Below are 115,343 nucleotides of genomic sequence, written 5' to 3'. Positions count from 1 at the left end.
AGCAATGCCAGTTATACCGGTATGCCTACAGCGGTAACCAACATTATCAATAGTCTAAAAGCAGCTTCAAATAACGAAAACACCGCTGCCGAAGAGCAAACCATGCGAGATTTGGCCGATGACTTACGAGCGCAAAGTTATTTTGAAAATGCTCAGATTACCTCGTACACCTTCGATCCACTAGTGGGAGTTACCTCGATGACCGATCCAAGAGGGTATACGACATTCTATACCTACGATGAATTTAATCGATTAGCCTATGCTTTAGATGATGATGCGCATGTTGTACAACAAAATAGATACAACTATGAGGGGCAACAAGCAGGAAGCGGTGGTATTACCGATGTTACTATAACTAACCCAGGTGATACTGCAGTGGTTCCTGGGCAAGCAGTGACCTTTACTGCCAACGCGACAGGAGGTAATGCAGGTCAGATATTATATTCATGGAAGGTAAATGGTGCCACAGAACAGTGTGCTACAAGTACAACGTTTACCAAAACCTTTAATAGTGAAGATTCATATACTATCTCTTTATTAGCTCATGATACGCAAGCCAAACTTAGCGCAAGTAGTTCAAAAACGATTACGGCGACATATCCGGCATTGCAAACTCCATCAATTAGCGGTGCTGCCAATACCTATATTGTAAAAGGAGCATCGGTAAGCTATACCGCTTCAGGAATAGGAGGCGGGTCTGGAAACCTAAGCTATGAATGGTATGTAAATAATGTAAAACAGAGTACAACCAGCAGTACGTTTAGCGCAAATACTAGTGCTACAGGAACGTATACGATCTATTTTAAAATTGTTGATACTACTACGGGAGCTACAAGAAGTACTGCAAACAGGGTGTTACGTATCTATAACCCTTTAAGTACACCTGCTATAAGTGCTTCCAAAAGTCATATTGTAAAAGGAACTAGCGTAAGTTTTAGTGCCTCTGGTATTGGTGGAGGATCTGGAAACAGAAGATATGAATGGTATGTCAATAACGTAAAGCAAAGTGCTACAGGAACTACCTTCTCATACAATTTCCCTTCGGCGACCACATATTCTGTAAGGTTTAAAGTAGTCGATACTACCATTCCATCACATGCCGTATGGAGTAATACCCGAACAGTACGCTCTTATAATACGTTGAATACACCAAATGTATCCCCAAGTTTAGGTAGCGATTTCCTAAAAGGATCACAGATTACTTTTAATACTTCTGGAATATCTGGAGGATCGGGTAGCCGTAGATATGAGTGGTATATCAACAATACAAAACAATCATATACCGGGACCAGGTTTGTAAAAACCTTCTCTAGTGCGGGTACCTATACTATCAAATTTAGAGTGATCGATAATAACATTTCAGGATTGGTTCGTGAGCGTAGTGTAACGGTATATTCTCGTAACCCATTGAGCACTCCATCGATTAGTGCTTCCAAAAGTTATATTGTAAAAGGTACTAGTGTGAGTTTTAGTGCCTCGGGTATTGGTGGAGGATCAGGTAGCCGTCGATACGAATGGTATATTAACAATGTAAAGCAGAGCGGTACGGGGACCAGTTTCTCCTACAATTTCCCTTCTGCGGGTACCTATACTGTCAAATTTAGAGTAATCGACAATAATATACAGCCTACACATACAAAATGGAGTTCAAATACACGTACTGTATATTCTTATAACCCATTATCGATAAGTACCACTCCGGCCAATGCAGTGATTACCGACACCGAACCAAGTGTAACCTTTAGTTTAAATAGAAGTGGAGGATCGGGAAGTTTTACGCAAAGATGGACCATACGCAGAATCTCCAGCCCTGCCACACAATATAGTGGTGGTTCGGGAACCAGTTTGACCTTTGCCGAAAATGTAAGTGGAGAGTATGAAATAGATGTCGAGGTGACCGATACCAGAACCGGGCAAAAGAAAACTAAAACTTCTGCAATAATTGTCATCAAAGGATTTGGTGGTGGATTTTAATCTTACAATACAAAAACAATCATGAATAAAAACATCATATATATCATTATTGTAATGTGTTTGGGAATGCAGTTGCAGGCCCAAACCACATTATCAGACAAGAATTATGTGTATTCTAATATTCCCCAGCAACCTATAACGGTAGGTGAGTTAGAAAGTCCTAACTGTACCACACTCGATGGGGAGTATATAGAATCAGTCACCTATTTTGATGGACTGGGAAGACCCATACAACAAAGAGCCATAAAAGCATCGCCTAATGAAAAGGATATTGTTACCCATATTACCTATGATGATCTGGGTAGACAAACCAAAGAATATTTACCCTTTGAGTCGAATGCAGCAGTGGGAGGATATACTACAGTAAATATCACCAATGATATTAATACCTATTATAAAAACACCTATGCCGATGATTTTACAGGCGTAGCTACTGCTAATATCAATGCGTATTCTGAAAGTATCTATGAAGACTCTCCACTGGGTAGGGTACTAAAACAAGGTGCACCAGGAACAGCCTGGAAAGCTAATCCTACTAGCGATAGCGATCACACCATTAAATTTGGTTGGGAGGCCAATACAGCCAATGAGGTAGTACGTTTTGAGGTAGCTTTTGCCAATCCTGCCGATACCGAAGCCCCAAGTCTGGCAAAAAACAATCATTATGGAGCAGGAGAGCTTATGGTCACCACTACCAAAGATGAAAACTGGACTGTGGCAGATGGGAATAACCATACCACCAAAGAATACACCAACAAACAAGGGCAGGTTATTCTTAAACGCACATACAATGAGAGTATAGCACATGACACCTATTATGTCTATGATGACTTTGGGAATCTCACCTATGTCATTCCTCCCAAGGTAACTGTTAATGATGGGGTTTCTGCTACCGAGCTAGCCGAACTCTGTTACCAATATATCTATGATGGACGTAACCGCCTTGTTGAAAAGAAAATACCAGGAAAAGGATGGGAATATATTGTTTATAACAAATTAGATCAGCCCATTATGACTCAGGATACAAATCAAAAAAACAAAAGTGAATGGTTATTTACACTTTATGATGCTTTTGGTCGTGTAACCTATACGGGTAAAGATACAGGTAATAGCAAAACAAGAATAGAAATACAAGCCGAAGCTGATGCAGCTTATCGTCAATTTGTGAGTAAAACCAGTTCGGCAAATATGTATGTAGGTACTCCTGTGTATTACAGTAAAAATGCATATCCTACAAGGTTTGATGCAGTATACACTATCAACTATTATGATGATTATGAATTTGACAAAGGTTCGTTAGCTACTCCAACCACAGTATTCGGGCAAGCCGTAACGACCAACGCCAAATCACTCCCTACAGGAACCAAAGTACGGGTATTGGGTACTGATGATTGGATTACTACCGTCACCTATTACGATGCCAAAGGAAGGCCGATCTATATAGCCAGTGAAAATGAATACCTACACACCACTGATATTATAGAAACCGAACTTGATTTTACAGGTAGAGTATTACAAACCAAAACGAGCCATACCAAAGGCAGTAATGCCGCTATCGTTACGATAGATACATTTAAGTATGATCATATGGGTAGAGTGACTCAGCAAACCCAAAAGATTAATAGCCAAGATGAGGAGCTTATTGCTAGCAATAGTTATGACGCTTTAGGGCAATTAAAATCTAAGAATGTTGGTGGTGGATTGCAGGAGGTAGACTACACCTACAATGTTCATGGTTGGCTTAAAGGGATTAATGATGTTGATAATCTGGGGGATGATTTATTCTCATTTATAATTGCATATAATAATCCAACTCATAACGCTACGCCACAGTATAAGTACAATTTAGGAGAAGTAGAATGGAAAACAGCAAATGACAACGTTAAGAGATGGTATGCTTATGAGTATGATGGGTTTGAGCGTATTTTAAGTGCTACAAGTCATGATGGTAACTATGATGTAAGCAATATTGTTTATGACAAGATGGGGAATCTGGAGAGTTTAACTCGAAATGGTTGGCAAAACTCATCCAACTATACCAATCTTGATGTATTAGCATACCAATATGATAGTGGAAATAAACTATTAAGTGTTACTGACTCTGGAAATACCTCTTATGGTTTTAAAGACAGAAATACAACGGGTAATGATTATTCTTATGATGCAAATGGAAATCTTTTAATCGATAAGAATAAAGGAATTACTAATGTAAGTTATAACCACCATAACTTCCCTACCCGGGTTGATGTTACCAATCCAGAACATAGTGGAAACATACAATATGTCTATGATGCTAACGGTATCAAGTTAAAAAAGACGGCTACTGATAACGGAAATGTGACTAATGTCGAATATAATGGTAATTTTGTATACGAGAATGGTTCTTTGAAATCTATTACACATCCTGAAGGCTATATTGAAAAGGAGAGTGATGGCTCATTTACTTATGTATATCAGCATAAAGATATCTGGAAAAACACCAGAATTACCTATGCAGATGATAACAACAATGGTAGTATAGAAGCTTCTGAAATACGTAGGGAGCAAAACCATTATCCTTTTGGGATGCAATGGGAAGGTATTAATGCTACTATTAGGCATGCTAAGAATAACTTAAAAACATATCAAGGTCAAGAGCTAACAGAAGAGTTAGGGTTAAACATTCATGAATGGCGATACAGAATGAGTGATCGTAGTATTGGTAGGTTTTGGCAGATAGATCCTTTGGCAGAAGATTATATATATAATTCTACTTATGCTTTTCAGGAGAATAAGATGGGAATGGGTGTTGAACTGGAAGGGCTTGAAAAAGTTGATTTTGGAGATGTTGTTTCTGATGAACAAGCGGTATATGCTGAGATGAGTAGAGAAGCGTTGGCTGGATTGGCTAAAATTGGAGCGTTTTTTGACCAATTATTTATAAGCGCTTCGGGAATAGCTTCCCAAGAAGTTCAAAAAACTGGTGATGATACTCAATCACAATCTTCCGCAGTGAAAACTAAAATTACTGCAGAAGGGGGATTAAATTTGGAGAAAGTTTTTACCAACTATAGTGTAAACAATGAAGGGTATGTTAGCTTTAATGATCCCGTGTTTAAGGGGAAAGTAAAAAAAGAAGTTTATACTGAAAATTCACTTAAAGTATCTGTGCCAATTTCACCTGTTGGGGGAGTAACTTTATCTGGAGCTCAAAAAACAGACGTATTTACAAAGGAAAAATCAGTTAATGCCTCTGGGACCTTAGGAGTAAAAGGTAATGGAGTATATGTTTCTGGTTCGACCTCTGAAAACGGGTCAGACAATGCAGAAGTTGGAGTAAAAGCCAATGCTTCTACTCCAAATGTTAATGGTAATTCAATATCTGGGGAATTAAAACTAGGATTAAGAATTATTTTTAATCAGGAACAATAATATAGATGTTTTAGAAAAAAATAACATATTAATATTTAGAGATATATTATTTTTGAACAAAATTTTGTTGAATGGCTAATTATATTAAATATTCAAATACAGAGCTATTACAGGTTCTTTACAATTACAATTCATTGACCTTTATAGCAAAAATTGAATTAAAAAAAGAGCTTCTTAAAAGAAATCTTGGTTTGAATACTCCATATTTTATAGGTTTGAATGATCAGATTATAAAGGAAATGGAAGAAGTTAAGGAACTTAAATTCTTAACCGATATTGGCTTTAATGTTAGTTGGTTTAACGAGAATAAATCTTTCGAAATAACAAGGTCAATAAAAGCTACTATCGGGGATTTTATAGCGATTTTTGTTGGGTTGATTTTTTTTATTATCGGTGTTTATGGTCTATCAGGTACGTTTAATTATTTTTATTCCGATATCCAAAAAAACCTTTTAATACTGATCTTGAATGGTTTGCTTTTAGTTATCGGTTTTTTTGGATTTAAAGTTTTGTTTAATGGTCTTAATAGGTTTATTGAATATAAAGACTTTAAATTTGTACTTAATAAAAATCAGGTTATAATAAGAAAAAGATTAGATTTTAAATTACAGCAATTTGAAAGAGATGCTAATTCTTTAAATATTAATATTAACGAGGATCAAATATCTTTGATGAGCGGAGATATAGGTATAATCAGAACTTTTTCTCCAAGCTATAGAGCAAAATTATCACTTGAGGAAATAGCTAGTTATGCTCAATAGCCCCGCACCCGCTATTCTGTGATTATAAGAGGCAGAACCTGATCGCTCGGATATGATATAGCGGATTTGTAATCCATGCGAAAACAAATTCTCCCCCGCTCCCGCTAGTCTGTGACTAGTGGCGGTTTGAGTAAGCAATATAAGAACAAGCCGGTTTCAAAAAACGAAACTGGCTTGTTGTATTTTTAGATTGTTGGTTTAGTTTTGTGTGGCACACTAGTTGCAAACTAGCGGCAGCAGGGGATATTGCAAATGTCTATGAATTTTCTAATATCAACCCTATCGCCTTAGGATGATAAATTAGATTTTCAATAACAAATTTAATAAACCCGATCACTAGGACATAATAGCGTGTAAATGTTTTCCGTGCTATCAAAAAACATCATAAAAAAACAAAAGCTATATTGGGGTGATATAGCTTTTTGTTTATGACGATATGCAAGTTTTGGGGTACTTTATTTTTTTATCGATGTTCTTTTATGTTTCTTTTTAGAGGCAGCCTTTGCTACTTACTTTATGTTTCATAAATCGATTACTTTATTAACAACTACAGTGTAAAAGTAGCACGCAGAAAATAGAATAAGGGAGTACTGCTGCCGAGATACCATTCGTCTTCGACCAAACCTATGTTTTCTTTCGGTGAATGGGAATGTTAGTGTTTTCAGGGTTTTAAAATCAAAACATAACTTTTATGTAAGTGCTCGTTTTAAGGTTCATTTTAAATAAAGATCGACAAGAATTATTTCTTCTTACGTCTTTTGGTTACTAAATAAATTGCGATACCTATAATACCAAATATTGTAAACTTAGCTAACCATGCTCCCATCGCTTCACCTAATTTGTATGCTGTTGAGTTTTCTTCTGCAATGTCAGAGAATTGGTTTTTAAGGGTATGTGAATCACTAAATGATAAAGAGTTAAACAAATACTCTTTTGCTTCTAACACTTCTTCTTCTGGGTCTTCGGGATATTGAAAAGAAATGAGGTAGGTTTTATCATTAAGAAATAGGAGGTGAAGGTCAAGGTAATTTATAAATCCATCATCATAGATAACCTTTAATCTACTTTTCTGAAAAGTTAATTTTTTGTTTTGAAAATTTTCTGAATCTAATATCTCATAATTCATTTTTGAAGCATACCCCTTAATAAAACCTTTATAATGTTTTAAAAGATCACTTTTACTTTCCAGTTCTATATCAGAGTGAATCCCATCTTCCGAAATATTGACAGATACGATTTTTGAATCATCGACATAAGAATATATCTTTAGTCCAAACGTGTCTACAACTTTATATCCTTTAGGTATTTTAAACTTAAGATCGTAATCTATTATGTTTTGCCAATCTTTTTGTTGAGATTGAGCTAAGAGACTTATAAGCAATAATAGTAGAGGTAATTTATTTTTCATTGAGAAAAGTTTTTTTCAGCTTAAAAAATGGATTTATTTCAAATACATACACTTTTTATCATAGTCGATAATAGCCTTTCCTTTTTTTAAGATATCGGCGCCAATAATACCATCTACCGGTTCGGCGTCGTGAGCGATCAAAGCCGTATTCACATGCTGCAAATCAAAAAGAATTAAAGAGATACTTTTTTTTGACCAACTACCTATTTGTATTTCGTTGCGTTTAGAGAGTTGCGTAGTCATGTCGGAGGCACCGGCACCTGCGGCTTTTACATCGCTATCTTGTGTAAGAAGTCTAAATTTTTCTACCGCTTCAAAACCCACGCAAGAATTAGATGCTCCGGTATCGACAATAAAATTACCCTCAATACCATTTAAAACGGCTTGTATCTCAAAGTGCTGGGTCTTGGTAAAGGTTAAGGGGATTCTATGAAAATCTTTTTGTTTTAAAAACTGTCTTAAGGTACTCATGTTTGTGATCGCATATACTGGCGTAAAAGTAGCACAATTATAATGAAAACAAGCACCAAAAGTGCATACCAACTATAATTGGTGGTCGTGCTATGGTTTACACCACCATAATAGACAAACGCGGCCCAGTAATAGGGTGATTTTTGAGTGTTCGATATGTTCTCCTGAGCCAGATACTCTAGCTTTGCGATATGCAAGGCTTCACTTTTTGAGCGGCCAAGATGCTTATAAAAATCTTGCATGAGGGTCGCAGTGGTTTTGTCATTCACTTTCCATAGGGAAAAGAGCACATTTTCTACTCCGGCATATTGAAATCCACGACCAATACTCAAAGGGCCTTCTCCTTTGGCTAGTTTACCTACTCCGGTTTCACAGGCGCTCAACACCACCAAATCGGCATCGAGTTGCATGCCATATAGTTCATTCACTAACATGTCTCTATCATAAAACCGTATGGCAGGCGGGCGTGAAAAGCTACCCGAAACAGCATGCGTAGATAAATGTAGTATATCATGGTTGACAGCATCCTGCATAAATCGATCATAAGTTGCAGTTTTCTTTTCAAGAAACGCTCCGTCAAAATAGCGTTGTATCGATGTACTTTCTTCTAATGAAAAAGGTAGTGCCAAATCTGTGTTTTCAAAAACAGGAAACATACCCAAAACGGATGTTGGCGATTTGGGTGAAGCGTTTCTAAGGTATTTACTGGCAGAAAGATCATAAGTGATCTGAGTAGATGCAAGCAAAAAAGGCATGTTTTGGAAACGTAGCATATTGGTTTTTTGAGTTAACAGGGTTTCGAAAGGAACAAAATTTAATAAACCATCGGGCACAATAAGCAAATGCGATTGTTCTGGAATTTCTAAAAGTTGGTATAGCTCATAAGCATCTTTCGTAAATTGAGCCACATTATTTAAAATAGCAGAAGAAGAGTTGTAATATGCAATATAATTGATCACTTTTTGATGCATAGCAGCTGTAGTGCCTAGCTTTTTAACAGTGATGTCATTTGCTTGTACGTTAAAGACATATATGTGTTTATTTCCGTAAAAATATTCTAACAAGGTTAGGTTATCTTTTTTTAATTTTTGCTGAAGTTCCTCTAGGGCATGTTCTTTTTGTGTTTGGTTCAGTTCGGGATAGGTGTCTTGAAGAGTAGTAGTAAGTTCTTTGAATAGGATTGATTTGCTGTCATACTCTTTTGTCCATTCTTGAATAGTATTGATATTTGCCTGATCTCCTTTCAGTTTTTCTTTTAGAATCAGCGTTTCATAATGGGCAAGTTCCTGATTTAGTTTGTTTTTTTGTTGTACAAGAGTATCATTTTCGTATTTCGTGAGTACTTGTTTAGACCATAACGCCTGTAAAATAAAAGGTGACTTAGAGCGTTCTGCTGCCCAAAAGGCTTTTTCGAGATAAGATTTTTGTTGGGTGTCTTTGTATAGTGAAACAAGTACAGCGATATACCTTTCAGTGCGATTGCGATTTGCCCCGTGTTGTATGATTCTGGTATCCTGCATGGGGTATAGCGTGTTTAACTTCGAGTTTACGGTAAAAGCTAAATCAAATACCTTTATAGCCTGCAAAGGCATATCTAGTTGTCGCAAAATATAGGCATGAGTATCTAGTGTTTGCAATAGCACTCTGTCTGCAATAAGCTGTTCTTTTTTTGGTAATTCCTGGTCGATAGAATACGAGGGGAGTAGGTGTGTGTATATTTCTGTAATGTGTTTGCGGGCTTCTGCAAAAGCAGATTTTTTGAGCAGTACATCGATATATGCTAACTGCACTTTGGCCAAAGATCGTGTAGTCGATTTTGGGCGATCTAGAAGCTGTTGTTTTGCCTGATCAATGTACTTTTTTGCAGCAGCAAAATCTTTCTTTTCTAAATATACTGCTGCCAAAATTTGGTATGCATTGGTTTGGTTTTTATCGATAGCTATGACTTTTCTGGCCGTAGTTTCAGTACTTTCAATATCGCCTAACCCTAGATAGTTGGTAGCGATGTTAATCAATAGGTTAGGGTTGTTGGGTGCTATGGCAATACCCTGCTCCAGAAGCTGTACTGCTTTTTTGAAATTCCCGAGATTGTTGTAGGCAATAGAGAGATTAGTAATAGCCGACACTGTTTTTTTGGTGTCTTGAGACTGCTCAGCCAGGTATAAATACTGTTTTATGGTGTTTTCGGCTTTGGGAAGATCTCCTATTTTGATGTATAGATTACCGAGAGGTTGCAAACAGTTTTCAATAATATCATAATCTGATAATCGATGTTGATAATAGCTTTTCCAGGCAGTTTCATAATTTGAAATAGCTGTGGCTGTGGCTTCAAACTGATTGTTGTAGTACCCCAGGTTACAATGTACAATAACCCATGCCAATTGATCATCACGGGAGTGGAGTAAATTCTTTTTTGAATAGGCAAGTTTATGTAATCGCAATGCTCCCGATGAGGTGGGGTTTTGTAAAAAATAATCTAATTGTTTGTATAAAAATGATGAGGTTGTTGTAGGCTGCTGTGTCCCAAAACCTAATGTGCAGATCATAAAAAGAGATACTGCACATAGAAATGTTCTAAAACTTCCAGATGCCATACAATTGAATTTGAGAGTTGGGTGCATCAAAATTATAAACATATCGTACCCCTAAACTGGGTCCTATTCGTACTGTACCTAGATTAAAGCCTACAAATATTCCTGCTTGGGCATTTACAAAGCTATCTTTTATATCTTCTGTAGTAAAAGAATTAAGATCTGGGTTAGGGGTTAAAATACCGTTATTATCTCTAATAAAAGCCTCACCCGTGGTTTCCTGATCATTGGCATTGCTCATATCTAACTTTAGTTGTGCTCCAGCTCCCATGGCAAAAAAGTTATTAAAGTTATATCGCACCGAACCAGGAACAGCGTATACGGTAATATTGTTAAACTGATTCAATTCTGAAAACTGAATTACCGTTTGTGATCCGTCTGGATTGGTCGTGACTCCCTCAAAATTACGTATTTCGTCATGAGATGATGATGAAAACATAAGCTCTGCTTGGTAGTAGGCACGATACGATTTAAACGGCGATAATGTCGCGCCTACAAAGTATTCACGTTGGTTGTCGAGTTCGGGAACGATAATATATCCCGCTTTGGCACCAATAGAAATGCCGGGAATAAATCGGGTAGCAGCATAATTGGTAATAATGGGTTCGTTTTTATCGAAATAGATTGCGGTTTTGCTTCTGGTTTTTTTCTTATGAAAATCCTTTCCGAATTTCATAGAATACTTTACAAACCCCTTGGTAGAATCAATTTCAGCCACATTTTTTTGCTGGCTGCCAGGAAGGTAGATTCTATTAAACTGAAAAATGATTTTATCTTTCTTCAAAATGGTATCTAGACAACTATAATTTACTTCCCGTTCTTTTGGGCAAATAGGGCATTCTGGGTACATGCCTTCGATGCGTAATGTAGATTTATCAAACATTTCAGGGGTATCAGACTCTAACCTAATGGTATTTGCCGGGCCTTCGCCGTTATTCTGAAATCGTACTTTAAATTTAAGACGTTTAAAACGTACCAATCGATAATTCATTAACCAACCATTAGACGACATTTTATTGGGATCATGAGAGGTAACGATCTCCATTTCGGTGTCTTTTACGGTATGGTTGTCAAAGTTGTCATCAGGAACATAAACACTTCGTAATGTGACGATAGCGCTTGTGTCTTTTATCATCTCGGGAGTGGTTCGAAGTGTTCTAAAAATATTACGTTCTTCACCCGGTTGCATATCATTAAATTCGATAACCTGATAATCTCGGTACAACGCTTTAGATTCTTCTAAAGTGAGCGGAAGGTTTCGTCTTTTGGTGGTGTCCTGTACAAAAAGAGTGTTTCGATGCAATGTAGAGGAAGAAGATGCCAATAAGGTATGATCATCATTTTCTGGAAGTACTTCTGAAATCGCATTAAGTGGCACTATACGTTCCCCATGATGAAGTCTGGTATCGGACAGTACAAAATTGTTATTTTTAAATTGGTAGTCATTGTAAAACAAGTAAAGTTTACCGCTCGACACATAATTGTTGTTGTTTTTATAGCTGGTTACCAATACCATTTCCTGATCGGGGATCGGTTCTCGATTTCGACGAATTAATAAATCTTCGTCTTCGGTAAATAAAGAGGTAGATGATGTTGAAGCTTCATCTAGGCTATTGTCAATGGTTACTGATCTGGGACGGCTTTCAGGAGGTTTGCCGTTGTCATAGTTGTTTGTGGACCAGAGTTTGGCGTTGTAGGTTCCTGATTTGGTATAGGTGTGTTTTGGGTTTTGCTGAAAGCTATAATTACCATCTCCAAACTCCCAATAGTAGGTGTAAAAGGCTTTAGGAGCACCCGCTATTTGGTTGAGCGGAGGCATTTCGGCACCAAAAGTAACCTGGTTTCCATCAATGTCATACGATATAGGTGCGATTCTGGGAATGGTATCGTTGGTTCGAATCTGTGAAAAACTTAGGAATGGAAAAATTAGAATTCCTATGTAAAGCATTAAAAGACCCCTCATGATTTTTGTTTGTAGTTACTAAAGATAAGTAAAAAGTTAAACTGTTAGAATCCAGGAGAAAGCGCTCCTGGATTTTAATTGGTGTTAATCTGTTAATTATTGCCACGCATCATTATAAGCATCATAAATCATTTGGCGTAAGCTTGTTGTATTTTGTAAGGTTACTCCTTGGGAGTTCATGACGATCACACAATCTACTCCATTTACCGGGAACATTACCATTTGTGTGCGCACGCCTTGTGAGATTGAAGGATCACTACTGGAACCAATAGATCCAGCTTTTCCGTAGTAATTTCCATGAATTTCATCTCCAGCATCAGCGCGGTCCATTCCTAAACGGTGCAGTTTCATAATATCTCGCTGTTCTTTGTTAACCAATATTTCTGTATGTTCAAAAAACGCATTTACCTTAGCCATTTCAAGAATACTCATAAAATAACCGCCACCACCAGCTTTGTTGTTCCAACTTCCGTAATATTGCCCTGCGGTATTATTGTCTGGGTCGTTTACATTATAGTATAGCGTAGATGTTTCTCGGTCCTCTGGGAAACAACCTACCAGAGGTAAAGAAAGACGGTCAAAAATATGTTCTTGCATATATAACAAGTACATAAATTGAGTGTTATTGTCATTTTCAATATCTATGGCATTATTACTTATCGCACTCCATAGAGAAGGAATCAATACTCGGAAAAGTGCAAAATTCACATTTAAATAGTTACGAGTTTTAGAATTTACTACCCCGGTTTCGATACAATCTTTAAGCCCTTCGTATCCAAGAGTAGTGTCAAAATTATTATTGGTACTTTGTAATCCCGATTCATGTTTTAGTAAATCTTTAAAAGTAAGTTGGTCTACACCTGGTCCTTGAGTCCAGGAATCTGGTAGCCAATTTGCAATATTGTCTTCTATGGTTAAATCATTGGCTTCTAATAATTGCATTACTCCAATAGCGGTATAGAATTTGGAAACACTGGCGATATTAATCTCCTTGTTTAACGAAAAATTCATAGCGCCATCTGTTGAGGTTCTTGCTTGCCCATAGGTATTAGATTTTGCCAGGTTTCCATTAACGCTTATAGTGTATGCCCATCCTACGGGGCTATTACCTCCTGCTTCAACATAATTAATGATGTTTTGTTCAAATTGATCCAGATCAAATACTGGAGTATTGGTTTGAATATCGGTAATGCCGTCGTCTGTCTCGCAACTGGTTAGTGCAAGAATTGAAATCGTTAAAAAAAATAAGTGAATCAGTAATCGTTGTTTTACATTCCTACTGTTGTTTGGTAATGTAATGGTTGTATTCTTTGTTCTCATGATTTTTGTTTTTCTATACTCAAATCAATTCGCTTAGTATTTTGTTACCCTTTTTTTGAAATTTTCTCAAAAAAAATTCCGGAAGACGATGCTTCCGGAATGTACACTCGAATATGTCGTAACCCCCGTTAACCTATAAACATATTCCAGTATTTTTTAAGGTAGATTATTGATAAGTGCAACCAGTTCCGCTTCGGTAGCTACAGAAGTGGTTCCAATAACTTCGATATGATCTTCTTCTACTGTAGCGGGTTGAATGGCATAGAGATAATCTCCATTTTGTACCGTTACAAAAATGATATGTATTTCTAACCCGATAGGGATTAATCCATAATGTTCAGAAAACAAACCAGTATCAGGATCATAGATGTCTAATAATGCCAATGCAGTTGGCTCTCCATCATAAGAGATATACACATTGGAGTTGGTGTTGTCGTATCCTTCTGGCGGATCTACAGAAAGTACAGTTTTAGGTCTCGGGTCACTATACCAACGATCGATATTGGTCCATCCAAAATTACTGGCTAGCCCCATATAGAAGGTAACTCCCATGCCGTTAGGACCTTCTCTTTGAATAGCTTCCAGGTCGCCATCTTCTTCTTCTTCTTCCCAAACCACATCGCAGTCAAGATCAGTCTCATCACAGTCGTTATCTGCTCCTGTAAAAAGCGCCATTTGATCATTAAACTCATCGGTAGGAGCAAATAGTTGAAAAGGATTGTTAAGCTCAAGTTGTTCCCCATCTTGTTGAGCGTTTACAAAAAATTCACCACCAGAAACCAAGGTTTCTACATCACCATTGGGGCGTTTACCATTGGTCGGCATTTTGGTAAGTGCCATTTTAGCCTTGTCATAGATTTCAATAAGTTCTATGGTCACAGCACCGGTAACTAGATTTCCATCTTGATCTGTAAAACTATTAGGAGGGAAATACAGTATAGTACCCTCAGTACCGTATACTTCTCCACCAGAGGCTGCACTTATGGTTGTGGTTTGTTTTGCGTTTTCCCGTTGGTCTTTTATCGATTGGGCTAATTCTTCACCATTAATAATTTCTTGAAACGGAATTTCATTATCGTCATTTTTACAACTTATTAGTAGTAAGGTAGTAAGTGTTAAAAAAAGGAAATTGGTCAAAAATTTTATTGCATCCTTACTGTTTTTTAGCGATGCAAGGCTAATGTTCATTGCTTTCATAATTTTTTGAATTTTTGTTCTTTATGATATCATATCAATAGCTTTATTTTTTTGTTACCCTAGTTCTTGAAACTTTTTTTAAATTAGATGCGCTAACCAAGTATTTATGGGGAATACCAAACCACATGCCGATCAAAAGTATATTGATGCATTACTGCAAAATGATACGGCTATACTCACCGAGATTTATCAGAAGTTTGCGCCCAAGGTAATTGGGTATATCAAAAAGAATAGTGGAAATGAGACCCAAGCCAAAGATATTATTCAGGAGACGCTAATAGTGTTGTACAAGCAAGCCAAAGAAAAAGGATTAAAGCTTACTTGTCCTTTTGATGCATATTTCTTTTTGTTGTGTAAACGTAAGTGGATCAATGAGTTGAAAAAAAAATCGAATAATGAGGTAACAATTAACGAGGGCGTTGTATCTATAGATGACGAGAGCGCACGTTTTGCTGAAGAAACAGCGTTGTTTGAAGCGAAACATGAATTATTTACCGAAATGTTTGATCAATTAGGAAAGGCTTGTAAAGAATTGCTGAAAGCTACTTTTACGATAAAATCAATGGAGGAAGTAGCACAAAAATTAGGACAATCCTATGGGTATGTTCGTAAAAAGAAGTCTTTATGTATTGGTCAGTTAACACAGTTGGTACAAGAAGCTCCTAAGTTTAATCAACTAAAGCATTTGTTATGACCCCAGAAGAAAAATATGAATTATTTGAAAAATATTGCAGTGAAGAACTTTCTGCAGAAGAAAAGACTGAATTCGATAAAATGTTGAATGAAGATGCAACGCTTCAGGAAGAGCTTAGGCTGTATCAAGAATTGCATTCACATTTAGATACGACCCTTAATGCCGAGCAGGAACTATCAAATTTAAAAAAGAACCTTAAACAAATTGGAGATACGTATACTGAAAACACTACACCTGTAAAAAAATCAAAAGTGATTAAGCTACCTGTTTGGTCCTATGCCGCAGCAGCTAGTGTAGCTATTCTTTTTGGAATATATTTTCTAAATCCTGGTAATCCTTCATATACCGATTTTGCAAATATCCCAGAATTGTCAATTGTTGAGAGAGCAACAGCCGAAGAAGATATTAAAGGAGCCGAAAATGCTTTCAATGCTAAAGATTTTGCTACAGCGGAGACATATTTGGACCGTTTATTGAAGAAAGATGCTAATAATACAGAGTTTCAGTATTATTATGGGATAGCACTTTTGGAGCAAGATAAATTCGATATGGCAACCCAGGTCTTTGGAGCATTGCTTAATGGAAACTCTGCATACAAATACAAAGCGCAATGGTTTGAAGCTTTAAACCAGTTGAAACAAGAAAAATATGAAGAGTGTATGTTATTGCTAAAAGGTATTCCAGAACAGTCTGAAGACTACGATACTGCTCAAAAACTCTTGAAAAAATTAGAATGATATGCCATCGTTTTTTGAACCGTTAATTGTTATTTAACAATATTTTAGCGCAACAGTATTTTAAAATACTGTATTTTAAGTAGTTACATCACAATAGTGTTTTAACAACCAACTTAAAATAAATATATGGAAGCGATTAACCCTGTAGAACGTATCGAAAAAGAGGAAATCAAATTTCTGCACTTTCCACAAAAAGAGGTGCTAAGAAGTGAAAAAGCAAAGCGAGATCGGTATAGAAAATTGTCGAGGGGATTGCAATTGGGTAATCTGGAACAGCAGAAAGTGAAAATTGTTTTTGCTGATGATGAAGGGGTTAAAGAGGTAGAAAGCACAATTTGGGGAATAACCGACAAATCAGTCATATTAAAACAGTCTACCATAATTCCTTTAGGTCGTATTATTAGTATCGTATAAGTAATACTTCAAATTTGACATTGTCACTGTTTGGTAAAGGTGAAATTTAGTTACTTTTGCCGCATGAAAATAACCGATACTCACACCCATATTTATAGTGAATCTTTTGATGAAGATCAAGATGAAATGATGCAACGTGCCATTGAAAATGGGGTAACCCGTTTTTTTGTACCTGCAATAGACTCTTCATATACTCAGGCGATGTATGCTATTGAATCAAAATACCCCGAAAATGTGTTTTTGATGATGGGGTTGCATCCTACACATGTAAAAGAGAATTATAAGGAAGAATTAGATCATGTTGAGGAAGAATTAGAAAAACGATTGCAGCAGGAATCAGGTAAAACATTCTATGCTGTAGGTGAGATAGGAATCGATTTGTATTGGGATAAAACCTTTTTGGAGCAACAAAAAGAAGCCTTTAGATATCAGATTAGACTTGCCAAAAAATATCAGTTACCTATTGTTATACATTGTAGAGAATCTTTTGAAGAAATTTTTGAGGTTTTAGAATCTGAAAAAGGAGAGGGCCTTTTTGGGATTTTTCATTGTTTTACCGGTACTATCGAAGATGCGCATCGCGCCATTGGATATAATATGAAACTAGGTATTGGCGGAGTGGTTACTTTCAAAAATGGTAAAATAGATAAGTTTTTAGACCAAATTCCGCTAGAGCATATTGTTGTAGAGACCGATGCACCTTATTTGGCTCCAACCCCATTTAGAGGAAAAAGAAATGAGAGCTCATATATTATCAATGTATTAGAAAAGTTAGCCACTATCTATCAAAAACCATTAGACGAAATTGCGGCGGTTACTACCCAAAATTCAAAAGATATATTTGGGATTTAAAATAAATCGAATTTGACTTAAATTTTGTTCATTTGTCGTATGAGCAGTAATCCAAACATATTACTTATTTATACCGGAGGAACTATTGGTATGATTAAGAATTTCGAAACAGGAGCATTAGTGGCTTTTGATTTTGATCAATTGTTATTGAAAATTCCTGAGTTAAAGCTTCTAGACTGTACCATAAGTACTGTGAGCTTTGACGAGCCAATCGATTCTTCAGATATGAACGTAGAACGATGGAAGGAGTTGGGAGATATCATCAACGAAAATTACAATATCTATGATGGCTTTGTGGTATTACATGGCAGTGATACTATGTCTTATACTGCTTCGGCTATAAGTTTTATGTTTGAAAACCTAAGTAAACCTATCATTTTTACTGGTTCGCAATTGCCTATTGGTGATCTTAGAACCGATGCCAAAGAAAATCTTATTACCGCAGTACAAATTGCTGCTCTTCAGAAAAAGGGAAAACCCGAGATTACCGAAGTAGGTTTGTATTTTGAATATAAGCTCTTACGGGCCAATAGAACAACCAAGATCAATGCTGAGCATTTTGAAGCATTTCAATCACTTAATTACCCTCCTTTAGTAGAGTCTGGGGTGCATCTAAAGATTAATACTGCTTTTTTAAGGAAGGTAAACCGAAGAAAGAAAATGGTTTATCATACTCATTTTGATAATAATATAGTAGTAGTTAAAATGTTTCCTGGAATTAATGAGAGTATTTTAAAAGGTATATTTTCTATGGAGCAGGTTAAAGGAGTAATCTTAGAAACTTATGGCGCCGGGAATACTACTACAAAAAAATGGTTTGTCGATATGCTGTCTGGAGTGATAAAAAAAGGAATTCCTATTGTAAACGTTACTCAGTGTTCTGGTGGGAGTGTAGAAATGGGGAAATATGATACTAGTGTTGCCCTAAAAAAGATAGGGGTAATATCTGGAAAAGACATTACTACAGAGGCTGCGGTGGCAAAACTAATGTATTTGCTGGGAGAAAACTTACCGCTTAAAGTGCTTAAAACCATATATGAAACCTCTTTGCGGGGTGAAATGTTAGAAAATTAACGCCTCAAATTTTATTGGTTAACATTTTTTTTGTTATTTGCCCATCCCATTTTTGGGAAAATCCTAGAGAGGTGGCCGAGTGGTCGAAGGCGCACGCCTGGAAAGTGTGTATACGTCAAAAGCGTATCGAGGGTTCGAATCCCTTCCTCTCTGCAATATATTGAAATATTTGATGGATTTTATAATATTTTTATATCTTTAACCCTTTAACTAATTAAAATTAAGAATCAGCGCAATGAAAAGATTATTTTCTATTCTGGCAATCACAGCGGTAATGGCTTTTGGAAACTTACAAGCAGCCACTGCACCTGCCCAGTTATTAACGACTAATGTGCAATTATTAATTGCTCCTATAACAACGACAACAGTTCAAGATGATGTAGCTTCTGATAGCACAGACGACCTTACATTTCATCAAAATCTTAAAAAACGTTTTATTGAAGGTGGACCTGAATTTATGGGGATCGTACTTTTATGTTTGATCTTAGGTCTTGCGATTGCAATCGAAAGAATTATCTTTTTAAATCTTTCTACTACCAACACTAAAAAATTACAACAAAATGTTGAAGATGCTTTAAACAGTGGTGGAGTAGAAGCTGCTAAAGAAGTTTGTAGAAACACAAAAGGGCCTGTTGCTTCTATTTACTATCAAGGACTTGATAGAGCTGAAGAAGGAATAGATGCTGCTGAAAAAGCTGTTGTAGCTTATGGTGGTGTTCAAATGGGTCAATTAGAGAAAAACGTATCTTGGGTATCATTATTTATCGCTCTTGCACCGATGCTTGGGTTCATGGGTACGGTAATTGGTATGATCCAGGCATTCGATAAAATTGAAGCAGCTGGAGATATGCAGCCTTCTCTTGTAGCGGGTGGTATTAAAGTAGCACTTTTAACTACGGTATTTGGACTTATTGTTGCGATTATCCTTCAGATATTCTACAACTACATTGTAGCTAAGATCGATAGAATCGTAAATGATATGGAAGACGCATCGATTACTTTAATCGATATGTTAGTTGCTTACAAGAAGAAGTAATTACGGCGAAAGGTTTTCCTTTCAAGCAGTAAGAACTTATTCTTAAATGAGTATAACTCTTGTTAAATCAGAGTGCATGTGAGCATTCCAAATAAAATATAGACAAATGAAAATTTCTAAAATATTATCATACGTTGTGCTAGGTGTAGGTATCCTTGGAGCAATCCTTTGGTATGTTATGAGTAGTTCAATAAGTGATTTGATGGTTCAGAATGGTGTTTCTGAAGCTAGAGAACTTGCGCTAGGCGAAGCTGAGCCTGCGGTGACTCCATTATATGCGCTTACGTTGGTCATCTTTGTAGTAACGTTAATTGCAACGTTAATTACAGTGTTTTCAACATTAGCAAAAAACCCATCAGGTCTTAAAAATACTGCAATCGGTATTGTAGCGTTTTTAGTAATTGTAGGAATTGGTTTTGCCATGGCAAATGGAGTAGAAACTCCAATGAAAGATGGTGAAGTACTTTCTGCAAGCGGATCTAAATGGGTAGGAGCTGGATTATATACATTTTACTTCTTAGCGGCAGTAGCTGTTGGTTTAATGTTCTTATCTGGTATTAAAAAATTAATAGGTAAATAATATGGCAAGAAGAGCAGCACCAGAAGTAAATGCTGGATCTATGGCAGATATAGCATTCTTACTTCTTATATTCTTCCTGGTGACTACTACGATTGAAACCGATAACGGTATTAGTCGAAAGCTTCCTCCACCACAAGAGGATAATGTAGAGCCACCAATTCTGAAGGAGAAAAATATTTTTGTTGTTGAATTGAACAAAAATAATGACTTGTTGGTAGAAGAAAGTCCAATGGAGTTGAAAGACCTACGTGAAGCTGCTATCAAGTTTTTGGATAACGGAGGTGGATCTGGAGCAGATGCATGTAACTATTGTCAAGGTGCAAGAAGTCCTTCTTCCTCAGATAATCCAACAAAAGCAGTTATCTCTTTACGTAATAATAGAGAAACAAATTATGCATCTTACATCGCGGTTCAAAATGAACTTGTGGCAGCATATACTACACTACGTAACAGAGAAGCAGAACGTCTTTTTGGAAAATCCTTCGTGCAAATGGAGAAAGATTTAAAAGATGTGAATTATTCTGGTAATAAGGAAAAGCTTAAAGAGGATATCAAGAAGATACAATTTTTCTTCCCTGAGAAGCTTTCTGAAGCAGAACCAAAGAAATAAGTAATAACATAAAACAGAATTCTTATGTCTAAGTTTAAAAAGAAAAAAAGTGGTGATTTGCCTGCTATTTCTACAGCTTCGTTACCGGATATCGTGTTTATGTTATTGTTCTTCTTTATGGTTGCTACGGTAATGCGTCAAAATACGCTAATGATAGAAAACAGACTTCCTGTAGCAGACCAAGTGGAGAAACTTGACAAGAAAGGACTTATCATGTATATATATGCAGGTAAACCAAGTTCTAGATATAGATCAAGCGCTGGTAATCAAGCTAGAATTCAGTTGAATGATAAGTTCGCAGATTTAAGCGATGTTAAGCCTTTCGTTTTAGCGGAAAGAGCTGAAGCTAGAGAAGAACTTGTAAACTCTTTAATCACTGCCCTGAAAGTAGATGGTGAAACCAATATGGGATTGGTAGGTGATATCAAAAAGGAGCTAAGAGAAGTTCAAGCTTTAAAAATAAATTACACAACTAGAGTAGGTAATGCTTTAGATAATTAGAAGTAATTTCCTGCTATTTTTATAGCAAGATTATAGATATAAATCCCGCTTTTGAGCGGGATTTTTCTTTTTATAGGTAATAGATCGGGTGTCTTCTGATAGCACATATTAAAATTACATTATACAGATCTCTTAGATTGGCATAACAATTGTGCGCTTTAATGGTATAACTGTGATGTTCCAATCTTAAAAATATCAATATCTAACCCGCCAAACTTGATATTGAATACTACATAAGATCGTCATGCTCATGATGGAACTCTTATACATAATTCATATCGCCTAATCACACACAGTTAGTCGATTTTGTAACTAATTATTAATTAAATATATGAATTATGGCAAGACGATCAGCACCAACGGTGAATGCAGGCTCAATGGCAGATATTGCATTCTTATTACTCATCTTTTTTTTAGTTTCAACAACTATAGAAACCGATTATGGTATTAGTAGGAAATTACCACCTCCAAATCAAGAACCAACAGATGCAGTGGTCAGGGATAGGAATCTTTTTCAGGTAGAGTTAAACCAGTTTGATGAATTACTGGTTGAGGGTGAAATTATGAAGGTAGATGGGCTTAAAAAAGCGGCAATAGCATTTTTGGATAATGGAGGGGGTACAGGTAAACTTTTGTGTGAGTATTGTAAAGGGAGTCATGATGCAACTTCTTCAGATAATCCTAATGCGGCAATTATCTCTCTTAACAATAGTCGAGAAACAAGTTATGAGGCTTATATAGCAGTTCAAAATGAATTGATAGGTGCATACACCACATTAAGAAATCGTGAGGCCAGGCGGTTGTATGGGGTTTCATTTGTAGAAATGGAAGAACTCTTAAAAGAAACCAAAGGGGAAAAAGAAAGAGAAGTACTGAAAAAAAGAATTGTAAACATCAGAGAAATGTTTCCTCAAAAACTTTCCGAAGCTAATCCTGTAAACTAATTAATACTTAAAAACTAAAATTTATGTCTAAGTTCAAAAAGAAAAAAAGTGGAGAATTACCTGCAATATCAACAGCATCTCTTCCTGATATTGTATTTATGTTATTATTCTTTTTTATGGTTGCAACGGTTATGCGGCAAAATACGTTGATGATAGAAAACAGGCTTCCGGTAGCAGATCAAGTTGAGAAATTGGATAAAAAGGGTTTAATTATGTATATCTATGCTGGTAAACCTAGCTCTCGATACAGGGCAAGTGCCGGAAATCAAGCCAGAATTCAGTTAAATGATAAGTTTGCAGAGTTAAGCGATATCAAACCTTTTATTTTGGCTGAAAGAGCAGATACTAGAGAAGAATTGGTGAATTCTCTAATCACAGCTTTAAAAGTAGACGGGAAGACCAATATGGGGCTCGTAGGGGATATAAAGAAAGAACTAAGAGAAGTACAGGCGCTTAAAATTAACTATTCTACTAGAGTAGGGAACGCCTTAGAAAACATAAGTAATTAACTGATGGTGTATATCTGAAGAGGTGTACACGAAAAACCCCGTTATTAAACGGGGTTTTTTATGATTTATGGTTTTGTTTGCATAAAGTATATATGTTATCTGGAGAAATAAATCTATTTTAGTATTTCATATGAAAAACATCGTCCTATCCATTTTTTGTTTTTTTAATCTGTATTTGGTTTTTGGGCAGGAAACTGCGACCGAGACTAAAGAAGATATAGTTGTAGATTCTTTGTATAGAGAAGACCAGTTTTATGTTGGACTCACCTACAACATTATCTTAAATAGGCCCAACGATGTTAGTCAGTCGGGATTTGCGGGAGGATTGCATTTTGGTTTTACACGTGATATGCCTATTAATAAAAGGCGTAATGTTGCTGTTGCTTTGGGAATCGGATATTCACTTAATGTGTATAACCATAATTTGCGTGTAGGGGAGGAGGATCAAAGTACAGGTATAAGTGAGTTTTCTAGCCTAAAAGGAGTAGATTTTAACACCAATAGGTTTACAACACATTTGGTGGAAGCTCCTTTGGAGTTTAGATGGCGTACATCTGTGCCAGAATCTCATAAGTTTTATAGAATATATACGGGGCTTCGCATGGGGTATATGCATTACTTTAGGTCTAGTTTTAGAGGTGTAGATTCTGTCAAAAGAACCAATATTGGAGAGCTGGAAAGATGGCGGTTTGGCGCAACATTTACCTTTGGATGGAATACGTTTAATTTTCACTTTTACTATAGTCTGAATTCTCTTTTCACCAATGATGCTGTTATCGATGGTGAACAAGTGGGTATAAACCCTGCAAAAGTGGGGCTAATCTTTTATATTTTATAACCAGAAATTTACCAGGGTGAGTTGGGGGATAACGCCAATTAAAAAACCTAGAACCAGTTCAAGATTACTATGGGCATTGCAATGTAATCGGGAAGTAGCTACCAGTCCATTGGCTACCATTAAGGCGGCAATAAGTAATGTGAGATTCATTCCAAAATGTATGCTTAGCGCAATAGTAAACATAGTAATACCGCTAATACCTATCATATGAAGGCTGGCTTTAATGTTGAAAAAAATCATAAAAACAGCACTAAGCATAGAGAACAATATCCCCAGAAAGAAAAAATACAACTCCGGATATCGATAAACATCGATAACCATTTTTATGACCACAATTAAAATGAGCGTCTGTAATAATAGCGGTATTTTACGTTGTTTAGCATTTTCTAGATGAATAGAATTTATGATTCCCAGACTTTTTAAAAAGAAAAATAAAACTATAGGTATACATACGGTTAGTATTAATACTCCAAATAGTTTTGATTTTATAATTTCTTCAGGGATAAACCTTGGTGCAGCTACAAAATAGATGATTGCTCCTGCCAAGGGCATGAGCAAAGGGTGTAAAATGTAAGAAATGCTTTTTAAAAAAAAGTTCATCAAATTTTCTTTCGCAACCTTGCGACAGGAATATCTAATTGCTCTCTGTACTTAGCGACAGTTCTTCTAGCAATTGGGTATCCTTTTTCCTTTAGGATTTTGGCAAGTTTTTCGTCGGTTAACGGTTTTTTCTTGTCCTCTTCGCCTATGGTTATTTCCAATATCTTTTTAATCTCACGAGTAGAAACCTCTTCACCTTGATCGTTGGTCATAGATTCAGAGAAAAACTCTTTTATGAGTTTGGTCCCATAAGGTGTGTCAACATACTTGCTGTTGGCTACCCGTGATACTGTACTAACGTCCATTTCAATCTCATCGGCAATATCTTTTAAGATCATTGGTTTAAGATTTCGTTCGTCACCACTAAGGAAATAACTTTTTTGATAGTGCATTATTGCACTCATGGTAATAAAAAGTGTCTGTTGTCTTTGTTTTACGGCTTCGATAAACCATTTTGCAGCATCTAATTTCTGTTTGATAAACATCACTGCATCTTTTTGGGACTTCGATTTTTCTTTGCTGGCCTTATATCCCTGTAGCATATTATTGTATTCTCGGGATACATGTAGCTCAGGGGCATTTCTACCATTCAATGTAAGTTCTAGTTCACCATCTACAATTCGAATGGTAAAATCGGGCACTACATGCTCAATAATTCTATTGTTGCCCGCATAAGCACCCCCTGGTTTAGGGTTTAAGTGCTCTATCTCTTCTATTGCTTCTTTAAGTTGGTCTTCGGTAATATCAAATTTTACCAAAAGCTTGTCATAATGTTTCTTGCTGAAATGATCAAAAGTCTTTTTTAGTATTTCTGAAGCTAATTTTATAGGGATAGTGGTTTCTTTTCTGTCTAATTGAAGCCACAAGCACTCTTGTAAATTTCGAGCACCTACCCCCGCAGGGTCTAGTTGGTGTACAATTTTAAGTACACTTTCTATTTTTTCTTCGGTAGTATATACATTTTGTGTAAAAGCCAGGTCGTCGAGTATGTCAGACAAAGATCTTCTTATGTATCCGCTTTCATCAACGCTTCCTACCAGAAATTCAGCGATTTGTCGCTCTTCTTCGTTAAGTCTGTAGGTGTTTAGCTGATTTACCAAATGTTGGTGAAATGAAGTTCCAGAAGCGTAGGGTACGCTTTTTTCCTCATCGTCTGAGCTATAGTTATTTGAGCTTAGTCTGTAGCTAGGAATTTCATCATCACTTAGGTATTCATCTACATTGATTTCGGTTTCAATTTTTTCAGTCCCGTAGTCGTCATCTGCTGTGTTTTCATTGCCAAACGCATCATCAAAGTCATCAGCTTTTTCTTTGCCACTATCCAAAGCAGGATTTTCCTCCATTTCCTGTTTTAGTCGTTGTTCAAAAGCCTGCGTAGGTAATTGAATCAACTTCATTAATTGAATCTGTTGGGGAGAAAGTTTTTGTGAAAGCTTAAAGTTTAATTGTTGTTTTAGCATAAAAAAAATCAATGTTCTTCTACTCACAAAAATAAACAAAAACACTGTTTTTATGGAAGTATAAGATGGTTAGTTTATTGAAAAATGCTGTAAAATTACACCTAAAAACTAGTTTAGCTATAATTTTCTTTCATGGCTTTGATCAATAAACGGGCCAAAAACAGTTTTAATGTGTAGAAATTGATTTTTTTTTGAATCGTTAAATTGTTGAACTAAGGCACAAATATTTTGTTTTTGATAGCATAAATTACCAATCCTGTTCTGTTTTTAAGACTCAATTTTTCGAAAATAGAATCTCTGTATCCTTCTATTGTTTTTGGACTTAGACACATGTCATTGGCAATCTCCTTATACGTTTTTTCTGTGCAGGCATGCTTAATGAATTCTAGCTCTCTATCTTTTAACATAACACTTTTCTCCTGTTTAGGATTGAGCGAACCCAGCAAAAGATTGGTTACATCTTTGGTGTGGTAGAAACCAGTTTCCTGAACTTGTACAAGAGCATTTTCTAAAATGCTTTTTTCGGTATCTTTAAGCAGATATCCTTTGGCACCGGCTCTCAACATTTTGAGGATGGTATTTTCGTCTTCCTCAACAGAAAGTGCGAGCACCTTTACATGTGGGTATTGTTCTTTGAGTGCAGCGGTAGTTTCTATGCCATTCATGATAGGCATATTGATATCCATAAGCACTACATCGGGAATATTTTTTGGATCCTTAAAACGGGTTAGTAGTTCTTTTCCATTTTTACAGATATATAATATCTTAAATTTATCAAATCCATTTACAAGACCAGATAATGCTTGTGATAATAAGATATGATCTTCTACAATGACTACTGAATATTTCATCTGTATGTATTTTTTAAAAAGGGATACACTGTTTTAGTTGGGATGTGTATTAGGATTTGCATATATACTCATTTTTATGCGTCCCTTTGCTATTATTTGTGTGATTTTTACACCTGCATCCTTAATCGATGATATCATCTAATGCAGTTAAATTTTTCTTGTCATAGTAATAGGTAAGCATAATAGCTGTTCCTTTTCCTTCCTCAGAGTTTAAAGTGACCTCGGCATCGATCAACTTGCCTCTACTTTGTATGTTTCCAAGCCCAATACCTTGTTTAGAATTGTTGATATTCATATTAAAGCCTACACCATCGTCTTTTGCATTAATGACTAATTTGTTTTCGTCGTAGTGTACATTAACTTCAAGGTTTGAGGCTTTAGAATGTTTTATGGTGTTGGTGAAAAACTCCTGTAATATTCTAAATATAATGATTTCCACTTTATCATCCATATCTCGTACCTCCTGGTTGTTGGTTAAGGTAGCTTTAATGAATTGAAGACGATTAAATCGTTCTATTTCCAGAGTAATTGCCTCGGTAAGACTTAGACTTTTTATCGCATCGGGGTTAATGAGTTTTGATAGTGATCTAAGCTCGGTAAGACTTTTGGTAATAGTATCTGTTACTTCTTGCAGCTTCTCGGGGTCATCTTGTGCTACATTCACTTGAATTTTGGCCAGCGTGAGTAGCTGGCCAATATTATCATGTAACTCCCAACTTATATTGCGTAGGGTTTCTTCCCGTATCTCAATTTGTGTTTCGGCAATAGCCTTTTCAAACTTTTTCTCGGCTTCTTTTTGATGCAATAACAAGCTGTTTTTCCTTTTCTGGAAAATGGTGAAAAGAAAAATCATTATTATGATAATTACTATTAATACAATACTTGCTATTAATATAGCTGTTTCCTGTCGCTCCATATAAAGCCTATAATAAAACAGATGTTCATAATTACCGCTAGAATAATGTTTAAAAGAACCAGAATTGTAGCATCTGTAAGATATTCATAATAATTTCTTAGAATTCTAAAAGGGATATTACCAATATAGTATAATAAAAGACCTACACTAATCCAGAATAAAAGATTTTTTTTAACGTATAAAACTTTTTCAGTATTCAAAATCTCTACAAAATAAATACTTATGCTAATTACAATAAATGTTGCAGCAGCTATATAGGGTAGACTTTGAAATTCTATCATATAGTTTTCAAAGAAACCATTTATAATCAAAATTATATAATAAAAGAACATAAATAAAAGAAGAAGTTTCTTGTGTTTAATGTTCTTAATATAATGCCTATATAATAAAAATAAATACGTAAAAATAATACAGTAATATATATTATAAATTATTGCATTGTGTCTTGAAACATATTCTCTTATTAAAACACCAGAGATATCGTTAATTACTGTATACCAAAGCAGAAAGCAAAAGAATTTTAAAAAAGTTTTTTTGTATTTATAAAAATAAATAGAAGCAATAACTGCTGCGACTAACTCTATGAAAATTCCAAAGTTTCCTATTCCTATTAACAATTCTCTTTTCACTATCTAAGATATATTAATATGATTAATATGGTGGAGATCCTCCAATTTCGTTAGCAAGTGTACTGTTTTCACCACCTTGTAAAGCGGAGGAGAATGAAAAGAAACTTGCAGTATTAATTTTTGATTGTTGTACTTGATTAAGATTTCCAAGACCATCTGGGCGTAATTCATCGATGATGTCTTCAAGGAATATTAGCTCTGGCTTTCCGTCGTTATTTCGATCTAGAAATGTATATCCTTTGTGAATACCATCTCTTTCAGAACGAGTGGTGGGTGCAATAAAGAAGGTATTTCTCCTAGGGTCTGGAATTGGTTTACCATCAACAAATTTATCAGCATCTGGGTAATTTCCTAAATACAATCGATATCCCGTGATTTTTACCGAATCCGGTGTTATTGACTTTACATATGCAATGTATTCTTCCAAAAAAGTATCCTTTAAAAGAAAAGATCTGGATGGCATGAATTCTGGATTTGCTTTTCTATCTGTTGGACATAGCTTAGTGATCAAGCTATCCCTTCCCTCAAAAGCTTTTATAATACAAGCGCGATTTTTTGAATAACTGCGGTACAATTGCACTGCATCTTTAAAAGAAATGATTTCTTCTGGTGTTGTAGGATCCGGATCGGGTTGGGTAACAGGATCGTTTTTGGTGTAAAAATAAGTTATCAGTGCAGCTAGAATAGCTACAATAGGATAACCTATAAGGTTGTTAACTCGGTTTTTCATTTTTTGGTTTATTAAAATGTTTGTGATTCCTAAAAATACTATTATTCCAAAGGATTCAAAAAGTATTTCAAGGTTTTGTTAAAATGCAAAAGATGCAATCTTTTGATAACAAAAAGGTTTTGAGAGTTTCGAGGCGAAATTTACGGGAATTCACTCTCTTTATAAAGGGGTAAATACCCCTAATCAAAAAAGTGATTTGACTCTTTTGAATATTGTCGATAAGTCCTTCTAAAAGTTGTTTCTATTTCTTTTTAAAAACAGGTGATTTTCTAATGAAATGAAATAGAATCAGTTATGATAAATGATCTGAAGAAGTTTATTTGCTTTTTCTAATCTATGAACCAAGTTCTAGCTGGTTTTTTACTAGATTGTAATACTTTCCTTTTTTCTTACTCAATTCATGATGATTTCCTGTCTCAACAATTTGTCCTTCCTCTAATACTATGATTTGATCAGCATTCTTTACTGTACTTAATCTATGAGCAATAATAACTACCGTTTTGTTTTTAAAAAAATGATTAAGGTTTTCGGTTATTTTCTTTTCATTATTGGCATCCAGAGCACTCGTCGCCTCGTCGAAAAACATTAAAGAGGGATTTTTGTAAACAGATCTTGCAATGAGTATTCTTTGCTTTTCGCCACCACTAATTCCTATACCATCATTGCCAATTTTTGTGTTGTATGTTTGAGGAAGCCTTTCAATAAACTCTTTTATGTTTGCAATTTCTACAGCTTGTAAAAGTCTCTTTTTGTCAATTTTTCCTTGACCCAAAGTAATGTTTCGAGCAATGGTGTCATTAAATATGTAACCCTCTTGCATAACAACACTTAGATTACTTCGCCATTTTTTTTGTGATATATTCTTTAGATTTAATTTGTTTAAACTAATATAACCTTCCTTAGGTGAGTAAAATTTTAGTAGTAATTTTATTAATGTGGTTTTACCACTGCCACTTGCTCCAACAATAGCTGTAGTTTTGTTTGCAGGAATTGTTAGGTTTATATTACTGAGAACATTGTTTTTTCTTCCTGGATAATTAAAGGATAAATTGTGAATGTTGATGTTTTCATTGATATTAAACAATTCCCGGGTATCATCATCTGAACTATACTCGCTATTTAACTTGTGAACCTCATTTAGTCTTTCAATACTTATTTTGGCATCTTGTATAGAATAACTAATTTTAAGAATCTCTTTGAGAGGCCCGTTAAGCTGACCAATAATATACATGATTGATAGCATCATCCCCAAGGTAATATCTCCTTGAATAACCAATCTGGATGCTACATAGATGATAATAATGTTCTTTAACTCGTTAATAACTAGGGAGCCTATATTTAAAAGTTGTTCAAGAGAAAGTTTTTTTATTTCTAGTCTAAACAACCTGGCTTTTATAAATTCCCAGCCCCATCTTTTTTCTTTTTCAGCATTCAATAGTTTAATTTCCTGCATCCCATTTATAAGTTCAATAATTTTGGTTTTTTCTTCTCCAATTAGTTGAAACTGATGCATGTCAATTATCCTTCTTTTTCTAATAAAAATTGATATCCACAAAAAATAAAATAAACTTCCAAAGGCATATATAAAAAATATATTAAAGCTATAAAGGGCTAAAACAATCCCAAAAACGATAATGTTTACAAATGCAAGAAATATGGACAAGGGTGAATTAGTGAGTAAATTTTCTATCCTTTTATGATCACCAACACGTTCTAATATATCTCCCGTAACCTTAGTATCAAAATATGAAATAGGTAGATTCATTAATTTTATAAAAAAATCCGAAACCAGGGAAATATTTATTCTGGTACTTAGATGGAGTAAAATCCAACCTCTTAAAATATCTATACTTACTTTACCAAGAAATAGAAATATTTGAGCGAGTAGAATTAGATAAATATAATTGAGATCATTGTTTCTTATTCCAACATCTACAATACTTTGTGTTAGAAAAGGAAAAAGTAAATTTAACACACTGCCTGCTATTACACCGATTACCAATTGCAGTAAGAATTTTTTGTGTATCGTAAGATATTTAAATATATGTTTAAAATCTTGCTTTACGGGTTGGTCATAGTTAGAATTATGTAGTTTTGGAGTAGGCTCAAAGAGCATTACTAAGCCATCTTTTGTATTTTCAGTGGCTGTATTTCCGATCCAGTTTTGTATAAATTCTTTCTTAGTATATGTGAGTAAATCCAAAGCAGGATCGGCGATATAAATCTTATCTTTTTTAATCTTATATACAATTACAAAATGGTTATGATTCCAAGTAACTACACATGGTAGAGGAGCATCATTAAATAATGTAATAGCGTCAATTTGAAGCCCAATTGTTCTAAAGCCTATAGTATCTGCGGCATGACTTAGCATTTCGAAATTTATACCTTCTCTAGTTGTTTCTACAAGCTTGTTTAACTGTTCAAGAGATATATGAACACCATAATGTTTTGCTATCATTCTTAGGCAAGTAGCGCCACAGTCCATTGTATTTGGCTGCTTGTAGTGTTTGAATTTTTTTCGCATACATGAATTTAGTTCCAACTATTGGTATAAGGGTCAAAATTGCAAGATTGTATCTTATGATGGCTATTATTGGAGAATTTGACATCTGAATTGCTCAAACACATATATCTAAATTGACAATCTTTACATTTTTCAATCATATCATTATGAATATGATATTTTTTTTGAAAATCATTTTGGTTAATTACATCTTCAATCCTGTCTTGAATTGTATTTCCGTAAGATTTTTTATGTGATAGATAGTTTTTAATATTTCCTTCGGTATCTATACATACTTTTCTATGTAATCCCGTATTATACTGTAGTGCTTCATAATACATTTGATGGTTTATAGTAAAAGATTTAATGGAGTAAATTTCCTTAGAACCCTTATTTAGATTATGCTCACTATAAACTATTTCTCGTTTTGGGTTTTCAGAAATTACTACTCGTTTTTTTGATTGACTGTTGTAGATAATTAGTCTTACTCTTGGGTAATTTATCATAAATAGCTTTAGCTCTTCAAGAACTAATTGCTCATTCATCGGAATCATAATTTCTATAATCCTTATATCACTCTCTTTAATATTGTCAAGTAATTTTGATAATTGAGATATTGCTATGAAATCATATAATCTTATTTGTATAATTTGACAAGAAAGGGTTTCAAGTTGCGATAGAACGTCTGCGATATCATATGCGCTTGATTGATCATATTCCAAAATCGACGAAATTACTTTGAAAGGAGAATAAAAAATTTGTTCGGGTTTTTGAAAAGGAGCAGGATTTTGTGTGAAAAATCCATATTCATTATTTGCTAAGTATTGAAAATAGTTATCAATACCTTCGTCATATTTGTTTTTGAATATAGATTTTATTTGCTGTATTGTGTTATTTTTTAAATCACTTGATAATATCTCTTGTAGTAAATTAGGAATTTCAATAAATGCTCCATTGTCCAAATCCATGATTAAACTATTGGCGTGTCCTCGAACTGGGATACATGTAGGAAATAATAAAAAATAGGTTTCTTTTAATGCGGTACTCATGAGTCTATATCTATGATATTAGAATTTTTTTTGTAAAAATCTGTTATACTTCCAAGAGCCCTGTATTTTTTCATATACACAAATTTCTCTTCGAGATTACTCGTTTTCTTTTCTGAAACACAGATGTAATGCATGTCAAAAGGAATAGATTCATCTTCTGGTATTTGAATTAAATCTTTGTATTTATTTGATTGATCAATCATTAGAATTATTAATTAAATATTCGGCGATTTTTTTATTAAGGTAGTAGTTACATTGCAACGATACATCTCCGTATTGTCCAACGGGGTTAATTTCAAGAAAATAATATTGGCCGTCTATGCCTTTAATAATATCTATAGCCCCATAATCTAAAGTAAGTTCTTGCATTAAGGAAGTTATACTGCTTTCAATAGCTTGATTTAATTGATACGGAATATAACGTGTAGGATGATTAGCTGGGCGATTTCTCATGTCAACTTTAGTTTGTTCATTGAGTTGACTAAATATACAGGCAGAATATAATTCGCCATTTAAATAAATACTTCTTATTTCGTATTCTTTATCAATACATTCTTGAAATAAGGATGGTGCGAATTTTTTTGGCGCAGTATCTATATTGTCGATTAATTTGGTTAATTGATAAAACGATAAGTAATGATCCTTTGGGTGATTAACCTGATGTTTATATTCGGGAATTACCGAACCTAGCGATTTAGTTATGATTTTTTGATTGCATAGGTTAAAAAAGTTTCGCAATTCGTCAATGGAGTTTGTTATTAAAGTTTTAGGGATGGTTAAATTATGTTCTTGTGCTTTTTTTAGAATTATGGGTTTGTTAAGGTCTACGATCTCGTAGGACCCAAGTTTTTTTGTTTTTTGTAAGTTATAGCATAAAAAGTCCCAAAAGGTCCTCATTCTCTTTTGGTTAGAGTATTCAAGATATTCTTTGGGGTAAACCCCGAAATTTTGCTTTTCTGGCGATAACGTTTTAGAGTTTATGGTGGGTCTTCTAAACCATGTAGAATTTATATCTACAGGATCCTTGATATCGTTTACTTTAAATATTGGATCTGTAATGTTTCCTCCAAAAGAAACAGCGATAGTTTTATCTTCAAAATTGAAATGATCTTTTTGTGCTTTGTTATGGTCTATGTGTTTTTCATACTTCTCGTCATTATAGTATAACCAGTCTATTACTCTATTGGTAGAAAAATCAACCTCTTCAGAAAAAAGTAAATGCATTTGGTAAGGTTTGAATTAGAAAAGAGCCACTATAGTTAGGCCATAGTAGCTCTTTCATATTAGGTTTAAAGAAATAAATCACGGGTAACTACCAATGTCGTCACTAGAGTTACTTCCTGTACCACACCAGTATTGAGTGGTTTTTCCGTCTTCACTAATTTTTACCGCGTCTTTTTGGGTTTCGAGGTTTTTTAGTAAAGCATCGATAGATTTTTGTTCTTTTTTCATATTACAGAGTATTAAGATTAAACAATTTGTTTTTGGTAAAGTAAATCTTAGGTAGGGAGATTAATCACGGGTAACTACCAAGTTCATCACTAGAGTTACTTCCTGTGCCACACCAGTATTGGGTAGTTTTTCCATTTTCATCTACTTTTACGGCTCCTTTTTGGTTGTCGAGGTTTTTTAGTAGAACATCGATAGATTTTTGTTCTTTTTTCATGGATATGAATTTTAGAGTTAATATGTTATTATTTAATTCACTATGATCCTTGAGGTGGGTGACCTCCAATTTCATCACTAGAATTACTTCCTGTACCACACCAGTATTGAGTGGTTTTTCCGTCTTCACTAATTTTTACCGCGTCTTTTTGAGTTTCGAGGTTTTTTAGTAAAGCATCGATCGATTTTTGTTCTTTTTTCATGTTACAGAGTATTTAGATTAAACAATTTGTTTTTAGTGAAATAAATGATAAGTAAGAGAGTATTTATGGGTGACTTCCTAATTCATCTGAAGATTGTGAACCCGTGCCGCACCAGTATTGAGTGGTTTTTCCGTCTTCACTGATTTTTATAGCTTCTCTTTGGTTTTCTAAGTTTTTTAGTAAAACATCGATCGATTTTTGCTCTTTTTTCATGTATACATAATTTTAGAGGATAATTTTTTTAAGATTTTGGAGGATGTCCAGCAAGTTCATCGGCAGCGTTTGCACCAGTACCGCACCAGTATTGTGTGGTTTTTCCGTCTTCACTAATTTTTACGGCTTCTTTCTGGTTTTCGAGGTTTTTTAGTAAAGCATCGATAGATTTTTGCTCTTTTTTCATTTTAAAAAGATTTAAATTAGACTTATTTCCTTTAAAGAAAATCATAAAAAATGATAGTTACTTGTATAATCTTGGTGTTTGCAAAATTCCTCTTTGGTATTTTCTGGGAGATATACCTATAAACCTTTTGAAATGTTTGGAGAAATGAGCGATATCTGTAAAATTATAATCATAAGCCAATTCAGAAAGATGTGTCGAAGCAGAAATCTTTCTCTTAGCTTCAAAAATTTTTCTCATAATAATGTAGTGCATTGGTGACATTCCAGACTTACCTTTGAACTGCTTAGCGAAGTTGTATTTGTTAATACCTGCAATAGCTGCAAGGTCAGTGATATTAATATGGTTTTTTAGATTTTGGTTGATGTAGTGTTGAACATTTTTCCATGGGGAGGTAAATATGTTACTGCTATCTGTAGAATGATATTTTTTAAGGCTAACTAAAATATCTAAAAAATGGTTTGTTATTTTATGGAATGCAATATTGTTTTTGCTCTGTGCAGTTTTAATAATCGCTAAAAAAACATTGTTTAAATGAGAATCGTAGATAGGATCATTATGAAAAAATGGTTGTAATTTAGAGTGGTGCGCTATTCTTTTTGTATCTACATATAAGGTGTGAAAATCTATAGCAGAGGGATAAAAAAAACTGGAATGTACTTCGTAAGGATTAATTATTGAGATGTGATTTGAAGGGATTAGAATTTCCCGATTTTTCATTTTTATTAATCTTGTTCCAGATACTATTAATGAGATGCAAAATGTATTGCGAAAATGTAAAGGAAATGAATGTGATTGTCCCTTAATAGATAATATTTCTAAACCTTCGGCGGTTCTTTTTTGTATAAAAGAACTTTCTATTTTTTTTAGTTGCATACTTAAGTATGTAAACCTGAAAAGATTTGTTACCTCTACAATAAACTTTTAACAAGACATTAAAATTAGAAAGCTTTTTTAGTTTTGTTTTAGTGTTTTTTTTAACGCAACAAACTATTAATACACGTTTTAGAATATTTTTTTGCAAAATTTGACATACTAAATATTAGATTTCGATTACGAAAAACGCTTATACAACTTTTCATAAAACTTCTAAGCAAAGGTTTTCGTAAGAGGTTACCTACCAAATTTGATGCTAAAATTTTCGATGAAAAATCCCTATAATTTTCGTATAAAATTATGTGTCGGCAAAAATGAAGTGCAGCATTCTAAGAATTCGATAATCGCAATTTTGCAGATTTAATTTTAAGTTAAAATCGCGTGATTTCGAAAACGTTATTGGTAAAATAATTGTTAAAAAAACTATTACGGATTTCCTTACTCTCCCCAGTGCTATACCTTGAAGATAACATTGAATTGACCGCTAAACTTTTTCGAAAGGTTAACAACAAAAACCACAATTATCTAATCAACTTAATTATGAAAAAAATTTATTTAGTACTAGTCGTAGTGTTAGGGTTGTATTCTTGTAAACAGGATACCGAAATAACAGATGCTACCAACACATCTATTGAGTTAGCAGCAAAAAACAGTTCAGAAAATGTAACATTGCTTAGGGCTTGGACCTCGAATGGTAGCAGTCCGGTAAGGCGTAAATATGTAAGACGATTTGAAGTAAAAGTAAAAAACCTTGCTTTTCAAAAAGAGGTGGCTATACACCATGCTACTTACGCCGGTAATTGGGTAGATATTCCTTTGCGATATGAACAGAGCATTGATAATGATGAAGAAATCTGGGTAGGAGAGGTAGAACCCGATACCGAAATTTATAGCGATGAGTTTGTAATAAAATATACGGTAGATGGGCAGACGTATTGGGATAATAACAATGGGGACAATTACAGCATGCTTGTCAATATAGGGGCATACTTAGCACCAGAAATCGAAATTTCGGTAGATAAGTACTACACTCGTTTTGCCGGTACTTATTTCAATATTAATGTAGACGCCAGAAGGAATTATGGTGCTGTGGGTGCTGTTGAAATCGTTTACTCTACAGACGGTTGGGCAACTACCAATAGAGCATCATTGAGTTACCAGCGATATTTTAGAGTGGGATATGCGCATTATATACAAAGTCCAAATCAATTTGATATCGATAAATGGGAAACCTCGGTTCGATTTGACCCTGATATTAGTAGTGTAGAGTATGCTGTAGTATATAAAGTCAATGGTCAGGAGTATTGGGACAATAACTATGGAAAGAACTATATCATAAACAATTCAACATATTAAATATTAACTTTTTAAAACCAACCCATGAGAAAATTTGTTTATTTATTACTAAGTCTGGTTATCTTTTCGTGTGCTACCGAAGATGACTTTATTGAAAACCAGAATACCTTTGAAAAGGAAGAGGTGATCGTTAAAAATTCCTCTCCCGTACATTTGGTAAAATCCTGGACTTCATCAGGAACCTATAGAGGCTATACTGGTTATTTAGGAAAGTTTACCGTGCAAGTTGCCGATCTTGATTTTGATAAAAGTGTAAGTATCTTTCATGAAAAAGTAGATGGCAGTTGGGAAGAAATCCCGTTAGCGTATAGTTTTGATATCGATGATCAAAATGAAATCTGGACCGGGCAATATAATGTTGGAGGCTTTGGCCTTGCTCCTGTGTATGCCGATGAATTTGTAGTAAAATATGAAGTGAACGGACAGACCTATTGGGATAATAACGAAGGAGCAAACTATACAATGACTACCAATGATGGATTCTTCTTTGCAGATCCAACAAGTAATGTGAGTGTAGATACCGATTTTGATAGCATTTTCTACGCTTCTTTCTACGATCAAAACCAAATGAATGTAGTGGTAGATGTTAGAAATTTAGGCCCTACCAAAGAAGTAGGAGTGGTATATACTACAGATGGATGGCAGACGCAAAGCTATTTTCCGCTTAGTTATCGTTCATTTTGGAATAGTGGACCTTTTGTTTTTGTGTCAAGTCCAAATCAATTTGATATAGAGCGCTGGTCGGGTTCTGTTCGGTTCGATAAATCTGTGAGTACCGTTGAGTATGCTGTGGTGTATAGAGTAAACGGTCAAGAGTATTGGGATAATAACTATGGAAAGAACCATACCGTTTCTCAACAATTTTATTAATTAGTTAAAAGGGGTATTAACTAGATAAGTCCGTTCTGTGTTTTATTCAGAACGGACTTTTTTTATAGCTCCAGTTTCATTTTTATATTACTTCGTTTATAGATAGGATCTGCTTCAATAGGTATTTCTACGAACCCGAATTTTTTATAAATGTAAATGGCACTTTCCAGAATAGTGTTAGAATATAAAATTACTTCTGTCCAACCTTCGTTTTTTGCAAATGCTATACAATGTTCTAATAGTTGCTGACCTATTTTTTGTCCTTGAAACTTTGGTGATACGGCCATTTTGCCGAGTTCATACTTCTTTTCGTTAAGTTTAATTAAAGAAAATGTACCTGCAATAGTATCGCCCACTTTGGCAAAGAAAATATAACCTCCTTTAGCTATTATGGTTTCTTCACACTGTTCTAGTAATTGTTGGTCCAAAGGTTCTACAACAAAGTATTTTTCTAACCATTCTACATTAAGACGAGCAAAGTCTTTGGCATATTGCGGGTCAAACGGAATTATGGTTGTTGTGTTTGTGGTATTCATCATAGTTTTTCTAGTATACGGTTGCTCAATGATTTTTCTTTAAATTGATTTTCTAAATGAGTGAGATGTCTGGTTAAACCGGTAGAACTCCCTTCGGTTAACCATTTTACCTGCTCATCGATCACGATCCAAATAGGTAGTATGTTCTTATGTAAATCTTTCCCTTTTTTGGTCAGGGTAAAGAGCTTTTTTCTTTTATCAGTTTTATCAGTCTTATAGGTTACCAGTTTTTTATCGGTTAATTTTTTTAGAGACTGTGTAATAGCAGGCTGAGTAAATTGTAATGCTTCCTGAATTTTTGTGGTTGTAGCTACCTCATGCTCAATTATAAACTTAAAAACAGGGAAGAGGTATGGGTCAAAATCAATATTACAGGCGTTGTAAATTAATTGAGTTTCTCTCATTAAGTATTCGCTTAATCGCTTTAATCGAGACCCTAAGCCCAACTCTCCATATTCTTGTAATTTGTCTTGCATAAGTATTTATATAAATGCTTATGTAAATATACGAAATTTAAATGTAAAATCAACGGGGCAAGATAATCAGGTTGTACTTTTACGATACTATATGCTTAACGGTAATACTTTCTTTAACTTCGAAATGAGTGTTGTTATTGAATTCTATGGCCAAATGTAATTGCCAATTTATTTTTTCGGTTGCAAACTCAAAACTACCTGGGAAATAAGATTTGGGAAATTGTAAAGTGATTTCCAAGTGTTTTGAAATAGGTTTTTTTAGTTTTTCCTTTTCAGAAGTATAGATGGTTTTGGTTAAGGTATATGTATCGGTACCTCTACGATCCTCTACTTCTTCGACGATAGTGTAAAAGACTTGAATGTATTCTATGCTTTTTGTGTTTTTTTCAAAATTAATATCTAGGTTAAAAAGGCTTTCATCATAAGGTGTCAGCCCTATTAATACATTTCCCAATTGTCCAATACTTGAATAGGCATATATACCATATCCTATAAAGAAACAAGCGGCAATACCAAAAATATAAGAAAAAACCCCGTGCCAGCCCATGAAATAGCATGCTATTACAATAGCCAAAATTGCCAATCCTATTATTATAGGACCTGTAGAATAATTTCTAACCGTTTTAGTTTCCTGATGCAAGTCATAGATATAATTTTCTGAATATACCTGTATTTTATGCTTAGATGTAATCTTTCCGTTGTAGGTATTGAATAGCATTTTAAGCTTAATATCTTTCAAATAGTCTAATCGTATTCTAGAAATTGTTTCATCTGTAGGAATACATTCTATGGTTAGAAACCATACAATTTCTAAATTAGTTCCAGAATAGGATTTTGGTTCTTTCGGGATTTTAAATTGAACATCAAATTCATATATATTACCCTTTGACCAAACTCTATCTGTAGATACTATTTGAGTAGCTACAATTTTGTTTTTGGAATGAATTTTACCGGTTACTACATAATTTAAGTGACAATTAATTTCAGAAAAACCAATAGTATCTTTAGGTTGAAAAATTATTTTTCCTTGTAATAAATCACCGGGAAGAACAAATCCATTTGCAGTTTCCAGTGAATAATTGATATCTAGAAAGTCGTTTAGAGCATTCATTTTGATGTTTTTTTGAAACTATCATATAAATAGTTTAAGATTGCCCGAAAATCATCGTCAAAGTGTAAGACCAATTTTTCTAATGAAGCCATATTTACTTCGATTTTTTCTTTTGGAAAATTAGAAACAAGATGAACCCTACTAGAGATTATATCCTTTAAAGAAGATATTTGTATCCCTTCAAAAGAAAATGAACAATAATTCCTTTTAGATCTCTGAAATTCTATTGTTTTTGTTTGATGAGTTGTAATGACATAAGAGGTTTTTTTTCTGAACCACAGCACGTATCTCTTTATTGCTGGAATTCTTTCTATACTATCTATAAAAACGATTTCAGAGTTTTTTTTAGCTATTTTTCTATCTATACGGTCAAGAAAGTAAATGTCTTGTTCTTGAAAATATTGATGAAGCGCTCTAAGATGTGTAGTTTTTCCTCTTCCTTTTTTTCCGACAAATTGAAGTATGATTGGCTGATCATTATTTAATAGCTTAATCCATTCTTCCAGAGGATATTTTGGGACTATACAGTCCAGAATATCTTCTTCGGTTATACCTCCAAAGGGATTGAAGTCATATACAATATCTCTATTAAGGATGATGTTATTATATTCTGGGAGCATCAGTTCTATTTCTCCAACCCTTTTTTCAATACCTCTTGTATGCCTGCTAAATGATCACTAAACTGCATCATTTGAGCCAGTACTTGAGCCATTTCGTTTTTATCACCAAAACCTTTGAGTTTGTTGTTTTTTACAAAAGTTTCTTTTATGGTTTCCCAACGAGTAATCTCATCTTTAGAAATGGTAGTTGTCATTTCTTTATACTTCAATAAATTGGCTTCTGCAGCACTGGTCAAGGTTTGCGACTCGTTTTCATAATGGGATAGAAGCAAGGTTTGCAATTCTGTATCATTCATAATAGGTACCACTTTGGCAACCAGCTTACTCATATCACGATAAGATCCTTGCAATTTGAATGAAGGTTCTGTGCGATAAGCATCTTCCATAGCCGCCGATCGAATATAGGTCTCGTTTACTTTTAAAACAGTATTACGAATAACCACAACCTTTTCTAGTACAGCCAAATAATCTTGTACCTCTTGCTTGGTATGATTTCCTTGTAACTCTATTCCTTCTTCAGAACCGGTTTCAACTATCTCAATTAGCTTATAAATATCTTCAAAATGTTTACTACTCAATTGGTGTAAGACGGGATTCGAAGTCATAGCATTTTCGATAAGGCTTAATTTAAATAAGTCTGCAGTATCCCCAATAATATCGCCAAGATTATATATATCTGCACGATTGGCAAGCATATCTGGAATCTGGAACTTTTCTCCACTTTCGGTATATGGGTTTCCGGCCATAATCACACAAAAACGTTTGCTCCTTAAATCGTATGTTTTTGGATTTCCATTATGTACTCCTTCTATTTTTCGGGTACCGTCGGCCAACGATATAAATTTCTGTAAAAACTCAGGGTTACAATGTTGTATGTCGTCAAGGTACAGCATCACATTGTTTCCCATTTCAAAAGCCAGGTTTAATTTTTTCAACTCTTCTCTGGCTGCCGCATTATTCGCGGCCATAGGATCTACAGATGTTACCTCATGGCCAATGGCAGGGCCATTAATTTTCATAAAGACCAATCCCAATCTATTGGCCATATATTCCATTAAGGTCGTTTTACCATATCCCGGAGGAGAAATTAATAACAGCATACCCATACGGTCGGTGCGTTTGTTTTCTCCAACACTACCTAATTGCTTCGATAAGTTGTCTCCAAACAATGGTAGGTATACCTGATCGATTAATTTGTTTCGTACAAAAGAAGAAAGCACTTTAGGCTCAAATTCGCTTAGCTTTAAATCTTCTTTAAGCTGCTCGGTAACTTCATGTTTGGCTTCACGGTAGGCTTCAAAAGCAGGTACTTCGATTTCGGCAAATTGAGTTAATGTATTTATGAAGCGGTGATAATTAAATTCAAAATTACCTTCGATGATTGAAGCATGACTTCCTTTTAGATCTTTTATCGTTTGCGATGGGTTAACATGAATAACCTCAGATGTAGCTTCATCTTTGAACAATAAAATACAAACCACTTCATGAGCATAATCAGTATGCTCAGCAGCATGTGTTTTTATATATGAAGTGACCCATTGCAAGGCCAAATTGATTTTGTATTGCCAATTTACACTACCATTGGAACGCGGTTTCATATCCAATTCAAGAGATTTCTTGAGTTTGGTAAAGGCCTTTTTCTTTTTTAACGCAGCTATAAAAGCATCGAATATTTCATTAGCTGTCTGACTGATGCAAAAGTTAGAATCACTTTGCAGTTCGGCAAATAGATACTCTGCAATATTCTTAGATGTAGTAGTTGGTAATTGCTTTTCTTCTATAAACCCAGAAATTTCCTGTTGTAGACTACTTATGATCTTATGATGTTCGTTACTATTTGGAAAAACTTCTAGCACTTCTCCTGATGCCTTAATTGATGTGTTCCAATAAGTCTGCTTTTCCTCGCTCAAACTAAACCAGAAATATTGTGCAAAAGCTCTAGTATTTGGAGTGTATCGTAATAATCCTAAACCGTGATCCAGATCTGTAAGAACCTTAAGAATTTTAGAGGCGTCAACATCATGAACTCCTTTTACATATCCTTCAGCGTAGTTTTTACTGCTTTCAGCTTTTATAATCTGTAAGAGTTGTTCTTCGGTAAGGCCAGTTAATTTTTCTTTATGTTCTGTATTGAAAATTTTATAGGCAAGATAAGACGAACGATAAACTTCTGAGTTTTCAGAAATTAACTCCTGGTCCCAGTATTTTTTAGATTTTAGGAGTATATCATTTTCGATATCCTGGTAAAAATCGGTTCCGGTAAGGTGATATGCCAATGTACCATCTTTATAGACAATAGTAAGGTCTAAAGGCTGCTTATTGACTCCAAATTTATGTTTCCCTAGTTTGATGATATTCTCACCATCTTCATAAAGATCCTGCTTATCCTTTAATTTTCGTGTAGCGTCTTCTTTTGCAACTTTTAAAGCAGTTTCTATGGCTTCAGCTTTTCCTGCATCATCTAGTTCTTTGAGTTGATCTACAATATCCCTAAGTTTATTGATCATCAAATCTGAAGCAAAATATCCATTAATATCGACCACCTCGTCAAAACTCAAAGCCTTTTTAGTTACCCCTTTTAAAATACGATTAGCAGCATTTTCAAGAGCTACAGCTTTTTTGTTACGAGCCTCGATAAGACCATTTTTCCTAGCTTCGAAAGCGTTGTATACTTCTTCCCGTTTTTCGATGATCTGCGCTATGAATTCTTCAAAATCGGCAAACCTTCCTTCTAGGTCTTCTAGTTGTACAGATACTTTGTTGAGAAGCTCATCTGTTTTTTCAGGAGTATTAGCAATATCAAGGTAATTGATGATACTTTGATCGACCAGCTTAAGTTGTGCCGCAAATTCTGCTGTGGCCTCCTTGCTACCTAGGGATTTTATTTTGTTCTTGATTCCTGCTTTAAGTTGATTGATAGTAGCAAAAATCAAGGAAATATTGTCAATGATTTTGGTTGAATGCGAGGTATCTTCAATTTGTAAATTCGATACGATATCGATAAGCATTTCCAGATCGGTTGCGATTTGATTTACTTCCTCTTCTAGTTTTTTTGCATCGATTACCTTTTTGATCTTTTCAAGATCGGTTTGTTTTTCTTCTACTCGAGTATGATAGGGGAGTAGTGCTTTGTCATCTAGAAGAAATTGCACACAACGCTGGGAAATTTTTTCAGTTTGCTCGGCGATTTCTGTTTCTAAAGACGTGATAAAGTTCTTGTCTACATATCGAATATCGTTTAGGCTAATTACCTCACCTCGTAATGTTCGAAGTTGTGATAGTACTTGCACAAAATCGTCGATAGATCTAAAGGAGCTACTTTTTATTTTTCCGAAAAGGAGTTCTGCCTTATCCTGCGTTTCTTTGGTGAGGTTTGATGCGGTTCTACGAAGTTGTACTACTTTTTCAAACTCATCTATGGCAGCATTGGCTGCGCCATTAATTTCTTCGAGAGGAACGTCTAGTCTAAAGGTATCTTCTTCGCGAATCCAATAATAACTATCAATAACATCATTAGAAAATTTAGAAATATCATCATATAGGCCGTCGTAGCTATCTTCTTTGTTCAATAAAGTGATCAAAGCATGGCATTCGGCCATAGCTTTTACGATATCTTTATTTCCGATTTTATAGAGCAAAGTATCGGTGTGTTGCGAAGGGATTGTATCGCCCTTCATAAAAGGAGTTTGCCAAATCTGAATGACATGGTGTTTGGTTTGCTCGTCTTCGGTTTTAAAATAACAAAGTTCTCCGTTTTGAAGAATTGTAAATCCGTTACAAACAATAGGTGTTTTTACCTCTTGTTCTATAACATTGTATGACATTAAGGTGTATAACCCTTTTTCACTTGCATAGAAGACATATAAAAAATCTTCGCCATTGGGAGATATTATTTTTTCCTGAAACTTTACATCATTCACCTCATTGGTAAATAGCTTATACTCTCCAGATTGCAGGTAATATCCGTTAGGGTAAATAATTCCTTGATCATCGGGTAACAATACACATGCATCTTTAATGCATTCGATCTTTTTTACCTCTTGCATTTTGTGATTGTACACAAAATAACGAGGTTTTTCTTGAAAAGGTTTTATTTCTAAGGTGATAAGGTTCCCTAAATCGGCAAAACGGTATTGCCCATCGTCTAAGGTTTGATCTATGTGTTCTACAGGTTCGTCTAAAATACCTTTACCTTCGTCGGTATTGTCTTCAATTTTGATGGTTAGGTCACCACCAATAGTTTCTACAAATACCTTGTCGAGAATTGAAATATGAGGATGTGCCCCATAGCGGTGCATATCTCGCGTTACCTCGGTCCAATTAAATTCATGTTGTTTTGGGAACTTAAACTCATGTTCACTGCGGTTGTCAACATAGGTCAATGTTCCTTCATTAATAAGCCATTTGAAGGTTTTGATATCAGATACACTTTCGCTCAACTGAAAAACCATATGTAGATAGTTCCCAACAATAGCGAATTTTGAAAAGATTGTATTACGATAATATTTATAAAGATTGGTGAAATCATTTATAAATATTGGGTCATTAATTAGATCTAGAGGCTTTGCCGAAAAATGCTCATTAGTATAAGTGTAAATACTAAACACATCTGCCAATGTAATTTCGGTACGCAATCCAAAATGAACATTATACCCAAACAAACAATATTCACCTATGGTAACAATATCTCTGGCGATACAGTTGTTTTCAGTATTTATTCGATTGTTGGCAATAAGTTTGGTCTCTACGCTACCAAAAACTTCTTTTCGGGCATCGTTAAGTTGGGTTAGACGGCTTTGGAGATCACCTTTGTGTTTTTGTAAACGATTTTGGATGATCTCATAAGTGCCTCCGTCTAGTTGAATATGTTGATTGTTGTTTTCTTCTTGCATGTGTTAAATCGAATTTCGATTTGATTTTCTATAATTTCAGACAAACTTATTTTGCAGATTGCACCATTTTTTCGATTCTGGAATGTTTAGGATTGTTCTCTAAATATTTGATATATATAGAGTCTCCTACATTTTTTGTAGTATCGAAATACAAATCATGTTCTTGTCGCAAAACTTCTTGAGTTCTTATAAATTCCCGACCTTCAACCTCGTATTTATATTTTACATGAATATTGTCTACTGAGTTTCCAGCGTCGTTTGAATACTTGTTCCATATAATTTCCTCAATTACTGCTGTAGTTATAACACCGTTTTCATTCAGTTTTTCTTTCTGAAGGTAAGTGTTAGCACCGAGAATAGTAACCGCAACCAATAACACAACTAATATTTTTATAAAATTTTTATTCATTCGTTTTGTGATTTTAATTTTTATTGGTCATACTTCAAGAATTTTTAATGTCATTGAAGTGAATTTGTATATCATCTATATAAAAACTCATCTGATATTCCCGTCGAGTTATAGAAATAATAAAACAAGAATAGAAAAAAGAGAAATGTGGCAATTACACTAAGTATTAAGATTATAATGTTTCTGATTTTCTCTTTTTTTCGTTGCGCTTTAAGTTTATTTCTTATCTCTACCAATACCTCTTCGGCGATAGGTTCTATTTCGATACCTTGACTTTCTTTATTCGATGTTGTCCATCCTTCGAAAGCTTCTCTTTTTGATCGTCTGTTGTTGTTTTTCAACGATGCAAGCATCGCCGCACTTGATCCTCAAAATCCCATAATAAACCTTTTAAAAGTTAAACAATTCCCATCCTGGTCTTCCCAGAATGGGAAGACTTTTATGGGTTTAAAAATGTAGTTGTGATCGTATTCATGGTTGTATATAGTAGAGGAGATTATATTCCTTTACTCTTAAGAATTACTTCAACTTTTGGTCAGAAAGTCCTAATCCTTTAGCCAGATTAAATAAGTTGGTAAACAAATTATTTTCTTCAGGATCTGTAGTTTTCTGTTTTAGTTCCATTAATAGATTGGCAATCGTTAAGTTCTTAATATCTTCAGAAGAGATTCCGTATTTGGTTGCAAAGTCTTTTATTTTTTCTAAAAGGTTTCCTTTTACATCTTCACTTCCTAAAATGGCATCTTTTACTTCTTGAATATTATCTGAGTGCTGCACCAATCTATCAATTCCTTTGGCTCTGGTGATTTGTCCCATAATTTGCTCGAAGAACATGGTTTCACCACCAACGATATCGATGTTTGCTGCTTTAAGCGCTTCTCCAATTACCGAAGCCTGAGCATCGGCAATTTCTTTCTGGATATTGATCTCTGCAAGGTCAACTTGTAACTCTTTCTCCAAACGTAGCTTAAATTCTTCGTGTTCTTTACCAACACCATCAAGTTTCTTCATTGCTTCGGCTTTTTCTTCTATACCTGCAGCATCAGCAAGAGCTTTCTCTTTTATTACTTCGGCTTCTGCCAATCCTTCTTCACGTATAGCTTCGGCTTTGGCTTGAATACCAGCAGCTTCGGCTTTTGCGGTTTTCTCAATAACGTTTGCTTCGACCAGTCCTTCACGCTCTCTTGCATCTGCTTTAGCGTGCATTACTTGTGCTTCAGACATACCTAGAGTAGCTTCCTCTTTGGCTTGAGCCTCAGCAAGTGTTTTACGAGCTTCAGCTTCTTTTTCACTAGCTTCTTTCTTCGCCTGTGCTTCGATATTAATCTCTTCAGCTTTTTGCTTAGCCGCTTCTTTTTGTGCCTCAGCAGCTTTAATGGTCTTAATAAGATCTTCTTGAGCTGTAGCCTCTGCAATCGTTATTTTTACTTGCTTATCACGATCTGCAGTTTTGAATGCTTCGATATCTTTCATATTCTCCTGCTCTTCTACCACACCTTTTTCTAGCATTACTCGATCACGAATCACATCTTGAATATTCTTTTTCTCAACTTCTACTACTTTTTCTTTTTCAATTTGGGCAAGCGTAACAATTCTCTCACGCTCTGTGGCTTCAAGCATTCTGTCTTTTTCTACTCTTTCTGTTTCTACAGCTTCAGTACGTTGTTTGTTTTTGGCTGCTACTATAATCTGGCGCTGCATATTTTCTTCGGCTACTTGTACTTTTTCTTCGGTAGAAATTCTAGCTGTTTCAGATTTTAGACGTTCTTCCTCAGAAACTTTTAGGGTTTCTGCTTCTTCACGAGCCTTAATGTTGGCAATTTCGCGCTTTTGTTGCTCCTCTTTCTCTGCAAGTTGCTTATCTAGCTCGAGAATAGCTTCGCGAGCTTCTACATCTTGTTTGCGAATTACCTTTTCTTCATCACGCTTGATGAGGTTAGATTTTATGTTTTGAGCTGCTGTTAACTCAGTGATTTTTTTAATACCTTCTGCATCAAGAATATTATCAGCCTTCATAACGCTTAACGAGGTTTGTTCAAGATCATCAATAGCACAGTCGTCAAGAATATATCCGTTTAGATCGGTACCAATAATATTTACAATCTCATCGCGAAACTCTCTTCTTGCTTCATATAGCTCTACGAATTCGAATTTTTTACCTACCGTTTTTAAAGCTTCAGAGAATTTAGCATCAAATAAACTACGCAAAGTGTCTATTTCTGAAGCTCGATTACAACCAATAGTTTGTGCCACATTGATAATATCTTCTACAGATTTATTTACTCTAACAAAGAAAGCTACTTTAATATCTGCACGGATGTTATCTTTACAAATTAATCCGTTTACTCCGGTACGTTCTATTTCAATTTTCTTGATCGAAATATCCATAATTTCTACTTTATGCAGTACAGGAATCACATAGAGTCCTTTGTCAAAGGCCACAGCGGTTCCTCCAAAACCGGTACGTACTAACGCTTCTCCCTGTGGGATTTTGCGATAGAAAATAGCGATAATGATAAAGTACAGTACGATAAGGAGTACCAATCCCACCACCACAATGATGGCTATGTTTGCTAAATTGCTCATAATTGCTTTAATAGTTTAATTGTTGTATGATATAAAGTTGTTTGTTTTTTACCTGGTTTACGATTTCTACTTTCGTATTCGCCGGGATCTCAATTCCATCTTTTGATGTGACCATCACCTTAATAGGGTCAGATTGTATTTTAATCTCTAAAGTGGTTATTTTATCACCAGAAATTGTGCTTTGTAATACTCCTTGTCTTCCTAATAGTTCAAGAGCACTTTCTCCTTTGTTGTTAAAATTGGTAAAGAACTTTTTAAACGGAGTTGTAAATATTTTGGTTAGAAATAAAGCGGGTGCTATACCTCCAAAAAAGAATACAAATCCAAAGTCATTGTCATAGCTATGAGTTATCGATGTTCCCGCCATGGTTATGGCCCACCAGAACAATACAAAAAAGGAAAATGTAAACATGAAAGGAAGTCCGACAAAATTGAAATAGATTAAAAAAATCTGAAAGAAGTTTAACTTTCCTCTTCTTCGTATAACATCTTCTTTTTTAACTTCGGTATTTGATATTTCGGGAATATCTAAGTTTGCTCTAGCATCAAAATCGGCATCTAGATCTGCATCTACATCGGCATCAATATCAACGTCTATATCGGCATCGAAAAAATCTAAATCTAATCCTGTCAATGTGGTTAGTAACCAATATAGGATCAATAGTCCGAATAAGATAGTTAATGGTAGGTTAACTATCGAAATTGCTATGTCAAATAATTCTTTCAAATGGTTAGTGTTTAAAGTTTATGATCTATTCGTAATCGTTCCTTTTCATAGTATTATTTTGGAATATTCTTACCCTTCAATTGACGCTTACATAACCATTGATGTCTTAAGTAATATAATCATTACCCTTAGACACCATCTTTTTTTCTACAATACATATTTTATTCTGGTGTATCCTTCAAAAAAGGAGGTGGAACCCTGTGTATTTTTAATAGCAATGGTTATGATGTCTGTTGTGACCAGGAGGTAGATAATTAAGCATCGTCACCCTTCATGCCCAATTGCTCTTTTAACTTTGCCAGGTCATCTTCGGCATTGGTTTCAGTAATATCTACGGCCTTGTCAATTTCATCATCAATAGACTTTGAGGTATTTGCAATATCTCCATAAGCTTCGGCTAGGGCTTCTTCCTGATTTACCTTATCTTTCATGCGTTCTAGCATTGAAACCGTACTCGAGCTATCGATTTCGGCCATTTGTTTGTTTAAATTTTTTGTCGCCTTAGAAACTTTTACACGAGCTTTAAGGGTCTTTAATTCATTTTCCCATTTGCTAATACTTTGCTTAATTTCTTTGACATTTTTTTCTAATTGAGCTACAGATTTATTGAACTTTTCAGACTCTGTTTTTGTTCTGCTTACCTGCTGAATAGACTCTTCCTTTTTGATTAATGCTTCTTTGGCTAATCTATCGGCTTCGGCAGTATCCATATCTCCACTCTGTGCTTTCTTAAGAATAAGCATAGCTTTTTGTTGATAATCTTCAGCTTTTGCTGCAAACTCTTCGGTTTCATTTTTTGCTCGTATAGCCAAAGCTTTAACCTGAGCAAGAGCCTCAAGACTTTTCTCAAGATCGGTTTTCATGTCTCGTATTCCTTGTTCTGTCATTTTAATAGGATCCTCCATTTTATCAATAGCAGAATTTGCTTCTGCCTCACCTATTTTGAATAATCTCTTAAAAAAGTTCATCGTCTTAATATTTTGAAAAGTTTATAATTTGTTCTGAATATTCGCTCAACAATAGGCCTAAGGAATTCAGGGAACCTTCAAGCTCATTTAAATCTAGGTTTTCTACCTGTAGAGTATCTCTAAAAATTACCTTGTCTCCGGTTTCATCGAGTACAAATGCCCCGTGTACAATGTCCCGGTTTTTTTGAAGTAAACTTTTGTATACCAATTCACTTTTGTTTCTTATGTTGAATATATGTTGCTCCATTATTAAAATGGGTGGAGCCACCCCAATAATCATATTCTTGATTCCTTCATTTTCCTTGCTAATCATGATAATTCCCTCCCCCTTGTTTTCGTGGGTAATTACATAATTCAATTTTAGCAGGTAGTCCTTCACGTTTTGAAAATGATCTTCCATGCGATGGTTTATTTTTGATTGATAATTAGTAATTGATTTCGTATTGTTTGACTGTGAATCAATATTACAAAAAGTCACATAACTTTTGTGCAATATCTCCGGCTAAATTTGCCAGATATATTATAAATGCGATCATGGGTATGTTGATTAAGATTAATAAATTAGTTGTTTGCTAAAAATTTTAGTAGAGATTCCCATGTTTCTTTGTAAAAGAAGAAAACGCGAAAAAGTATTTCTACTAAAATTAGCATAATTCAAAAGTATTAGCTAATATTGTTAGTGTAAATGTACAATAAATTTTTATAATTGCAAATAAAATTAGCAAAAATGTCATTTTTTGGAAAAAACATAAAAAAAATTCGCGGAGTAAAAGGACTGAGCCAACAGGCATTTGCAGAGCTTTTTGACCTGAAAAGAGGTACGTTGGGGGCATATGAAGAGGGTAGAAGTGAGCCTAAAATAGAAACAATAATAAAAATTGCTAACTATTTTAGCATACAGATTGACGATTTACTTACCAATGAATTAACCGTTAATCAGCTTTTAAAGTTCAAAGGAGATCTTACTACCTATGCAGAAGATATAAAAAGAGAACAGTTTGCTACCATACCTTGTATAACAGAAAGTACTGTCAACGATTATATTTCATTATATGATAAAGAAAGTTTTGTTAATGATCTTCCTGTAGTACAACTTCCGGTAAATCCTACTAAAGAATTTAGAGGGTTTGCTGTAAATAATCTCGAGATGACTTCTCACGATAGAGGTTTTTATCCTAAGGATATAGTAATAGGGGAAAAAGTGCCGACTAATGTAATGAAGAAATTGAATAACGGTACTTTGGTTTTTGTATTAGCTGGCGATCAGCTAATTTTTAGACGCCTTTATATTACCAAAGGTAATGCTGTGCTTAGAGCAGATCATAAGAACATAGAAGATGAAGAATTTTCATTGTCTGATATTAAAGAAATGTGGAGAGTACGGTATGTATTTTGTAAACGAATTCCAGAGTTTGGAGATCATGTAGAGGATAAACTACTACTGATAGAGCAAGAGTTAATGAAAATGAAAGATAAATTGTCCTCTTAATGTTTTTTTGAATATAATTCCAAGGAAATTAACACCCTTTTCAACCTAATTTTATCCCACTTCGGCAGAATCTCCTTTAAATAATAGGGGTGTCCACCTAGTTTTGATTCCATAATTAATGAAACAAACTAAGTATGGACTCTTTAAAATTAATTCTTATTATTTTTTGCCTAAGTATTTTTAAAACAAGTGCTCAAGATGCTATCACGGGTAAGGTAAGTGATAGTGATAATGCGCCTTTGGTATTTGCTAATGTTATTTTATACCAAGGTGATACGGGTACAGCTGTTTCTGCAGTTGCTACCAATGAAGAAGGTGTTTATCTTTTTGAAAGAATAGAAACAGGAAAGTATAGACTTGAGGTTTCGATGCTAGGATATGATACCAAAAAAACCGAAGTGTTCTCATATGAGAAAGGGCAAAGCTTATCGTTCAATTTCTCCCTTGCTTCAGAACAGTTAGATGAAGTTGTAGTTACCTATAAGAAACCAATAATTCGACAAACTGCAGAAAAACTTGTAGTAGATATAGAAAAGTCTGAGATGATCAATACCAATCTTCAAGATGTGGTTAAGAAGATACCCGGAGTAATTGTTTCTAATGGGAATCTAAATTATGGAGGACAGGGTAATATTCGTATTTTAATTAATGGAAAAACTACAGATTATATAGATGTAGACGCGTTGTTACGTGAAATGCCAGCAGATAATATTGCTAGGGTTGAGCTTATACAACAACCCGGAGCTGAGTATGACGCGGAAGGATCGGGACCTATTATCAATATCATCTTAAAGAAAAATGTAAAATTAGGAACTCATGGTAATATAAAAACCACGGTGGGTTATGTCGATGATTATATGTACGGTACAAGTGCATCTATAGCAAGTTATAAAAACAAACTAAATTGGCAGGCAAGTGCAGGATACACAAGATCGTCATGGAGAGAAGATTTAATTATTAGCAGAGAAGTATTAGATGAAACTTATAATCAAACTTCTATTTCGCCATTTGATCCTGAGACACTTAGAGCAAGTGGACGTATAGATTATTATTTGAATGATCAACATACTCTAGGAGCCAGTGCGAATAGAATTCAATCAATGTCTACTCGTGTTACCAAAAATAGCACACAGGTTATAGGTTCTGGGAGTGAAGCAACATTACTTACAGATAATAGTTTTGATAGAGATAGGGTAACATTTACATTAAACCCATACTATGAGTTTGATGATCAAAAAAACAAAGTGACTCTGGATTTCAACTATATAGACTATGATTACTCTAATGAAAACAATTTGTTCCAAACTAATGAAAGTACTATAGATTATGATAACCAGAGATACTTTCAGGAAGCGAAATATGAGATTTTCACATATCAAGCAGATTATAAACGCACAAGCAGTGATAATTTTAGCTGGGGAGCAGGGGCTAAATATTCATATGTAGATTCTGATAGTGATTTACAATCGCTAACTCAAAATGAAGATGGTGTTTTTGTGAATAATGAAAACCAAACGAACAGATTTTTGATTGATGAATCTATCCTGGCAGTATATTCAAAGTTTAGTGCAAAGTTAGATAAATGGAGTTTTTCTGGAGGATTGCGTTGGGAAGAAAGTAGTACCGAGGGTACATCATTAACTCAAAATGAAACCAGAACCCGAAACATCTCTAAGTTTTTTCCTAGTGCTGCAGTAACCAGAAAACTAACCGATGAGCTTAGTGCAAATGTAGCATATAGTTATCGCATACAACGGCCTTCATATAGCTCGTTAAACTCATTTGTTTATTATTATGATCCTTTTACTTTTGAAGAAGGTAATCCTAATCTAAAACCAGCTTTTACCAATAGTTTTCAATTTAATCTTACTTATGAAGACCAACCTTTTTTCAGTGTAGGATACAAGGAAACTACCGATGCATTATTCGAGATTATTACTCAAAATGACACTTCTGCAGAAACGTCAAGGTCGGTAATAAATCTGGCAAAGAATAATAACTTTAGTGCTAGTTTGTTTGGGCCATTAAACTTTGTAAAAGGTTTAGACGGGTTTACTGGTGTAATCGTGAATTATAATGAGTACCAATCGGAAAGGTTAACCCCTGCATTAGACCTTTCCAATTGGAGTATGACTTGGTATACCAGTGCAGAATATCAACTTCCTTGGGGAATAAATTCAGAAATTTCCGGATATTACACTACCGGAGGACTTGAAGGTCAAATAGAATATAAGTGGATTGCCGGTATCGATGTCGCATTGAGCAAAAAGTTTTTGAACGATCAACTAAAGGTAAGTGTAGAGTTCGAAGAGATTTTGAATAGAAAATTCTTTGGTGAAATAACCTATGATAATGTAAATGCCAATATTATAAATGACTGGGCAAGACAAAATATTTATGTGCAGTTGAATTATAGTTTTGGTTCTAAACTTAGTAAGACAAAGAAAAGGAAAAATGTTTCTGAAGAGGAACAAGATAGAATTGATGACGAAAATTAAAATAGAATCATGAATCGATACGTATTATATATCATAATAGCTGTAGTAACACTAGGTTGTTCTAAAAAGGATACTTCTTTTAATAGCTATTTAGGGTTTGATATTCCCGAAGAAACTTTTGAAACTTTCCTCAATTCAAAAATGAGCGAGTATGATATTCCCGGTCTTGCAATCGCTGTGATTAATGATGGAAAGGTAGTGTATCATCAAACAAAGGGTTTAGCCAATATAGAAAAACAGTTGCCGGTTACAGAGCATACGATTTTTGAAGGAGCTTCAATATCAAAATCGGTGTTTGGTTTTTTTGTAATGACTTTTGTAGAAGAGGGTGTGCTGGATCTTGATAAGCCATTATATCAATATATGGAATATCCGGACATAGCTCATGACGAACGCTACAAAAAAATAACAGCAAGAATGGTGCTGTGCCATCGTTCTGGGTTTCCAAACTGGAGAGAAGATAATGATGATAAACAACTAAATATCAAATTTGATCCTGGGACCGATTATTTTTATTCTGGAGAAGGGTACCAATATCTGACCAAAGTACTCATACATTTATTAGATACAAATGATGAAGGATTAGAGGCAGAATTTCAAAAAAGAATTGCTATTCCTTCAGGTATGGAGCATACCGTTTTTATACAAAATAAATATACACGCTATCATAAAGCTGAACCCTACGATAAAAATGGGGATTGGATTGATTGGAGAAATGATTATTGGAATATCAAGGAAGATGGTAAGTTTTATGCACCTTCATCAATTCATTCTGAACCTCTAGATTTTTCGAAGTGGATGATAACTATGATGAATAAAGAAATTCTTTCATCGGAAAGTTATAAAGAACTGTTGCAACCTCAGTCACCAGTACCTTACGATGGTATTGATGTGTCTTATACTCTTGGTTTCTTAACTATCCATGTACCTTTTACCGATCTATATTTGCATAGTGGAAACAATGAAGGGTTCACATCTTGGTATACCATGGATGTTGAAAAAGATTGGGGGTTTATACTTTTTACCAATTCTGAATATGGGGAGCAACTCGGACAAGAATTATTTTTTTATATGCTTGCAGATCCAGGAAGGACAAAACTTTATATTATTTTAGGAGTTATTGTAGTTTTTAGTATTCTTGTAATTATAGTTTTCCTAAGGTTTGTTATAAGAAAGGTTAAGAATATTAAAAAGAAATAAACCAAGATGAATACCAAACTCAATACGTCTGACTATACCATACTCGCCATAATTTATGCGGTTAATATTTTTTTTAACTGTATAGATTATTATCAAGAAGGGAATATGCTCATAGAGTATTTGGTAGATCTTCCTGTTGCCGCATTATTGTCTTTTGTAATCATTTTGCTATTTATTCATTGGTTGATCCCTAGTTATATTGTAAAAGAAAAAAAATATGGTCACTTTGTTTTTTTTGGCCTTCTTACCTTAATCATTCCTGGTATGATAGATTATACAGCCGGTTTTTGGACCGGTGGAGCAGATTGGAGTAAGTTTCCGAAGTGGTATGATTTTTTAATAAGGAGCGTGTTTAGGTTGTCTGACGATGCGGGCTTTCCTTTTGCTATTTTATTAGCAAAGAAGTTTTATGAAGGTCAAGCACAGTTGTTTAACGTGCAAAAACAACAAAAAGAGAATGAACTTAAACTGTTACGTTCGCAAATTGATCCTCATTTTCTATTTAATAACTTGAATACTTTAGACGCCTTAATCGATAGTAATACCAACAAAGCGAAGGAATATATCAATAGACTTTCACTTATTTATAGATATCTAATTCGTACCAAAGACGCTGAGGTTATGGAATTAGTCGAGGAAATGGAACTAGCAGAAAATTATATTTTTTTAATAGAAACACGATTCGGGAGTGATTATAATTTTGAGATAAGAAAAGACACTTCTTTTGAAGATAAATTCATCCCTACTGGAGCTATACAAACCCTACTTGAAAATGTTGTAAAACACAATAAGGTTGGAGTACAAGGGGCGATAAGAGTATGTATTGAAGTTACAGATGATCAATTAACTGTTGTAAACGATAAGTCGAAAACACAGCAAGCTCAAGAATCTTTTGGGACAGGGTTAGAAAATTTGAAAGCCAGATATAAATTGCTTTCAGATCAGGAAGTACAAATCATTAATACCGACTTAAAATTTAAAATATCGATACCCATTATCAAATTAAGTACAGAATCATAAGCCTATGCGTATTTTAGTTTTGGAAGACGAAATTCCAGCATATCAAAAACTATTGCAACATCTCAATGAATACTTTGGAGAGGATGTCGAAAACGATTGGTCTCGTTCGGTTAGTGACGGGCGAGATTTTTTGAAAACTGAGACTTATGATCTGGTGTTATCAGATATACAATTACTTGATGGGCTTTCTTTTGATTTATTTAATGAAGTATCTGTCGATTGTCCTATTATTTTTTGTTCTGCATATGATGAGTATTTGTTTCAGGCATTTAAGACTAATGGTATAGCTTATATTTTAAAACCCTATTCGAGAGACGATTTTAAAAAAGCTTTAGATAAATACGAGTCCCTATTTAAAAAAGAGAAAAAGAATCAATTAGATTCTAGTATGTTAGATTTTCTCAAGTTAGCCCTTCAGGAAAATCAGATGAATTACAAGAAAAGATTTGTGATTAAAAGGACTAAAGGAATTCAGTTATTAAATGCATCGGATATTAGTATAATTGAAGCGTCTGGAGATTTTTGTGTAGCTATAGATTATAATGGGAAGAAACACCCTATCTCAGAAAAGATAAGCATATTGAATGAGCAACTTAATCCTAAAAAATTCTTTAAAATTAATAGGAGTCAGATTATACATGTCGAATATATAGAAACCATAGAAAATCATTTCAAAAACAGATTACTTATTCAAATGAAAGGCAGTTCAGAAAAAGTAATGACCAGTTCTGCGATTACTTCAGATTTCAGGAAATGGATTGAACAATAGGCTTAGGGATTGGGATTCAAACACTTGAATAGATTTTTCTGATCCTAATTATTTGTTAAATAAGCTTTGATTATTTTTAGATTTATACAATCAATTTAAGTTGTTGATTTTGTGTTAAATATCGTGTATCTTTAAAATTGTTATTCACATCATACGCAATATATATCACAATAATAATGGAGGACATTTTTAATGCAATACGATCGGAAAATTTAGATCTGGTAAAATCAATTTTAAGTCAGAACCCAGAGACGGTTAATTCAAAAGACGGTAGAGGTTCTACACCATTGCTTTTGGCCTCCTATTATGGTTTTGAAGAGATTACAAAAGCTATTCTTTCATATAGTCCAGATGTGAATGCAAAAGATGGTTCTGGAAATACAGCATTAATGGGGGTTTGTTTCAAAGGGTACCATGATATTGCTAAATTACTTATTGAGTCTGGGGCAAATGTAAATGAGAAAAGCTATAATGAAGCGACCGCACTTATATATGCAGCTACCTTTGGTCAAAAAGAAATTATAAGGTTGCTGATAGAACACGGAGCCGATATGAATGCAAAAGACAATAAAGGGTTTACGGCCGAAATGCATGCTAAAAATCAAGGCTTAGAAATTTCTGAATTAATTAAGTAAGCTCATGAACAGCGCTGTTGGAAAATATAGTATTAAATCGGTTAATATAAGATCAACTCATATTAAGCGTAGATTACTAATGTCTTTTTCTACAGTTGCTATATTCGAGTCGTTTTTAAAAGAAAATATCGGAACTGAAGTATTGGTGATAAATACCAATATAGGAATGGAGGTGTATTATTATGCTAAAAATGACTATAGTACTTTTATTAAAGAAAGCGTATTGCTGTATACAATAAAAAACATAGATCAATCAAAACTTAAATTTAAGTACCACCTTACTCGAGATGAGGTGTATTTAAGTTTTTGTGAGGCACTAATGACCTTTGCCCAATATCCTCAAATTTTCCTGGCCTACTCCAAAAAATTTATTCATCTAAAAAGGAAACATGTGTCCAGTATCCATGTAATTCCGATTTTAAATGGTTTTTTTGAGGAAGTATTACAATCCTTATCCAAAACCGGCTACATCCCTCACTATGAAAAAATAGAAAGAGTAAAAAATAGGCCGCAAAAAACTGATCCAGATAAGGTAATTATCAAGAACTTGATTTCTGAAATTTTAATGAAAAAGCATCTTAATTAGTTTGCTTTTAATGTGTTATTCTAGGTAGGGGCAAATTATGTATGTAAAATCGGTTTTCTGATGGTTGAAATGTAAGTTTAAATTGCACAAATACTTGATCAAAATTCAATTGTTCTTTTATGTTTTTTTTGATCATTTTCTAGAGGACATAGTAATGAATTGACGTTTTTATTATGTAATTAGTTGATTTTTAACAAATTTGATGAAAGGCTAAATTGATAATCTTAGGGGAAAATCCCCCTTTTTTCTTACCATATTCTTATAAAAAAGTAAGGATTTCCGTAATAAAGGTAGTATTTTTCTGTCAAACAAAACTTTAACATTTCCTTGAAATACCACTGTTTATCGACGAAATGAGAGTTTTGAAAATATTTACGTATTTATATTACGGTTTAACCGTATCCAACCTAGCTCAGTATTTTCTAATTTTATTTCAAATCGATTTACAACACGTCAAGTGACTCAAAAGTAAACAGTTATATCTTCGTTAAAGTGTTAATAATCTTCGTGCCCCCGAAGAATGTTTAACAACTATACTTCTACTACCCCTAGGAGTGTCCCAAATCAAAATGAAATGATAACAACTACAAGAACTGCCGTGTGTGCCAATGCGAATGGTGCCGAATTGATTAAAAAAACTTCTAATAAATTTAAATTAGCTTTCATCTTTACTGCTATTTTCTTTCTTTTTTCTTGTTCTGCCGAGGAGGCAGAAAACGAGCCTACGGAAGAAATATTTGTAGAAAACCCTGGAAGAAAGGTGAAAGTAAATATTTTTTACGTTGAGAATGATGGAGGATCTAATGAAATGTCTGGAAAAATTAACGAACAAGAATTCATACGTTTTTTAAACGGTTACTATTTTCATAGAATTGATATAGGTTTGGAACTGGGAAAAACTGTGAATTTGGTAAATGAAGAGCTATATGATCTAAGAGATAACCAAGGGTCGGAGCCTAGTACATTTCTTATGCAAACTAAAGAAAGCTATGATAAAAATTGCCTAAATATATATATCATAAAACGATCTAACATAATTGGAATAGCCGGTATGGGAAGAAACCAAAGGGTGCTTTTAACAGATGAGTTTTTATATTCTTCGACTAGTCCCCACGAAATAGGTCACGCTTTGGGTCTTTTCCATATCGAAGAAGCTGGAAATATTATGAGTATACGGGATAAACATTCAAGAAAGAATTTCAATATTGAGCAAGAAGAAAAAATGAAAAAGAAAATAGATAGAATTTCTACCATTAGTATTGCAGCTAACTAATGGTAGAAATTGCTCAATATTTAATTTTGATTTAGAACTCTGCGCTAAGCGGAGTTCTTGGGTAAGGAATAACGTCCCGAATGTTACCCATTCCAGTAACAAATAGTACTAAACGCTCAAACCCTAATCCGAAACCACTATGTGTACATGTTCCAAATCGGCGAGTGTCTAAGTACCACCAAAGATCTTCTTCTGGGATATCTAAGGCAGCCATTTTTTCTTTCAATACATCTAGTCGTTCTTCACGTTGCGATCCTCCCACGATTTCTCCAATACCAGGAAAAAGAATGTCCATGGCTCTAACTGTTTTGCCATCTTCATTCAATCTCATATAAAAAGCCTTAATATTGGCTGGGTAATCAAATAAGATTACAGGGCATTTAAAGTGTTTTTCAACAAGAAACCTTTCATGCTCACTTTGTAAATCTGCTCCCCAACCTTCTATCGGAAATTTGAACTTTTTCTTTTTATTAGGTTTAGAGTTCATTAAGATTTCGATTGCCTCGGTGTAGCTTACGCGTTTGAAATTGTTTTCTAGCACAAACTTCAGTTTGTCTCTAAGTAACATTTCTGCACGTTCTGCCTGTGGTTTTTGTTTGTCTTCCTGTACAAGACGATTTTCAAGAAACTCTAAATCATCTTGGCAGTTATCTAGAACAAACTGTATAACGTACTTAATAAAATCCTCTGCCAGATCCATGTTTCCATCTAAATCACAAAAAGCAATCTCTGGTTCAACCATCCAAAATTCTGCAAGGTGACGAGAGGTATTTGAATTCTCAGCTCTAAAAGTGGGGCCGAAAGTATATACCTGACCCAATCCCATGGCATATGTTTCTGCTTCCAGTTGACCAGAAACCGTTAAGTTGGTTTCTCTTCCGAAAAAATCTTGTTTGTAATCTACTTCTCCTTCTTCGTTTTTAGGGATATTGTTTAAATCTAAATTAGTCACCTTAAAAGCTTCTCCGGCACCTTCGGCATCACTTCCTGTAATTACGGGAGTGTGTACATAGTAAAAGTCGTTTTTCTGAAAATACTCATGTATGGCAAAAGAAAGTTTTGATCGCATTCTCATGATAGCTCCAAACGTATTGGTACGCACTCTTAAATGAGCTTGTTCACGCAATTTCTCAAGAGTATGTCTTTTAGGAGAGAGGATGGTAAGCTTTAATTCTTCAGGGTCTGCATCACCTTCAATTGTAATTTCAGAAACCTTAATTTCTACACGTTGTCCCTTACCTTGACTTTCGGCAAGAACACCTGTAATAGCCACTGCAGCTCCTATATTAATCCTGTTTTGAGTTTCAGGATCGATGGTATTATCTTCTAAAACACACTGAATATTCTTTATTGTAGATCCATCATTTACGGCTATAAAACGATCATTACGAAAAGAACGCACCCAGCCTTTTACGGCAACTGGCTGCAAAAGCTTATCACTTTGTAGTACTTCGATTACCTTAGTATGTTTCATTTGTGTTTATTTATAATTTTATTTTGTTCTCTTTTTGTAAGAATGGTTGCATATTATTTGCAACCACAGATACTAAAAATTAGACCTACCTACAAAATTTAAGGTAGCAAAGATAATTTTTTAATCCGATTGGAGCATAATACATTGAATTCAAAAAGCAGTTTCGGTAAGAAATATTTTGGTATTCTTTTTGATATTTGAAAACTTAACAAGTGAAGTTTTCAAAATCTGACGTTTTTTAAAGGAGCATGTGCTTGTAAAAAACTGTAAAATTCTGGTTTTTGAAGTTAAGAAGGTTGCTTTTGAAGATTTTTTCTTTAATAATTATCATTTTGTAAAACGATTAATGCTTTTGTAACCTGCTTTGAATTAAAGGTTTTGGGATTGTTAATGGATTTTACAAGTTTAAATAATGTTAAAATTTAGTTTAATTTGCAAAAAAGGGGATTTTTCCCCCCTTGATACTATTTCAAAATACAAAAAGGGGCAGTATCTTGCATATGCAATTATGACGATTGTGTTTACGTTAAGTTTAGTTCGATAGGTTTTGGGGTAATCTATCTTACAGAAGTCCCGTTAGTTCACTAACGGGGCTTTTTTGTTTAGAATGAAAATAGCTTATTCTTCTTCTGAGGCCTCTATTTCGTCCTCGTTAGGAATTATTTTTAAGGTAGGTTCCTTCATTGTCTTTTTGTTCGCTATACTGCGTTCAAGAGACAATAGTAATGAAGGTAGAAGTAATAAGTTTGCCAACATGGCAAAAAGCAAAGTTGTAGATACAAGCCCACCCAAAGCTTTGGTGCCTCCGAAACTAGATATCATAAATACCGAGAAACCAAAAAACAGCACAGTAGATGTGTAAAACATACTTACTCCGGTTTCTCGTAAAGAAGCAAAAACAGATTTTCTAATTCTCCAGTGGTTAGATTTTAGTTCTTGTCTATACTTGGCCAGAAAGTGGATAGTATCATCTACCGAAATTCCAAAAGCAATACTAAATACCAAAATGGTTGAAGGTTTTATGGGTACGCCCAAAAACCCCATGAGGCCAGCGGTCATAAGTAAGGGTAGAAGATTAGGGATCAATGATATAATAATCATTTTAAATGATCTAAACATCCAGGCCATAAAAATGGCGATAAGAATAATGGCAAGTCCCAAAGAGAACACAAGATTCCATACCAAGTATTTTGTTCCTTTTTGGAAAACAAGAGCCTTACCGGTAAATGAAATGTTATATCGATCTTTTGGAAAAATCTTTTCTAATTTAGGATATAAGTTCGTTTCAATTCTTTCCATCTCTTCTGTTCCTACATCTTTCATAAATGTAGTGATACGAGCATATTGACCAGTAGAGTCTATATAGCTATTCATTACATTAGCTTCAGATTCAAAGCTTTTGGCATATGGTAGAATAAAATTTCTTTCCTGACTGGTTGGTATTTGATAGTATTTTGGATTTCCATTGTAAAATGCCTGTTTAGAATATTTAACCAGACTTACAATTGAAATGGGCTTAGATAGCTCGGGAGTCTCTTCTAATAGTTCTTGAAGTTTTTCCATGCGCTTTAAGGTAGGAAGCTTCATCACCCCTTGTTTGCGTTTGGTATCAATCAAAATTTCAAGAGGCATGATACCATCAAACTCCTGTTCGAAAAATACAATATCTTTAAAAAAACCAGATGATTTGGGCATGTCTTCCAAAAGGCTTCCAGATACCTTAATTGTATAAATACCAATAATACTAGCAATTAATATGATAACTGAAGAAAAGTAAATAGTTACCCTACGGTTTTTTACCATATCTTCCATCCAGTTTACCAGGCTTTCCATCCATCGTTTCCCCAAATGTTTAAGATGCCTTTCTTTGGGCTGCGGCATGTAGCTATAGATAATGGTGATTACTAGCAGGCATAGAATGAATAATGCGATGATATTCAGTGAGGCTACGATACCAAATTCTTTTAGCAGTTTACTTTCGGTTAAGGCAAATGTTGCAAAACCTGCAGCTGTTGTAACATTGGTCATTAATGTTGCATTTCCTACTTTGGTAATTACTCGTTGAAGAGACTTAGCTTTGTTACCATGCTTTTTTATCTCTTGCTGGTACTTGTTGATTAAGAAAATACAATTGGGTATACCTATAACAATAACCAAAGGAGGAATGATGGCTGTGAGTACGGTTATTTCATATTCTAGTAACCCTAAAAGTCCAAAAGCCCACATTACCCCAATAATAACAGCAGTCATTGAAATAAAAGTAGCTCTGAAAGATCTAAAGAAAAAGAAAAATATAAGCGAAGTAACAGATAACGCAGCTACGATGAAAATCAGGATTTCATCCATTATATTTTGCGAGTTCAACGTTCTGATGTACGGCATTCCAGATACACGAACATCCATATTATATTTTGCTTCGAACTCGGCTACCTTAGGTTGTAACACCGATGTGATAAACTTTTTTCTTATAGGAGTATTAACAATATCTTTTTTTACATACAAGGCACTTTGTATCGTTTTAGATTTATTGCTATATACTAACCCCTCATAGAACGGAAGTTTGTTGAAAAGTTCATATTCATATTGGGATACCTGTTTTTGGGTGTATACAGAATCCTGAATAAAAGGGATCAATTCAAATCTAGGAGGGTTGTCTAGTTTTTTTAATTTTTTGAGATCATTTAGCGAAACTACAAGTTCTATTTCGTCATACTGCTTGAAAGAATTATTAAAATCATTCCAGGCCTTTAATTTTTCAGGTGTAAAAAGTGTACTGTCCTTTACAGCCATGACAATCAAATTGCCTTCTTCACCAAATTTATCTAGAAATTCTTGATACTGTATGTTTACTTCGTGATCATCTGGTAAAAGGTTAGCTTCGGTATAAGAAAACCTCATGTTCTGCCATTGGAAACCAAGAAAAACTGTAATTCCCACAATGATTATAAATATTACAGCTCTATTCCTAAGAATAATCCCCGCTAATGCATTCCAAAACCCGAAACTGAATAATTTTGCCATTCCTTTATTTTCCAGATGCAAATGTAAGGATTTGAAGATTTATTCTTTATCAATTGATGTAAAGAAAATGGGTTTACAATAAAAAAAACTAGAGTTTCAAATAGAATGTAAATTTGAAGGATAAATTATCATCAAACTTAGGTAAATGATAAGCACCATAGCGGTAGGCAAAACTTAATCCGAAGCCTGCAAATAATTTATTGATTTCTAATCCAGATTCTTGATATAAGTCTTCTAGGGAAGTGAAATTTACACCTTGGTGATTCTCGATATTGCTAACGCCACCAATAGCATATCTTGTAATAAAAACTACTTCGGGTTTAAACCAACTTGTAATTTTTACGGGTTCTATTCTGTGTTTTATTTGTAGGGTTGCTAATCGATCACTAAAGAATTCTCCAAAAAACATAGTTTCGAAAGTTCTTCGTCCCGCTACAGAAAATCTTTGAAATACGGTTTCTTTGGTTGGTGCATTAGGGTACGCATGGTATAAATGGGTAAGAGGTACATCTCCAGAAGCTAAATCGGCCTCCAACAAAAAACTTGTGCTTGATTGATTAATTCTGTTAATCATATACTCTGCTTTAATACCAATTTTGCTATAGTTGAAGTTGCTATCGAAGATACCTTTGAAACCCTGCGTATATTGAGCCGTAATTTTGGGGTACCCATCTCGGATTTCTTTTAATCCGTTTGGGGTCTTTAGAAATTTGCTAAATGGGCTCCATCTCAACGCTATTGTAGACTCTGCGGTTTTATAGGATGAAAAAGATTCGTTGCCCTTTATATATCTATAGCCTCCGGTTTGATTGATGTTGCTAACAGTCAATTGCGTTTCTGAGAGAAGTTTGGGAGAAATTTGGTGTTGTAAACTGGTGCCCCAGGTCCTGTGTTTATAATAGAAATCAATATTTACCAATCTGGGTTCGAATAGAGAATATACTCTTCTGTCTGTTAGATAGAAAAAGCTTCCTACTTCTTTAATGTCGTCTGTATAATTTACATTGAGCCATGAACTGGAGTTTTTATTTAGCAATACACCTCCTCCAACTCCAAATTTGGCTTTGTCATCTCTAAATCCGTAAACCCAATATCCTTCAAGCCTGAAACGTTTAGAAAACTTTGCATTGGTAAGTCCTCCCAGGCCCAGTCGCATACCTTCGAAATTGTTGTATTTTACGGGATAGGTAAGGTCAAAATCGAAAAATCCCACAGGGTAATATCCTACATTGAAGCTTTGAATAACATTTATACGTCGTTTAATATTCTGGGCTTTTACTATGCTGTCGACTATTGGAAACGAGTTTAAATCTTTTTCTGTGATTGCACTGGTTCTATATTGCTTCCAGTACGATTCTGGTCTTGATTTTGCGTCGGGATCAATTTTTATAGTAGGTTGAGTGGCCTTTATTTCTTTGGTGTCGTTAAGTGTAATATCGAAGATGTCAGTTTTTGAAATAAGAAAATCGTTGTTTCCGGTAAAACTCTTTTGATCAACACCTAACCGACCTACAGATATTTGTCCACCAAACAGATTTACTTTTTGCTTGCCGTTACCGGGTCTTATTGTTATTTCCTGACTTTTTGGGAACCAGTTTTCATGTTCAGGAAAATATTCAAAATCGTGTCTGGCCATTACATTAAGCTCTCCTCTAAGCTCAATAATCGCTTTTTGAATCGCTAATGTTTTTATGTCTATATATAAAACTCCTTCTAAGCTTGCGTATTTTTTTGACTTTCTTGGTTGAAAAAGTATAACAAAAGCAGGTTTTTCATCTTGAGTAGTATTTAAAACTTTGTAATAATAGTTCTTTAAAGCTCTACTGGATAAGGGACCAACAAATTTATCGTTGAAGATGGTGTAGTCTTCATTGTACAAAGAGTTCGATTGTACCTTTATGCCCAAAACATTATATACTGGATCTTCAAACCCTGTCATTCTTGTGGCTAAGACCGTTTCCTTTTCTTCTAGTCCCTTTTTGAATTGATAATAACTTACTTTTTCAGATAGGAAAGAGTGTGCTTTATTAAAAATTTGCTCAATATCGGTGCTGGTAGTATCAAGGGTTTTTAGTCTAGCTTGGTTATCTTCGGTAATTTTAAATTTGGTATAACTCTTATAAGAGTAACTTTTAAATGACTTTTTGGGGTCATTTTGTCTTTTTTTGCGAATAGCTTCTTGAATAATTTTGGAAGCTACATTTTCTTTGGCATCTAAGTTCAAGGCGCCCAGATTTCCCTCTTCTGGAGATAGTTCTATTTTGACTTTATCTTGTTTAGACTCTACGGTAAGAGTTTTAGTTTGATAGCCTTGATAACTTATCGTTAAACTAACTGGAGATGTTTTGCAACGAATAATAAATTCTCCATCTACAGAGGTAAGTGCAAAAGACGAAGTGTTGGTTTTTATCGTGGCAAATGGTAGGGGCTGATTAGATGCCTTGTCAATAACAATTCCTCTAATACTTACTTGGGATAGGGTAATAAAGGGTATAAAAAATAATAAACAAAAAAATTTGTTCTGCATTATTAGGAAGAGGTTCAAAAAAGGCGAAGATACAAAAAAGCGTTTCCATATAGAAAACGCTTTGAGATATTATTAACTAAACCTAAGCGGTTTAAACTGTCATGATCTCTTTTTCCTTTAGATTTAGCATTTCATCAATCTTTTTGATAAATGAATTAGTAAGCTCTTGTATGTCTACTTCTGCATTTTTGGCCATATCCTCAGATAGTCCATCTTTTTCCAGCTTTTTGATGTCATTATTAGCCGTCTTTCGATCGTTACGAACTCCTACTTTAGAATCTTCGGCTTCTGCCTTGGCTTGCTTCACAAGTTCTTTACGTCGCTCTTCGGTTAAAGGAGGAACATTGATAATCACACTTTCTCCATTATTCATAGGGTTAAAGCCGAGGTTAGCCATCATTATTCCTTTTTCGATCTCTGGAATTAAAGATTTTTCAAAAGGCTGTATGCTTATCGTTCTGGCGTCGGGAGTGGTAACATTTCCTACCTGATTTAATGGAGTAGGTGAACCGTAATATTCAACCAAAACACTTCCTAGCATAGCTGGAGAAGCTTTTCCAGCTCTAATATTAAGTAATTTTTTTTCTAAATGCACGATTGCAGCTTGCATTGATTCTTTGGTAGAATCCAGAATAAAATCTATTTCTTCGTTCATTGTTTTAATCTTTTCTTTTGACTGATCAAAAAATAAGCCAATTTAATTAAAGGTTAACTTGTGTGCCTACAGATTCACCGGCAACTACTTTTAGTAAATTTCCAGCTTTATTCATATCGAATACTATTATAGGTAACTCATTTTCCTGACTAAGTGTGAATGCTGTAGTATCCATTACTTTAAGACCTTTCTGAAGTACATCATCGAATGATATAAAATCAAATTTTGTTGCGTCTGCATCTTTTTCTGGGTCTGCAGTATAAATACCGTCAACTCTTGTTCCTTTGAGGATAACATCTGCTTGTATTTCAATAGCTCGAAGTACAGCTGCAGAGTCGGTTGTAAAATAAGGATTCCCGGTTCCTCCTCCAAAAATAACAACTCTTCCTTTTTCCAAATGGCGTAATGCTCTTCTTCGAATAAAAGGCTCTGCTACTTCGTTAATTTTTACAGCAGACTGCAAGCGTGTTGGGATTCCTGCATCTTCCAAAGCACTTTGTAATGCTAATCCATTAATAACCGTGGCTAACATTCCCATATGATCCCCCTGCACACGATCCATCCCTTTACTGGCTCCGGCAACACCTCTGAAAATATTACCTCCACCAATTACGATGGCTACTTCTACACCTTTATCAGTGATTTGTTTGATTTCATAAGCATATTCTGCCAATCTTTTTGGGTCGATACCATACTGACGTTCACCCATTAAGGCTTCGCCAGATAACTTAAGTAATATTCTGTTGTATTTCATTGCGATTTTTGAACTGTGGTGCAAATATAATGATATTCTTAATTTAGAAAATTACTTTACGGTATAAAGGTAAACTTTTGTTTTAAATGTTAAAGTTAGGCTTTTCCGTAAAAAAAGGGTGTTTTTCCCCTGCACTGGGTATTGATTGGCTTTTAATTATGTTATACGTTTGCTCCAAGGAAAACAAAAAGTGAAGGGGATGAGAAATATTACCATAGATGCTCTGACTTTTTAGGATCAATTGGGGAACTGATCTTATTATGGGGGATAAAACCTTTAAGAGTTTAAGGTTTTGTAGAGTTTGAGGTCTTAATGATATATTTCGAAAAATGAAGACGAAAAAAAACCGCTTCTGAAAAGAAGCGGTTTTTTGTTTTTGTCAATTAAAATGACATTTTTTTAATTATCCTAAAGCTACTCTTTCAAAAGCAACTACAGATACATCTCCAAGAGTCTTTACGTAATCAGAAACACTCTTCTTATTATCTTTGATAAATGCTTGGTTAACTAAAGTGTTGTCTTTAAAGAAACGTTTGATTTTTCCTTTAGCGATATTGTCAAGCATTTCTTCTGGTTTGCCTTCTTGACGTAATTGATCTTTTGCAATCTCGATTTCTTTATCGATTACAGACTGATCAACACCATCTTCATTTAAAGCAACTGGATTCATCGCAGCAGCTTGCATAGCAACATCTTTGGCAACAACCTCTGCGCCATCAGCACTTTGAGAAAGTCCTGTTAATACTCCTATTTTGTTTCCAGCGTGGATATAAGAACCTACAAAAGGAGCTTCTAATACTCTAAAATCTCCTATTTCGATTTTTTCTCCAATTACACCAGTTTGCTCAGTAAGTTTTTCTTGAACAGTGATACCATTAAAATCTTTAGCAAGTAAATCTTCTTTTGAAGAAGCAGATAATGCTAATTCTGCAAGTTCATGAGCCAAAGAAACAAAAGTTTCGTTTTTACCTACGAAATCAGTTTCGCAGTTAAGTGAAACGATAACTCCTTTGTTTTTTGCATCATTTACTTTTGCAATTACAGCACCTTCGGTAGAATCTCTGTCGGCTCTGTTTGCAGCAACTTTCTGACCTTTTTTTCTAAGGATTTCGATAGCTTTATCAAAATCACCTTCAGCTTCTACAAGTGCTTTTTTACAATCCATCATTCCAGCACCTGTTGTTTTTCTTAATTTATTTACTTCTGCGGCCGTAATCTTTGCCATAACTTTAAAATTTAATGTGTAATGTGTTGTTTGTATAAAAAACAAGTCGTTTAGTTTGTACTGCAAAAGTAAAGAACTAAACGACTCATCAATTTTATGTTAAAGTTAAGTTTGCTAAAAGCATGCTTAACCTGTAACTTTTAAAGACTGTTAAACGATATATTCGTTTATTCTTCTTCTTGCTTTGCAGTTTCTGCTACTACTTCAACTTCAGGTGCAGCTGCCTTTGGCTTAGCTGCTTCAGCTTTTGCAGGAGCATCTTTTTTAGGAGCGTCCTTAGAAGCTTTTCTTTCATTTAAACCTTCAATAATTGCGTCGCTTACAAAATTCATCACTTTGTCAATAGACTTAGAAGCATCATCATTCGCTGGGATAACATAATCTACCTGACGAGGGTCAGAGTTTGTGTCAACCATTGCGAAAATAGGAATGTTTAATTTCTGAGCTTCTTTTACTGCGATGTGTTCACGAGTAATATCAACTACAAATAACGCTCCTGGTAAACGAGTCATATCAGAAATAGAACCTAAGTTCTTTTCTAATTTTGCTCTCAAACGATCTACCTGTAAACGTTCTTTTTTAGATAATGTGTTGAAGGTACCATCTTTCTTCATTCTATCGATAGCAGCCATTTTTTTAACAGCTTTACGAATAGTAACAAAGTTGGTTAACATACCACCAGGCCATCTTTCAGTAATGTATGGTTGGTTCGCTTTGCTAGCTTTTTCGGCTACGATTTCTTTAGCTTGTTTTTTGGTCGCAACAAAAAGGATTTTTCTGCCGGACGCTGCAATCTTTTTTAAAGCTTCACTAGCTTCGTCGATTTTTGCAGCAGTTTTATATAGATTGATAATGTGAATCCCATTACGTTCCATATAGATATATGGTGCCATGTTTGGATCCCATCTTCTTGTCAGGTGACCAAAGTGTACACCTGCATCAAGTAATTCTTTTACTTCGATATTGTTTGCCATTTTTGTAATAGTTTACGTTCTGTTGAATTAGCAATGCTCAAGTGGCAATCGGTTTTTGATATGGCCTTGTGCATTTAGATGCTAAACTAACCCTCGAAATCGACGAGGTAACAACAAATACATGTTTAATAAATTAACGTTTAGAGAACTGGAATTTCTTACGAGCTTTCTTCTGACCGAATTTCTTACGCTCTACCATTCTTGGATCTCTGGTTAACAAACCTTCTGGTTTAAGGATAGATCTGTTTTCTTCGTCTAGTTCACATACCGCTCTTGATATAGCTAAACGTACAGCTTCTGCCTGACCAGTAACTCCACCTCCGTATACATTTACATTTACATCGTATTTACCTTCGTTTTCTGTTAAAGCTAAAGGTTGATTTACTTTATATTGTAAAGTAGCAGTAGTGAAGTAGTCATTAAGGTCTTTTTTATTAACCGTAATTTTTCCAGAACCATCTTTAAGATATACTCTGGCTACAGCCGTTTTTCTACGACCAATTTTGTGAATAACTTCCATTACTTAAATTCGTTTAAGTTAACAGTTTTAGGCTGCTGAGCATCTTGATTATGTTCTGCTCCAGCATATACCTTTAAATTACGGAATAAAGCTGCACCTAATTTGTTTTTAGGTAACATTCCTTTTACCGCTTTTTCGATTAAACGCTCTGGGTTTTTGTCATACAATTCCTGAGCAGTAAGACTTCTTTGCCCTCCAGGGTATCCAGTGTGACGGATATAAGATTTATCTGTCCACTTTTTTCCTGTTAAGTTGATTTTAGCAGCATTTGTAATAACTACATTGTCACCGCAATCAACGTGTGGGGTAAAGCTAGGTTTGTGCTTTCCTCTTAGTAACACTGCTACTACAGAAGATAGACGACCCAAAGTCTGTCCTTCAGCATCTACATGTAACCATTCTTTGGTAACGGTTCCTTTGTTGGCAGATACTGTTTTGTAACTTAATGTGTCCACACTAATAAATTTTACTAATTAAACATTCCTTTTCCTATATAAAATAGGGGTGCAAATGTACAATTATATATTTATATAGCAAACAGCAAGTTGATATTATTTTTTTTAGATGACTGGTTGGTTATCAGATAGATTGCGATTGGTGATATTAAATTGTTGATTTCACAGAGTTAAAGTTATAATTCGTGTTAATTTTTTACTAAAAAAAGAAATAAAGTGTGACAATGTAGGATTATTTCTGTCATCTTAGAGAAATCAATCATTAAACGACTAATCATCATGAAGTATTTATGCCATCTCTGGGTGTTTTTTTTGTTTCCTACAATTCTCTTGGCTCAAGACTCTACAAGTACAGTGAAAAAGAGAATTTATACGACCAAACCTCTTAAAAATGCGGAACCCCCAAAGATTGATGGGATTATAGATGAAGCTAGTTGGGATATCGTTGAATGGACCGGTGATTTTACCGAGAATGAACCTGATGAGAATACCCCACCTTCACAACAAACCAAATTTAAAATAGTATATGATCAAAAATATCTCTATGTAGCTTACCGATGTTATGATACCGAACCTGAAAAGATTGAAAAAAGATTGTCTCGCCGAGATGGTTTTGCTGGTGACTGGGTTGAGATTAACTTAGATACCTATCATGATAAAAGAACAGGGTTTTCATTTACAATAACTGCTGCAGGAGTTAAGGGAGATGAATTTATCTCTCGGAATGGAGATAATTGGGATGGTAGTTGGAATCCTATCTGGTATACCGCTACCAATATTGATGACGAGGGGTGGACGGCTGAAGTGAAAATTCCATTAAGCCAAGTGAAATTTGGGAAAAGTAAGGAGCAAATATGGGGGCTTCAGGTGAATCGACGTTTTTTTAGAAACGAAGAACGTTCGGTTTGGCAGCGTATTCCGCAAGATGCACCAGGATGGGTAAGTGAGTTTGGAGAGCTTCATGGTTTAATAGATATTGAACCTCAAAAACAATTAGAAATACAACCTTTTGCTGTTACACAATATGATACGTTTCCTGCCGAAGAAGGAAATCCTTTTCGAGATGGGGATGAATTCAAACTTAATGGAGGGTTAGATGCTAAAATTGGTATAACCAATGATCTTACCTTAGATTTAACTGTGAATCCAGATTTTGGCCAAGTAGAGGCAGACCCGGCAGCAATAGCTTTAGATGGTTTTCAAATATTTTTTAGAGAGCAGAGACCATTTTTTGTAGAAAACAAAAATATTTTCGATTACAGATTTGCAAACGGGTTTGATAATGTATTTTATTCTCGGAGAATTGGGAGAAACCCTCAAGGTTCTATCAATACTTTAGATGGAGAATTTGTAGATACACCAACAAATACCACTATTCTTGGTGCTGCAAAATTTAGTGGAAAAACCAAAGATGGGTGGTCAATTGGGGTTTTGGAAAGCATAACAGAAAGAGAAATTGCTACTATACAGGATGAAAACGGCAACGAGCGTGAGGCCGTAGTGGAACCATTTACCAATTATTTTGTCGGAAGAATCCAAAAGGATTTTAATGAGCGTAATACCTATATTGGAGGTATTTTTACCGCCACCAATCGCGATTTGGGAGATCAATTCGAAATCGATAGTGATAATCCTAACACCGATGAAACGTCAGAGTTAATAGGTACCCGTGAAAATAATTTGAACAGCCTAAGGAAATCTGCTTACTCAGGGGGACTAGATTTTAGACATAACTGGAAGGATAGGAAATACTATCTCGAAGGGAACATGGTTCTAAGTCATGTAGAAGGGTCAAAAGAAGCTATAGAAAATACCCAAAGAGAGCTTACGCACAATTTTCAAAGACCTGACGCAGGTCATGTAGAGGTCGATCCTAATCGAACATCTTTAACGGGTACTGGAGGTAAGCTTGTTGGAGGAAAATCTGGAGGAGGACGCTGGCGGTATAATGCTGGAATCTTTTGGAGATCACCAGAACTAGAACTTAATGATATAGGTTTCTTGCGGCAAGCAGATGAAATAAGGCAATTTGCAAATGTTCGTTACTTGTTTCTGAAACCTACAAAGTTATACCGTAGAGCAAATATCTTTGCAGAACAATTTGCAACTTTTGATTTTGATGGAAATTATAACCGAATTCAATATTTCCTTAGAGGAGAGATGAATTACATCAACAATTGGTGGACCGAGGTAGGTTTTGGACATAAACCCAGAATTTTTTCTAATACTATTTTGCAAGGAGGCCCAAGATGGCGTTTCTCTGATGAGAATTTTGCTTTTCTGTTTTTTGGATCAGATAGAAGGAAAAAATTCAGTTTCACCTTGGGGTATAATGGATCTAGAGCGAAACAAAACAACTTCTCCTTTAATAGATATGTGGTTCGATTGAACTATCAACCTTTTAATGCATTGAGTGTGTCTTTGAATCCGCAATTCAGACAAAACCCTAACAAGACACAGTATGTAACCGATGTTGATTTTAATGGAACCTCTAGATATATAACTGCAAATATTGATCAGCAAACTTTGAGCGCCAGTATTCGTGTAAATTATAATATCAATCCTAACCTGACAATACAGTATTATGGAGAGCCTTTTATCTCCAGGGGTAGATATAAAGAATTTAACTTCGTTAATAATCCTGTTGCAGAAGATTTAAATGAAAGAGTAACACTGTTCGACCAGAACCAGATCTCTTTTGCAGACGATGCATACTCTGTTGATGAAGATAGAGACGGAATAACAGATTACACTTTTGATAATCCAGATTTTGCTTTTGTGCAGTTTAGATCTAATTTGGTACTACGATGGGAATATATTCCTGGTTCAGAAATATTTTTGGTTTGGTCACAAGGGGTAAATGGTTCTGGTGATCCAGGAGATCATCTGTTTAGGAGTTTAAATAATCAAATTCTTGATCAACAACCTAATAATACTTTTTTAATAAAAGCGACATACAGGTTTGTGCTATAAGTTTTTAAGTATATATTGCGGCTCTCTAGATTTGTTGCAATATGATTAGATATTTTTATGTAGCGTTGTTGGCCTGTTTGTTATCCTGTAATACTTCGAAAAATACGGAAGAAAAGGTGACGAAGTTAGACTCAAAACCTGTGGAAACAAAAAAGGATTCGTTGGCATTTTTTCTGAATCATTATGAGAAGTTTTTTGCTACCAATTTTAATGTATCAGAATGTCCAGGAGCAGCAGTGGTCATTGTTAAAGATTCTACGGTAATCTATAAAAAAGGATTTGGAGTAAAAGAAATACATACCCAGGACTCTGTAGATGTAAATAGTGTATTTAGAATTGCGAGTTTGTCTAAAGGAGTTACTGCAGTTCTTGCAGGTAATTTAGTTGATCACAATGAACTAGAGTGGGAGTTAGGGGTTAAAGAAATTGTTAAGGACTTTGATTTACGAGATCGTGAACAGGCCAATCGTCTTAAAGTGAGTCACGTGTTATCTCATACTACCGGTTTATATCCTTATACGTATACCAGACTTATTCAAAGTGGAATGTCTTTGGAACAAATTATCAAGAATTTCAAAAGAAAAGGTGTTGTAAAGAAGGAAGGAGTCGAATACGAATATCAAAATGCAATGTTTTCTGTTATTGAAAAGGTTATGGAAAATCAAACAGAAAAAAGTTTTGAGACCTTGCTTCGTGAACGAATATTTTATCCAGCAAATATGAGCACAGCGTCGAGCTCTTTTACTGAGATTAAGAGTAATTCTAACGTCGCTTTGCCTCATTCGTATAATCATTATTCTAAAAAATATAGAAAAGATGATTTGCATAAAAATTATTACAATGTAGCCGCAGCAGGAGGTATTAATGCTTCAATTTCTGACATGGGGGAGTATCTAAAAGTACTGTTAGGACATCGCCCAGATATTATTTCTAAAGAAAGACTTAGTGAAATCTTTAATCCTCGAATTTGTACTAGTGACAAAGACACCTATGTGAATCTCTGGGATGGAGTGTCAGATTCCTATTACGCTCTGGGCTGGAGAGTATTAGATTACAGAGGTAGAAGAGTTGTGTATCATGGGGGTAACGTAAATCAATACAAAACCCAAATCATGCTCGATCCTGAAAACGGAATCGGAGTTTGTGTTTTATTCAATGGTCCAAATCCGTTTAATGGCCCTGTAATTCCTACGTTTCTTAACTACTATGACTTTTATAAAGACATAAATAACCTTTAGGATTTTCTTCATATTGGTTTAGAAAGCTCTACTAGTTATTGTTCTATAAGGAGTGTTTTTTTGTAAAGCTTTGTAGTGTGTTCTTAAAAGATATTTTTTCTTATTTAGTTAAAGTTTTGAAATATAAATATTCTAAAAAACTGTGAGTCAGGTATTAATTGATTAATAAGTAATTGAGTTGTATCTGTTTGAAAGTATTGGTATGGTAATTGGTATTGTTGGAGGGTAAACAAACAAATCAATTCAATAAACTATGAAAAACTTATTTTTTTACGTATTGTGTTTAGGGGTGGTATTAACATCATGTTCAAGTGACGATGATTCTAGCGGTTTTGCTGAGGTTACCTACAAGCTTATCGAGGTGAATACCGATAATCCTATGGATCTTAATGGTGATAATATTGCTAATAGAAACGAAACATTAGAAACCGATTGTTATGGGAGTTCTAGAATCGTATTAGAAAGTATTACTGGAGGCTATAATTTCACCAGCGAATTTGGGTATTTAGATACTGGTTCGGAGGTGCAGAGTACCTGCGGAGGTGAGACCAAAAATGCATCGTACCAACTTTCTGACTCATCATTGGTGTTCACATATGAGGATGGAAGTACGCAAACTTTTGAAGTCGATGGGGATCAACTAAAAGTCTCTGATGAGTGGACTTTTTTTGAAGGCGAGTTAACTAAAAAAGTAGAGCTCGTATATCAAAAACAATAAGCTTAGATATTATTAAAAATGATATAAAATAAAAGACCTTCTATGATATCATAGAAGGTCTTTTATTTTACTTTAGAAACTGTTAGTTTGTAAACTTGAAAGTTCTTTTGCTTGAAGAGGTATTTCCATTTTTATCTTTTGTAATGATTTCCAGGTCATATACGACATCATAAGTGATGGTAAAATTGAGAATACTAGTTTCGCTAGTGCTTTGTATTAGTTCTGGATTTCCACTATTCAAACTATTTTGCATATAGATATCATAACCATCAATATCATTGTCGAGATCTAATCCTTCCCATAAGATGTTTATAGTACTGTTTTTATTGTCTTGCAAGGTGATTTTGGCTGGAAAAGGAATATGATTAGATGTTGTAATACCTTCGGAATAAAAATTCCAGATATCATTACTGTCTTTGCTCTCACCATTAAGATAAGCCGTTACTTTCCAGGTGAACTGTATTCCTTTTGGTACTATGACATCTCCCGAGTTAGTGCTCGTATTTTCTTCATATTTCTCCCCAGTTTTGGTATTTGTAACTTCAATCACGTAAGAAGTTGCATTATCTGCTATCCCCCAATTGAAAGGGATGGAGACCATGTCATTAGTAATTTCTGCTCCCTCTGTACATATTTCATTATTAATTGGGAAAAGAAGGCTAAAAGAACCTAGTTCAAGAGGAGCCGGGCTGTCATCGCTCCCTCCACAAGATTGAAGGGTAATTACGACTATGAAAAATATATATTTTAAGATTTTCATTTCTTGAATATTTTAGTATTTATAGTTTGTGATGGTGTAGTTATGGAGAGTAAATACATCCCAGTTGATAGATTGTGTAAAGGGATCTGATACTCATTATTTATATTGTTTACAGAAGACATAAATACTGTTCTTCCGTTAATGTTACGTACGTTGACAGATATTTTACCTTCGGTAACTCCAGCTATATTAATGTAATCACCTGCTGGTAATGGGTAGACGATTATTCCATTTCCTATCACATTCTTTTTGAATGTTCCCTGACACTCTTTATCAGTTTTGATTTCGATAAGGTTGCTTCCTTTTTCAAGCTCAAGAGTCACTTCTTTTTCCAAGGTATCTTCAAAGTTAAACTCATAGTTTTTTGAGTTAACAGTAACAGTGTAGTGTTTACTTCCAGATAGTTTATAAGTAGCTACTTTGCTGTCTGTGTTAATTTCAGATACCTTTAAGCTTTCTGTTCTTTCAATGATAGCAGTATAGCATTGAGAAAAACGAGGAATATCAGAAGCGGTTACACATACTTCATAGGTTCCGGGAGCCAGATTTGGAATTATAAAACCATCATTAAAATTGAAGTTGTTATAGGTTCTGTTTTCTGTATCACTCGATATACGAATTTCATACAAATGATTTTTCTTAAACGCTAAACTTACTTCTCCATTATCTACATCGGGACAAGAGGTGCTGATTGCTACTAGTGTGATATCACCAGATTCTATATCTGATAATTCTGAAGTTGCACACCCATTTTGATCTGCGATTTCTCCTACAGGAGTATTAGGGCATTGGTCTTTGTCATTGGTTATTCCATCATTGTCATCATCAAGAAACTGAACGTTTACAGTTATTGTCTTTCTGAATATAGTCATATCGGTAACAATGCTATTGGTAACCGAACAGGTGTATTCTCCTATGTCATCTGCAGAAACATTTGAAATGGTTAAAATGCGGCTATTAGCATTCGGGATATTGTTACCATCTTTTTTCCATTGATAGATGTTGTTAACACTTTGAGTGCCTTCTACCGAAAGTTCGACGCTTGATCTTTCTGTGGGTGTAAGAGTTATTTCATTATCAAAAGGATTTTGGTAATCATAACTATAAGTTTCAAGATTGCTAGTGTAATAACTAAAGTTCGCTTCAAGATCTTCAAACACAAATGAATTGTAGCTTATATAAAGTACTTCCAAAGGAAGACCAGTTAAGTCTGGAATTTGCCCTTCAAGATTATTGCTACTTACAGAAAGCCTATTTAGGTTGGTTAGGTTTGTAATACTAAGAGGTATACTTCCAGTAAGTTCATTGCCATCTAAGTAAATATCTACAAGAGCTGCCATATCACCTATATTGTTAGGAATAGTTCCTGAAAGTTTATTGTCCCCTAACAATAGATTTTGAAGGTTCGAAAGATTTGTAATTTCATCAGGTATTGGTCCTTCTAGCTTATTTCCATCTAACCTTAATTGATTTAAATTTATCAAATTCCCTATACTCGAAGGGATATTTCCTGAAACACCCGTACGTAACATGTCTAAATAGGAAAGTTGTGTAAGATTTCCAATTTCGGTAGGAATGCTTCCCGTAAAAGTATTAAAGCTAAGAGTTAAACTGAGGAGGTTGGATAAATTCCCAATTTCTGCTGGGATCTCTCCTGTGAATTCATTATTACGGAGATTTAGATAAAGTAAATTAGTTAAGTTGCCTATACTAGTTGGGATTTCACCAGTTATTTGATTGTTAGATAGTAGAAGAAATTGTAAGTCAATCAGATTTCCTATTTCTACTGGTAATGTACCAAATAATCGATTTTCGCTTAGGTTTAAGGAGTATACATTGTTAAGATTTCCAATTTCTGCTGGAATTTCACCAAATAGTTGATTGTCATTTAACCAAAGGACTTCCAAGGCTGATAAACTGTATAGTTCCAAAGGGATTGATCCAGATAATTGATTAGATGCAAATGTTAAATAGGTCAAAGAGGTTAAATTTCCGATTTCTGAAGGGATGTTTCCTGTAAACTCATTGTCATCTAGATCCAGACTTGTAAGCTTTGTAAGATTTCCTATATCTGAACTAATTTCCCCATCAAACTGGTTTCCTTTAAGCGATAATGTTTGGAGGTTAGTTAAGCTATATAGTTCTATAGGAATTAAACCGGTAAATTTATTATTGGACAGGGCTAAACCATTAAGTTTTGTAAGGTTTCCGATGTCTGCAGGGATTTCACCTTCTAATTGACTATTGTCTAAACCAACATATTCTAATTCTGTCAAGCCATATAATTCAATAGGTACAACTCCAGATAGCGCATTGTTATTTAGATTTAAGCTTTTTAATGCCGTTAAATCTTCAATGTTTGTAGGAATACTACCATTTAATCCATTATCAAATAAATAAAGAGATTCGACATTTCCAGAAACATCAAGAGTTACACCATACCATGTACTCATATCGGCATTCAAATCCCAGGTATTTGTCCAATTAGGTCCATCGGTAGCATTATAAAGTGCTATTAATGCATCTTTTTGCGCAGTGGTACCGGTCTCAATTACCTGAACGTTGTCGATATATACCTCAAATGCATCAGCAATAAATGAAAAGAGGCTTATCTCGAGATACCAGCTTTCAGTATTAGTGGGTATAAGTTCTGTAGTAACTGTGTTCCAATTAAAGTTTTGTGGGATTCTACTTCGATTGCTGTTTGGGGTGAAATCTGCACCTCCATAAGCATACCCAATGACTTGTTGCCCAAAAGAAGGATTTGCTGTTTTTACTTTGTAATCGAAACTTAATTGATAGGTTTTTCCTACTTCTAGGTTGTAATTAGTTGCTGTTAATTTAGGGCCAGTTGTGCCGTTAATTAAAAGAGCGCTAGAACCACCATTTGTGAATTCTGTGTTGTCTTCTGAAACGTTGCCTTCTATAGACCAGTCTAGTGGTGTGAGAAGCATATCGTCCCAGAACTCGAGACTACCGTTTTCAATAAAATTTTGAGAAAATGCAATAGCAGGCCATACTATTACAAGGAATAATAGTTTTTTCATTCTATAAGTAATGTAAGTTATGAATAAATTTAGGCAGTGTGCGAATATAACTAAAAATGAATAATTAACAAAAAATTAAGATATTCTTAGGTTTTAGTAATTCGGGTTCAATAGTAAAAGATTAATTTTTTTTCATAGATCAAGTTTTAGGTTAATAATGATTATAGTTTATAATTATTTAGAACCTTGAATAAATTGGTTCTGTAGGTATCTCCAACGGGTAATTCTTTGTTATTGATTAGTATGGTTGTAGATGTGGTCTTTTCTATATGATGTAGCGAAACGACATATGATTTATGGATTTGAACAAAATCAGTATCGGGTAAATTTTCTTTAATACTTTTTAAGGTATTATAGGTAATTATTTGTGAGCCTATACAGTGTAAGGCAACGTAATTCTTCAACCCCTCTATGTATAAGATTTCTTCAATTTTGACTCTTTCAAAATTGTTTTTACCATCAGTTTTGACAAAAACAAAATCGTTTGCAATACTTGCTGTTTCTTTGGTATTGGTATTATTTACCACTTTTTTTACAGCTTTATAAAATCTTTCAAATTCAAAGGGCTTGAGCAAGTAATCTGTTGCATTAAGATCATAGCTTTCTAATGCAAACTGGGGATATGCGGTGGTAAAGATAACCTGAATATGATCTTTGATTATTTTAGAGAGTTGAATTCCAGTTAAATTTGGCATTTGAATATCTAAAAAAACCAAGTCAATATCTTCTTTCTCAAGAATTTGTAAAGCTTCAAGAGGATTAGTAATAGTTGCTACCAATTCCAGAAATGATACTTTTTCAATATATTTTTTTAACAGTCGTATTGCGGGCGGTTCATCGTCTACAATAACACATCTAATTAATTTATTCATGTTGGAATTTTTAGATAAGTATAAAAGCTATTTCCTTCAGTTTTATATTCCAAATTATAGTTGGTGTTGAAAATAGCAGTTAATCTTCTTTTTACATTTTCAGTTCCTATACCCGAGTCCATGTACTTTTCAGACGATAAAATCCTATTGCTGGTTTCTAATATCAATTTGTCTGTGGTTATAGTAATGCTGATTTTGGCAGGGTTTTTCTTGTCATTTACAACCCCGTGTTTAAATAAATTTTCTACAAAGTGTATTAGAATCAATGAAGGAACTTGTTGATGCTCAATGTTCCCTTTTGTCGAAAAATCCAATGCCAATTCTTCTTCGAATCGCTTGTTAAAGAAATGAATATAATCGTTTAAAAAACCTATTTCATTTTGCAATGGAACGAAATCCTGTTTTGAATCATAGGTCACATAACGTAACAATTCTGATAGCTTGTGTAGGTCTTTGGCGGTTTTTGGTTTATCATCGATAAGTTCTACATAAAAAGCATTCAAAGTATTAAATAAAAAATGGGGACTTATTTGTGATTTTAATAAATCGAGTTCTGCTTTATTTAGGTCTTTATCCTCTATAAGTTTTAAAACCAGATATACCATGGTGCTATACAAAATAGGAGGTAAGGCAAAGTAAGAATTGTCAATAATGTAATACCAAAACCTTCTCGTTTCATCATAATAGTTGTGCACACCAGTAATTTCAAAGACAATTATTTCTTCAAGGATAAACCGAATAGCAGCAAAAAGGAAGATTAGGCCTAGTGAAGAAATAAAAAACCATAACAAATTGTTTTTTTTAAGAAATCTGGGACATACAACTTTAAAATTAATAAAGTATATCGTTATGCATGATAAATTAAAGGTAGACTTAAGCCATAGGTATATTGAATCCAGATTTTTTAGGTGGTCAAGCTCTCTTTTGTTGCCCAATATTTCAAAAAAATCTAATCCTACCAGGATAACGGCAAGAATTAAATGATATTTCCATTCTTTCTTTATATGCATACTACAAAGTTATCTTTTTAACAAAATCTTTAGACGCTTTTAAATGAACAAGGTTTTTTCTAGGACCAACCTTAGAATTCACACAACAAAAATATTCATTAGTTATAATTGATGGTTTGTGTAGTTGTTATTTAGGTTGCTGTAATATATTGATTTAAGCTTATGATACGAGGTATATTTGGACTCAGGAAAACTTAAACAATTACAATGAAAAATCTATTATTACTTCTGGTCTTTATAATCATGTCATGTAACGCTCAAATTTCAAAAGAAACCAAAGAACAACATGCAAAAAGTAACAATAGCTCTCTTGGAGCAAAGGTGTTATTGGTGGGTACATCGCACTGGAATAATTATCAAACAGGAGGTCTAGATGTTGCTCAGACCAATGAGATCGATATATTGTCTAAAAAGTACCAAGCAGAGCTTGATGAGATAGTTGAGAAGATCAAAAAATTTAATCCAACTAAAGTATTTGTAGAAAGACCTGTGTCTTATCAGCCAAAATTAGATTCGGTTTATCATTTATATAAAACTTCAGATTGGGGTAAGAAAAGCAGAAATGAGATTGTTCAATTAGGATTTAAGGTTGCCAAAAACTTAAATCACGATAGGGTTTATGGTATAGACTATAGAGAAACATCATTTCCTTATGATAGTTTAATGAGGGTTATGAAAGCAGCTCATCAGGAATCTTTAATTACCGAATTTGAAAATGAAATTAAAGCATATGAAAAGGAGTATAACGAAATGGTACATAGTAAGACATCGCTCAAGGATATTTTACTTTTTTTAAATGATGAAGAACGTAGAAAAGATGATTTGGGATGGTATATAAATCAGGCTACCCAAGCCGGAGACATTAATAATCACGTAGGTGCTTTTTTAGGTTCAGAATGGGTAAAACGTAATATTTATTGCTATAGCATTATGCAAAAATATACAACACCAGAAGATGAGCGAATAATGGTCATAATGGGGGCAAGCCATATTGCTGTTTTCGAAAATTTAATTGCTTATAATCCTCTATGGGAAGCGGTTGAATTAAAGGATGTTCTGAATTAAAATTTGAAAATCACGTGAATTTGAAATTGTTATAATTTTGTTAAATTCGCGAAAAATTAAAATTAGGGAAAAATGAAAAAAGTAATTGGATTATTGTTTTTTGTGGTTTTATTAAGTGGGTGTGATTCAGATTCTGCGCCATCTCCACGATTATGGATTCAGGTGCCTGAAATTCCAGTAGCGGTAACTGCAAATTATTCCTTGAGCGATATAAATATTGATATCTACAGTTCAAAAGATAACTATGTAAATGAAGTAAATCCTGTTTACGAAGGAAAACTTAATTCTGAAGGAACGATTGAGTTAAATGAAGGGATCGAAAGTGGCGTATTATACTATGTAGATATTTACACCGATGATAATGTAATAAGTAATTGGTCTCCTTCTTCTGGCGCTTTTTCGAGTGACCCACTAGAATCGGTTAGTTATGAAAGTAACGAATTTTCGGGAATACCTATCACAGTATTTCTGGTCACGAATACCAAGGCATTTTTAGGAGAATGGAGTTTTGTTGGTTATAATGAACAACTTAATAGTTATGGTCCTCACGATAGAACAGAAAGAACCAAATTGGTTATACGTAAAGATTTTTCAGCAGAATCTTTCGAGACATTTAACGGAGTTTCATACAGTATAAACTACATGATCACTGGAGTGTCTGGTGACGCATCTATATCCGATGGAGCCCAGTGTTCATTAAAATATGTAGAAACATTACCAAGCGAAAATGGTTACCCTTATATTCAGTTGGCTGAAAGTACAATTGCACTTAACATAGAGCCGCGTATGGTGATTCGACCAGAGACCAACGGAAGACTCATGGATTTTAATGATTATCCAGATGAGAATGTCTTCTATGGTAAATAAAGGAGGTGCGTTTTTTATTTAGACATTCTTTAATGCGCTTCAAGCCAATTGTCACCTAGTCCAAGTTCAACATCTAAGGGGACCTCTAGTTTGTAAGCATTTTCCATTTCAGTTTTAATTAGGTTTTTGATGTCTTCGAGTTCAGGTTTAAAGACATCAAAAACCAATTCATCATGTACTTGAAGTAACATCTTGGTTTTGTAATTGCCTTCTTTTAATTTTTTATGAATATTGATCATGGCAATTTTAATAATATCTGCTGCACTTCCTTGAATAGGTGCATTCACGGCATTTCGTTCTGCAGCACCTCGAACCACAGCGTTTCCTGAATTAATATCTTTTAAGTATCTTCTTCTACCTAAAACCGTTTGTACATATCCATTTTCTCGGGCAAAATCTACTTGATCACTCATGTAGTTTCTTAGTTTAGGATAGGTCTTATAATAGGTGTCTATGAGCTCTTTGGCTTCTCCTCGCGACAAACTGGTTTGGTTGCTAAGTCCAAAAGCCGATACGCCATAGATAATACCAAAGTTTACCGTTTTTGCATTGCTTCGCTGTTCTCTACTTACATCGTCAATTGAAACATTAAAAACCCTAGCAGCGGTAGAGGCATGAATGTCTTCTCCGTTTTTAAAAGCTTCGATCATGGTTTCCTCTTTACTTAGTGCTGCTATAATTCTAAGTTCTATTTGAGAGTAATCTGCTGCAAGTAATGTGTACTCATCGTTTCTTGGGATAAAAGCTTTTCTCACCTGTCTTCCTCTTTCGGTTCGAATCGGGATATTTTGCAAGTTAGGGTTGTTCGAGCTCAGTCTTCCGGTCGCTGCAACTGTTTGCATGTAATCGGTATGAACACGGCCAGTAGTGATGTTTACCTGATTTGGTAAAGCATCTACATAAGTGCTTTTAAGCTTAGAAAGCCCTCTGAAATCTAAAATATTCTGAATAATTTCGTGATCCTTGGCTAAATAGGAAAGTACATCTTCAGCAGTGGAGTATTGACCCGTTTTTGTCTTTTTAGGTTTGTCTACCAATTTCATTTTCTCAAAGAGTATCACTCCCAATTGCTTTGGTGAGGCAATATTAAACTCTTCTCCAGCTTCAGTATAAATTTTGTTTTCTAGGTTTTTGATATCCTGATCTAATTCATCTGAAAGTGATTTTAAGAAGTCCTGATCCAGATTGATACCTTCGATTTCCATATCTGCCAATACTCTCAATAAAGGAATCTCAATATCTTCAAATAGAGAAACTGTTTTTGCCTCGCTTAGTTCTGGTTCAAAATGTTCTTTAAGCTGCAACGTAATATCAGCATCTTCAACGGCATATTCGGTTTGTTGGTCTACTGGAACCTGTCTAAATGACAATTGATTTTTTCCTTTCTTACCAATGAGTTCTGTTATAGAAACAGGTGTATAATTAAGATATGTTTCTGAAAGCACATCCATATTATGACGCATATCTGGATTGATGAGATAATGCGCAAGCATGGTGTCAAATAGTTTACCTTTTACATCAATATTGTACTTGGCGAGAACTTTTATGTCGTATTTTAAATTTTGACCAATCTTTGTGATATGTTCTGCTTCAAAAAATGGGCGTAACCCTTCTATAAGGCTTTGGGCCTCATTTCGATCTTCGGGAAAAGGGATGTAAAACCCTTTGGTGGCTTCCCAGGAAAATGCAATACCCACAAGCTCTGCTGTAAGAGAGTCTAATCCCGTAGTTTCAGTATCGAAGCAAACATTTTCTTGTTTCAATAAGTTCTGAAGAAAGAGCTTCATTGCCATACCAGGTTGTATGTTTTGATAGAAATGTTCGGTATTGGCAATTGTTTTTCTATTTGAGTAAGAAGTTATTTCTCCCGACTCTCCACTATCTCCGAATAATGAAAATTGACCTGCTCCAGCTTGTTTGCTGGCTTTTTTCGTAGTGAGTTTAGTAGCTTGCTGAGAAGCAGTTTCTTCTCCAGAAAATATTTTTATAAATTGATCTTTAAGTCTTCTAAATTCTAATTCTTCAAATATCTCCTGTACTTTTTGAGCATCGGGCTCGGAAAGTTCATAATCATCAGCACTAAATTGAACATCACAATCGAGAATAATGGTCGCCAATTTTTTAGAAAGAAGCCCAAGCTCTGCATTGGCTTCTACCTTTTCTTTCATTTTACCTTTTAATTGATCGGTATTTGCAAGGAGTCCTTCCATAGATCCGTAGGCGGCAATAAATTTTTTGGCAGTTTTATCACCAACACCAGGCAGACCAGGGATATTATCGACAGCATCTCCCATCATTCCCAGATAGTCTATTACCTGCTCTGGCCGTTCTACTTCGAACTTTTTCTGTACTTCTGGTATTCCCCAAATTTCAATCCCATTTCCCATTCTGGCAGGACGATACATAAATATGTTTTCAGAAACCAATTGTGCATAATCTTTATCGGGAGTTACCATGTAGGTTTGAAATCCTTCTTTTTCGGCTTGCTTTGCAATAGTACCAATCAAATCATCAGCTTCTACTCCAGCTTGTTCTATGATTGGGATGTGCATTGCTTTCAGGATATTTTGAATATAAGGAACCGCTATTCGAATTGCTTCGGGTGTTTCATCACGATTGGCTTTGTATTCTGGAAATATCTCTAAACGGTCTTTGCTTCCTTCTTTGTCAAATGCCACCGCCAAATGATCGGGCTTTTCTCTTTTTATAACATCAAATAATGAGTTTACAAAACCCATAATAGCTGACGTATCCTGCCCTTTTGAATTAATTCTAGGGTTTTTTATGAGTGCATAATAACCTCTAAAGATAAGGGCATAAGCATCGAGAAGGAAAAGACGTTTTTGTGACATGATTATGAGTTAAATTTTAGAAACGCAATATAAAAAGAAGATTAATCAAAATCGAAATAAATACAAATAAGAAATGCCGTCAAAATCTGACGGCATTTCGCCCCAAAATAAAATTGATAACAATGTATCAACTGCTATAAATACGATAGTAATTTTTTTCTATATAGAATATACTTTTAGTTAATTAGCCCCAGTAGGAAATATTTTTTCGAAGTTACAAATAAAAATTTTACTTCCGAAAGAAAATATTAAGATTTATGAATTTATCTTCCAAATCTATTAACGGTTTTATAAGAATAAAATTGTATTGCGTTAATTTTTACTTAAAAATGATAGCAAATAAAAAAGTAGAGATAGCTTTGCTTAGTTATTGAAATTGAAAATTATGCGCTGGTTAATTCCTGTTTTTTTATACCTCTTATTAGAGGTTTATGCCTTTCAGGCTATACGTACCATTACAAAAAATCAAATTTTACAGATAGGGTATATCGTACTCTCTGTATTAATTTTAAGTTATATTATCTACACCTTTGCAAATTACGATCGTAGTGTTGGACCTACTAAGTATACTTTACGTGCTAGTGCTTTTTTGATGATCACTTTGGCTACAAAAACGGTTTTGGTGGTTTTTATGTTTGGGGAAGATATCATTCGACTTTGTATTGCAGGGTATAATTATCTTACTAATACTTTTTTTGAAGGCAATGCTACTCAATATTTGCCTGGAAGAAGAAAGTTTGTAAGTCAAATCGCTTTGGGAGTTGCTGCAATTCCTTTTGTAGGTTTGTTGCATGGTATTTTTAGAGGGAAATACAATTTCAAGGTTCTTCATCATGTATTGCATTTTGAAGATCTTCCTGGAGCTTTTGATGGCCTTAGGGTTACCCAAATTTCAGATATTCATTCTGGAAGCTTTGATGATCGTGAAAAGATCGAATATGCCGTAGATTTAATAAATGATCAGAAAACTGATCTTTTGCTTTTTACGGGAGATATTGTGAATACTATGGCTAAGGAGATGGATGATTGGATAGATGTCTTTAAAAAGATAAAAACACCAAAGTATGGTAAATATTCGGTCTTAGGGAATCATGATTATGGTGAATATGTAACTTGGGATACCGAAGAAGAAAAAGAAGCCAATTTTGAGGCTATAAAGGATATTCACCATAAAATTGATTTCAATTTATTACTCAACGATAGTGCCTTTATAGAAAAAGAAGGGGAACGAATTGCAGTGGTGGGAGTCGAGAACTGGGGGCATAATTTTAAAAAAGCAGGAGATCTGTCTAAAGCTTCAGAAAAAGTATCAAAAGACGATTTTAAAATATTGCTAAGTCATGACCCGTCGCATTGGGAACACGAGGTAAAAAAACATGAGGATCATTTTCACTTAACACTTAGTGGGCACACGCATGGGTTTCAGTTTGGAATAGAAATCCCGGGGTTTATACGATGGAGTCCTGTGCAGTATGTCTATAAGCAATGGGCAGGAATGTATCAGGAAATGGGACGTTACCTGAATGTAAATAGAGGGTTTGGTTTTCATGCTTTTCCAGGAAGAGTTGGGATTTGGCCAGAAATTACCGTTATTGAATTGAGAAAAGGAAAACGACCAGCTTAATTCTAAGAAAGTAGTATATTTACAATTGTTTAAACGTTGTTGCGTTATAAAGACAACCAGAACAATAAAAGTTTTTAAACATGTCAAAGTTTGGAGATATAATTGGTATTGAAGTTCCAGTGTTATTGGACTTCTATACAGAATGGAATGAACCATCTGTAGCAATGCATCCTGTTCTTAAAGATGTTGCCGCTGCTCTTGGAGATAAGGGTAAAGTGATTAAGATCGATGTTGATAAAAACGAAGAATTGGCTACTGCTTTGAGAATTAAAGGATTGCCTACTTTGATGATCTACAAAGGAGGTGAGATGGTTTGGCGACAAAGTGGTGAGCAAGATGCGAATACGCTTATAGGGCTTATGAAAGAATATGTTTAGAAGTTAATTTTCTCAAAAGTATATCCTCTTTCTGTATAATATTCTAAGACCTTTGGTAATGCGTATTTAAGGTTAATGGCTGCTTTAATACTGTCATGAAAAACTATAATGCTTCCCTGCTTCGCATTTTGAATTACATTTTGAAAACATTCTTCTGGACTTGTTTTTTGATCCCAATCCTTAGATAAAATATCCCACATTATAATTTTATATCCCAGGCTTTGTAACGTCTTAAATTTAGGGTAGCTTATTTGTCCATAAGGAGGTCTAAAAAGTTTTTCTTTTTTCTTTGGGTCTATAAAGTGTTTTATCTCATTACTACAGGCTAGTACATTATCAATATAGGTTTTAGAATCATTTTTCCATGCTTTAAGATGATTCATGGTATGGTTTCCTATTGCATGTTCATACGATAGAATTTTATTAAAGATTGCAGGGTGCCTTTTGATATTATCTCCAATGCAAAAGAATGTAGCTTTGGCGTTGTATTTGGAAAGTTCTTTCAAGACAAATTCTGTTACATCAGGTATTGGCCCATCATCAAAAGTAAGATATATTTTTTTGCTGTTTTTTGAAGAAAAATCCCAGTTATAACCCGAGAAAATGTACTTGAGTATATTTGGCGTTTTGATCGGTATCACTAGGTGTTTCTATAAATAAAAAAGTGAGCTATTAAGCTCACTTTATTTATGATTTTAATTTGCAGGAATTGTGTCTAAAGAATCCAAAGTTTGTTCTTGATTCTGAAACTCTTTTTCTAGGTCTTCTTCCTGTTTTTGTAATAGTTCATCATCATCATAAGCTTCGTCTTCAGAATACAGGCGTCTAAATAATCCTAAATACCTATTAAACTCATCTGCTTTTTCCTCGATCATTTCTCTATCTTGATTAATTAAAAGCAAATCGACAACGCTTCTATAGCGTTCTACATTGGTTACAATTTCTTCAGCATATTGGTATTGCTTGTCAAGAGTCAGGTTTCCAAAATAAGTAAGTTGATCCTGATATTTCTTAGCAACTTTACCCCATAAATCTCTGGCCTTTTGTTTTTCTCCTACTTGATAATATCCTGTAATATAAGGTTCAAGTAGTGTGTAATATTCATAATATTCTATAGGCATTTTATCCATAGCCAAATCCAAAATCTCTTTGGCTTTGCCTTTTTGGTCTTCTTCTATTAGTGCTTCAACCAGTCTTGCAAGATTACTACGATACGTGATAGCGTTTTTTCTGGTCTCAGGATCATGATAAATATTAGGGTCATTACTATTTCCCCAATCCCAGCTAGTCACATTTTTGTACATAAGATCGGTGTCTATACGTCCCATCTCAAATGGGTTACGACGATCTACTTTTGTACGAATAGGAACCAGTTTATAGGTTACACCGTCTAGTTGTAAATAGTCTTTCATCCATAAGAAATCATCATCGCCATAACTTCCTCCTGTAAAATAAATAGGTCTTTCCCAGTTGTTATTGGCTATTATATCTAGCATTAAAAGACGATTTTTAAATAGCAGGTCCCCTTTTAAATGTATATCTATATAAGGAACAATAAGATCAGCGTCTTCTGGTGCAACAATACCATTTTTTAGCACTGCTTCCTTATTTACTGGAATTCTTATATGTTTCGTAGGGAAAGTATTTACCTTTTTTCCGCTTTGAAGATCTCCTTTGGTTCTCGGATCATCGGTTTCAATCCATCGCATCCAGTTTTTAATAAGCATAGTATCATTTGTAACTGGTTTGTAATATATGGCATCGTTATTTCCGAATCTATAAAAATCATGGGTGAGTTGCGAGGGAATAGGTTTCCCATTATAGGCTGCTCTTTTCATTTGGTCTATATACCAATCTGTGGCAAAAAGACTGGTGTTAACCGTTCTTACGTCTGTTCTATAGCCTTCAATATCCTGAGCATACCAAAGTGCAAAAGTGTCATTGTCTCCAATGGTAAATAAGATAGCGTCATCCTGACAAGATTGTAGATACATTTTAGCCATTGCCTGAGCTGTGTACCTGTCTGATCTATCATGATCATCCCAGTTTTGAGATGCCATAAGTACAGGAACTGCTAATAAACATATTGTGGTAACTACAGGAGCAAGTATTTTGGGTTGTATATATTTTTTGAAAGCATCAAAAAGCGCATATACTCCAAAACCTATCCAAATGGCAAATACATAAAATGATCCAACAAGTGCATAATCTCTTTCACGTGGTTCAAAAGGTCTTTCGTTGAGGTATACCTTTAATGCAAGTCCAGTGAAGAGGAAAAACACGAGTAGTATCCAAAAGTTTTTCTTGTCGTACTGTACCATAAAAACAAACCCAATAAGTCCAAGTAATAATGGTAGAAAGTAATATGTATTTCTAGCCTTATTTTTAAGCGCATCGGTTGGTAAATTGTCTTGTGACCCTAGATGCATTTGATCAATGAATTTTATTCCACTAAGCCAATTACCTTCTAAGTTGGTCATATTACCTTGGTTATCATCCTGTCTGCCAACAAAATTCCACATAAAATAACGCCAATACATATATCCCATTTGGTAATCGAATAGGTAGGCAATGTTATCGCCAAACGAAGGTTTTTCTACTTCAATATAATTTCCGAATGATTGTAGGAATTTGTGGTAATCTTCGTTGTCTAATTTACCTTCGGCATATTCTCTTCTAAATTGTGTTACTGCCTCTAGTAATTCATCCTCACTTTGGTATTCTGGCTTAATGGTAAATTTTAATGGACCTGTCCATTCCATATAGTTAGCGATGTGTTCCGTGCTCCACATACGTGGTAAGAATGCTTTGTGCGCATCGTCTAAGTTTTGTTTCGCATTTTTCCAGTCATTTACGATGATGTACTTACCTGTTTTTTCATCTTTTTCATATTTTGGTTTATCATCTTCATAAGGGTTTTGAGTGTCTAAACCAGCATAGATTTCAGAGAATTGTGGCCCATAAAAAAGATGTGTTTCAGGATATTGTTCTAAGTTATAATAGGCGAGTAGCTCCCTTGCATTGTTTGGGTTGTTCTCATTGATGACGGTTCCGGCGTTTGCACGTATAGGTAGCATGATCCAACTCGAAAACCCTATCAAGATAAATAGAACACATAAAAGCAAGGTGTTGAGTACAGCAAAATTCTTTTTGCGGGTATATTTCAGTCCAAAATAAAACGCAGTACCAATTACTAATCCGGCAATTATAGTCCCCGAATTAAATGGCAGTCCAATAGAGTTTACAAAAAACACTTCTGCTGCTCCAAAAAACTTCAAGGTAGAAGGAAGTAATAATTTGAATATAAATAATAGAATAGCAACTACTGCAACATTGGCAATTACAAAATTCTTAATCGTGATTTTTTCATAATTTTTGAAATAGTATAAAAGTCCAATGGCCGGAATGGATAATAATCCCATGAAATGCACTCCAAAAGATAATCCTACAATAAACGAAATAAGTAGTAACCATTTGTTTCCTCGCGGAGAGTGCATGTCTCTTTCCCATAGCAGACCTAGGTAAAACATAGCCGAAAGGATACAGGTGGCCATGGCATATACTTCGGCTTCTACAGCGTTAAACCAAAAGCTATCGGTAAAAGTAAAGGCAAGTGACCCTACAAAGGCACTTCCAAGAACTGCCAAGGCTTTGCCTGATGTGAATTCTTCATTTTTAACAATGAGTTTTCTAACCAATATGGTAATTGACCAAAACATAAATAATATAGTAAACGCACTAGCGACAGCAGATGTGAGATTTACCATATACGCTATTTGCGATGCATCTGAGGCAAAGGTGCTAGCAAATGCTCCAATCATCTGAAATAATGGTGCGCCGGGGGGGTGTCCTACCTGAAGTTTTGAGGAGGTAGCAATATATTCTCCGGCATCCCAGAAACTAGCTGTAGGTTCGACGGTCATAGCATAAACACAAAGTGCGATTGCAAATACGAACCATCCGGTTATTTTATTCCACTTGGCAAAGTTGAATGTACTCATAAAATATATTCGTTTATATAACGTGTGGCGAATTTAGTGATAAAAATACTTTTACCTTTATTTTTTTAGCAAACGCTTAACAGAAGTTTATATTTTGAATAGTTGATAATCATTTTGAAAGGAGGATAATAGAAATTTTAAGTAATAATTTTTTAAAAAATGTTTGCATACCCAAAAGAATGTTTTAAATTTGCACCCGCAATGACGCATTGGTCTATGGTGTAACTGGCAACACGTCTGGTTTTGGTCCAGAAGAGTCTAGGTTCGAGCCCTAGTAGACCAACAAAAAGGAGTAACATTTGTTACTCCTTTTTTATTTTAGAACGAATCGGGGTTGGTTAAGGGTAAATAGGGGTATTTAACTTTGAATTTTAAAAGTAAGTACAGGTCGTTTGGCATGATTAACAACATCTTCTCCGAGGCTCCCATTTATAAAATGTGATATCCCTCTTCGCCCATGGGTGCTAATTCCTATCATACCTGCATTAACAGAGCCAGCAAAATTCAATATTCCTTTTTCTACAGTAATGTCGTTGTAAATGTTGAGGGTGTAATTTTCTATGCCTAAGCCTGCAATCATCTTATTCATTTTTTCTTCTGTTTCATAAGTAGTTTTAAAACCGTTTGCGGTGTTTATCCATACCAAATGAAGTTTGGCTGAGATTGTTTTTGAAAAATCATTGGCAGCAAGCAAGCAAGGTTTGTCTTCATCATCAAAATTTGTGGCATAAACAAAATCTTCAATATCGAATAGCTCGCAGTCTTCCTTGATCACCAAAACAGGTTTTTTCGATGTGCGAACTACTTTTTCTGCATTAGAACCGATAAACAATTCTTCGAAACCGGTAGAGCCATGAGAGCCCATAACAATAATGTCTACATTATTCTTTTCGCTTGCTTCATTGATTCCGGTATGAATATCTTCAAAACTTACAGTTTCAATAATTTCTAAATCAATAAGATAATCTTTTTTCATCATCTCTTCAAACTTGCTATGTGCCTGTTTCATAAAGAAAATAGCTTCAGGAGCTGCTGCCGGAGCGCCAGAAGCCATAAGGTCTGTAAGGTGCATCGGGAGTTCAAGAATGTGTAACAAATAAATAGATGCATTGTTTTTTCTGGCAATTTGTGCCGCCACCTTTAGAGCGCTTTCCGCTTGTTCCGAAAAATCTGTGGGTACGAGTATATTTTTGATCATAATTATGGCGTTTTTGAAATGTGTTATTTCTTCATAAGATTATTTGTCAAAATGTGAATCCTTATAGCGATAGTGTTTGTGATGGGGTAGGTGGTATTTAAATTCTTAAACCTCAGAGAACTATCGTGTGTATTAGATATCTTAAATTTACGAATAAATTCATTCTTTAACATATTTTGTATCTAAGATATTATTGCTATCTTTGCACCGTTGAAATTAAAAAACCAGGTTGAGGGGACGAAAAGTCCCCTCTTTTTATCTACTTATGTCATTAAAAGACGACGTTCAAAATTTACTAGATGGGGCGCTTGAAGAAAAACCGTCCTTATTTTTAATTGATTATAAAATTCAACCAGATAATAGTATCGAAATTATTATCGATGGAGACGACGGGGTAAGGGTTGAAGATTGTATTGCAATTAGCCGTGCAATAGAGCATAATTTGGATCGTGAAAAAGAAGATTTTTCACTTCAGGTAATGTCTGCAGGAGTTTCTGAAGGATTAAAGCATCTGCGCCAGTACAAAAAGAATGTTGGGAGAAAACTAAAGGTAAAAACAACAACCGAAACAATAGAGGGGGAATTGATTTCTGCTACGGAAAGTTCAATTACTTTATCCTGGAAAACCAGAGAGCCAAAGCCTGTTGGTAAAGGAAAGGTTACCGTTACTAAAGAAGCTGATATAGCTTATGAAAATATTGTTGAAGCAAAAGTTATGATAACATTTTAATTATAATATTGATATGGAAAATATCGCATTAATAGAGTCATTTTCAGAATTTAAAGATGATAAGCTTATAGATCGTGTTACGTTAATGGCGATCTTAGAAGATGTGTTTAGAAATGCCCTAAAGAAGAAGTTTGGTAGTGATGATAATTTCGATATCATTATTAATCCTGATAAAGGAGATTTAGAAATTTGGAGAAATCGTATTGTAGTTGCAGATGGTGAGGTAGAAGATGGTAATCAGGAAATATCATTAACTGAAGCACAAAAAATTGAGCCAGATTTTGAAGTAGGGGAAGATGTGTCTGAGGAAGTTAAGCTTATCGATTTAGGAAGACGTTCTATTCTTGCGTTACGCCAAAATCTAATTTCAAAAATTCACGAGCATGATAATACCAATATCTATAAACAATTTAAGGAATTAGAAGGTGAAATTTATACGGCCGAAGTACATCACATTAGACATAGAGCAATTATCATGCTTGATGATGAAGGAAATGAGATTATTTTGCCAAAGGATAGACAAATCCCTTCAGACTTTTTCCGTAAAGGAGAAAATGTTAGAGGAGTTATAGAATCGGTAGAGTTAAAAGGTAATAAGCCGGCTATTATCATGTCAAGAACTTCTCCGTTATTTTTAGAAAAATTATTTGAATCTGAGATTCCTGAGGTTTTCGATGGATTGATAACAGTTAAAAAAGTCGTTAGAATTCCTGGTGAAAAGGCTAAAGTTGCAGTAGATTCTTATGATGATAGAATTGACCCTGTTGGAGCGTGTGTGGGTATGAAAGGTTCTCGTATTCATGGAATTGTAAGGGAGTTAGGTAATGAAAACATTGACGTAATTAATTATACGAATAACCTACAATTGTATATAACAAGAGCGTTGAGTCCAGCAAAAGTTACTTCTATTAAGATTAATGAGGAGAACTCTCGTGCCGAAGTAATGTTGAGGCCAGAAGAAGTTTCTAAGGCGATTGGACGAGGAGGTCATAATATTAGACTAGCGGGTCAATTAACTGGTTTTGAAATAGATGTATTTAGAGAAGGTGTTGAAGAAGATGTGGAGTTAACAGAATTTTCAGACGAAATTGATTCTTGGATTATAGAAGAATTCTCAAAGATAGGGTTGGATACTGCGAAGAGTATTTTGGAGCAAGATATGTCTGACCTAGTGAAGCGAACAGATCTTGAAGAAGAGACTGTGAGTGAGGTGATAAAAATATTAAAATCAGAATTTGAGGATTAATAAACACAATTAATTTATATTTGAGCATAAAATAAAAGGCATTTATGGCTGAAGCAAAAACAATGAGATTAAATAAGGTACTACGCGAATTCAATATCTCGCTAGATCGGGCTGTTGACTTTTTGAATTCAAAAGGTCACGAGATCGATGCGCGTCCTACCACAAAAATTTCTCCAGACATTTATCAACTCTTGTTTGATGAATTTCAGACCGATAAGAGTAAAAAGGTGGCTTCTAAAGAGGTTGGAGAAGAAAAACGAAAAGAGAAAGAGGCATTACGTGTGCAGATTGAGAATGAGCAGGAAGAAAAACGTAAGCTTGCAGAGGCACGTGAAGTTGTAAAAGCCAAAGCTCAATTAAGTGGCCCTAAACAAGTAGGGAAAATTGATTTAGAGAAGAAAAAGGAGCAAGAAGCGCAAAAGCCCGAAGTAAAAGCGGAAGAAGCTCCTAAAAAAGAAGAAGTTAAAGCTAAAGAGCCGGAAATGATTTCTAACAGACCGGCTAAGAAAAGCATTAAAATAACAAAACAGGCTCCTAAACCAGTAGAAGAGGTGAAGGAGAAAAAACAGGAGACACCACCTCCCGCAAAACCTGTTGCTGAAAAGAAAGAAGAACCTGCTCCAGAGGCGAATGTCTCAACTGGACCAGAAAAAGTAAAGACGCAGTATAAAAAACTAGACGGTCCTAACTTTACAGGTCAAAAAATTGATCTTACTCAGTTTAAAAAACCTGCCAAGAAAAAAGATGATAAATCTGACAAAGGTGGTGCTGGTGATCCTAAAAAGCGTCGTAGAAGAATAAGTAAAGAAAGCGGAGCTTCTGGTAATGGTGGAGGAAGACCTGGAGGTAATCAATCTGGAGGAAACCGTGGACAAGGTAACCGAGGTCCTGGTGGAAATAGAGGTCCTGGAGGAAATCGAGGAAGAGGTCAAGGAAAAGGAAAAAGACCACCTATAGTTAAGGAGGAGCCTAGCGAAGAAGAAGTGCAAAAACAAGTTAGAGAGACTCTTGAAAAATTACAAGGGAAATCTAATAAGTCGAAAGCGGCAAAATATAGAAGAGATAAAAGAGATCAGCACCGTCAAAAAGCGGAAGATGATGTAGCGCAGCAAGAACAAGAAAGTAAGATTCTTAAGGTTACAGAGTTTGTTACCGTTTCTGAGGTTGCTACGATGATGAGTGTGTCTACAACCGAAGTAATATCGGCTTGTATGTCTCTAGGTATCATGGTAACGATGAATCAGCGTCTCGATGCAGAGACTTTGTCTATTGTTGCAGACGAGTTTGGTTACGAAGTGAATTTTGTAACGGCAGATATTGAGGAATCTATCGAAGAGATTGTTGATGCTCCCGAAGACCTGTCTCCTAGAGCACCTATAGTTACAGTTATGGGACATGTTGATCATGGTAAAACGTCATTACTGGATTATATTCGTGAAGAGAACGTAATCGCTGGTGAGAGTGGAGGGATTACCCAACACATTGGAGCGTATGGTGTACAATTGGAGAGTGGGCAAAAGATAGCGTTTTTAGATACACCGGGTCACGAAGCGTTTACAGCGATGCGTGCACGTGGAGCACAGGTGACCGATTTGGCTATTATTGTGATCGCAGCCGATGATGATGTGATGCCGCAAACAAAGGAAGCTATTAGCCATGCTCAAGCAGCTGGGGTTCCTATTGTTTTTGCAATAAACAAGGTTGATAAGCCTACTGCAAACCCTGATAAGATTAAAGAAAAATTAGCTTCAATGAATTTATTGGTTGAAGACTGGGGTGGTAAAATTCAATCACATGATATTTCGGCAAAGACCGGACTTGGTGTAAAAGAATTGCTTGAGAAAGTACTTCTTGAAGCTGAGATATTAGAATTAAAGGCGAATCCAAATCGTTTGGCATCTGGTACGGTGGTTGAGGCCTTCCTTGATAAAGGTAGAGGATACGTTTCAACGGTATTGGTTCAAACAGGAACGCTTAAAATAGGTGATTATGTGCTTGCAGGAAAGAATAGCGGTAAAGTTAAAGCGATGCAAGATGAGCGAGGAAACAATATTAAAGAAGCTGGGCCATCAACTCCGGTTTCAATCCTTGGTCTAGATGGAGCGCCTCAGGCGGGTGATAAATTTAATGTGCTGGAAGATGAGCGTGAAGCAAAAGATATTGCATCAAAACGTGCTCAGTTACACAGAGAGCAGTCTGTGCGTACACAACGACATATAACACTTGACGAAATTGGACGAAGAATTGCACTTGGAGATTTCAAGGAGTTGAATATTATATTAAAAGGAGATGTAGATGGTTCGGTTGAAGCATTAACAGATTCGTTCCAGAAATTATCTACCGAAGAGATTCATGTAAATATTATTCACAAGGCAGTAGGTGCTATTACTGAAAGTGATGTGTTGCTTGCTTCTGCATCTGATGCGATTATCATTGGGTTTAATGTAAGACCAGCGGGTAATGCAAGATCTGTAGCAGATAAAGAAGAAATCGATATCAGGACATATTCTATCATCTACGATGCTATTAATGACCTGAAGGATGCGATGGAAGGTATGCTTTCTCCAGTAATGAAGGAAGAAATTACTGGTACGGCAGAAATCAGAGAAACCTTCAAGATTTCTAAAGTGGGTACCATTGCAGGATGTATGGTTCAGAATGGTAAGATATACAGAAACTCTGGTATTAGATTGATTAGAGAAGGTGTGGTTGTATATACTGGAGAGTTAGCTTCTTTAAAGCGATTTAAAGATGATGTGAAAGAGGTAGGAAAAGGATATGATTGTGGTCTTCAGATCAAGAATTACAATGATATCAGGATAGGAGATGTTGTTGAAGCTTACCAAGAAGTAGCAGTGAAGAAAAAGCTGTAAAGTTTATTTATAAACAAAAAAAAGCCTCTACATGTAGAGGCTTTTTTTTGTTTACTTATCGTGTTGTTATTTTTTTTCTGGCCTAAAGATAAAAGCGCTAGGGAATTTAGTGTAAACTTCTTTAAGAGCTTTATCGGCTTCAAGTCTGGTTCTGTAATTTCCCATCCAAACTTTGTAGTTGGGAGTTTCAAATTGTATTGAGACGTCTAATTTTGGAAATTCTTCTCTTGCAGACCTCATAATTTCATTAGCTTTATTGAGGTTTCCATAGTATAACTGTATTTTGTATCGATCACTAAAATCTCCATCTTTTTCCATCTTAGATTTGATGTTAAGCAAGGTCTGAATTCTGGGATCTTGATTAATAGTAACGGTAGCCTCAGGAACAGGGTCTATGTTAGCGGTTATAAAATTACCATTATTTGGTGTGTCTGTGGTTGTATTTGTTGAATCTTGAGCTGTTAGATATGAAATACTCAAAAGGTTAAAACAAATTAAAAAACTACAACGTTTTAGGTTTAACATTCTCATTACAAATTAATTTAGAGCAAAGGTAAAGTTTAATAACTCAAAATTGCCAAAAAATATTATTTAGAATTATTATAAATTAGTAGTTAACGCTTCTCTAACATTTCCAAAATCGACTTATTGTAGTACTTTTGTCGTCGAATTAAAAATGGCCGTTTTTATATTTTTTTAACAAAGTATAGAAAAAACCATACCAAAGTTAAGACGATAATTCTACTTGATAATATGAAACAGGTGAAACACCGAAATTCAGCCTCTAAAATCCTAATCCTAGGAACTGTTTTTTTATTTACTTTTTTGAGTCCTGTTTTTGGACAGGAAGAAGCTGCCCCTGAAGCTGCAGCGACCGAAACTACATCTGGAGGAGATGTAGCCAAAGGAGAAGAGTTGTTCAAATCTTTATGTGCTGCTTGTCATAAACGTTATAAGAAAATGACAGGTCCTGCTCTTTTTGGAGTTGCAGATAAGTATGATAGAGAGTGGATATATTCTTGGGTAAAAAATAGTGCGGCTATGATTGCGGCTGGAGATGCTCAGGCTATCGCGATCTACGAAGAGTACAATAAGACTGCGATGAATGCTTTTCCGCAGTTAACAAATACAGATATTGATAATATCTTGGCCTATGTGATGGTGCCAAAGGCAGATCCGCCTCCACCACCTCCAGGACAAACAACGGCAACTGCTACAGGTGGTTCTGGGGTTTCTACCAATGTTATTTTAGCAATATTAGCATTAGTATTCTTAATGCTTATGGTGGTGCTGTATTTGGTGAACAAAACATTAAGAAGTTTTGCCGAGGCAAATAATGTTGAATTGCCAGTAAGCGAAGAAAGAACTCCACTCTGGAAAGCGTTTGTTCAGAATCAGTTCTTAGTATTGGTGTCTGCAGTGTTCTTGTTACTTGCAAGTGGGTACTTTGTATATGGGTATTTCATGCAGGTAGGTATAGATCAAGGATATGCTCCAATTCAGCCAATCCACTATTCTCATAGAATACATGCTGGCGAAAACCAGATAGAGTGTAAATATTGTCACTCTTCTGCAAGAGTGTCTAAACATTCAGGAATTCCTTCTTTGAATGTTTGTATGAACTGTCATAAGTCTATCAGTGAGGTTGCAGAGACTACGGCTACCGAAGATTACTCAAAAGAGTTTTATGATGGCGAAATTAAGAAGTTGTATAAAGCTGTAGGTTGGGATGAAGCTTCTCAGTCGTATACTGGGAAAACTGAGCCGGTAAAATGGGTTCGTATTCATAATCTTCCAGACTTTGCATACTTTAACCACTCTCAGCACGTAAGTGTTGCTGGAGTAGAATGTCAAAAATGTCACGGTCCAGTAGAAGAGATGGAAATTATGTATCAGCATGCTCCACTTACTATGGGATGGTGTATCAACTGTCACAGAGAGACCAATGTTAAGGTTGCAGATAATGAGTACTATGAAAAAATTCATAAAGAACTCTCTAAAAAATATGGTGTAGATCAGCTTACGGCTGCTCAGATGGGTGGTTTAGAGTGTGGTAAGTGTCACTATTAATAAAATAGTCCGTTAACGGAATTTAAGTAAGAAGCTAATATCAATTATATATGTCATCAAACAAGAAATACTGGAAAAGTGTTGAAGAGCTAAACGAAAATAGCTCTATTGTTGAGACGCTACAACAAAATGAGTTCGTTCAGGAAATACCAACGGATGAGTTTTTAGGAGATAAATCATCTTTAGAGAGTTCTTCGACTTCTCGTCGTGACTTTCTTAAATATGTAGGTTTCAGTACAGCTGCAGCAACTTTAGCTGCATGTGAAGGGCCTGTGAAAAAATCAATACCTTATGTGGTGCAGCCGGATCGTATAGTTCCAGGTGTTGCAAATTACTATGCTACAACAATTGCAGATGGGTATGATTTTGCTAGTGTTTTAATCAAAACAAGAGAAGGTAGACCAATCAAAGTAGAGAATAATAACCTTGCGACTTCAAATGGAGATGCAAACGCAAGAGTTCATGCTTCGGTTCTGTCTTTATATGATAATTCACGTCTTCAAGGACCTAAGAAAAAAGGTGGAGAAGATATTAGCTGGGAAACTTTAGATAAAGAAGTTGGTGCTAAGTTGAATGCTTTAGGCGGAAAACCAATAGTATTGCTTACGCAGACTTTTGCGAGTCCTTCGACTTCTAAATTGGTTTCTGAATTCAAAGCAAAATATCAAAACGTAAAGCATGTGGTGTATGATGCTGTATCTCAAAGCGAAGCTTTAGATGCGTATCAAGCGATGTATGGAGAAAGAGCCCTTGCAGATTACGATTTTTCAAAAGTAAATACTATTGTAAGTGTAGCAGCAGATTTCTTAGGAGATTGGCAAGGAGGAGGATACGATAGTGGCTATGCGCAAGGGCGAGTTCCTAAAAATGGAAAAATGTCTAAGCACATCCATTTTGAATCTAACATGTCATTAACAGGAGCAAATGCTGATAAAAGAGTAGCTATTACTCCTGCGCAACAAAAGCAAGTATTAGCTGCATTGTACGCATATGTTACGGGTTCTGGCTCTAAGAGTTCTTTAGGAGCAGATTTAGATGCTCATGTGGTTAAAGCTGCAAAGGAAATTCAGAAGGCTGGTAGAAATGCCGTAGTGGTTAGTGGTGTTCAGGATGTAGATGCTCAGTTAGTGGTGTTGGCAATCAACAAAGCTATCTCGAGTAAAGCATTTAATGAAGCTACGCCAAGAAAGATACGTCAGGGAGATGCTAAAGCAGTTGCACAACTAGTAAAGGATATGAATGCTGGTCGTGTTGGTGCTTTGTTAATAGCTGGTGTAAACCCTGCATACTCGTTGCCTAATGCAGATGAGTTTAAGGCTGGACTTGATAAAGTTGAGCTTTCGGTAGCATTTAGTATGCATAATGATGCTACTGCAGAATTATGTAGTTATGTGGCAACTACACCTCATTATTTAGAATCTTGGGGAGATGTTGAGTTAAAGAAAGGAAGCTATAGCTTAACACAGCCAACAATTAGACCATTATTTGATACTAGACAATTTCAAGATACTTTATTAAAGTGGACAGGAAATACGTCTACATATCACGATTATATTAAAAGTGCATGGACAGGTATTCTAGGAGGTAGTTCTTGGAACCAAGCATTGCACGATGGTGTTTTAGTAACACCTGCACTTCCAAAACAGGAGTTAGTAGACGCTATCTCAACGCCAGAAGGTGATGTTGTCGATGCCGAAGCAGCTACTCCGGTTTCTAGCGGTCCAGATGTTGCTGCGGCGGCAAGAAGATTGTCAAATGCTAAAGCTGCAAACGGTTTAGAGCTTACTTTGTATGCCAAAACAGCAATGGGTGATGGGCAACAAGCTAATAACCCTTGGTTACAAGAAATGCCAGACCCGATTACCAGAGCTTCTTGGGATAACTACTTAACGGTTTCAAGAGCTGATGCTGAAGCTTTAGGGCTTACTAATGAAAACGTAGCAAATGGAGCCTTAAACGGTAGTTATGCAAAAGTTACTGTTGGAGATACTGAAGTTGTTGCTCCAGTTATTATTCAGCCAGGTCAAGCTAAAGGTTCTGTAGGACTTGCATTAGGATATGGTAAGTCAAAAGGGCTTAAAGAAGAAATGATAGTAGGTGTAAATGCCTATTCATTATATAAGAACTTTAATAATGTTCAAAATGTAACTATAACCGCTGTAGAAGGGGTTCATGAGTTCGCTTGTGTACAGTTACATAACACCTTAATGGGTAGAGGAGACATTGTTAAGGAAACAACATTGGAGATTTTTAATACTAAGGACAAGCATGTATGGAATGCTATACCAGAAGTAAGTAAAAATCATATCGAATACGAAGTAACTTCTCCAGAGGTAGATCTTTGGGATGAATTTGATCGTTCTATTGGTCATCACTTCAATCTTTCTATCGATTTAAATGCATGTACCGGTTGTGGTGCTTGTGTGATAGCTTGTCATGCAGAGAACAATGTTCCTGTAGTTGGTAAGTCTGAGGTACGTAGATCTCGTGATATGCACTGGTTGCGTATTGACCGTTACTACTCTTCTCAGGATAGCTTTGAGAAAGATGATCAGAAGAAAGATAATATCGCTGGTTTAGGAAGCTCTCTTTCTGAATTTGGTGAGATGGAAAGTGCATCAGACAATCCGCAGGTAGTATTCCAACCTGTAATGTGTCAGCACTGTAACCATGCTCCTTGTGAAACCGTATGTCCGGTAGCGGCAACTTCTCACGGTAGACAAGGGCAAAACCATATGGCATATAACCGTTGTGTAGGTACAAGATATTGTGCAAACAACTGTCCTTATAAAGTACGTAGATTTAACTGGTTCTTATATAGTAATAACGACGAGTTTGATTATCATATGAATAATGACCTTGGTAGAATGGTTATTAACCCAGATGTTACTGTACGTTCTAGAGGGGTTATGGAAAAATGTTCTATGTGTATTCAAATGACACAAAAAACAATACTAGATGCAAAACGAGATGGAAGAATGGTTAAGGATGGAGAATTCCAGACTGCATGTTCGGCTGCTTGTTCATCTGGGGCTATGATTTTTGGAGATATCAATGATAAGGAAAGTAAAGTAGCCAAACTTAAAGAAGATAATCGTATGTATCACTTACTTGAGCACGTAGGTACAAAACCAAATGTGATGTACCAAACTAAAGTAAGAAATACTACAGAAGCCTAATTAACTAAATAAAGAATAAATTCAATTATAAAGGATTATGTCTCATTACGAAGCACCTATAAGAAAGCCTTTAGTAACTGGTGATAAAACATACCACGATGTAACAGTCGATGTTGCTGCACCGGTTGAAGGAAAAGCAAATAAATCTTGGTGGATTGTATTCTCTATCGCACTTGTTGCTTTTCTTTGGGGGATAGGTTGTATTATATATACAGTTTCTACAGGTATTGGAACCTGGGGATTAAATAAAACAGTAGGATGGGCCTGGGATATCACCAACTTTGTATGGTGGGTAGGTATCGGTCACGCAGGTACACTTATTTCTGCTGTATTATTGTTATTCCGTCAAAAATGGAGAATGGCAATTAACAGATCTGCAGAGGCGATGACAATCTTCTCGGTAATTCAAGCAGGTCTTTTCCCAATTATTCACATGGGACGTCCATGGTTGGCATATTGGGTACTGCCAATTCCTAACCAATTTGGATCACTGTGGGTGAACTTTAACTCACCATTACTTTGGGATGTATTTGCGATTTCTACGTATCTATCGGTATCTTTAGTATTCTGGTGGACTGGTTTATTGCCTGACTTTGCAATGATCAGAGATAGAGCAATTACACCATTTAATAAGAAAATATACGGTTTACTTTCTTTTGGATGGAGCGGTAGAGCAAAAGACTGGCAACGTTTTGAAGAGGTATCTTTGGTTCTTGCAGGTTTGGCAACGCCACTTGTACTTTCTGTACATACTATTGTATCTTTTGACTTTGCTACATCTGTAATCCCAGGATGGCATACCACAATCTTCCCTCCATATTTCGTTGCAGGGGCAATATTCTCAGGATTTGCAATGGTGAACACACTTCTTATCATTATGAGAAAGGTGTCTAACTTAGAAAATTACATTACCATACAACATATAGAACTAATGAACATTGTAATTATGATTACTGGTTCTATAGTGGGTGTAGCATATATAACTGAGTTATTTATTGCTTGGTATTCTGGAGTAGAGTACGAACAATATGCTTTCTTGAATAGAGCAACTGGACCTTACTGGTGGGCATATTGGGCAATGATGACATGTAACGTATTCTCTCCACAGTTTATGTGGTTCCCAAAATTGAGAAGAAGTATCATGTTCTCCTTTATAATTTCGATAGTAGTAAATATAGGTATGTGGTTTGAGCGTTTCGTAATTATCGTAACATCATTACACAGAGATTATCTTCCGTCTTCATGGACAATGTTCTCTCCTACGTTTGTAGATATTGGTATCTTCATCGGTACGATAGGGTTCTTCTTTGTGTTGTTCTTACTATATGCACGTACATTCCCTGTAATTGCACAAGCGGAGGTTAAGACGATCTTAAAATCTTCTGGAGAAAAATATAAGAAATTAAGAGAAGCAGGAATAGACCATAGAGACGAACTTCCAAAAACTGCAACTAAGGTAACTGAAGAAAAAGTCGAGAAAGTTGTAGAAGCTAAAATAGAAGCTACAGAAGAAGATATAAATAATTTATTGGGTAATCTAGGTACTTTTGATCCTGAAACCCAACAAGCAGACGATCTTAAAAAGGTGAATGGTATTGGACCAGTGATGGAAAAGAAACTAAATGAGATCGGAATATATACTTTTGATCAGGTAAGTAAAATGACTGCGAAAGAGTATGATTTGTTAGATAGTATCACAGGTTCGTTCCCTGGTAGAGCACAACGTGATGATTGGGCTGGTCAAGCCGCTAAACTTAAAAATAATTAAAAGTATGGCATCGAAAGTTATACATGCATTATATAATGATGATGATGTCCTAATGGACGCTGTAAAGAAGGTTCGTGCAGAACATTATCACATCGAAGAAGTATTTTGTCCGTTTCCGGTACACGGGTTAGACAAAGCTATGGGATTACCACATACACGTTTGGCTATTACAGCATTCATGTATGGATGTGTAGGACTCACGGTGGCGATCACTATGATGAACTATATCATGATCGAAGATTGGCCTCAAAACATTGGTGGTAAACCAAGTTTTAGCTATATCGAAAATATGCCTGCTTTTGTTCCTATTATGTTTGAGCTTACAGTATTTTTTGCTGCTCACTTAATGGTTATCACTTTTTACATGAGAAGTAGATTATGGCCGTTTAAAGAAGCTGAAAATCCTGATGTAAGAACAACCGATGACCACTTTTTGATGGAGGTAGATGCTGGTCACCACGACGTAAATGCACTTACCAGTTTATTAAGTGATACTGGAGCAGTAGAGGTAAAAGTAATAGAAAAGGAAGAAGATAACCATTAGTAATAATGAAGAATAGTATAAAAATAATAGCAGCGGTAGTAATGATCTTAGGGATTGTTTCTTGTCAAAAAGATTCTAAGCCTAATTATCAATATATGCCAAATATGTATGAATCTGTTGGTTATGAAACTTACGGAGAATACAGGGTGTTTCCTGGGGAACAGGAAGCTATGCAACCTGCAGAAGGTTCTATACCAAGAGGGTGGATGCCTTACGATTTTGAAAATTCTAACGAAGGTTATCAGTTAGCAAAAGATACACTAAAGAATCCTATACGATATACTTTAGAAAACCAAGAAAAAGGTAAAGGGCTTTACGATATATATTGTGCCGTTTGTCATGGTACAAAAGGAGACGGAAAAGGAATCTTAGTACAAAGAGAAAAAATTCTTGGGGTTCCTAGTTATGATGACGCTGGTAGAGCAATCACAGAAGGTAGTATTTATCATGTGATGTACTACGGTATAAATTCTATGGGATCTTATGCTTCTCAAACTAGTGAGCATGAGCGTTGGCAGATTGTACAGTATGTGCAAAAGCTAAAAGCTGATCTCGAGGGAACAACTGCTCGTATAGACGCAGATGTTGCAGAAGTAGCACCAAAAGTTGAGGAAGACCATTCTGGTGCAGAACACTAAAATTAAAAGAGTAAAGAATAACGATATTATAAAGATATGTACAAGCTATCAAATAGATTAAGATTATTTTCTATCATCCTTATGGTTGTAGGTCTTGTAGGTCTGGTTTTAGGATTTGCACAGAGACCTAGTTCTATAGAAGAGGTAAAAGAAATGATGGCATCTCATGATTCTCATGGTGGAGGTCATGGAGAAACGGCAACTCAAGATCATGGTGAAGGACATGGAGAAGATGCTCACGGAGGTGACGCACATTACGAACATGTATTGCATCAATTGCAAAATAAGCCTTGGGCAGCATTATATGTTGCAGCCTTTTTCTTCTTTATGATCGCTTTAGGTGTTCTTGCATTCTATGCGATTCAATTTGCAGCGCAGGCGGGATGGTCACCGGTATTGTTTAGGGTTATGGAGGCAATTACTGCATACCTTGTACCAGGGGGAATCATTCTATTTGTGATATTAGCATTATCGGGATTCCATGTAAATCATTTATTTGTATGGGCAGACCCAGAAGTTGTTGCACACGATAAATTAATTCAAGGTAAATCAGGCTGGTTAAATGGTACAGGATTTATAATCAGAGCTGCAATATTCTTAGGAGGATGGTTATTATATCGTCACTTCGCAGTTAAGTTTTCAAGAAAACAAGATGAAGATTCAGAAGGAAACAGATGGTACAAGAAGAGTTTTAAGATATCTGCTGGATTCTTGGTGTTCTTTATTTACACAGAGTCTATGATGTCTTGGGATTGGATTATGAGTTTTGATCCACATTGGTTTAGTACATTGTTCGGATGGTATGTTTTCGCTAGTTTATTTGTTTCGGGAATTACTACCATTGCTTTAATGACAATTTACCTTAAATCTAAAGGATACTTAGAATTTGTAAATGACAGTCATATTCATGATTTAGCAAAGTTTATGTTCGGTATTAGTATTTTCTGGACATACCTTTGGTTCTCTCAGTTCATGTTGATCTGGTATTCTAACATTCCTGAAGAGGTTACTTACTTCATCACAAGAATTGAAGATTATAAACTACCTTTCTTTGGTATGTTAGTAATGAACTTTATTTTCCCATTATTGGTGTTGATGAATAGTGATTTCAAGAGGGTAAATTGGTTTGTTGTAATGGCTGGAATAGTTATTCTATGTGGTCACTATATAGATGTATTTAATATGGTTATGCCGGCAACGGTTGGAGAATCTTGGTTCATAGGTATAAGCGAAATAAGTGCTGTATTGTTGTTCTTAGGATTGTTCTTGTTCGTTGTTTTCAGAGCACTTACAAAAGCGCCTTTATTGGCAAAAGGAAACCCATATTTAGAGGAAAGTAAACATTTCCATTATTAAAATTTGAATTGTAAAAAAGAAGATAGATAAAAATGACTGTATTCTTAACCATAGTAGTTATAGCACTTTTCGGAATCACATTGTGGCAAATGTCGAAAATCTTGAAGTTGTCTCAATTAAAAAATGTTGATGATTCCCAAGTTGCAAATGATAAGGATAATAATATGCAGGGTAAGCTTATGTTGGCCTTCGTGGTTTTCATTTACCTTTTAACAATATATTGTTTTACAGAGTATCATACGTTTTTCTTGCCAGAGTCAGCATCAGAGCATGGTGTAGATTACGATAGATTAATGCTTATCTCGATGGTATTGATTATGTTCGTACAAATTCTTACGCAAGGATTACTTCATTACTTCGCATATAAGTATAGAGGTAAAAAGGAAAACAAAGCATTGTTTTTCGCAGATAATGATAAATTAGAATTTATCTGGACCATTATCCCTGTTATTGTTTTGGCTGGTCTTATTATCTACGGATTATTTACATGGACAGATATCATGAATATCGATGAAGAAGAGGGTGATCCTTTAATCGTTGAATTATATGCTTACCAGTTTGACTGGAGAGCTAGATATTCTGGTGAAGATAATGTATTAGGAAAAGCTAATGTACGTTTTATCGAAGGAGTTAATACCTTAGGTATAGATGCTTCTGATAATTACGGTAAAGATGATAAAGTTACAACAGAGTTGCACTTGCCAGTAAATAGAAAAGTGATCTTTAAAATGAGATCCCAAGATATCTTACACTCTGCTTATATGCCATTCTTTAGAGCACAGATGAATGTAGTGCCAGGTATGATTACTGAATTTTCATACACTCCTACGATGACCTCTGAAGAAATGAGAAGTAGCGATTTTATGATAGAGAAAGTAGCTACTATCAATAAAATTAGAAAAGAGAAGAGTAAGAAATTAGTTGCAGCTGGAGATGAAGCATTAGAAGAATACACATTCGATTACTATTTGTTATGTAATAAGATTTGTGGAGCTTCACATTATAATATGCAAATGAAGATTGTTGTGGAGTCAGAAGAAGACTATGAAGCATGGTTAAAAACGCAGCAAACATTTGGTGAGCAAATGTCAGCTCAAGCAAGTAACTAGAAGAAAAAGAAGAATTTAGTATATTTTATTAAAAAAGAAATAGCATATGTCAGCAATAGCACATGCAGGTGAGCATGCCCACGATGACCACGGCCACCACCACAAAGAGACATTTATTACCAAATATATCTTTAGTCAAGATCATAAAATGATCTCAAAGCAGTATTTAGTTACTGGTTTGATTATGGGTATTATTGGTATAGCTATGTCCCTGTTATTTAGAATGCAGTTGGCTTGGCCAGATCATAAATTCACTATTTATGAAGTACTTTTAGGTAAGTTCGGAACCGACGGTGTAATGGATCCTAGTATTTACTTGGCTCTTGTAACTATTCATGGTACAATAATGGTATTCTTTGTGCTTACAGCTGGTCTAAGTGGTACATTTAGTAACTTATTGATTCCATTACAAATTGGAGCCCGAGATATGGCTTCTGGGTTCTTGAATATGATTTCTTATTGGTTATTCTTCTTAAGTAGTGTAATCATGGTATTATCATTATTTGCTGAGGCTGGACCTGCATCTGCAGGATGGACTATCTACCCACCATTAAGTGCATTGCCACAGGCTATCGGAGGTTCTGGAACTGGGATGACATTATGGTTGGTGTCTATGGCAATATTTATCGCATCTTCGTTATTAGGTTCATTGAACTATGTAGTAACAGTAATTAACTTAAGAACAAAAGGAATGTCAATGACAAGAATGCCTTTAACGATATGGGCTTTCTTTGTAACTGCGATTATCGGTATTGTATCTTTCCCAGTATTACTTTCAGCAGCATTATTACTTATTATGGATAGAAGTTTTGGTACTTCGTTCTATTTAAGTGATATCTATATTGCTGGAGAAGTTTTACATAATCAAGGAGGTTCGCCAGTATTGTTTGAACACTTATTTTGGTTCTTAGGACACCCAGAGGTATACATTGTATTACTTCCGGCTTTAGGTATAACATCAGAAATTATTGCAACAAACGCACGTAAACCTATATTTGGATATAGAGCGATGGTAGCATCTATTTTAGCTATTGCTTTCTTATCTACGATTGTATGGGGGCACCATATGTTTATTTCAGGAATGAATCCGTTTTTAGGATCTGTATTTACATTTACGACGTTATTAATCGCGATTCCTTCTGCGGTAAAAGCATTTAACTATATCACCACACTATGGAAAGGTAACTTGCAGCTTAATCCGGCTATGTTATTTTCAATCGGATTAGTTTCAACATTCATTACAGGTGGTCTTACAGGTATTATTCTTGGAGATAGTACATTAGATATTAACGTGCATGATACATATTTCGTAGTAGCACACTTCCACTTGGTAATGGGAATATCTGCCCTTTATGGATTATTTGCCGGGGTATATCACTGGTTCCCTAAAATGTATGGTAGAATGATGAACAAAAACCTTGGATATGTTCATTTCTGGGTAACCGCAATTGGTGCCTATGGGGTATTCTTCCCAATGCACTTTATTGGTATGGCGGGATTACCACGTCGTTATTACACCAATTCGAATTTCCCATATTTTGATGATTTAGCAGATACCAATGTGTTGATTACTGTTTTCGCATTAATAACAGCAGCCGCACAGTTGGTATTTTTATATAATTTTATCGTTTCAATGTTCTACGGTAAAAAAGCAACGCAAAACCCATGGAAATCTAATACATTAGAGTGGACCACGCCAGTAGAGCACATGCATGGTAACTGGCCTGGTGATATTCCTCATGTATACAGATGGCCTTATGACTATAGTAAGACCAATGAAAATGGTGAATATGTAATTGCGGGACAGGATTGGGTCTCTCAAATTACGCCTTTACAAGATGGTGAAGAAGAAATGCATCACTAAAGAGATGTAGTTAAGATAAATTAACCCTTTTAAACTTGTTTAAAAGGGTTTTTTCTTTTTTATCACTTTCCATTGTTGGTTAAGACTGGTGAGATTTAATGGGTAAATCGAAATTATATCCTATTTTTAGGTATAAATACGTTAATCTGGTTTGAATTTTTACTCGGCAGCACATATTTTCTGCTATGTATCCATAGCGCTTATTTTTTACGTTGGTCTTTTTTTTGGGAATGAAGAATTGATCATCTTAAAACCAGTATCCTCTTTAGGTCTTATTTGGGTTTATCTAGAAAACCGGAAAAAAGTTAATGCACTCTACCCTCTAATTATCATAATAATTATGGTGAATGATATACTTATTCTAAAAGATTTTGAGCAATATTTTAAGTATGTAGGCATATTACTTACGTTATACTATTTAATGTGCTCTTATTTATTGTTACCATTTATTTCTTTTAGTGCTATTAGATCTAAAGAATTTTTGACCCCATCGGTTTTAATAAGTATAGTGTTAATTTTATATCTTACTTTTTCTATTTTCACCTTATCAATGCCAAATTTTGAAGATTCTATTGGTTTTGCTGTTGCAATTATAGTGTCTCTCTTTATTTATCTTGCTTGTTGCTTTATTATATATCTAAGAAATCTCCATACATATACACACTATTTAGCAATAGCAGGAAGTAGTTGTATTTTGGTCAACGCTATGCTTCCTATACAAGAATTTTATTATAACAATTCGGTTTTTCAGGCAGTAATATATTCTGCCGATATAGTGGCTATGCTTTTCTTCTTAAAATTTTTGATCAGCGGGGAGGTTATAAAAGAAAAGAATGGAAATAGTTATTTTTAGTTTTTATAGCATTGGGAAACCTAGAAAATAAAAATTGAATATGTAAGACTTTTGAAGATGTTCCTCCCAATAAACTTTGTTTATTTACTTAGGAATAGAAATCATTTTCACAATCAGTATACTATCTTTGTCTTGGGATTACCCATGTTATACAGAAAATTATTAATCTATGAATCAAAACCTTGACCCCTCTGCAGATAATTATTCAAAAGAGGACTTAGATATTGAAAGAGCATTAAGGCCTCTTGCCTTTGAAGATTTTACTGGTCAGGATCAGGTTTTAGAGAATCTTCAGATTTTTGTACAGGCTGCAAATATGAGAGATGATGCTTTGGATCATACACTATTTCATGGGCCTCCTGGTTTAGGGAAGACTACTTTAGCGCATATTTTGGCAAATGAATTGGGAGTGGGAATCAAAGTAACTTCAGGTCCGGTTTTGGATAAGCCTGGGGATTTAGCAGGGTTACTCACCAATCTCGACGATAGAGATGTCCTATTTATAGATGAGATTCATAGACTAAGCCCTATTGTAGAGGAGTATTTGTATTCAGCAATGGAAGATTATAAAATTGATATTATGATCGAGAGTGGCCCCAATGCGCGTACGGTACAAATAAATTTAAATCCTTTTACTCTTGTAGGAGCTACTACCAGATCAGGGCTGCTAACCGCGCCTATGCGTGCCCGTTTTGGAATTCAATCGAGGTTGCAGTATTATTCTACAGAATTATTGGCCACTATTGTACAAAGGAGTGCGCAAATCCTTAAAGTTCCAATATCTATGGAAGCAGCCATAGAAATAGCAGGAAGGAGTAGAGGAACACCTCGTATTGCCAATGCATTACTACGTAGGGTGCGTGATTTTGCTCAAATTAAGGGCAATGGCACTATTGATATAGAAATCTCAAAATTCGCTCTTAAAGCGCTTAATGTAGATGCACACGGGTTAGATGAGATGGATAATAAAATATTATCTACTCTTATAGATAAATTTAAAGGAGGACCTGTGGGAATAACCACATTGGCTACCGCAGTTAGTGAAAGTGCAGAAACCATCGAAGAAGTTTATGAACCGTTTCTGATTCAACAGGGGTTTATAGTACGCACGCCAAGAGGAAGAGAAGTTACCGAGGCAGCGTATAAGCATCTGGGACGAATAAAAGGAGGAATTCAAGGAGGGCTTTTTAGTTAATAGTATATGTCATACAAAACTCTTCCTGTCGTTCCGTTTATCAAAGTTCTTAGAAATGCTAGTCGTATTTTAAAAAACCCCTTGCCATTTCACAACGAAAATTTCGAGAGACATGGTGACGTTTTTAAGGTGCAACTTGGTATGGGCAAATCGGTAATATTTACTAGAGATGCTGGGTTTGCTAAACATATGCTACAAAAGAATCACAAAAATTATTATAAGTCTGAGTTGCAAACCAAAGATTTGGCTCGATATATAGGTGAAGGGCTTTTAACGGCCAATGGTGAAAAATGGCTAAAACAAAGACGATTGATTCAGCCGGCTTTTCATAAAAAAAAGTTGGAGTCTTTAATTGACACTATGAAGAGTGTAATTAAAGAAGAGTTTTCAAAAATACAACCCGAACAAGATATCGATGTTTTCCCTATAATGAATGATTTGGCCTTTAAGGTAGTAGCAAAATCATTGTTTAGTTATACAGATAGTGGAGAGACTGTTTCACGATTACAATACATTACCGAGGCTGCTCAAAAGACTTTAATTAAAGAAATACGCCAACCTTATAAGCGATGGTGGTTCAATATAAGTGGGCAAACCAAAGCAACACTCAAGCTTACTAAAGAAGCAAGGGATATTTTGAATGATCTTATCGAAGAAAGAAAAAGGTCAGATCAACGTTTCGATGATTTACTGGATATGTTGCTAGAGGCAAGATATGATGATGGTAGCGCGATGGATAACGAACAGTTAATAGATGAAATTCTTATTCTTTTTACTGCCGGACATGAAACTACATCAAATGCGCTTACTTTTACCTTGTTGCTGCTTGGGCATAACCCCAAAATTCAACAAAAAGCCTATCAGGAAATAGTAAATACCTCCTCAAGCATATCGGCATTAGAAGAGGTTTCAGCATATCCATTTACAAAGCAGTGTGTAGAAGAGGCAATGAGAATGTATCCGCCGGCTTATTTTTCAGATCGATTAGCAGTGGCGCGTGATTCTTTTAACGACCTCGAAATTGTAAAAGGTACAACCGTACTTATTTCCTTTTTTGAAATACATCGACATAAAGCATTCTGGAAAGATCCCGAAGTATTTAATCCAGATCGTTTTCATCCCGAAATCGCTAAAAAAGAATATTCAGATTGGTATTTCCCGTTTGGAGCAGGGCCAAGAATGTGTATTGGTAATAATTTTGCGATGTATGAAATGGTTTTGGCTATAAGTGAGCTACTACGAGCCTATAAAATTGTTCCTAAACATGATGAGATTTATATTAAACCTTTGATCACACTAAAGCCTGAAAATGCGATCATAAAATTCTTACCTCGATAGCACTGTCAAAAGAGTTTAAAAGATAAAAAGAATATGGATATCATCTTCAGAAGAATTACTTTTGAATTAATTTTCATAAGAAATATCTAAGGTTTGAATTCTGGTGAGACATATGCAAAACTTATAAAAGCCGAAGCAAAACGTTTGGGTTTTATCTCCTGCGGTATTTCTAAAGCTGAATTTCTTGAACAGGAAGCTCCTCGTTTAGAAGCATGGCTGAAAAAAGAGATGCATGGAGAAATGAAGTTTATGGAAAATCATTTCGACAAGCGATTGGATCCTACAAAACTGGTTGAAGGCTCAAAAAGTGTAATCTCATTATTACTTAATTATTTTCCCTCTTCTTTTCAAAAAGATGAAGAAGCGCCAAAAATCTCAAAATACGCTTACGGTACTGACTATCATTTTGTGATCAAAGATAAATTGAAACAACTTCTTAATTTTATTTCAGAAGAAATAGGAGAGGTGCACGGTAGGGCTTTTGTAGATTCTGCACCCGTTCTCGATAAAGCCTGGGCAGCAAAAAGCGGATTGGGTTGGATTGGTAAGAATAGTAACTTACTTACACAACAGGTGGGTTCCTTT

Annotated in this window: 98 protein-coding genes and 2 tRNA genes (2 of these 100 only partly in view); 49 read left to right on the top strand and 51 right to left on the bottom strand. The window is 35.0% G+C overall.

The window, feature by feature from the left end:
- The 3 genes from M0D21_RS13240 to M0D21_RS13230 all read left to right on the top strand — a co-directional run.
- Window positions 1-1,974: the end of a PKD domain-containing protein gene (locus M0D21_RS13240; RefSeq protein ID WP_248330255.1), read on the top strand. 2,868 nt of this gene lie to the left of the window's left edge; 1,974 of the gene's 4,842 nt are visible here — the last part of the coding sequence; its start codon lies off the left edge, out of view; it ends in the stop codon at window positions 1,972-1,974.
- Window positions 1,975-1,995: 21 nt separating this feature from the next.
- Window positions 1,996-5,385 carry a DUF6443 domain-containing protein gene (locus tag M0D21_RS13235; RefSeq protein WP_248330252.1) on the top strand — a complete coding sequence of 1,130 codons (3,390 nt, stop codon included), beginning with the start codon at window positions 1,996-1,998 and terminating at the stop codon, window positions 5,383-5,385.
- A gap of 71 nt (window positions 5,386-5,456) precedes the next feature.
- On the top strand, window positions 5,457-6,146 hold the full coding sequence (locus M0D21_RS13230; protein ID WP_248330250.1) for a hypothetical protein: 690 nt from the start codon (window positions 5,457-5,459) through the stop codon (window positions 6,144-6,146).
- Window positions 6,147-6,885: 739 nt separating this feature from the next.
- On the opposite strand, the gene M0D21_RS13225 is transcribed toward M0D21_RS13230, so the two are convergent.
- The 6 genes from M0D21_RS13225 to M0D21_RS13200 all read right to left on the bottom strand — a co-directional run bounded on the left by M0D21_RS13225 (window position 6,886) and on the right by M0D21_RS13200 (window position 15,096).
- Window positions 6,886-7,554, bottom strand: a complete 669-nt coding sequence (locus M0D21_RS13225; RefSeq protein WP_248330248.1) for a hypothetical protein — start codon at window positions 7,552-7,554, stop codon at window positions 6,886-6,888.
- Window positions 7,555-7,587: 33 nt separating this feature from the next.
- Complete coding sequence (locus M0D21_RS13220; protein ID WP_248330246.1) at window positions 7,588-8,025, bottom strand: retropepsin-like aspartic protease; 438 nt, start codon at window positions 8,023-8,025, stop codon at window positions 7,588-7,590.
- On the bottom strand, window positions 8,022-10,619 hold the full coding sequence (locus M0D21_RS13215) for a CHAT domain-containing protein (protein ID WP_248330244.1): 2,598 nt from the start codon (window positions 10,617-10,619) through the stop codon (window positions 8,022-8,024). Before M0D21_RS13215 ends, M0D21_RS13220 begins: the two co-directional genes overlap by 4 nt.
- Window positions 10,600-12,579 carry a DUF7849 domain-containing protein gene (locus M0D21_RS13210; protein WP_248330241.1) on the bottom strand — a complete coding sequence of 660 codons (1,980 nt, stop codon included), beginning with the start codon at window positions 12,577-12,579 and terminating at the stop codon, window positions 10,600-10,602. The genes M0D21_RS13215 and M0D21_RS13210 overlap by 20 nt, the downstream gene beginning before the upstream one ends.
- Window positions 12,580-12,675: 96 nt before the next feature.
- Complete coding sequence (locus tag M0D21_RS13205) at window positions 12,676-13,899, bottom strand: serine hydrolase domain-containing protein (RefSeq protein ID WP_248330239.1); 1,224 nt, start codon at window positions 13,897-13,899, stop codon at window positions 12,676-12,678.
- Window positions 13,900-14,055: 156 nt separating this feature from the next.
- The gene (locus M0D21_RS13200; protein WP_248330237.1) at window positions 14,056-15,096 is read right to left on the bottom strand and encodes a hypothetical protein; all 1,041 of its coding nucleotides are present in this window, start codon (window positions 15,094-15,096) and stop codon (window positions 14,056-14,058) included.
- A 106-nt stretch (window positions 15,097-15,202) separates the two neighbouring features.
- On the opposite strand from M0D21_RS13200, the gene M0D21_RS13195 reads away from it, so the two are divergent.
- The 13 genes from M0D21_RS13195 (at window position 15,203) to M0D21_RS13135 (ending at window position 23,885) form a co-directional block, all read left to right on the top strand.
- Window positions 15,203-15,790: an RNA polymerase sigma factor gene (locus tag M0D21_RS13195; RefSeq protein WP_248330235.1), complete on the top strand. Its 588-nt coding sequence runs from the start codon at window positions 15,203-15,205 to the stop codon at window positions 15,788-15,790.
- Entirely contained in the window at window positions 15,787-16,527 is a 741-nt protein-coding gene (locus M0D21_RS13190) for a tetratricopeptide repeat protein (protein WP_248330233.1), read from the top strand. The genes M0D21_RS13195 and M0D21_RS13190 overlap by 4 nt, the downstream gene beginning before the upstream one ends.
- Before the next feature lie 126 nt (window positions 16,528-16,653).
- Window positions 16,654-16,941, top strand: coding sequence for a hypothetical protein (locus tag M0D21_RS13185; RefSeq protein WP_248330231.1), 288 nt, complete (start codon window positions 16,654-16,656; stop codon window positions 16,939-16,941).
- 63 nt (window positions 16,942-17,004) lie between these two features.
- The gene (locus M0D21_RS13180) at window positions 17,005-17,793 is read left to right on the top strand and encodes a TatD family hydrolase (RefSeq protein ID WP_248330229.1); all 789 of its coding nucleotides are present in this window, start codon (window positions 17,005-17,007) and stop codon (window positions 17,791-17,793) included.
- A 39-nt stretch (window positions 17,794-17,832) separates the two neighbouring features.
- Window positions 17,833-18,867 carry an asparaginase gene (locus M0D21_RS13175; RefSeq protein ID WP_248330227.1) on the top strand — a complete coding sequence of 345 codons (1,035 nt, stop codon included), beginning with the start codon at window positions 17,833-17,835 and terminating at the stop codon, window positions 18,865-18,867.
- 65 nt (window positions 18,868-18,932) lie between these two features.
- Window positions 18,933-19,020, top strand: a tRNA-Ser gene (locus tag M0D21_RS13170).
- 82 nt (window positions 19,021-19,102) lie between these two features.
- Window positions 19,103-19,903 (top strand): MotA/TolQ/ExbB proton channel family protein, encoded by an 801-nt coding sequence (locus tag M0D21_RS13165; protein ID WP_248330225.1) that lies wholly within the window; start codon window positions 19,103-19,105, stop codon window positions 19,901-19,903.
- A gap of 106 nt (window positions 19,904-20,009) precedes the next feature.
- Window positions 20,010-20,483, top strand: coding sequence for a hypothetical protein (locus M0D21_RS13160; RefSeq protein WP_248330223.1), 474 nt, complete (start codon window positions 20,010-20,012; stop codon window positions 20,481-20,483).
- Window position 20,484: 1 nt separating this feature from the next.
- A complete protein-coding gene (locus M0D21_RS13155; RefSeq protein WP_248330221.1) occupies window positions 20,485-21,093 on the top strand; it encodes an ExbD/TolR family protein in 609 nt (202 codons plus the stop codon).
- 24 nt (window positions 21,094-21,117) lie between these two features.
- A complete protein-coding gene (locus tag M0D21_RS13150) occupies window positions 21,118-21,594 on the top strand; it encodes an ExbD/TolR family protein (RefSeq protein ID WP_248330219.1) in 477 nt (158 codons plus the stop codon).
- A gap of 338 nt (window positions 21,595-21,932) precedes the next feature.
- Window positions 21,933-22,538, top strand: coding sequence for an ExbD/TolR family protein (locus tag M0D21_RS13145; RefSeq protein WP_248330217.1), 606 nt, complete (start codon window positions 21,933-21,935; stop codon window positions 22,536-22,538).
- Between the two features lie 23 nt (window positions 22,539-22,561).
- On the top strand, window positions 22,562-23,047 hold the full coding sequence (locus tag M0D21_RS13140) for an ExbD/TolR family protein (RefSeq protein WP_248330215.1): 486 nt from the start codon (window positions 22,562-22,564) through the stop codon (window positions 23,045-23,047).
- Between the two features lie 130 nt (window positions 23,048-23,177).
- On the top strand, window positions 23,178-23,885 hold the full coding sequence (locus M0D21_RS13135; RefSeq protein ID WP_248330214.1) for a porin family protein: 708 nt from the start codon (window positions 23,178-23,180) through the stop codon (window positions 23,883-23,885).
- Here M0D21_RS13135 and M0D21_RS13130 read toward each other — a convergent pair.
- From M0D21_RS13130 to M0D21_RS13055, 16 genes are all read right to left on the bottom strand, one after another.
- A complete protein-coding gene (locus tag M0D21_RS13130; protein ID WP_248330212.1) occupies window positions 23,880-24,485 on the bottom strand; it encodes a hypothetical protein in 606 nt (201 codons plus the stop codon). The genes M0D21_RS13135 and M0D21_RS13130 overlap by 6 nt on opposite strands.
- Window positions 24,485-25,945 (bottom strand): RNA polymerase factor sigma-54, encoded by a 1,461-nt coding sequence (rpoN, locus tag M0D21_RS13125; RefSeq protein ID WP_248330210.1) that lies wholly within the window; start codon window positions 25,943-25,945, stop codon window positions 24,485-24,487. The genes M0D21_RS13130 and rpoN overlap by 1 nt, the downstream gene beginning before the upstream one ends.
- Window positions 25,946-26,157: 212 nt before the next feature.
- A complete protein-coding gene (locus M0D21_RS13120; RefSeq protein ID WP_248330208.1) occupies window positions 26,158-26,796 on the bottom strand; it encodes a response regulator transcription factor in 639 nt (212 codons plus the stop codon).
- Window positions 26,797-26,917: 121 nt separating this feature from the next.
- Window positions 26,918-27,649 (bottom strand): sensor histidine kinase, encoded by a 732-nt coding sequence (locus tag M0D21_RS13115; RefSeq protein ID WP_248330206.1) that lies wholly within the window; start codon window positions 27,647-27,649, stop codon window positions 26,918-26,920.
- Between the two features lie 35 nt (window positions 27,650-27,684).
- Window positions 27,685-27,993, bottom strand: coding sequence for a hypothetical protein (locus M0D21_RS13110; protein WP_248330204.1), 309 nt, complete (start codon window positions 27,991-27,993; stop codon window positions 27,685-27,687).
- Window positions 27,994-28,363: 370 nt separating this feature from the next.
- Window positions 28,364-29,071, bottom strand: coding sequence for a hypothetical protein (locus tag M0D21_RS13105; protein WP_248330202.1), 708 nt, complete (start codon window positions 29,069-29,071; stop codon window positions 28,364-28,366).
- Between the two features lie 334 nt (window positions 29,072-29,405).
- Complete coding sequence (locus M0D21_RS13100) at window positions 29,406-31,598, bottom strand: peptidase domain-containing ABC transporter (RefSeq protein WP_248330200.1); 2,193 nt, start codon at window positions 31,596-31,598, stop codon at window positions 29,406-29,408.
- A gap of 8 nt (window positions 31,599-31,606) precedes the next feature.
- The gene (gene gwsS / locus M0D21_RS13095) at window positions 31,607-32,626 is read right to left on the bottom strand and encodes a grasp-with-spasm system SPASM domain peptide maturase (RefSeq protein WP_248330198.1); all 1,020 of its coding nucleotides are present in this window, start codon (window positions 32,624-32,626) and stop codon (window positions 31,607-31,609) included.
- Window positions 32,623-32,829, bottom strand: coding sequence for a hypothetical protein (locus M0D21_RS13090; protein ID WP_248330197.1), 207 nt, complete (start codon window positions 32,827-32,829; stop codon window positions 32,623-32,625). The genes gwsS and M0D21_RS13090 overlap by 4 nt, the downstream gene beginning before the upstream one ends.
- Window positions 32,822-33,850 carry a grasp-with-spasm system ATP-grasp peptide maturase gene (gene gwsG, locus M0D21_RS13085; protein WP_248330195.1) on the bottom strand — a complete coding sequence of 343 codons (1,029 nt, stop codon included), beginning with the start codon at window positions 33,848-33,850 and terminating at the stop codon, window positions 32,822-32,824. The genes M0D21_RS13090 and gwsG overlap by 8 nt, the downstream gene beginning before the upstream one ends.
- Window positions 33,851-33,928: 78 nt before the next feature.
- Window positions 33,929-34,078 (bottom strand): hypothetical protein, encoded by a 150-nt coding sequence (locus M0D21_RS13080; RefSeq protein ID WP_248330193.1) that lies wholly within the window; start codon window positions 34,076-34,078, stop codon window positions 33,929-33,931.
- 64 nt (window positions 34,079-34,142) lie between these two features.
- Window positions 34,143-34,292 (bottom strand): hypothetical protein, encoded by a 150-nt coding sequence (locus tag M0D21_RS13075; protein ID WP_248330191.1) that lies wholly within the window; start codon window positions 34,290-34,292, stop codon window positions 34,143-34,145.
- Window positions 34,293-34,332: 40 nt separating this feature from the next.
- A complete protein-coding gene (locus M0D21_RS13070) occupies window positions 34,333-34,494 on the bottom strand; it encodes a hypothetical protein (RefSeq protein ID WP_248330189.1) in 162 nt (53 codons plus the stop codon).
- Window positions 34,495-34,557: 63 nt separating this feature from the next.
- Complete coding sequence (locus M0D21_RS13065; RefSeq protein ID WP_248330187.1) at window positions 34,558-34,707, bottom strand: hypothetical protein; 150 nt, start codon at window positions 34,705-34,707, stop codon at window positions 34,558-34,560.
- 28 nt (window positions 34,708-34,735) lie between these two features.
- Window positions 34,736-34,894, bottom strand: a complete 159-nt coding sequence (locus tag M0D21_RS13060) for a hypothetical protein (RefSeq protein ID WP_248330185.1) — start codon at window positions 34,892-34,894, stop codon at window positions 34,736-34,738.
- Between the two features lie 57 nt (window positions 34,895-34,951).
- Window positions 34,952-35,767, bottom strand: a complete 816-nt coding sequence (locus M0D21_RS13055; RefSeq protein WP_248330183.1) for an AraC family transcriptional regulator — start codon at window positions 35,765-35,767, stop codon at window positions 34,952-34,954.
- A 540-nt stretch (window positions 35,768-36,307) separates the two neighbouring features.
- Between M0D21_RS13055 and M0D21_RS13050 the strand changes: the two genes are divergently transcribed.
- Window positions 36,308-37,123, top strand: coding sequence for a carbohydrate-binding protein (locus M0D21_RS13050; protein ID WP_248330181.1), 816 nt, complete (start codon window positions 36,308-36,310; stop codon window positions 37,121-37,123).
- Between the two features lie 24 nt (window positions 37,124-37,147).
- The gene (locus tag M0D21_RS13045; RefSeq protein ID WP_248330179.1) at window positions 37,148-37,993 is read left to right on the top strand and encodes a carbohydrate-binding protein; all 846 of its coding nucleotides are present in this window, start codon (window positions 37,148-37,150) and stop codon (window positions 37,991-37,993) included.
- A gap of 62 nt (window positions 37,994-38,055) precedes the next feature.
- Here the strand turns inward: M0D21_RS13045 and M0D21_RS13040 are convergent, their stop codons facing one another.
- The 11 genes from M0D21_RS13040 to M0D21_RS12990 form a co-directional block, all read right to left on the bottom strand.
- Complete coding sequence (locus M0D21_RS13040) at window positions 38,056-38,532, bottom strand: GNAT family N-acetyltransferase (protein WP_248330177.1); 477 nt, start codon at window positions 38,530-38,532, stop codon at window positions 38,056-38,058.
- Window positions 38,529-39,005 (bottom strand): winged helix DNA-binding protein, encoded by a 477-nt coding sequence (locus tag M0D21_RS13035; protein WP_248330175.1) that lies wholly within the window; start codon window positions 39,003-39,005, stop codon window positions 38,529-38,531. Before M0D21_RS13035 ends, M0D21_RS13040 begins: the two co-directional genes overlap by 4 nt.
- Before the next feature lie 79 nt (window positions 39,006-39,084).
- Complete coding sequence (locus tag M0D21_RS13030; protein WP_248330173.1) at window positions 39,085-40,116, bottom strand: hypothetical protein; 1,032 nt, start codon at window positions 40,114-40,116, stop codon at window positions 39,085-39,087.
- Window positions 40,113-40,736, bottom strand: coding sequence for a hypothetical protein (locus M0D21_RS13025; RefSeq protein WP_248330171.1), 624 nt, complete (start codon window positions 40,734-40,736; stop codon window positions 40,113-40,115). The genes M0D21_RS13030 and M0D21_RS13025 overlap by 4 nt, the downstream gene beginning before the upstream one ends.
- Window positions 40,737-40,741: 5 nt before the next feature.
- Window positions 40,742-45,628: a DNA repair ATPase gene (locus tag M0D21_RS13020; protein ID WP_248330169.1), complete on the bottom strand. Its 4,887-nt coding sequence runs from the start codon at window positions 45,626-45,628 to the stop codon at window positions 40,742-40,744.
- 46 nt (window positions 45,629-45,674) lie between these two features.
- Window positions 45,675-46,037: a DUF3592 domain-containing protein gene (locus M0D21_RS13015; RefSeq protein ID WP_248330166.1), complete on the bottom strand. Its 363-nt coding sequence runs from the start codon at window positions 46,035-46,037 to the stop codon at window positions 45,675-45,677.
- 71 nt (window positions 46,038-46,108) lie between these two features.
- Complete coding sequence (locus tag M0D21_RS13010) at window positions 46,109-46,390, bottom strand: hypothetical protein (RefSeq protein WP_248330164.1); 282 nt, start codon at window positions 46,388-46,390, stop codon at window positions 46,109-46,111.
- A gap of 166 nt (window positions 46,391-46,556) precedes the next feature.
- Complete coding sequence (locus M0D21_RS13005; RefSeq protein ID WP_248330162.1) at window positions 46,557-48,623, bottom strand: flotillin family protein; 2,067 nt, start codon at window positions 48,621-48,623, stop codon at window positions 46,557-46,559.
- A 7-nt stretch (window positions 48,624-48,630) separates the two neighbouring features.
- Window positions 48,631-49,350 (bottom strand): hypothetical protein, encoded by a 720-nt coding sequence (locus M0D21_RS13000; RefSeq protein WP_248330160.1) that lies wholly within the window; start codon window positions 49,348-49,350, stop codon window positions 48,631-48,633.
- 254 nt (window positions 49,351-49,604) lie between these two features.
- Entirely contained in the window at window positions 49,605-50,318 is a 714-nt protein-coding gene (locus tag M0D21_RS12995) for a PspA/IM30 family protein (RefSeq protein ID WP_248330158.1), read from the bottom strand.
- A gap of 4 nt (window positions 50,319-50,322) precedes the next feature.
- Window positions 50,323-50,718, bottom strand: a complete 396-nt coding sequence (locus M0D21_RS12990) for a YbjN domain-containing protein (protein ID WP_248330156.1) — start codon at window positions 50,716-50,718, stop codon at window positions 50,323-50,325.
- Window positions 50,719-51,045: 327 nt separating this feature from the next.
- Here M0D21_RS12990 and M0D21_RS12985 point away from each other — a divergent pair, with 327 nt between their 5' ends.
- The 8 genes from M0D21_RS12985 (at window position 51,046) to M0D21_RS12950 (ending at window position 59,788) form a co-directional block, all read left to right on the top strand.
- Window positions 51,046-51,807, top strand: a complete 762-nt coding sequence (locus M0D21_RS12985; protein ID WP_248330154.1) for a helix-turn-helix domain-containing protein — start codon at window positions 51,046-51,048, stop codon at window positions 51,805-51,807.
- Between the two features lie 134 nt (window positions 51,808-51,941).
- A complete protein-coding gene (locus tag M0D21_RS12980) occupies window positions 51,942-54,305 on the top strand; it encodes a TonB-dependent receptor domain-containing protein (RefSeq protein ID WP_248330152.1) in 2,364 nt (787 codons plus the stop codon).
- A 9-nt stretch (window positions 54,306-54,314) separates the two neighbouring features.
- A complete protein-coding gene (locus tag M0D21_RS12975) occupies window positions 54,315-55,505 on the top strand; it encodes a serine hydrolase domain-containing protein (protein ID WP_248330150.1) in 1,191 nt (396 codons plus the stop codon).
- A gap of 6 nt (window positions 55,506-55,511) precedes the next feature.
- The gene (locus tag M0D21_RS12970) at window positions 55,512-56,525 is read left to right on the top strand and encodes a sensor histidine kinase (RefSeq protein WP_248330148.1); all 1,014 of its coding nucleotides are present in this window, start codon (window positions 55,512-55,514) and stop codon (window positions 56,523-56,525) included.
- A gap of 4 nt (window positions 56,526-56,529) precedes the next feature.
- Complete coding sequence (locus M0D21_RS12965) at window positions 56,530-57,294, top strand: LytR/AlgR family response regulator transcription factor (RefSeq protein WP_248330146.1); 765 nt, start codon at window positions 56,530-56,532, stop codon at window positions 57,292-57,294.
- A gap of 176 nt (window positions 57,295-57,470) precedes the next feature.
- Complete coding sequence (locus M0D21_RS12960) at window positions 57,471-57,929, top strand: ankyrin repeat domain-containing protein (RefSeq protein WP_248330143.1); 459 nt, start codon at window positions 57,471-57,473, stop codon at window positions 57,927-57,929.
- A 4-nt stretch (window positions 57,930-57,933) separates the two neighbouring features.
- A complete protein-coding gene (locus M0D21_RS12955; RefSeq protein ID WP_248330141.1) occupies window positions 57,934-58,515 on the top strand; it encodes a hypothetical protein in 582 nt (193 codons plus the stop codon).
- Window positions 58,516-59,089: 574 nt separating this feature from the next.
- Entirely contained in the window at window positions 59,090-59,788 is a 699-nt protein-coding gene (locus tag M0D21_RS12950; RefSeq protein ID WP_248330139.1) for a matrixin family metalloprotease, read from the top strand.
- Between the two features lie 31 nt (window positions 59,789-59,819).
- Here M0D21_RS12950 and asnS read toward each other — a convergent pair whose 3' ends face one another.
- From asnS to rplM, 9 genes are all read right to left on the bottom strand, one after another.
- Complete coding sequence (gene asnS, locus M0D21_RS12945) at window positions 59,820-61,262, bottom strand: asparagine--tRNA ligase (RefSeq protein ID WP_248330137.1); 1,443 nt, start codon at window positions 61,260-61,262, stop codon at window positions 59,820-59,822.
- A gap of 618 nt (window positions 61,263-61,880) precedes the next feature.
- On the bottom strand, window positions 61,881-64,283 hold the full coding sequence (locus M0D21_RS12940; protein WP_248330135.1) for an efflux RND transporter permease subunit: 2,403 nt from the start codon (window positions 64,281-64,283) through the stop codon (window positions 61,881-61,883).
- Between the two features lie 88 nt (window positions 64,284-64,371).
- Window positions 64,372-66,810 (bottom strand): DUF5686 family protein, encoded by a 2,439-nt coding sequence (locus M0D21_RS12935; protein ID WP_248330133.1) that lies wholly within the window; start codon window positions 66,808-66,810, stop codon window positions 64,372-64,374.
- A 91-nt stretch (window positions 66,811-66,901) separates the two neighbouring features.
- Window positions 66,902-67,465 carry a ribosome recycling factor gene (gene frr, locus M0D21_RS12930; RefSeq protein ID WP_248330131.1) on the bottom strand — a complete coding sequence of 188 codons (564 nt, stop codon included), beginning with the start codon at window positions 67,463-67,465 and terminating at the stop codon, window positions 66,902-66,904.
- A gap of 46 nt (window positions 67,466-67,511) precedes the next feature.
- Complete coding sequence (gene pyrH, locus M0D21_RS12925; protein WP_248330129.1) at window positions 67,512-68,219, bottom strand: UMP kinase; 708 nt, start codon at window positions 68,217-68,219, stop codon at window positions 67,512-67,514.
- A 403-nt stretch (window positions 68,220-68,622) separates the two neighbouring features.
- Window positions 68,623-69,444 (bottom strand): translation elongation factor Ts, encoded by an 822-nt coding sequence (tsf, locus tag M0D21_RS12920; RefSeq protein ID WP_248330127.1) that lies wholly within the window; start codon window positions 69,442-69,444, stop codon window positions 68,623-68,625.
- A 167-nt stretch (window positions 69,445-69,611) separates the two neighbouring features.
- Window positions 69,612-70,418, bottom strand: a complete 807-nt coding sequence (rpsB, locus tag M0D21_RS12915) for a 30S ribosomal protein S2 (protein ID WP_248330125.1) — start codon at window positions 70,416-70,418, stop codon at window positions 69,612-69,614.
- A gap of 133 nt (window positions 70,419-70,551) precedes the next feature.
- A complete protein-coding gene (rpsI, locus tag M0D21_RS12910) occupies window positions 70,552-70,938 on the bottom strand; it encodes a 30S ribosomal protein S9 (RefSeq protein WP_248330123.1) in 387 nt (128 codons plus the stop codon).
- Window positions 70,938-71,393, bottom strand: coding sequence for a 50S ribosomal protein L13 (rplM, locus tag M0D21_RS12905; RefSeq protein WP_248330121.1), 456 nt, complete (start codon window positions 71,391-71,393; stop codon window positions 70,938-70,940). Before rplM ends, rpsI begins: the two co-directional genes overlap by 1 nt.
- Before the next feature lie 279 nt (window positions 71,394-71,672).
- Here rplM and M0D21_RS12900 point away from each other — a divergent pair, with 279 nt between their 5' ends.
- The 3 genes from M0D21_RS12900 to M0D21_RS12890 all read left to right on the top strand — a co-directional run bounded on the left by M0D21_RS12900 (window position 71,673) and on the right by M0D21_RS12890 (window position 76,322).
- Window positions 71,673-74,366, top strand: a complete 2,694-nt coding sequence (locus tag M0D21_RS12900; RefSeq protein ID WP_248330119.1) for a DUF5916 domain-containing protein — start codon at window positions 71,673-71,675, stop codon at window positions 74,364-74,366.
- A 41-nt stretch (window positions 74,367-74,407) separates the two neighbouring features.
- Window positions 74,408-75,604, top strand: coding sequence for a serine hydrolase domain-containing protein (locus M0D21_RS12895; protein WP_248330117.1), 1,197 nt, complete (start codon window positions 74,408-74,410; stop codon window positions 75,602-75,604).
- Between the two features lie 253 nt (window positions 75,605-75,857).
- Window positions 75,858-76,322 carry a hypothetical protein gene (locus M0D21_RS12890; protein WP_248330115.1) on the top strand — a complete coding sequence of 155 codons (465 nt, stop codon included), beginning with the start codon at window positions 75,858-75,860 and terminating at the stop codon, window positions 76,320-76,322.
- Window positions 76,323-76,404: 82 nt separating this feature from the next.
- Here M0D21_RS12890 and M0D21_RS12885 read toward each other — a convergent pair whose 3' ends face one another.
- The 4 genes from M0D21_RS12885 to M0D21_RS12870 all read right to left on the bottom strand — a co-directional run bounded on the left by M0D21_RS12885 (window position 76,405) and on the right by M0D21_RS12870 (window position 82,011).
- Window positions 76,405-77,082, bottom strand: coding sequence for a hypothetical protein (locus tag M0D21_RS12885; protein ID WP_248330113.1), 678 nt, complete (start codon window positions 77,080-77,082; stop codon window positions 76,405-76,407).
- Window positions 77,079-80,129, bottom strand: a complete 3,051-nt coding sequence (locus M0D21_RS12880; protein WP_248330111.1) for a leucine-rich repeat domain-containing protein — start codon at window positions 80,127-80,129, stop codon at window positions 77,079-77,081. The genes M0D21_RS12885 and M0D21_RS12880 overlap by 4 nt, the downstream gene beginning before the upstream one ends.
- A gap of 161 nt (window positions 80,130-80,290) precedes the next feature.
- The gene (locus tag M0D21_RS12875; protein ID WP_248330109.1) at window positions 80,291-81,001 is read right to left on the bottom strand and encodes a LytR/AlgR family response regulator transcription factor; all 711 of its coding nucleotides are present in this window, start codon (window positions 80,999-81,001) and stop codon (window positions 80,291-80,293) included.
- Complete coding sequence (locus M0D21_RS12870; protein ID WP_248330107.1) at window positions 80,998-82,011, bottom strand: sensor histidine kinase; 1,014 nt, start codon at window positions 82,009-82,011, stop codon at window positions 80,998-81,000. The genes M0D21_RS12875 and M0D21_RS12870 overlap by 4 nt, the downstream gene beginning before the upstream one ends.
- A 207-nt stretch (window positions 82,012-82,218) precedes the next feature.
- On the opposite strand from M0D21_RS12870, the gene M0D21_RS12865 reads away from it, so the two are divergent.
- A complete protein-coding gene (locus M0D21_RS12865; RefSeq protein WP_248330105.1) occupies window positions 82,219-83,076 on the top strand; it encodes a DUF5694 domain-containing protein in 858 nt (285 codons plus the stop codon).
- 72 nt (window positions 83,077-83,148) lie between these two features.
- Complete coding sequence (locus tag M0D21_RS12860) at window positions 83,149-83,943, top strand: hypothetical protein (RefSeq protein WP_248330103.1); 795 nt, start codon at window positions 83,149-83,151, stop codon at window positions 83,941-83,943.
- Between the two features lie 29 nt (window positions 83,944-83,972).
- Here M0D21_RS12860 and polA read toward each other — a convergent pair whose 3' ends face one another.
- The gene (gene polA / locus M0D21_RS12855; RefSeq protein WP_248330457.1) at window positions 83,973-86,798 is read right to left on the bottom strand and encodes a DNA polymerase I; all 2,826 of its coding nucleotides are present in this window, start codon (window positions 86,796-86,798) and stop codon (window positions 83,973-83,975) included.
- Between the two features lie 382 nt (window positions 86,799-87,180).
- On the opposite strand from polA, the gene M0D21_RS12850 reads away from it, so the two are divergent.
- Window positions 87,181-88,419 carry a metallophosphoesterase gene (locus M0D21_RS12850; RefSeq protein ID WP_248330101.1) on the top strand — a complete coding sequence of 413 codons (1,239 nt, stop codon included), beginning with the start codon at window positions 87,181-87,183 and terminating at the stop codon, window positions 88,417-88,419.
- A gap of 80 nt (window positions 88,420-88,499) precedes the next feature.
- Window positions 88,500-88,796, top strand: coding sequence for a thioredoxin family protein (locus M0D21_RS12845; RefSeq protein ID WP_248330098.1), 297 nt, complete (start codon window positions 88,500-88,502; stop codon window positions 88,794-88,796).
- Here M0D21_RS12845 and M0D21_RS12840 read toward each other — a convergent pair.
- Window positions 88,793-89,437 (bottom strand): polysaccharide deacetylase family protein, encoded by a 645-nt coding sequence (locus tag M0D21_RS12840; protein ID WP_248330096.1) that lies wholly within the window; start codon window positions 89,435-89,437, stop codon window positions 88,793-88,795. The two genes, M0D21_RS12845 and M0D21_RS12840, sit on opposite strands and share 4 nt — an antisense overlap.
- Before the next feature lie 54 nt (window positions 89,438-89,491).
- Window positions 89,492-92,797 carry a glycosyltransferase family 117 protein gene (locus tag M0D21_RS12835; RefSeq protein ID WP_248330094.1) on the bottom strand — a complete coding sequence of 1,102 codons (3,306 nt, stop codon included), beginning with the start codon at window positions 92,795-92,797 and terminating at the stop codon, window positions 89,492-89,494.
- A 210-nt stretch (window positions 92,798-93,007) separates the two neighbouring features.
- Between M0D21_RS12835 and M0D21_RS12830 the strand changes: the two genes are divergently transcribed.
- A tRNA-Gln gene (locus M0D21_RS12830) sits at window positions 93,008-93,080 on the top strand.
- Between the two features lie 75 nt (window positions 93,081-93,155).
- Here M0D21_RS12830 and M0D21_RS12825 read toward each other — a convergent pair.
- Entirely contained in the window at window positions 93,156-93,995 is an 840-nt protein-coding gene (locus tag M0D21_RS12825) for a universal stress protein (RefSeq protein ID WP_262922109.1), read from the bottom strand.
- Between the two features lie 265 nt (window positions 93,996-94,260).
- On the opposite strand from M0D21_RS12825, the gene rimP reads away from it, so the two are divergent.
- The 3 genes from rimP to infB are packed head-to-tail and all read left to right on the top strand — an operon-like array spanning window position 94,261 to window position 98,844.
- The gene (rimP, locus tag M0D21_RS12820) at window positions 94,261-94,725 is read left to right on the top strand and encodes a ribosome assembly cofactor RimP (RefSeq protein ID WP_248330092.1); all 465 of its coding nucleotides are present in this window, start codon (window positions 94,261-94,263) and stop codon (window positions 94,723-94,725) included.
- Between the two features lie 13 nt (window positions 94,726-94,738).
- Window positions 94,739-95,971: a transcription termination factor NusA gene (gene nusA / locus M0D21_RS12815; protein WP_248330090.1), complete on the top strand. Its 1,233-nt coding sequence runs from the start codon at window positions 94,739-94,741 to the stop codon at window positions 95,969-95,971.
- 44 nt (window positions 95,972-96,015) lie between these two features.
- On the top strand, window positions 96,016-98,844 hold the full coding sequence (infB, locus tag M0D21_RS12810) for a translation initiation factor IF-2 (RefSeq protein WP_248330088.1): 2,829 nt from the start codon (window positions 96,016-96,018) through the stop codon (window positions 98,842-98,844).
- Window positions 98,845-98,910: 66 nt separating this feature from the next.
- On the opposite strand, the gene M0D21_RS12805 is transcribed toward infB, so the two are convergent.
- Window positions 98,911-99,375 carry an SPOR domain-containing protein gene (locus M0D21_RS12805; protein WP_248330086.1) on the bottom strand — a complete coding sequence of 155 codons (465 nt, stop codon included), beginning with the start codon at window positions 99,373-99,375 and terminating at the stop codon, window positions 98,911-98,913.
- Window positions 99,376-99,597: 222 nt separating this feature from the next.
- On the opposite strand from M0D21_RS12805, the gene M0D21_RS12800 reads away from it, so the two are divergent.
- The 12 genes from M0D21_RS12800 to queG form a co-directional block, all read left to right on the top strand.
- Window positions 99,598-100,914 (top strand): c-type cytochrome, encoded by a 1,317-nt coding sequence (locus M0D21_RS12800; protein ID WP_248330084.1) that lies wholly within the window; start codon window positions 99,598-99,600, stop codon window positions 100,912-100,914.
- 50 nt (window positions 100,915-100,964) lie between these two features.
- On the top strand, window positions 100,965-104,093 hold the full coding sequence (locus tag M0D21_RS12795) for a TAT-variant-translocated molybdopterin oxidoreductase (RefSeq protein ID WP_248330082.1): 3,129 nt from the start codon (window positions 100,965-100,967) through the stop codon (window positions 104,091-104,093).
- Window positions 104,094-104,127: 34 nt separating this feature from the next.
- Complete coding sequence (nrfD, locus tag M0D21_RS12790) at window positions 104,128-105,861, top strand: NrfD/PsrC family molybdoenzyme membrane anchor subunit (RefSeq protein ID WP_248330452.1); 1,734 nt, start codon at window positions 104,128-104,130, stop codon at window positions 105,859-105,861.
- A gap of 4 nt (window positions 105,862-105,865) precedes the next feature.
- Window positions 105,866-106,405 (top strand): DUF3341 domain-containing protein, encoded by a 540-nt coding sequence (locus M0D21_RS12785; protein WP_248330080.1) that lies wholly within the window; start codon window positions 105,866-105,868, stop codon window positions 106,403-106,405.
- A gap of 5 nt (window positions 106,406-106,410) precedes the next feature.
- Entirely contained in the window at window positions 106,411-107,043 is a 633-nt protein-coding gene (locus M0D21_RS12780; protein WP_248330078.1) for a c-type cytochrome, read from the top strand.
- A gap of 36 nt (window positions 107,044-107,079) precedes the next feature.
- Window positions 107,080-108,399 (top strand): quinol:cytochrome C oxidoreductase, encoded by a 1,320-nt coding sequence (locus M0D21_RS12775; RefSeq protein ID WP_248330076.1) that lies wholly within the window; start codon window positions 107,080-107,082, stop codon window positions 108,397-108,399.
- A gap of 32 nt (window positions 108,400-108,431) precedes the next feature.
- Window positions 108,432-109,508 (top strand): cytochrome c oxidase subunit II, encoded by a 1,077-nt coding sequence (locus M0D21_RS12770; protein ID WP_248330074.1) that lies wholly within the window; start codon window positions 108,432-108,434, stop codon window positions 109,506-109,508.
- A gap of 46 nt (window positions 109,509-109,554) precedes the next feature.
- The gene (locus tag M0D21_RS12765; protein ID WP_248330072.1) at window positions 109,555-111,372 is read left to right on the top strand and encodes a cytochrome c oxidase subunit I; all 1,818 of its coding nucleotides are present in this window, start codon (window positions 109,555-109,557) and stop codon (window positions 111,370-111,372) included.
- A 151-nt stretch (window positions 111,373-111,523) separates the two neighbouring features.
- Entirely contained in the window at window positions 111,524-112,225 is a 702-nt protein-coding gene (locus M0D21_RS12760) for a hypothetical protein (protein WP_248330070.1), read from the top strand.
- 169 nt (window positions 112,226-112,394) lie between these two features.
- Window positions 112,395-113,420 (top strand): Holliday junction branch migration DNA helicase RuvB, encoded by a 1,026-nt coding sequence (gene ruvB / locus M0D21_RS12755; protein WP_248330068.1) that lies wholly within the window; start codon window positions 112,395-112,397, stop codon window positions 113,418-113,420.
- 6 nt (window positions 113,421-113,426) lie between these two features.
- The gene (locus M0D21_RS12750) at window positions 113,427-114,758 is read left to right on the top strand and encodes a cytochrome P450 (RefSeq protein WP_248330066.1); all 1,332 of its coding nucleotides are present in this window, start codon (window positions 113,427-113,429) and stop codon (window positions 114,756-114,758) included.
- Window positions 114,759-114,851: 93 nt separating this feature from the next.
- Window positions 114,852-115,343 carry the 5' portion of a tRNA epoxyqueuosine(34) reductase QueG gene (gene queG, locus M0D21_RS12745; protein ID WP_248330064.1) on the top strand. Its footprint extends 435 nt past the window's final position, so the window shows 492 of its 927 coding nt (coding positions 1-492); its start codon is at window positions 114,852-114,854; its stop codon lies off the right edge, out of view.

The sequence above is a fragment of the Aquimarina acroporae genome (assembly GCF_023195925.1).
GTDB classification, from domain to species: Bacteria; Bacteroidota; Bacteroidia; order Flavobacteriales; family Flavobacteriaceae; genus Aquimarina; species Aquimarina acroporae.
The sequence above is the reverse complement of the archived record's forward strand: the minus strand, read 5'-3'. Positions and strand labels throughout refer to the sequence as shown.

Excerpts from the sequence above, each read along its gene's own strand:
- M0D21_RS13060 (WP_248330185.1), bottom strand. The coding sequence starts at position 34,894 with ATGAAAAAAGAGCAAAAATCTATCGATGCTTTACTAAAAAACCTCGAA.
- M0D21_RS13040 (WP_248330177.1), bottom strand. The coding sequence starts at position 38,532 with ATGATGAATACCACAAACACAACAACCATAATTCCGTTTGACCCGCAA.
- M0D21_RS13115 (WP_248330206.1), bottom strand. The coding sequence starts at position 27,649 with ATGATTTTTCTTTTCACCATTTTCCAGAAAAGGAAAAACAGCTTGTTA.
- gwsS (WP_248330198.1), bottom strand. The coding sequence starts at position 32,626 with ATGAGTACCGCATTAAAAGAAACCTATTTTTTATTATTTCCTACATGT.
- M0D21_RS13200 (WP_248330237.1), bottom strand. The coding sequence starts at position 15,096 with ATGAAAGCAATGAACATTAGCCTTGCATCGCTAAAAAACAGTAAGGAT.
- M0D21_RS13235 (WP_248330252.1), top strand. The coding sequence starts at position 1,996 with ATGAATAAAAACATCATATATATCATTATTGTAATGTGTTTGGGAATG.
- M0D21_RS13005 (WP_248330162.1), bottom strand. The coding sequence starts at position 48,623 with ATGAGCAATTTAGCAAACATAGCCATCATTGTGGTGGTGGGATTGGTA.
- M0D21_RS13020 (WP_248330169.1), bottom strand. The coding sequence starts at position 45,628 with ATGCAAGAAGAAAACAACAATCAACATATTCAACTAGACGGAGGCACT.
- rpsB (WP_248330125.1), bottom strand. The coding sequence starts at position 70,418 with ATGGCAAACAATATCGAAGTAAAAGAATTACTTGATGCAGGTGTACAC.
- M0D21_RS12950 (WP_248330139.1), top strand. The coding sequence starts at position 59,090 with ATGATAACAACTACAAGAACTGCCGTGTGTGCCAATGCGAATGGTGCC.
- M0D21_RS13080 (WP_248330193.1), bottom strand. The coding sequence starts at position 34,078 with ATGAAAAAAGAACAAAAATCTATCGATGCTTTACTAAAAAACCTCGAA.
- M0D21_RS12750 (WP_248330066.1), top strand. The coding sequence starts at position 113,427 with ATGTCATACAAAACTCTTCCTGTCGTTCCGTTTATCAAAGTTCTTAGA.
- M0D21_RS13100 (WP_248330200.1), bottom strand. The coding sequence starts at position 31,598 with ATGCGAAAAAAATTCAAACACTACAAGCAGCCAAATACAATGGACTGT.
- asnS (WP_248330137.1), bottom strand. The coding sequence starts at position 61,262 with ATGAAACATACTAAGGTAATCGAAGTACTACAAAGTGATAAGCTTTTG.
- M0D21_RS13210 (WP_248330241.1), bottom strand. The coding sequence starts at position 12,579 with ATGAGGGGTCTTTTAATGCTTTACATAGGAATTCTAATTTTTCCATTC.
- M0D21_RS13030 (WP_248330173.1), bottom strand. The coding sequence starts at position 40,116 with ATGAATGCTCTAAACGACTTTCTAGATATCAATTATTCACTGGAAACT.
- M0D21_RS13215 (WP_248330244.1), bottom strand. The coding sequence starts at position 10,619 with ATGGCATCTGGAAGTTTTAGAACATTTCTATGTGCAGTATCTCTTTTT.
- M0D21_RS12985 (WP_248330154.1), top strand. The coding sequence starts at position 51,046 with ATGTCATTTTTTGGAAAAAACATAAAAAAAATTCGCGGAGTAAAAGGA.
- M0D21_RS12940 (WP_248330135.1), bottom strand. The coding sequence starts at position 64,283 with ATGGCAAAATTATTCAGTTTCGGGTTTTGGAATGCATTAGCGGGGATT.
- M0D21_RS13165 (WP_248330225.1), top strand. The coding sequence starts at position 19,103 with ATGAAAAGATTATTTTCTATTCTGGCAATCACAGCGGTAATGGCTTTT.
- M0D21_RS13185 (WP_248330231.1), top strand. The coding sequence starts at position 16,654 with ATGGAAGCGATTAACCCTGTAGAACGTATCGAAAAAGAGGAAATCAAA.
- M0D21_RS12765 (WP_248330072.1), top strand. The coding sequence starts at position 109,555 with ATGTCAGCAATAGCACATGCAGGTGAGCATGCCCACGATGACCACGGC.
- M0D21_RS12975 (WP_248330150.1), top strand. The coding sequence starts at position 54,315 with ATGAATCGATACGTATTATATATCATAATAGCTGTAGTAACACTAGGT.
- M0D21_RS13140 (WP_248330215.1), top strand. The coding sequence starts at position 22,562 with ATGTCTAAGTTCAAAAAGAAAAAAAGTGGAGAATTACCTGCAATATCA.
- M0D21_RS12885 (WP_248330113.1), bottom strand. The coding sequence starts at position 77,082 with ATGAAAATCTTAAAATATATATTTTTCATAGTCGTAATTACCCTTCAA.
- M0D21_RS13065 (WP_248330187.1), bottom strand. The coding sequence starts at position 34,707 with ATGAAAAAAGAGCAAAAATCGATCGATGTTTTACTAAAAAACTTAGAA.
- M0D21_RS12780 (WP_248330078.1), top strand. The coding sequence starts at position 106,411 with ATGAAGAATAGTATAAAAATAATAGCAGCGGTAGTAATGATCTTAGGG.
- M0D21_RS12795 (WP_248330082.1), top strand. The coding sequence starts at position 100,965 with ATGTCATCAAACAAGAAATACTGGAAAAGTGTTGAAGAGCTAAACGAA.
- M0D21_RS12835 (WP_248330094.1), bottom strand. The coding sequence starts at position 92,797 with ATGAGTACATTCAACTTTGCCAAGTGGAATAAAATAACCGGATGGTTC.
- M0D21_RS12980 (WP_248330152.1), top strand. The coding sequence starts at position 51,942 with ATGGACTCTTTAAAATTAATTCTTATTATTTTTTGCCTAAGTATTTTT.
- M0D21_RS13230 (WP_248330250.1), top strand. The coding sequence starts at position 5,457 with ATGGCTAATTATATTAAATATTCAAATACAGAGCTATTACAGGTTCTT.
- M0D21_RS13155 (WP_248330221.1), top strand. The coding sequence starts at position 20,485 with ATGGCAAGAAGAGCAGCACCAGAAGTAAATGCTGGATCTATGGCAGAT.
- M0D21_RS13180 (WP_248330229.1), top strand. The coding sequence starts at position 17,005 with ATGAAAATAACCGATACTCACACCCATATTTATAGTGAATCTTTTGAT.
- M0D21_RS12960 (WP_248330143.1), top strand. The coding sequence starts at position 57,471 with ATGGAGGACATTTTTAATGCAATACGATCGGAAAATTTAGATCTGGTA.
- gwsG (WP_248330195.1), bottom strand. The coding sequence starts at position 33,850 with ATGCATTTACTTTTTTCTGAAGAGGTTGATTTTTCTACCAATAGAGTA.
- M0D21_RS13055 (WP_248330183.1), bottom strand. The coding sequence starts at position 35,767 with ATGCAACTAAAAAAAATAGAAAGTTCTTTTATACAAAAAAGAACCGCC.
- M0D21_RS13130 (WP_248330212.1), bottom strand. The coding sequence starts at position 24,485 with ATGAACTTTTTTTTAAAAAGCATTTCTTACATTTTACACCCTTTGCTC.
- M0D21_RS13175 (WP_248330227.1), top strand. The coding sequence starts at position 17,833 with ATGAGCAGTAATCCAAACATATTACTTATTTATACCGGAGGAACTATT.
- M0D21_RS12995 (WP_248330158.1), bottom strand. The coding sequence starts at position 50,318 with ATGAACTTTTTTAAGAGATTATTCAAAATAGGTGAGGCAGAAGCAAAT.
- M0D21_RS12870 (WP_248330107.1), bottom strand. The coding sequence starts at position 82,011 with ATGCATATAAAGAAAGAATGGAAATATCATTTAATTCTTGCCGTTATC.
- M0D21_RS13225 (WP_248330248.1), bottom strand. The coding sequence starts at position 7,554 with ATGAAAAATAAATTACCTCTACTATTATTGCTTATAAGTCTCTTAGCT.
- infB (WP_248330088.1), top strand. The coding sequence starts at position 96,016 with ATGGCTGAAGCAAAAACAATGAGATTAAATAAGGTACTACGCGAATTC.
- M0D21_RS12970 (WP_248330148.1), top strand. The coding sequence starts at position 55,512 with ATGAATACCAAACTCAATACGTCTGACTATACCATACTCGCCATAATT.
- M0D21_RS13110 (WP_248330204.1), bottom strand. The coding sequence starts at position 27,993 with ATGATAGAATTTCAAAGTCTACCCTATATAGCTGCTGCAACATTTATT.
- M0D21_RS13070 (WP_248330189.1), bottom strand. The coding sequence starts at position 34,494 with ATGAAAAAAGAACAAAAATCGATCGATGCTTTACTAAAAAACCTCGAA.
- M0D21_RS13105 (WP_248330202.1), bottom strand. The coding sequence starts at position 29,071 with ATGAAAAACCGAGTTAACAACCTTATAGGTTATCCTATTGTAGCTATT.
- M0D21_RS13205 (WP_248330239.1), bottom strand. The coding sequence starts at position 13,899 with ATGAGAACAAAGAATACAACCATTACATTACCAAACAACAGTAGGAAT.
- M0D21_RS13025 (WP_248330171.1), bottom strand. The coding sequence starts at position 40,736 with ATGCTCCCAGAATATAATAACATCATCCTTAATAGAGATATTGTATAT.
- M0D21_RS13120 (WP_248330208.1), bottom strand. The coding sequence starts at position 26,796 with ATGAAATATTCAGTAGTCATTGTAGAAGATCATATCTTATTATCACAA.
- M0D21_RS12955 (WP_248330141.1), top strand. The coding sequence starts at position 57,934 with ATGAACAGCGCTGTTGGAAAATATAGTATTAAATCGGTTAATATAAGA.
- M0D21_RS13160 (WP_248330223.1), top strand. The coding sequence starts at position 20,010 with ATGAAAATTTCTAAAATATTATCATACGTTGTGCTAGGTGTAGGTATC.
- M0D21_RS12850 (WP_248330101.1), top strand. The coding sequence starts at position 87,181 with ATGCGCTGGTTAATTCCTGTTTTTTTATACCTCTTATTAGAGGTTTAT.
- rpsI (WP_248330123.1), bottom strand. The coding sequence starts at position 70,938 with ATGGAAGTTATTCACAAAATTGGTCGTAGAAAAACGGCTGTAGCCAGA.
- M0D21_RS12785 (WP_248330080.1), top strand. The coding sequence starts at position 105,866 with ATGGCATCGAAAGTTATACATGCATTATATAATGATGATGATGTCCTA.
- M0D21_RS12845 (WP_248330098.1), top strand. The coding sequence starts at position 88,500 with ATGTCAAAGTTTGGAGATATAATTGGTATTGAAGTTCCAGTGTTATTG.
- ruvB (WP_248330068.1), top strand. The coding sequence starts at position 112,395 with ATGAATCAAAACCTTGACCCCTCTGCAGATAATTATTCAAAAGAGGAC.
- M0D21_RS13135 (WP_248330214.1), top strand. The coding sequence starts at position 23,178 with ATGAAAAACATCGTCCTATCCATTTTTTGTTTTTTTAATCTGTATTTG.
- M0D21_RS13035 (WP_248330175.1), bottom strand. The coding sequence starts at position 39,005 with ATGCAAGACAAATTACAAGAATATGGAGAGTTGGGCTTAGGGTCTCGA.
- M0D21_RS12775 (WP_248330076.1), top strand. The coding sequence starts at position 107,080 with ATGTACAAGCTATCAAATAGATTAAGATTATTTTCTATCATCCTTATG.
- M0D21_RS12825 (WP_262922109.1), bottom strand. The coding sequence starts at position 93,995 with ATGATCAAAAATATACTCGTACCCACAGATTTTTCGGAACAAGCGGAA.
- tsf (WP_248330127.1), bottom strand. The coding sequence starts at position 69,444 with ATGGCAAAGATTACGGCCGCAGAAGTAAATAAATTAAGAAAAACAACA.
- M0D21_RS12900 (WP_248330119.1), top strand. The coding sequence starts at position 71,673 with ATGAAGTATTTATGCCATCTCTGGGTGTTTTTTTTGTTTCCTACAATT.
- M0D21_RS13015 (WP_248330166.1), bottom strand. The coding sequence starts at position 46,037 with ATGAATAAAAATTTTATAAAAATATTAGTTGTGTTATTGGTTGCGGTT.
- M0D21_RS13075 (WP_248330191.1), bottom strand. The coding sequence starts at position 34,292 with ATGAAAAAAGAACAAAAATCTATCGATGTTCTACTAAAAAACCTCGAC.
- M0D21_RS12875 (WP_248330109.1), bottom strand. The coding sequence starts at position 81,001 with ATGAATAAATTAATTAGATGTGTTATTGTAGACGATGAACCGCCCGCA.
- M0D21_RS12880 (WP_248330111.1), bottom strand. The coding sequence starts at position 80,129 with ATGAAAAAACTATTATTCCTTGTAATAGTATGGCCTGCTATTGCATTT.
- M0D21_RS12800 (WP_248330084.1), top strand. The coding sequence starts at position 99,598 with ATGAAACAGGTGAAACACCGAAATTCAGCCTCTAAAATCCTAATCCTA.
- M0D21_RS13045 (WP_248330179.1), top strand. The coding sequence starts at position 37,148 with ATGAGAAAATTTGTTTATTTATTACTAAGTCTGGTTATCTTTTCGTGT.
- M0D21_RS12895 (WP_248330117.1), top strand. The coding sequence starts at position 74,408 with ATGATTAGATATTTTTATGTAGCGTTGTTGGCCTGTTTGTTATCCTGT.
- M0D21_RS13010 (WP_248330164.1), bottom strand. The coding sequence starts at position 46,390 with ATGCTTGCATCGTTGAAAAACAACAACAGACGATCAAAAAGAGAAGCT.
- M0D21_RS13145 (WP_248330217.1), top strand. The coding sequence starts at position 21,933 with ATGGCAAGACGATCAGCACCAACGGTGAATGCAGGCTCAATGGCAGAT.
- M0D21_RS12865 (WP_248330105.1), top strand. The coding sequence starts at position 82,219 with ATGAAAAATCTATTATTACTTCTGGTCTTTATAATCATGTCATGTAAC.
- M0D21_RS13150 (WP_248330219.1), top strand. The coding sequence starts at position 21,118 with ATGTCTAAGTTTAAAAAGAAAAAAAGTGGTGATTTGCCTGCTATTTCT.
- M0D21_RS13190 (WP_248330233.1), top strand. The coding sequence starts at position 15,787 with ATGACCCCAGAAGAAAAATATGAATTATTTGAAAAATATTGCAGTGAA.
- M0D21_RS12890 (WP_248330115.1), top strand. The coding sequence starts at position 75,858 with ATGAAAAACTTATTTTTTTACGTATTGTGTTTAGGGGTGGTATTAACA.
- M0D21_RS13090 (WP_248330197.1), bottom strand. The coding sequence starts at position 32,829 with ATGATTGATCAATCAAATAAATACAAAGATTTAATTCAAATACCAGAA.
- rpoN (WP_248330210.1), bottom strand. The coding sequence starts at position 25,945 with ATGCTAAAACAACAATTAAACTTTAAGCTTTCACAAAAACTTTCTCCC.
- M0D21_RS12805 (WP_248330086.1), bottom strand. The coding sequence starts at position 99,375 with ATGAGAATGTTAAACCTAAAACGTTGTAGTTTTTTAATTTGTTTTAAC.
- M0D21_RS12990 (WP_248330156.1), bottom strand. The coding sequence starts at position 50,718 with ATGGAAGATCATTTTCAAAACGTGAAGGACTACCTGCTAAAATTGAAT.
- nusA (WP_248330090.1), top strand. The coding sequence starts at position 94,739 with ATGGAAAATATCGCATTAATAGAGTCATTTTCAGAATTTAAAGATGAT.
- rimP (WP_248330092.1), top strand. The coding sequence starts at position 94,261 with ATGTCATTAAAAGACGACGTTCAAAATTTACTAGATGGGGCGCTTGAA.
- M0D21_RS13220 (WP_248330246.1), bottom strand. The coding sequence starts at position 8,025 with ATGAGTACCTTAAGACAGTTTTTAAAACAAAAAGATTTTCATAGAATC.
- M0D21_RS12965 (WP_248330146.1), top strand. The coding sequence starts at position 56,530 with ATGCGTATTTTAGTTTTGGAAGACGAAATTCCAGCATATCAAAAACTA.
- M0D21_RS12860 (WP_248330103.1), top strand. The coding sequence starts at position 83,149 with ATGAAAAAAGTAATTGGATTATTGTTTTTTGTGGTTTTATTAAGTGGG.
- M0D21_RS13195 (WP_248330235.1), top strand. The coding sequence starts at position 15,203 with ATGGGGAATACCAAACCACATGCCGATCAAAAGTATATTGATGCATTA.
- frr (WP_248330131.1), bottom strand. The coding sequence starts at position 67,465 with ATGAACGAAGAAATAGATTTTATTCTGGATTCTACCAAAGAATCAATG.
- M0D21_RS12770 (WP_248330074.1), top strand. The coding sequence starts at position 108,432 with ATGACTGTATTCTTAACCATAGTAGTTATAGCACTTTTCGGAATCACA.
- M0D21_RS13050 (WP_248330181.1), top strand. The coding sequence starts at position 36,308 with ATGAAAAAAATTTATTTAGTACTAGTCGTAGTGTTAGGGTTGTATTCT.
- pyrH (WP_248330129.1), bottom strand. The coding sequence starts at position 68,219 with ATGAAATACAACAGAATATTACTTAAGTTATCTGGCGAAGCCTTAATG.
- M0D21_RS12935 (WP_248330133.1), bottom strand. The coding sequence starts at position 66,810 with ATGCAGAACAAATTTTTTTGTTTATTATTTTTTATACCCTTTATTACC.